Annotated in this window: 108 protein-coding genes, 1 tRNA gene and 4 pseudogenes (2 of these 113 only partly in view); 58 read left to right on the top strand and 55 right to left on the bottom strand. The window is 66.6% G+C overall.

The window, feature by feature from the left end; all coding sequences use genetic code 11:
- The 6 genes from FDZ84_RS23345 to FDZ84_RS23320 form a co-directional block, all read left to right on the top strand.
- A protein-coding gene (locus FDZ84_RS23345) for a hypothetical protein (RefSeq protein ID WP_168587645.1) crosses the window boundary here: on the top strand, positions 1-417 show its 3' portion. 123 nt of this gene lie to the left of the window's left edge; only the last 417 of its 540 coding nucleotides appear in the window; its start codon lies off the left edge, out of view; its stop codon occupies positions 415-417.
- Positions 414-1,076, top strand: coding sequence for a hypothetical protein (locus FDZ84_RS23340; RefSeq protein WP_168587644.1), 663 nt, complete (start codon positions 414-416; stop codon positions 1,074-1,076). The genes FDZ84_RS23345 and FDZ84_RS23340 overlap by 4 nt, the downstream gene beginning before the upstream one ends.
- A 269-nt stretch (positions 1,077-1,345) precedes the next feature.
- Positions 1,346-4,195 carry a hypothetical protein gene (locus FDZ84_RS23335; RefSeq protein WP_168587643.1) on the top strand — a complete coding sequence of 950 codons (2,850 nt, stop codon included), beginning with the start codon at positions 1,346-1,348 and terminating at the stop codon, positions 4,193-4,195.
- Positions 4,192-5,487, top strand: coding sequence for a DUF2399 domain-containing protein (locus FDZ84_RS23330; RefSeq protein WP_168587642.1), 1,296 nt, complete (start codon positions 4,192-4,194; stop codon positions 5,485-5,487). Before FDZ84_RS23335 ends, FDZ84_RS23330 begins: the two co-directional genes overlap by 4 nt.
- Complete coding sequence (locus FDZ84_RS39170) at positions 5,478-6,623, top strand: metallophosphoesterase (protein ID WP_168587641.1); 1,146 nt, start codon at positions 5,478-5,480, stop codon at positions 6,621-6,623. Before FDZ84_RS23330 ends, FDZ84_RS39170 begins: the two co-directional genes overlap by 10 nt.
- A complete protein-coding gene (locus FDZ84_RS23320) occupies positions 6,620-9,541 on the top strand; it encodes an AAA family ATPase (protein WP_168587640.1) in 2,922 nt (973 codons plus the stop codon). Before FDZ84_RS39170 ends, FDZ84_RS23320 begins: the two co-directional genes overlap by 4 nt.
- Positions 9,542-9,798: 257 nt before the next feature.
- Here FDZ84_RS23320 and FDZ84_RS23315 read toward each other — a convergent pair whose 3' ends face one another.
- Positions 9,799-10,287: a GNAT family N-acetyltransferase gene (locus FDZ84_RS23315; RefSeq protein ID WP_168587639.1), complete on the bottom strand. Its 489-nt coding sequence runs from the start codon at positions 10,285-10,287 to the stop codon at positions 9,799-9,801.
- Complete coding sequence (locus FDZ84_RS23310; protein WP_168587638.1) at positions 10,284-13,358, bottom strand: orotidine 5'-phosphate decarboxylase / HUMPS family protein; 3,075 nt, start codon at positions 13,356-13,358, stop codon at positions 10,284-10,286. The genes FDZ84_RS23315 and FDZ84_RS23310 overlap by 4 nt, the downstream gene beginning before the upstream one ends.
- 190 nt (positions 13,359-13,548) lie before the next feature.
- Here FDZ84_RS23310 and FDZ84_RS23305 point away from each other — a divergent pair, with 190 nt between their 5' ends.
- The 12 genes from FDZ84_RS23305 to FDZ84_RS23250 all read left to right on the top strand — a co-directional run bounded on the left by FDZ84_RS23305 (position 13,549) and on the right by FDZ84_RS23250 (position 31,634).
- Entirely contained in the window at positions 13,549-13,926 is a 378-nt protein-coding gene (locus tag FDZ84_RS23305; protein WP_168587637.1) for an NUDIX domain-containing protein, read from the top strand.
- Positions 13,927-14,345: 419 nt separating this feature from the next.
- Entirely contained in the window at positions 14,346-15,803 is a 1,458-nt protein-coding gene (locus FDZ84_RS23300; RefSeq protein ID WP_210435061.1) for a PD-(D/E)XK nuclease family protein, read from the top strand.
- A complete protein-coding gene (locus tag FDZ84_RS23295) occupies positions 15,772-16,938 on the top strand; it encodes a hypothetical protein (RefSeq protein WP_210435060.1) in 1,167 nt (388 codons plus the stop codon). The genes FDZ84_RS23300 and FDZ84_RS23295 overlap by 32 nt, the downstream gene beginning before the upstream one ends.
- Positions 16,931-20,362, top strand: a complete 3,432-nt coding sequence (locus FDZ84_RS23290; protein WP_168587634.1) for a signal recognition particle — start codon at positions 16,931-16,933, stop codon at positions 20,360-20,362. Before FDZ84_RS23295 ends, FDZ84_RS23290 begins: the two co-directional genes overlap by 8 nt.
- Before the next feature lie 28 nt (positions 20,363-20,390).
- Positions 20,391-23,171 carry a pPIWI_RE module domain-containing protein gene (locus FDZ84_RS23285; RefSeq protein ID WP_168587633.1) on the top strand — a complete coding sequence of 927 codons (2,781 nt, stop codon included), beginning with the start codon at positions 20,391-20,393 and terminating at the stop codon, positions 23,169-23,171.
- A 300-nt stretch (positions 23,172-23,471) separates the two neighbouring features.
- Complete coding sequence (locus tag FDZ84_RS39165; RefSeq protein WP_246868360.1) at positions 23,472-23,780, top strand: hypothetical protein; 309 nt, start codon at positions 23,472-23,474, stop codon at positions 23,778-23,780.
- 863 nt (positions 23,781-24,643) lie between these two features.
- Positions 24,644-25,681, top strand: coding sequence for a cytochrome P450 (locus tag FDZ84_RS23275; protein WP_168587632.1), 1,038 nt, complete (start codon positions 24,644-24,646; stop codon positions 25,679-25,681).
- A gap of 63 nt (positions 25,682-25,744) precedes the next feature.
- A complete protein-coding gene (locus tag FDZ84_RS23270) occupies positions 25,745-27,127 on the top strand; it encodes a hypothetical protein (protein ID WP_168587631.1) in 1,383 nt (460 codons plus the stop codon).
- A 53-nt stretch (positions 27,128-27,180) separates the two neighbouring features.
- The gene (locus FDZ84_RS23265; protein ID WP_168587630.1) at positions 27,181-28,167 is read left to right on the top strand and encodes an aspartyl/asparaginyl beta-hydroxylase domain-containing protein; all 987 of its coding nucleotides are present in this window, start codon (positions 27,181-27,183) and stop codon (positions 28,165-28,167) included.
- 50 nt (positions 28,168-28,217) lie between these two features.
- Positions 28,218-29,366, top strand: coding sequence for a glycine amidinotransferase (locus tag FDZ84_RS23260; RefSeq protein ID WP_168587629.1), 1,149 nt, complete (start codon positions 28,218-28,220; stop codon positions 29,364-29,366).
- Positions 29,363-30,637, top strand: coding sequence for an ATP-grasp domain-containing protein (locus tag FDZ84_RS23255; protein ID WP_168587628.1), 1,275 nt, complete (start codon positions 29,363-29,365; stop codon positions 30,635-30,637). The genes FDZ84_RS23260 and FDZ84_RS23255 overlap by 4 nt, the downstream gene beginning before the upstream one ends.
- Before the next feature lie 7 nt (positions 30,638-30,644).
- The gene (locus FDZ84_RS23250; protein WP_168587627.1) at positions 30,645-31,634 is read left to right on the top strand and encodes a hypothetical protein; all 990 of its coding nucleotides are present in this window, start codon (positions 30,645-30,647) and stop codon (positions 31,632-31,634) included.
- A gap of 9 nt (positions 31,635-31,643) precedes the next feature.
- On the opposite strand, the gene FDZ84_RS23245 is transcribed toward FDZ84_RS23250, so the two are convergent.
- The 3 genes from FDZ84_RS23245 to FDZ84_RS23235 are packed head-to-tail and all read right to left on the bottom strand — an operon-like array spanning position 31,644 to position 33,864.
- Positions 31,644-32,636 (bottom strand): phosphotransferase family protein, encoded by a 993-nt coding sequence (locus tag FDZ84_RS23245; RefSeq protein WP_168587626.1) that lies wholly within the window; start codon positions 32,634-32,636, stop codon positions 31,644-31,646.
- A 44-nt stretch (positions 32,637-32,680) separates the two neighbouring features.
- On the bottom strand, positions 32,681-32,899 hold the full coding sequence (locus FDZ84_RS23240; RefSeq protein ID WP_168587625.1) for a DUF397 domain-containing protein: 219 nt from the start codon (positions 32,897-32,899) through the stop codon (positions 32,681-32,683).
- Positions 32,899-33,864 (bottom strand): helix-turn-helix transcriptional regulator, encoded by a 966-nt coding sequence (locus FDZ84_RS23235; protein WP_210435059.1) that lies wholly within the window; start codon positions 33,862-33,864, stop codon positions 32,899-32,901. The genes FDZ84_RS23240 and FDZ84_RS23235 overlap by 1 nt, the downstream gene beginning before the upstream one ends.
- A 233-nt stretch (positions 33,865-34,097) precedes the next feature.
- On the opposite strand from FDZ84_RS23235, the gene FDZ84_RS23230 reads away from it, so the two are divergent.
- From FDZ84_RS23230 to FDZ84_RS23220, 3 genes are all read left to right on the top strand, one after another.
- The gene (locus tag FDZ84_RS23230; protein WP_168587624.1) at positions 34,098-34,535 is read left to right on the top strand and encodes an HAD family hydrolase; all 438 of its coding nucleotides are present in this window, start codon (positions 34,098-34,100) and stop codon (positions 34,533-34,535) included.
- Positions 34,532-35,221, top strand: a complete 690-nt coding sequence (locus FDZ84_RS23225; RefSeq protein WP_210435058.1) for a trans-aconitate 2-methyltransferase — start codon at positions 34,532-34,534, stop codon at positions 35,219-35,221. Before FDZ84_RS23230 ends, FDZ84_RS23225 begins: the two co-directional genes overlap by 4 nt.
- Positions 35,222-35,327: 106 nt before the next feature.
- Positions 35,328-35,567, top strand: coding sequence for a hypothetical protein (locus tag FDZ84_RS23220; protein WP_168584119.1), 240 nt, complete (start codon positions 35,328-35,330; stop codon positions 35,565-35,567).
- Between the two features lie 585 nt (positions 35,568-36,152).
- Here FDZ84_RS23220 and FDZ84_RS23215 read toward each other — a convergent pair.
- The 6 genes from FDZ84_RS23215 to FDZ84_RS23190 all read right to left on the bottom strand — a co-directional run bounded on the left by FDZ84_RS23215 (position 36,153) and on the right by FDZ84_RS23190 (position 40,374).
- On the bottom strand, positions 36,153-36,404 hold the full coding sequence (locus FDZ84_RS23215) for a hypothetical protein (protein WP_168587623.1): 252 nt from the start codon (positions 36,402-36,404) through the stop codon (positions 36,153-36,155).
- Positions 36,401-36,871, bottom strand: coding sequence for a hypothetical protein (locus tag FDZ84_RS23210; RefSeq protein ID WP_168587622.1), 471 nt, complete (start codon positions 36,869-36,871; stop codon positions 36,401-36,403). Before FDZ84_RS23210 ends, FDZ84_RS23215 begins: the two co-directional genes overlap by 4 nt.
- Positions 36,868-37,428 (bottom strand): hypothetical protein, encoded by a 561-nt coding sequence (locus FDZ84_RS23205; RefSeq protein ID WP_168587621.1) that lies wholly within the window; start codon positions 37,426-37,428, stop codon positions 36,868-36,870. The genes FDZ84_RS23210 and FDZ84_RS23205 overlap by 4 nt, the downstream gene beginning before the upstream one ends.
- A complete protein-coding gene (locus FDZ84_RS23200) occupies positions 37,425-38,105 on the bottom strand; it encodes a hypothetical protein (protein WP_168587620.1) in 681 nt (226 codons plus the stop codon). Before FDZ84_RS23200 ends, FDZ84_RS23205 begins: the two co-directional genes overlap by 4 nt.
- 201 nt (positions 38,106-38,306) lie before the next feature.
- Positions 38,307-39,203, bottom strand: coding sequence for an aminoglycoside phosphotransferase family protein (locus FDZ84_RS23195; protein ID WP_168587619.1), 897 nt, complete (start codon positions 39,201-39,203; stop codon positions 38,307-38,309).
- Positions 39,204-39,207: 4 nt separating this feature from the next.
- Complete coding sequence (locus tag FDZ84_RS23190) at positions 39,208-40,374, bottom strand: XRE family transcriptional regulator (protein WP_168587618.1); 1,167 nt, start codon at positions 40,372-40,374, stop codon at positions 39,208-39,210.
- A gap of 400 nt (positions 40,375-40,774) precedes the next feature.
- On the opposite strand from FDZ84_RS23190, the gene FDZ84_RS23185 reads away from it, so the two are divergent.
- From FDZ84_RS23185 to FDZ84_RS23150, 8 genes are all read left to right on the top strand, one after another.
- On the top strand, positions 40,775-41,308 hold the full coding sequence (locus FDZ84_RS23185; protein ID WP_168587617.1) for a bifunctional DNA primase/polymerase: 534 nt from the start codon (positions 40,775-40,777) through the stop codon (positions 41,306-41,308).
- On the top strand, positions 41,305-41,622 hold the full coding sequence (locus FDZ84_RS23180) for a hypothetical protein (protein ID WP_168587616.1): 318 nt from the start codon (positions 41,305-41,307) through the stop codon (positions 41,620-41,622). The genes FDZ84_RS23185 and FDZ84_RS23180 overlap by 4 nt, the downstream gene beginning before the upstream one ends.
- Before the next feature lie 768 nt (positions 41,623-42,390).
- On the top strand, positions 42,391-42,708 hold the full coding sequence (locus FDZ84_RS23175) for a hypothetical protein (protein ID WP_168587615.1): 318 nt from the start codon (positions 42,391-42,393) through the stop codon (positions 42,706-42,708).
- 226 nt (positions 42,709-42,934) lie between these two features.
- Entirely contained in the window at positions 42,935-43,303 is a 369-nt protein-coding gene (locus FDZ84_RS23170) for a helix-turn-helix transcriptional regulator (protein WP_168587614.1), read from the top strand.
- Between the two features lie 163 nt (positions 43,304-43,466).
- Entirely contained in the window at positions 43,467-43,727 is a 261-nt protein-coding gene (locus FDZ84_RS23165) for a hypothetical protein (protein ID WP_168587613.1), read from the top strand.
- 194 nt (positions 43,728-43,921) lie between these two features.
- Positions 43,922-44,506 (top strand): adenylate cyclase, encoded by a 585-nt coding sequence (locus tag FDZ84_RS23160; RefSeq protein WP_168587612.1) that lies wholly within the window; start codon positions 43,922-43,924, stop codon positions 44,504-44,506.
- Between the two features lie 132 nt (positions 44,507-44,638).
- Positions 44,639-44,980, top strand: a complete 342-nt coding sequence (locus FDZ84_RS23155; RefSeq protein ID WP_168587611.1) for a hypothetical protein — start codon at positions 44,639-44,641, stop codon at positions 44,978-44,980.
- A gap of 84 nt (positions 44,981-45,064) precedes the next feature.
- Positions 45,065-46,093, top strand: a complete 1,029-nt coding sequence (locus FDZ84_RS23150) for an NUDIX domain-containing protein (RefSeq protein WP_168587610.1) — start codon at positions 45,065-45,067, stop codon at positions 46,091-46,093.
- Positions 46,094-46,814: 721 nt separating this feature from the next.
- On the opposite strand, the gene FDZ84_RS39160 is transcribed toward FDZ84_RS23150, so the two are convergent.
- A complete protein-coding gene (locus FDZ84_RS39160; RefSeq protein ID WP_246869214.1) occupies positions 46,815-46,988 on the bottom strand; it encodes an Lsr2 family protein in 174 nt (57 codons plus the stop codon).
- A gap of 539 nt (positions 46,989-47,527) precedes the next feature.
- On the opposite strand from FDZ84_RS39160, the gene FDZ84_RS23140 reads away from it, so the two are divergent.
- The 3 genes from FDZ84_RS23140 to FDZ84_RS23130 all read left to right on the top strand — a co-directional run bounded on the left by FDZ84_RS23140 (position 47,528) and on the right by FDZ84_RS23130 (position 49,326).
- Positions 47,528-47,836 carry a hypothetical protein gene (locus tag FDZ84_RS23140; protein ID WP_168587609.1) on the top strand — a complete coding sequence of 103 codons (309 nt, stop codon included), beginning with the start codon at positions 47,528-47,530 and terminating at the stop codon, positions 47,834-47,836.
- Between the two features lie 146 nt (positions 47,837-47,982).
- On the top strand, positions 47,983-48,339 hold the full coding sequence (locus FDZ84_RS23135) for a hypothetical protein (protein WP_168584118.1): 357 nt from the start codon (positions 47,983-47,985) through the stop codon (positions 48,337-48,339).
- Between the two features lie 507 nt (positions 48,340-48,846).
- Positions 48,847-49,326 carry a hypothetical protein gene (locus tag FDZ84_RS23130; RefSeq protein WP_168587608.1) on the top strand — a complete coding sequence of 160 codons (480 nt, stop codon included), beginning with the start codon at positions 48,847-48,849 and terminating at the stop codon, positions 49,324-49,326.
- A 286-nt stretch (positions 49,327-49,612) separates the two neighbouring features.
- On the opposite strand, the gene FDZ84_RS23125 is transcribed toward FDZ84_RS23130, so the two are convergent.
- On the bottom strand, positions 49,613-50,029 hold the full coding sequence (locus FDZ84_RS23125; RefSeq protein WP_168587607.1) for a WhiB family transcriptional regulator: 417 nt from the start codon (positions 50,027-50,029) through the stop codon (positions 49,613-49,615).
- 123 nt (positions 50,030-50,152) lie between these two features.
- Between FDZ84_RS23125 and FDZ84_RS23120 the strand changes: the two genes are divergently transcribed.
- The 5 genes from FDZ84_RS23120 to FDZ84_RS23100 all read left to right on the top strand — a co-directional run bounded on the left by FDZ84_RS23120 (position 50,153) and on the right by FDZ84_RS23100 (position 55,266).
- Complete coding sequence (locus tag FDZ84_RS23120) at positions 50,153-51,193, top strand: IS630 family transposase (protein WP_168585154.1); 1,041 nt, start codon at positions 50,153-50,155, stop codon at positions 51,191-51,193.
- A gap of 351 nt (positions 51,194-51,544) precedes the next feature.
- Entirely contained in the window at positions 51,545-52,093 is a 549-nt protein-coding gene (locus tag FDZ84_RS23115) for a flagellar hook-length control protein FliK (RefSeq protein WP_168587606.1), read from the top strand.
- Positions 52,090-53,073 (top strand): hypothetical protein, encoded by a 984-nt coding sequence (locus tag FDZ84_RS23110; protein WP_168587605.1) that lies wholly within the window; start codon positions 52,090-52,092, stop codon positions 53,071-53,073. Before FDZ84_RS23115 ends, FDZ84_RS23110 begins: the two co-directional genes overlap by 4 nt.
- A complete protein-coding gene (locus tag FDZ84_RS23105) occupies positions 53,070-54,257 on the top strand; it encodes an MAB_1171c family putative transporter (RefSeq protein ID WP_168587604.1) in 1,188 nt (395 codons plus the stop codon). Before FDZ84_RS23110 ends, FDZ84_RS23105 begins: the two co-directional genes overlap by 4 nt.
- Entirely contained in the window at positions 54,238-55,266 is a 1,029-nt protein-coding gene (locus FDZ84_RS23100) for an LLM class flavin-dependent oxidoreductase (RefSeq protein ID WP_210435057.1), read from the top strand. The genes FDZ84_RS23105 and FDZ84_RS23100 overlap by 20 nt, the downstream gene beginning before the upstream one ends.
- On the opposite strand, the gene FDZ84_RS23095 is transcribed toward FDZ84_RS23100, so the two are convergent.
- The 4 genes from FDZ84_RS23095 to FDZ84_RS23080 form a co-directional block, all read right to left on the bottom strand.
- Entirely contained in the window at positions 55,263-55,691 is a 429-nt protein-coding gene (locus tag FDZ84_RS23095) for a hypothetical protein (protein ID WP_168587603.1), read from the bottom strand. The genes FDZ84_RS23100 and FDZ84_RS23095 overlap by 4 nt on opposite strands.
- A gap of 146 nt (positions 55,692-55,837) precedes the next feature.
- A complete protein-coding gene (locus FDZ84_RS23090) occupies positions 55,838-56,080 on the bottom strand; it encodes a hypothetical protein (protein ID WP_168587602.1) in 243 nt (80 codons plus the stop codon).
- Between the two features lie 68 nt (positions 56,081-56,148).
- Positions 56,149-57,156: a ketoacyl-ACP synthase III family protein gene (locus FDZ84_RS23085; protein WP_168587601.1), complete on the bottom strand. Its 1,008-nt coding sequence runs from the start codon at positions 57,154-57,156 to the stop codon at positions 56,149-56,151.
- A 6-nt stretch (positions 57,157-57,162) separates the two neighbouring features.
- Positions 57,163-57,408: a hypothetical protein gene (locus FDZ84_RS23080; RefSeq protein WP_168587600.1), complete on the bottom strand. Its 246-nt coding sequence runs from the start codon at positions 57,406-57,408 to the stop codon at positions 57,163-57,165.
- Positions 57,409-57,972: 564 nt separating this feature from the next.
- Here FDZ84_RS23080 and FDZ84_RS23075 point away from each other — a divergent pair.
- Together FDZ84_RS23075 and FDZ84_RS23070 are read left to right on the top strand one after the other, a co-directional pair.
- Positions 57,973-58,581, top strand: a complete 609-nt coding sequence (locus FDZ84_RS23075) for a hypothetical protein (protein WP_168587599.1) — start codon at positions 57,973-57,975, stop codon at positions 58,579-58,581.
- A gap of 30 nt (positions 58,582-58,611) precedes the next feature.
- Positions 58,612-59,154 carry a hypothetical protein gene (locus tag FDZ84_RS23070; RefSeq protein WP_168587598.1) on the top strand — a complete coding sequence of 181 codons (543 nt, stop codon included), beginning with the start codon at positions 58,612-58,614 and terminating at the stop codon, positions 59,152-59,154.
- Positions 59,155-59,418: 264 nt separating this feature from the next.
- On the opposite strand, the gene FDZ84_RS23065 is transcribed toward FDZ84_RS23070, so the two are convergent.
- The 5 genes from FDZ84_RS23065 to FDZ84_RS23045 all read right to left on the bottom strand — a co-directional run bounded on the left by FDZ84_RS23065 (position 59,419) and on the right by FDZ84_RS23045 (position 68,803).
- Positions 59,419-60,648 (bottom strand): IS256 family transposase, encoded by a 1,230-nt coding sequence (locus FDZ84_RS23065; protein WP_168590287.1) that lies wholly within the window; start codon positions 60,646-60,648, stop codon positions 59,419-59,421.
- 66 nt (positions 60,649-60,714) lie between these two features.
- A complete protein-coding gene (locus tag FDZ84_RS23060; RefSeq protein WP_168587597.1) occupies positions 60,715-61,797 on the bottom strand; it encodes a hypothetical protein in 1,083 nt (360 codons plus the stop codon).
- On the bottom strand, positions 61,794-66,443 hold the full coding sequence (locus tag FDZ84_RS23055; protein WP_168587596.1) for a hypothetical protein: 4,650 nt from the start codon (positions 66,441-66,443) through the stop codon (positions 61,794-61,796). Before FDZ84_RS23055 ends, FDZ84_RS23060 begins: the two co-directional genes overlap by 4 nt.
- On the bottom strand, positions 66,443-67,210 hold the full coding sequence (locus tag FDZ84_RS23050; RefSeq protein ID WP_168587595.1) for a hypothetical protein: 768 nt from the start codon (positions 67,208-67,210) through the stop codon (positions 66,443-66,445). Before FDZ84_RS23050 ends, FDZ84_RS23055 begins: the two co-directional genes overlap by 1 nt.
- A complete protein-coding gene (locus FDZ84_RS23045) occupies positions 67,211-68,803 on the bottom strand; it encodes a hypothetical protein (protein ID WP_168587594.1) in 1,593 nt (530 codons plus the stop codon). It lies immediately after the preceding gene.
- An 802-nt stretch (positions 68,804-69,605) separates the two neighbouring features.
- On the opposite strand from FDZ84_RS23045, the gene FDZ84_RS23040 reads away from it, so the two are divergent.
- Positions 69,606-71,318 carry an IS1182 family transposase gene (locus FDZ84_RS23040; RefSeq protein ID WP_246869213.1) on the top strand — a complete coding sequence of 571 codons (1,713 nt, stop codon included), beginning with the start codon at positions 69,606-69,608 and terminating at the stop codon, positions 71,316-71,318.
- A 378-nt stretch (positions 71,319-71,696) separates the two neighbouring features.
- Here FDZ84_RS23040 and FDZ84_RS23035 read toward each other — a convergent pair.
- The 15 genes and pseudogenes from FDZ84_RS23035 to mftA all read right to left on the bottom strand — a co-directional run bounded on the left by FDZ84_RS23035 (position 71,697) and on the right by mftA (position 85,608).
- Positions 71,697-71,770, bottom strand: a tRNA-Pro gene (locus FDZ84_RS23035).
- Positions 71,771-71,803: 33 nt separating this feature from the next.
- A complete protein-coding gene (gene mftE, locus FDZ84_RS23030) occupies positions 71,804-72,544 on the bottom strand; it encodes a mycofactocin biosynthesis peptidyl-dipeptidase MftE (protein WP_168587593.1) in 741 nt (246 codons plus the stop codon).
- Positions 72,541-73,896, bottom strand: a complete 1,356-nt coding sequence (gene mftF / locus FDZ84_RS23025; RefSeq protein WP_168587592.1) for a mycofactocin biosynthesis glycosyltransferase MftF — start codon at positions 73,894-73,896, stop codon at positions 72,541-72,543. Before mftF ends, mftE begins: the two co-directional genes overlap by 4 nt.
- Positions 73,893-74,675, bottom strand: coding sequence for a mycofactocin-coupled SDR family oxidoreductase (locus tag FDZ84_RS23020; protein ID WP_168587591.1), 783 nt, complete (start codon positions 74,673-74,675; stop codon positions 73,893-73,895). Before FDZ84_RS23020 ends, mftF begins: the two co-directional genes overlap by 4 nt.
- Positions 74,672-75,550 (bottom strand): mycofactocin-associated electron transfer flavoprotein beta subunit, encoded by an 879-nt coding sequence (locus FDZ84_RS23015; protein WP_168587590.1) that lies wholly within the window; start codon positions 75,548-75,550, stop codon positions 74,672-74,674. Before FDZ84_RS23015 ends, FDZ84_RS23020 begins: the two co-directional genes overlap by 4 nt.
- Position 75,551: 1 nt before the next feature.
- Entirely contained in the window at positions 75,552-75,845 is a 294-nt protein-coding gene (locus FDZ84_RS23010) for a ferredoxin family protein (RefSeq protein WP_168587589.1), read from the bottom strand.
- Between the two features lie 366 nt (positions 75,846-76,211).
- On the bottom strand, positions 76,212-77,516 hold the full coding sequence (locus tag FDZ84_RS23005; protein ID WP_168587588.1) for an FAD-dependent oxidoreductase: 1,305 nt from the start codon (positions 77,514-77,516) through the stop codon (positions 76,212-76,214).
- Positions 77,509-78,444 carry a mycofactocin-associated electron transfer flavoprotein alpha subunit gene (locus FDZ84_RS23000; RefSeq protein ID WP_168587587.1) on the bottom strand — a complete coding sequence of 312 codons (936 nt, stop codon included), beginning with the start codon at positions 78,442-78,444 and terminating at the stop codon, positions 77,509-77,511. The genes FDZ84_RS23005 and FDZ84_RS23000 overlap by 8 nt, the downstream gene beginning before the upstream one ends.
- Positions 78,441-80,384: a mycofactocin system FadH/OYE family oxidoreductase 2 gene (locus FDZ84_RS22995; RefSeq protein WP_168587586.1), complete on the bottom strand. Its 1,944-nt coding sequence runs from the start codon at positions 80,382-80,384 to the stop codon at positions 78,441-78,443. The genes FDZ84_RS23000 and FDZ84_RS22995 overlap by 4 nt, the downstream gene beginning before the upstream one ends.
- The gene (locus FDZ84_RS22990; RefSeq protein WP_168587585.1) at positions 80,381-82,315 is read right to left on the bottom strand and encodes a mycofactocin system FadH/OYE family oxidoreductase 1; all 1,935 of its coding nucleotides are present in this window, start codon (positions 82,313-82,315) and stop codon (positions 80,381-80,383) included. The genes FDZ84_RS22995 and FDZ84_RS22990 overlap by 4 nt, the downstream gene beginning before the upstream one ends.
- Positions 82,312-83,001, bottom strand: a pseudogene (gene mftC / locus FDZ84_RS22985) (mycofactocin radical SAM maturase); the annotation flags it as partial. The pseudogene mftC (FDZ84_RS22985) and the gene FDZ84_RS22990, both read right to left, overlap by 4 nt.
- 223 nt (positions 83,002-83,224) lie before the next feature.
- Positions 83,225-84,493 (bottom strand): IS4 family transposase, encoded by a 1,269-nt coding sequence (locus FDZ84_RS22980; protein ID WP_168587112.1) that lies wholly within the window; start codon positions 84,491-84,493, stop codon positions 83,225-83,227.
- A 40-nt stretch (positions 84,494-84,533) separates the two neighbouring features.
- Positions 84,534-85,049: pseudogene (gene mftC / locus FDZ84_RS22975) on the bottom strand (mycofactocin radical SAM maturase); the annotation flags it as partial.
- 197 nt (positions 85,050-85,246) lie between these two features.
- Positions 85,247-85,519 (bottom strand): mycofactocin biosynthesis chaperone MftB, encoded by a 273-nt coding sequence (gene mftB / locus FDZ84_RS22970; RefSeq protein ID WP_168587584.1) that lies wholly within the window; start codon positions 85,517-85,519, stop codon positions 85,247-85,249.
- Between the two features lie 2 nt (positions 85,520-85,521).
- A complete protein-coding gene (gene mftA / locus FDZ84_RS22965) occupies positions 85,522-85,608 on the bottom strand; it encodes a mycofactocin precursor MftA (protein ID WP_246869212.1) in 87 nt (28 codons plus the stop codon).
- A 176-nt stretch (positions 85,609-85,784) separates the two neighbouring features.
- Here mftA and mftR point away from each other — a divergent pair, with 176 nt between their 5' ends.
- On the top strand, positions 85,785-86,351 hold the full coding sequence (mftR, locus tag FDZ84_RS22960; protein ID WP_246868359.1) for a mycofactocin system transcriptional regulator: 567 nt from the start codon (positions 85,785-85,787) through the stop codon (positions 86,349-86,351).
- Between the two features lie 305 nt (positions 86,352-86,656).
- Here mftR and FDZ84_RS22955 read toward each other — a convergent pair whose 3' ends face one another.
- From FDZ84_RS22955 to FDZ84_RS22940, 3 genes are all read right to left on the bottom strand, one after another.
- Entirely contained in the window at positions 86,657-87,523 is an 867-nt protein-coding gene (locus FDZ84_RS22955; protein ID WP_168587581.1) for a universal stress protein, read from the bottom strand.
- Between the two features lie 72 nt (positions 87,524-87,595).
- Complete coding sequence (locus FDZ84_RS22950; protein ID WP_168587580.1) at positions 87,596-87,736, bottom strand: hypothetical protein; 141 nt, start codon at positions 87,734-87,736, stop codon at positions 87,596-87,598.
- 346 nt (positions 87,737-88,082) lie between these two features.
- Complete coding sequence (locus FDZ84_RS22940) at positions 88,083-89,102, bottom strand: DNA polymerase IV (RefSeq protein ID WP_246868358.1); 1,020 nt, start codon at positions 89,100-89,102, stop codon at positions 88,083-88,085.
- A gap of 126 nt (positions 89,103-89,228) precedes the next feature.
- Here FDZ84_RS22940 and FDZ84_RS22935 point away from each other — a divergent pair, with 126 nt between their 5' ends.
- Both FDZ84_RS22935 and FDZ84_RS22930 read left to right on the top strand, forming a co-directional pair.
- Positions 89,229-89,726, top strand: a complete 498-nt coding sequence (locus tag FDZ84_RS22935; protein WP_210435742.1) for an NUDIX domain-containing protein — start codon at positions 89,229-89,231, stop codon at positions 89,724-89,726.
- 429 nt (positions 89,727-90,155) lie between these two features.
- Entirely contained in the window at positions 90,156-92,609 is a 2,454-nt protein-coding gene (locus FDZ84_RS22930; RefSeq protein WP_168587578.1) for a hypothetical protein, read from the top strand.
- Between the two features lie 420 nt (positions 92,610-93,029).
- Here the strand turns inward: FDZ84_RS22930 and FDZ84_RS22925 are convergent, their stop codons facing one another.
- The 3 genes from FDZ84_RS22925 to FDZ84_RS22915 form a co-directional block, all read right to left on the bottom strand.
- Entirely contained in the window at positions 93,030-93,776 is a 747-nt protein-coding gene (locus tag FDZ84_RS22925) for a YhfC family glutamic-type intramembrane protease (RefSeq protein ID WP_168587577.1), read from the bottom strand.
- 1 nt (position 93,777) lies between these two features.
- Positions 93,778-94,530, bottom strand: a complete 753-nt coding sequence (locus tag FDZ84_RS39150) for a transcriptional regulator (protein ID WP_246868357.1) — start codon at positions 94,528-94,530, stop codon at positions 93,778-93,780.
- Between the two features lie 76 nt (positions 94,531-94,606).
- Positions 94,607-95,020: an SRPBCC family protein gene (locus FDZ84_RS22915; protein WP_210435055.1), complete on the bottom strand. Its 414-nt coding sequence runs from the start codon at positions 95,018-95,020 to the stop codon at positions 94,607-94,609.
- Between the two features lie 132 nt (positions 95,021-95,152).
- Here FDZ84_RS22915 and FDZ84_RS22910 point away from each other — a divergent pair, with 132 nt between their 5' ends.
- A complete protein-coding gene (locus tag FDZ84_RS22910; RefSeq protein WP_168587576.1) occupies positions 95,153-95,977 on the top strand; it encodes a hypothetical protein in 825 nt (274 codons plus the stop codon).
- Between the two features lie 178 nt (positions 95,978-96,155).
- Here FDZ84_RS22910 and FDZ84_RS22905 read toward each other — a convergent pair whose 3' ends face one another.
- Both FDZ84_RS22905 and FDZ84_RS22900 read right to left on the bottom strand, forming a co-directional pair.
- Positions 96,156-96,650, bottom strand: a complete 495-nt coding sequence (locus FDZ84_RS22905) for a hypothetical protein (RefSeq protein ID WP_168587575.1) — start codon at positions 96,648-96,650, stop codon at positions 96,156-96,158.
- On the bottom strand, positions 96,647-96,817 hold the full coding sequence (locus FDZ84_RS22900; RefSeq protein ID WP_168587574.1) for a hypothetical protein: 171 nt from the start codon (positions 96,815-96,817) through the stop codon (positions 96,647-96,649). The genes FDZ84_RS22905 and FDZ84_RS22900 overlap by 4 nt, the downstream gene beginning before the upstream one ends.
- 72 nt (positions 96,818-96,889) lie before the next feature.
- Here FDZ84_RS22900 and FDZ84_RS22895 point away from each other — a divergent pair, with 72 nt between their 5' ends.
- A complete protein-coding gene (locus FDZ84_RS22895; RefSeq protein WP_168587573.1) occupies positions 96,890-97,726 on the top strand; it encodes a helix-turn-helix transcriptional regulator in 837 nt (278 codons plus the stop codon).
- A gap of 12 nt (positions 97,727-97,738) precedes the next feature.
- Entirely contained in the window at positions 97,739-98,326 is a 588-nt protein-coding gene (locus tag FDZ84_RS22890; protein ID WP_168587572.1) for a class IV adenylate cyclase, read from the top strand.
- Positions 98,327-98,518: 192 nt separating this feature from the next.
- On the opposite strand, the gene uvrA is transcribed toward FDZ84_RS22890, so the two are convergent.
- Complete coding sequence (gene uvrA, locus FDZ84_RS22885) at positions 98,519-101,380, bottom strand: excinuclease ABC subunit UvrA (RefSeq protein WP_168587571.1); 2,862 nt, start codon at positions 101,378-101,380, stop codon at positions 98,519-98,521.
- A 309-nt stretch (positions 101,381-101,689) separates the two neighbouring features.
- Between uvrA and FDZ84_RS22880 the strand changes: the two genes are divergently transcribed.
- The 5 genes from FDZ84_RS22880 to FDZ84_RS22860 all read left to right on the top strand — a co-directional run bounded on the left by FDZ84_RS22880 (position 101,690) and on the right by FDZ84_RS22860 (position 104,350).
- On the top strand, positions 101,690-102,469 hold the full coding sequence (locus tag FDZ84_RS22880; RefSeq protein WP_168587570.1) for a maleylpyruvate isomerase N-terminal domain-containing protein: 780 nt from the start codon (positions 101,690-101,692) through the stop codon (positions 102,467-102,469).
- A 35-nt stretch (positions 102,470-102,504) separates the two neighbouring features.
- Positions 102,505-102,663, top strand: coding sequence for a hypothetical protein (locus FDZ84_RS22875; RefSeq protein ID WP_168587569.1), 159 nt, complete (start codon positions 102,505-102,507; stop codon positions 102,661-102,663).
- Between the two features lie 82 nt (positions 102,664-102,745).
- Positions 102,746-103,240 carry a hypothetical protein gene (locus tag FDZ84_RS22870; RefSeq protein WP_210435054.1) on the top strand — a complete coding sequence of 165 codons (495 nt, stop codon included), beginning with the start codon at positions 102,746-102,748 and terminating at the stop codon, positions 103,238-103,240.
- 49 nt (positions 103,241-103,289) lie between these two features.
- A complete protein-coding gene (locus tag FDZ84_RS22865; protein ID WP_168587568.1) occupies positions 103,290-103,967 on the top strand; it encodes an MBL fold metallo-hydrolase in 678 nt (225 codons plus the stop codon).
- The gene (locus FDZ84_RS22860; RefSeq protein ID WP_246868356.1) at positions 103,964-104,350 is read left to right on the top strand and encodes a nuclear transport factor 2 family protein; all 387 of its coding nucleotides are present in this window, start codon (positions 103,964-103,966) and stop codon (positions 104,348-104,350) included. The genes FDZ84_RS22865 and FDZ84_RS22860 overlap by 4 nt, the downstream gene beginning before the upstream one ends.
- 37 nt (positions 104,351-104,387) lie before the next feature.
- Here FDZ84_RS22860 and FDZ84_RS22855 read toward each other — a convergent pair whose 3' ends face one another.
- Positions 104,388-105,470, bottom strand: a complete 1,083-nt coding sequence (locus FDZ84_RS22855; RefSeq protein ID WP_168587566.1) for an AI-2E family transporter — start codon at positions 105,468-105,470, stop codon at positions 104,388-104,390.
- Positions 105,471-105,669: 199 nt separating this feature from the next.
- Between FDZ84_RS22855 and FDZ84_RS22850 the strand changes: the two genes are divergently transcribed.
- From FDZ84_RS22850 to FDZ84_RS22830, 6 genes are all read left to right on the top strand, one after another.
- Positions 105,670-105,960, top strand: a complete 291-nt coding sequence (locus tag FDZ84_RS22850; RefSeq protein ID WP_371812656.1) for a LysE family translocator — start codon at positions 105,670-105,672, stop codon at positions 105,958-105,960.
- Between the two features lie 17 nt (positions 105,961-105,977).
- Positions 105,978-106,169: a hypothetical protein gene (locus FDZ84_RS22845; RefSeq protein ID WP_246869287.1), complete on the top strand. Its 192-nt coding sequence runs from the start codon at positions 105,978-105,980 to the stop codon at positions 106,167-106,169.
- 48 nt (positions 106,170-106,217) lie between these two features.
- A complete protein-coding gene (locus FDZ84_RS40840) occupies positions 106,218-106,544 on the top strand; it encodes a helix-turn-helix domain-containing protein (RefSeq protein WP_371812655.1) in 327 nt (108 codons plus the stop codon).
- Positions 106,545-107,227: 683 nt separating this feature from the next.
- A complete protein-coding gene (locus tag FDZ84_RS22840; protein ID WP_168587565.1) occupies positions 107,228-107,407 on the top strand; it encodes a winged helix-turn-helix domain-containing protein in 180 nt (59 codons plus the stop codon).
- 75 nt (positions 107,408-107,482) lie between these two features.
- Positions 107,483-107,689: a hypothetical protein gene (locus tag FDZ84_RS22835; RefSeq protein WP_168587564.1), complete on the top strand. Its 207-nt coding sequence runs from the start codon at positions 107,483-107,485 to the stop codon at positions 107,687-107,689.
- Positions 107,690-107,751: 62 nt separating this feature from the next.
- Positions 107,752-108,453: a PrsW family intramembrane metalloprotease gene (locus tag FDZ84_RS22830; protein ID WP_371812912.1), complete on the top strand. Its 702-nt coding sequence runs from the start codon at positions 107,752-107,754 to the stop codon at positions 108,451-108,453.
- 11 nt (positions 108,454-108,464) lie between these two features.
- Here FDZ84_RS22830 and FDZ84_RS22825 read toward each other — a convergent pair whose 3' ends face one another.
- Positions 108,465-110,255 carry an alkyl/aryl-sulfatase gene (locus FDZ84_RS22825; RefSeq protein ID WP_168587563.1) on the bottom strand — a complete coding sequence of 597 codons (1,791 nt, stop codon included), beginning with the start codon at positions 110,253-110,255 and terminating at the stop codon, positions 108,465-108,467.
- Positions 110,256-110,468: 213 nt separating this feature from the next.
- Between FDZ84_RS22825 and ligD the strand changes: the two genes are divergently transcribed.
- Complete coding sequence (ligD, locus tag FDZ84_RS22820; RefSeq protein WP_168587562.1) at positions 110,469-111,467, top strand: non-homologous end-joining DNA ligase; 999 nt, start codon at positions 110,469-110,471, stop codon at positions 111,465-111,467.
- A 27-nt stretch (positions 111,468-111,494) separates the two neighbouring features.
- On the opposite strand, the pseudogene FDZ84_RS40065 reads toward ligD, so the two are convergent.
- The 7 genes and pseudogenes from FDZ84_RS40065 to dnaK form a co-directional block, all read right to left on the bottom strand.
- Positions 111,495-111,590, bottom strand: a pseudogene (locus FDZ84_RS40065) (LuxR C-terminal-related transcriptional regulator); the annotation flags it as partial.
- 345 nt (positions 111,591-111,935) lie between these two features.
- Positions 111,936-112,376, bottom strand: coding sequence for a DUF2871 domain-containing protein (locus FDZ84_RS22810; RefSeq protein ID WP_168587561.1), 441 nt, complete (start codon positions 112,374-112,376; stop codon positions 111,936-111,938).
- 190 nt (positions 112,377-112,566) lie between these two features.
- Positions 112,567-112,833, bottom strand: a pseudogene (locus tag FDZ84_RS22805) (helix-turn-helix transcriptional regulator); the annotation flags it as partial.
- A gap of 5 nt (positions 112,834-112,838) precedes the next feature.
- Entirely contained in the window at positions 112,839-112,970 is a 132-nt protein-coding gene (locus FDZ84_RS40060) for a hypothetical protein (protein ID WP_256413554.1), read from the bottom strand.
- A 196-nt stretch (positions 112,971-113,166) separates the two neighbouring features.
- Positions 113,167-114,084, bottom strand: coding sequence for a class A beta-lactamase (bla, locus tag FDZ84_RS22800; RefSeq protein ID WP_168590281.1), 918 nt, complete (start codon positions 114,082-114,084; stop codon positions 113,167-113,169).
- Between the two features lie 232 nt (positions 114,085-114,316).
- Positions 114,317-114,793 (bottom strand): hypothetical protein, encoded by a 477-nt coding sequence (locus FDZ84_RS22795; RefSeq protein WP_246868354.1) that lies wholly within the window; start codon positions 114,791-114,793, stop codon positions 114,317-114,319.
- A gap of 26 nt (positions 114,794-114,819) precedes the next feature.
- On the bottom strand, positions 114,820-115,343 hold the 3' end of the coding sequence (gene dnaK, locus FDZ84_RS22790) for a molecular chaperone DnaK (protein ID WP_168587560.1). The gene runs 1,321 nt beyond the window's last position; only the last 524 of its 1,845 coding nucleotides appear in the window; the start codon falls outside the window, past its right edge — the gene reads right to left on this strand; it ends in the stop codon at positions 114,820-114,822.

Raw genomic sequence — 115,343 nt, 5'->3', positions numbered from 1 at the left:
CAGGTGTGGTGGGTTCCGGGCACTCCCGACGATGTGACCCCGGCCGTGCTTCACGAATTGGGGATGAGCCCGCCCACAGTGGAGCGTTCGGCGCTGACCTGCGAGGTGCTCGCTTGCTGCCTTCGGTTGTGCTGGACCGACTTCGCCTCGTCCCCGTGGCCGGGCATCCCCACGTCGGTGGGCGCGGTGACCGACGTACGGACATTGCTTCGGCCCACCCAGACGTGGGGGAAGCTGCGTGACGGGGTCACGGAAGTCGCTCGCCGGCTCTCAGCATCCGGATGGTTGCTCTGGGACGAGGACACCGGCGTCATCCGTCTCGGCGCCCGAGTCGCCACGTGGCCGCAGGCCGACCTTGATCAGTTCGCAGAAATCTGCCGCACCCTGCCAAGGGGGAGGTCGGAGAGCAGCGCATGAGCGATCCGTTCGAGTCCACCCTGAGTTCGTTGAGCGAGTCCAACCGAGCCGACGTCGTGGCTGCATGGGCCGCTGTGGAGACTCAGTCGGAACCCGCGTCCGAGATGTCGTTGCGGGCACTTCGCGACGTGACGCTCCGCGCGAAACTGGATGAGCTGCTGGCGATCTCCGGTCGAACCTTGATCCGAGTTGGTAACGGTCGCTGGACATCAGGATATCGGGACGACATCGCGGCGGAGCTGGTCAGTGAGGGTGGTGACCATCTCACCGACGTCGATCGGGCCGTGCTGGTGGTCGTTCTCATTTATTCGGTGGCGATCCCGCGTTCGCAGGGTGCCCTGGCGCGCGACGAGTGGGTGTCGACGCACCCGACCACGCCGGTTGATCTCAAGGAGCTGAATCAGCTCGGCAAGGGAGCGGTGCAGGAGTCCCTGACCCGCCTGCACGCGGCAGGTCTCCTCCGCCGGGTCACGACTCCCAAGCACCTGGGCGTGTCGGGTGCGTCTTACGTACCTGGCCCTCAGTTCCACCGGTTGACGCCGGCAGCGCGGGCCCGGTTGCAAGACGAACTCATCCTTGCGGCGGGCCCGGAGACCGCACTCGCCGATGCGATTCGGCTGCGACGCAATCATTCTCAGAACTCCGAGGGAGACCGATGACTTTTCCTGAACCGAGCGGTCCGGGCTTCGGCGACGCGGGCGAACGCGACGTCGTGGGCTCCCGGGTTCTTGTCGGCATCCAAATGATCAACATTTCACGGTTGTCGACTGATCCGGTTCCGCTTGTTCCAGGAACGCTGATCACGATTGCTGGCCAGGGGCCGGTGGACTCCAACGGGGCAGGCAAGTCCTCGCTGATCGCAGCGGTGAGTCTGACGCATGCAGATGAGCAGTGGCGGCTGAACAGCGGTGCCGCGACCGCAGCCGGAATGTTGTTCACCGCGCGGGACGCCGGGCAGGGCGAGTGGGGCAACGCTGGTCACGGCTACGTGATCGGCGTGTTCGCCGATCCGGACGTCACCGAGATCGACGACCTGGAATCGACGGCGCTGACGGTGTGGATCCGCATCAACCGAGACAAGCCGCATCTGGCGGTGCGCTGGCAAGAGGGCCTCTGGATACCCCGTGGGAACACCGACGCGGGGCGTGCACAGCGCGCCGATCCTTTGTGGGATCAGATGGTCAAGCGCAACGGCCGCAACGACATCGGCGCTCGGGGCATGGCCGAGGCACTGTTCGGTGACCACGTCCGGTGTGTGTCGTTTCTGTCCACGTCCGTCCGTGCGACGAAGACCCCGAACCTGCTCGCGCAGCCGCTCAACGAGATTGGCCCGGACCGTATCTTCGACGCGATCGCCACCCTCACCGGCCTGGACCGTGAGCTTGACGAAGAACAGAAGCTCCGAGCGACCGAGCATGCGCTGGACATCGACGCGCGAGAGACTCGTAAGGCGATCGAAGTGTGGGAAGCCGACGCCGTGACCACGGAAGCAGCCATCGCTCGCCGCGAACACGCCCGGGAGAAAGCCGACCAGGCCGCCAAGGCATGGCGCAACAGACTGGCACGTCGGGTCGTCACCGCAGTCCAGCGACAACACGACATCAAACACGAGCAAGGACTCATCGCGGCGAAGCTTCAGTCCACGGCGGAGCAGGAAAAGGCGCTCTCTGACCAACTGGGACATCTGACCAACGACGAAGCCTTTGCCGCTCGCTTTCAACAAGCCGCTGCCGACGACGAGCGGCTCACAGGGCAAGACAAGGAGCTGTCGGAACACCGGAAAGTCGCGTCGAGCGACCTCGAACGGTTACGCAGCGACAAGCGGAATGCTGAGGAGCGTGCCCTCGCTGCTGACGGTCGCGACGAGGACACCGCCCGCGAGGAACTCGCCGCCGCCAAAGCCGCACACAGTTCCGCGCTGGAACACCGGGGCGTGGCCGCCAGCGAGCACCGCAAGTCGCAAGAGGCATTGCGAGCGGCGGAAAGCGGCGACGACCTCGCACCCGAGCAAGTCGCCGCCCTCGATCAGGAGGACGTAGACGCGGTCGCGTTACTTGACCTCGTAGTGCTCACCGAAGCTGAGCGGGAGGAGTGGGAACCACGGCTGGCGTCGTATCGCCATGCCGTGGTCACGCGTGCTCCGCTCGATCAGGCCGCGCGCCTACTGGCCCACATCCCGGGGTCCAGGATCATCCGGGCGGATGAACACGCCACCGAATCGCAGGGACTTCCGACGACCGCAGACGGCGCCATGACCGTCAACCGGTTCCTTGCCGCATTGCGCGACCGCCACGAGCACAGCACCGACCCGGCACGCGCGCTGGATACCGGCGCAGGCGTCATCACCCTCGGTGGTTTCAGTGATCCCGTTACCGGGCGCGCCACCCGCATCGCGCAGGCACGGGAAGCAGCCGACACCACAGCAGTCGCGTACCAGCAAGCACGGGAACAAGTCGACGCGGCCGAACGTGCAGTCACGCTCGCCCAAAACCGCCTCCAAGCTGCCCAAGCCGCTACCCAGGCACAACAACTTGCGGCCCAGATCACCGACAAGGCCACCCTCGTCGCAGAACTCTCCAAGCAACGCGAACAGCTACGGCCACAACTGCAGCAGGCTCATGAACACCACGAGGAGATGAAGCGACAGCGGTATCAGCGCGACAGCGAGATCGGCAGAATCACCGGACAAAGGCAGGAACTCCGCGAGACCCGAGGGAGTTTGTCACAGCAGCGGAGCTCGCTGAGCGAGGAAGTCCAAGCCCTTGACGTGGACCGTCGACTGACCCAGTGGCAGGGCACCGAAGCCGACGCACAGAAACACCTCGCGGCCCTACTGGACGAGGACCAGGTCCTCGACGAAACGGATTGGTGGAAGGAAGCCGAGCGCCTACTCAGGGAAGCCGACGAACATTGCTTTCCCCGCGACACCGCGCCCGAAGGTGTCCCTGCTGAAATCAGGACTCTACGAGAAGAGAGCAACGAAGGGCGAGGGAAGAGCCGGGAGGAAAGCGCGCAGGCGGCCTTTCCCAACTATCTCAGGGCGTTGCGGCGCTATCTCGCGGAAATGGCGAAGGTCGACGCCGACAGCCGGTCGCAGATCGAGTCTGAACGCCAGCGGCGCACCAAAGCCCTAGAGGCGTCGACGCAGGCTCTGCAGGAACAGCACCGCACCACCGAGCTTGTGCGCAGCCAGCTGCGCGCCGCGATCAAGAGAGGTCTGGAAACAGTCGCCCACCGTTTCGACGAGCTGGACCGGGCCTACGGCGGTCACGGGGCAGCACTGGAGTTTCCCGACCCCGAACCGCCAGCCGACCCGACACAGATATGGCCCTGGCAGGTCACACCGAAATGGCGGCGATCCGATGATCACGACGGAATGGTCACCTACCAAGCCCGCGCCAACACCGCGCAGCTCGACGACAAGGCAGTCAAGCTGGTCTGCGCCGCCGCGCTCGCCAGCTCCAGTGGCCGCTCCATGGTGCTGATTCTCGATGAGCTCGGCCGCAACCTCGGCGCGCAGCACCGCAAGGACGCCGTCGCCCTGTTCCAGAACATCGGTGCCGACCACGGCATCACGGTCCTCGGAGCCTTGCAGGACGACATGGAGCGCTATGCCATTCACGCCAGCGGTGAATACATCAAACTGCGTCGCAGCTCTGATTCTCGCCCCTACAACGATCCTCCCGTCATAGTCGGTCAGGACAGCAACTCCGCCCGGATCGAGATGCTGCAGGACTGGCTGACCGAGCTCCGTGACGACGCGGAGGGCGCAGCGTGACCCAGGTGTGGGAAGAGTTCCCCATGCGCGGCCTCAGCCCCTACCCTGAGCTCCTCGCGTTCGCTCAACCCGGCCCCGATGGCATCATGCCGACCGATCGCCACGGAGCCCCGAAAGCCCGCCGGGTGCACCTGCGGTCTCCCGACCCTGCCGAGCCGCGCAGGCCCGAGGGGCTCACGGACGCTGAATGGCGCTGGGCGATCAGCACCACACGCCGATGGACAACGGTGTCCAAGAAGTTCGGCAACCGCGCCCTTGCCGTGGCACGAGCCCTGACCGCATCTGGCTGCGTGTCCCTGGAGTGCGGCCTTACCGATGGCCGCATCGTCACCCCGCCACGCCGCTGGCTCCCGCACCCGGCTCTTGCCGACGAAGAAAGCCAACGGCGGGACGGACGTCGGCAAGGCCAACGCGACCTCGCCGAACAGGCGGAGCGACTCCGCACTCGATTGAGCTCGCACTGGCCTGGTGCGGCGCACTCGCTGCACACCGATCAACACGACCCACGGCTGCCGTGGCTGGTCGCCGCGGCCACTGATCTTTGTGACGGCACGACCTACGACAGCCTGCGCGCCTTCGTCCAACACCACGCCGGCCACACCAAGGCCCGCGATGACGTCCACAAGCTGCTCCTCGATTCCGGCTGGGAACCAGACGCGGTCACCGAACTCGGCATCAACCGCAGCCCCTACATCGGACTCGGGGGACCGATCAACGCCGAACACAACGGTCGAACACTGGACTGGTCTGGCTGGCCAGGTCCCCACGACATCCGGCTACCCAGTGACGGCAGCATCGCCGTCCGGACTCACGACAAAGCAACAACGCTCCTGGTCGTCGAAAACCGGCAAGCCGCCGAAACCGCGTGCGACCGATGGCCGCAAACCCCCCTCATCTGGTGTCACGGCCAGCCAGCCGACGCCGCCGTTGACGTCATCAGCCAGGCCGCGAGCACCGTTGACCGAGTCATCATCTGCGCTGACGCCGACCTCGGCGGCGCACGCATCACGGCCCGAGTCCACGACGTCATCCCCTCCGGAACCGAGCGGATCGTGGTCGACGCCGGCACCGTCGCCCACCCCCGAGGCGCAATGTTCGGCGAGCACGCACAAAACGAGCTGACACGGATCGCCGAACGCGACGACGCGGTCGGAGCGTTCGCCGCCAGCTGTCTCCAACGCGGCTACGCGATCGAACAAGAAGCTCCCATCCGCGCCGCCCTGCGCGCTATCTATGAGCCCGACCTGCCCACCAACGACCACAATCACCAGGAAACGAACCGATGGCTCTGAAGTTTGCGCACACCAGCGACTGGCAATGGGGTATGACTCGCCACTTCCTCAAGGGAGAGGCCCAATCGCGATACACCCAGGCGCGTTTCGACGCCGTGCACGAGGCCGGCCGCGTCGCCGCGGCACACGGCTGCGCGTTCATGGTGGCCGCTGGCGACGTGTTCGACGACAACCTACTCGAACCTCAGATCGTCCTGCGGGGACTGGAGTGTCTCTCCGAACTCGACCCACTGCCGATCTACCTCCTGCCCGGTAACCACGACCCCCTCGACGCCACAGCGATCTTCCGCAGCCCGGAGTTCCTCTCCCGCTGCCCGTCCAATGTGCACGTGCTCGGCAGTCCGGAGATCGTGGAGGCGGCCCCGCATGTCGATCTCGTGCCGGCGCCATGGACAGCGAAGAGGCCCTCGACCGACCCGGTCACACCCGTACTCGACGGTCTCGAACACATACCCGGACGCACCCGCATCGTTATCGGCCACGGACAGGTCGACACTTTGAACCCCAACCGGCTCGATCCGACGTTGGTGCGGCTCGACGACCTCGAAGAAGCGATCCACAACGGTCTCGTGCACTATGTCGCACTCGGCGATCGCCACTCGACCACACCGCTGGGAACGACAGGACGGATCTGGTATTCCGGCACGCCGGAAGTCACGTCATACACCGAAAAGGAGCCCGGAAACATCTTGATAGTCGAACTCGACGGCGCCGCAGCCCACGTCGCTCCGTCAAGGGTCGGACAATGGAGCTTCCACGAGTTGCAGTTCGAGGCCACGCGATCCGACGACGTCGAGCGCATCGGTCAGCAGCTCAGCGACATATCCGACAAGACACGGACAGTCGTGAAACTCGCACTCAGCGGGACGCTCGGCATTGCCGACCACGCGCGTTTGCAGACCGTCCTGGGCACCGCAAGCACTCTCTTCGCCGCCGTCGAGCAGTGGGAGCGGCACTCAGATTTCCACGTTCTGCCGGATCTCTCGGACCTCGACCACCTGGGCCTCACTGGGTTCGCCTCCGTAGCCCTCGACGAACTCACCCAACAGGCAACGGCGAACGCGGTGACTGCCAGTCAGGCCCAAGACGCGCTGATGCTGCTGTACCGACTTGCCGGAGGAGGACACGCCCGATGATCCTGCATTCGCTGACGCTGACGAATTTTCGCGGCGTCACCCATCGGACGGTGCAATTCGCAGACACTGGTGTCACGATCGTCGAAGGCCCGAACGAAGTGGGTAAATCGAGTCTCGCCGAAGCGCTCGATCTAGTGCTTGGTGAGCTGGACTCCTCTACCAAACGGGCCTTGCGCGCCGTCAAGCCACACCACCGCGACGTCAGCCCCGAGGTCGAAGCACAGATCACCAGCGGCACCTACCGTTTCACGATCCGTAAGCGCTGGTTCCACGGAGCCAAGACGGAGCTCACCGTCCACACACCACGCGCGGAACAGCTCACTGGCCGGGCCGCACACGACCGCATGACGGAAATCCTTACGGAGACACACGATTGGAACCTGTGGGAAGCGCTCCGGATTAACCAGCGCGCCCCACTTCGGGAAGCCGACTTCACCACCGCACGTGGCCTCGCGCATGCGTTGGACCAAGCTGCCAGCGGATCCTCTGACCACGACAACAGCCAACTGGAGGAGTCGTTGTACGACTCCAGCCGGAAGGAAATGCTGAGGTACTTCACAGAGAAGAAGGCAGTCCCCGCCGGCGACTATAAGCAGGCGGTCGACGTCCTCAAACAAGCGGAGGCCACCGAGCGGCAGGTCGCGGATGTGATCGACGACATCCGCATCGACACCGAGCGCGCGGCGGAAGTGGAATGCCAGTTGCATGACCTTCGCACACAGCAAGCCGAGCGGAACACGCTCGCTCAAGAACTACACACCCAACAAACCAAGGTCGACAGGGCACAGCGCGAGGTCGACGCGCTGGGCATGCACGTCGATACGGCGTCGATCGAAGCACAAGCAACACAAGCGGCATTGGCATCACGTGAGAAGCTGATCAGTGATCTCGATGAACGGGCGCAGCACCTCAGCGAGCTGGCAACCGATCGCGAGGCGCTCGCGGCTCGACACGATACGGCTCTGACGACCGCGACGAATGCCAGGACGGCGAGGGAAGCAGCTGATCGTGCGGTCAATGCTGCAGAAGAACAAGAACGTCGTGCGGCTGCTGCGAAAGACCACGCAGTGGACGTTGACGCACTTGATGGCCTTACCCGACATGCCCAGCAGATCCGGGAAACGCAGGCTATCGCCCAGGAATGCGCTGTCTGGCTCGATGGGTGCCAGTTGACGAAGTCGATGATGTCCAAGCTCCGGAAAGCCCACGACGAACTCACCCAAGCAGCCGCAGCAGCCAACGCCGCCGCTGCCAGGCTGACCTTGACCGCGATCGCAGACACCCAGGTCGACATCGACGATCAACGTCGTGATCTAGGCAGGGGCGAGGAGCACACGCACGTCCTGACCGGGGACACCGACATCACCGTCGCAAACCAGCTCCGACTCCGCTTGACACCAGGGCTTGGTGAACGGGAGGGAGCCGAGATACTTCGCGCCGCGCGAGACAACTGGAACCGACTCCGACGCGAGGCCGGGGTCGAAACGATCGCCGACGCCGAAGACCTCAACGGCCAACGACAAGCCCGGGAAGCCCAAGCCAAGAGCGCGAAGAAGACCCTCAACAGCCTCTACTCGTTCCGCTCCGCCGACGACACCGAGGATGAGATCACTCGTGTGCGGGCGCGGATCAAGCGCTATACCGACACGTCCAACGAGCCTGGTCACCCCTGCGACCTCAACGAGGCTCGGAGGCAGCATGAGCACGTGGTCGCAGCCGTCAAGAACGCGAAACACCGGGCACGGCTGGCCCAGACACGACTCGCGAAATGTGAAAAGGACCTCGCAGCACTACGGGCTGAGCAGACGGCGTTGGACAGTCGGATCACGACCTTCAATGAGGAGATCAACGCCGCGCAAGGACGGCTAGCCCACGACCGCAGTGTCGAAGACGACCACGCTCTACGCAAACGGGCCGATGAAGCCCGCGACAACCTCGCCGACTTCAAACAACAGCACCGGCGTGCCATCGCCGAACTGGATCAACTGGGCGGTCCGCAACTCGCCGCCCGCCTGGACGCCATCAAGTCCGCGATCGAATCACTTGACAAGGAGATCAAGGAACTCGACGCGGAAGGTCACGAAATCCGCGGCCGACTCTCCGACCCGCGAGTACGTGGCCTCGCTGAGCGCCTCGCCGACGCCCAACGCGAACATGCAGAAGCACGAGCCCACCACGACACGCAGCGACGCCGCGCCCACGCCGCCAAACTACTCTTCGACACCCTCCACTCCGCCCGCGAGCGCGCCCACGAGCACTACCGCACTCCGTTCCGCGCACGTATCGAGGACTTGGGCCGCGTGCTCTTCGGCAACGACTTCGCCGTCGATCTCGATACCGACCTGGCGATCACCACGCGCACGCTCAACGGGATCACAGTGCCTTACACGTCGCTGTCAGGGGGCACCCAGGAACAGCTCTGCGTACTCACCCGCCTGGCCTGCGCCACCCTCGTCGACCCGTCAGCCGGCGTACCCGCGCTCTTCGACGACACCCTCGGCCACAGCGACCCCGAACGCCTCGACCTTCTCGCCGCGGTCATGTCTACCGCAGCGGCCAAGTGCCAGGTCATCCTGTTCACATGCATGCCCACGCGCTTCCGGGGCATTCGCGGCGCCCACCGCGTCCGCCTCCAAGCGCCAACTCCGGAGCATCCCGAGACTCCGGAATCGCGTCCTCTTCAAACAATCGACCGCAACCGCCCCCATACCGACGACTCCCCGGAACAGCGGATCATCGAATGCCTCCGGACAGCCGCCGGACCACTCGCACGACAGGACATCCTCGACCACACGGGCCTGACCAGCGCGCAATGGCAAACCGCCATCGCAGTGCTCAAACAAGACGGACGCGTCCTGGTCACTGGCAAGAAGCGTGGAACCCGCTACTCGTTGCCTCCTACCTCCGAAGATGCTTGAACAAGACCACGCACGGCGTTGACAGATATCCGCACACCGACAGAAGTGGGGTTTGCCCCAGGGGCTGTGCAGTGAGCCGTATTGCTCGGAGCCATGCGCAGCGCCTGCCCTGATACGGGCACGACCGTCCACACAGGTCACCCTTGATCACCGAGCGTGTGCACGTGCTTGCTTGGTCAAATTTCTTGTGGTTTGTGAAATTCGGGCGGCGGCACGCCCTTTCACACCTTGTCAGTATCGGTCCCTGCTGGCCGCGGTCAGTCAGTAGTGTCGATTAGCGGCAGTTCGTATACGGCGCGGTGTTTGCCTGGGCCTTTGTAGTCAGAGATGACTTCGACGCCGTTGACGGTGCGGTCGCCGGAGATGTTGGTGAATCCGAGGCGTGTCCAGGTGTTGTGGGCGGCAATGTTGTCTGGTTCCGAGGTCAGGTAGAGCCGGCGGCAGCCGAGTCCGTGTCCGGCGTCGCGAACCGCCGCGAGCAGTGCGGTGGAAATGCCGCGTCGGCGGTGATCGGGATCTGTGATCACGTCCTGGAGGTAGAGATCGTCTGGGTGGTCCTGGCTGCGGAAGGCGATCACAGCGCCGAGGAGCTGGCCGTTGTCCTCGGCGACCGGGCACGTGGTGGAGAAAAGGTTGGCGTAGAGCCAGTAATCCGAAGTGGTGCGGGCCCGCACGTAGGGCGCACCCAGCTCCATCAGGTCCAGGATCGCGGGAATGTCGTCTTGGTGCAGAGGCCGGATATTCACGATTGCCTTTCAGTCTGGTGAACGAGTTCTACGATGCGCGTGGCGGCGCCAGCCGGGTCGACGGCGTCAGCGACGCTGCGCCCGACTATGAGGATGTCCCAGTCGGGGCTGGTGAAGACCGTGGGGTCGGTTGTGCTGAAACCGCCGCTGACAGCGACAGGCAGCTGGGTCCAAGAACGGAGTGTACGGGCGGCGTCGAGGGCCGTGGTGTTGCCGATGCCGAGATCGATGTTGGTGGTGATGGTGAACCCGTCAACTCCGGCGCGTTCCATCTCGGTGACCCATCGCTGACTGGTGGCGATCGGCGTATCCAGCAGGATGGGGACACCAAGGCGCTGCCCGGCCTCGACGGCAGCGCTCACGCTGGCGATGGTGGCCGGGCCGATAAGCAGGACAACATCGGCTCCGGCTTGGGCAGCGAGCACGACTTGATCGCGTCCCCAGTCGGCGGACATCATTTCGGCCACGACGGTGGCTTCGGGCACGGCAGCCTTGATCTGCTCGATACCGGACACGCCGACTTCTTTGATGAGGGGGTCACCGATCTCGATGTAGTCGGCTCCGGCCGCGACAGCGGCCCGGGCAACGGTGATGGCATCGTTGATGTCGCGCATGTCAAGGGCGATCTGCACCGCTCGGTGGTTGCGCGTTCGACGGAACCGTTCCCGGCTGAGGCGAGGATCGTCATCGTTGTCCGAGTGACCGCTACCGGCTGTGATACCTGCGGCTTCGTGCTGCACGAGCCAGTTGCCACTGCGCTGGGCGCGGTCCACGACGGCTTGCCGGATCTGGGGCGGCAGGACCAGATAGCCGGTGCGGGTTTCTCTCAGCACCATCAGGAGCGCGCGGTGATCGTCACCGTCGTGCGCGGTGAATGTGTCGGTGAGGTCAGGCATGTGCAGGATTTCGAGCCGCTGCCAGCTGGGTCGGATGTGGCGGGGGCAGCGGCGCCAGGCGGAATCGGCATTGATGGCCGCGAGTGCCGCGTGCACTAGTTCTTGCCTCGGGTGTCCCGGCCCGAGGGGGTCGAGGCCGTGGAGCGCACATTCACGAACGTGCCAGTTGTCATCGTTCAAGAGCGTGGAGAGGTAGCGTTCGGCAAGTGGTTGGGGTACGCGGGTAACGGCGGGTGCGACGGCGGCACGCACCTTGTAGTCCACGTCGCGGACCAGCTGTTCCATGATGTTCAGTCCGGGAGCACCCGCCGGGGCATGATCGTCGCGGATTCCTTCGGCGAGTGCCGCCCGGACGCGCCAGTTCGGATGGCTCAGGAACGTGTCCAAGGCGTTGCTGGTGGTGTCGGAGAAGAACAGGTAGAAGTGCCGTGCGAAGAAGGTCGCTTCGTCGCTTTCGCTCAGGTCCGCTGCGTCCAGCAAGGCATAGGTGTCGGCGACATCAAAGGTGCGCTCGATGAATCCGGTGATCTCTGGCCAGAGTTCGGTGCCGAACTGACGCAGGAGTGCCAGTAGCCATGTGGCGCGCCCGTGGCCGAGCGCGGGGTGGAGTGCCCGGCTATCGAGCAGGGCGCGGCTTAGGCTGATCGATCTTTCCTGGTTGGCTCGGTTCGCCACGGCGCGTAGGACTTCGGGGGTGGCGAAGCGGGAGCCGTCGGCCATGGCGAGCAGCAGCGGCACTGTCGTGGTCGCGGTGGTCGGAGCGGTGGCGACGTATTCCAGTAGACCGGGCGCACGGTCGTCGAGGCGCTGGACGATCAGTTCGAAGATGCTACGCGCTGCTCCGGAGACGCTGGCCTGGGTCGCGAGTTCATTAAGGAGCGAGACGGCCGCGACCGAACGTCCATGGTCCTGGAGTATGTCAGCGATGTAGGTGCTGAGAAAGAATTCGCTCAGCACATCGTGGGTGAACTCGATGCGTCCGTGGGACAGGGTCCGCACAATGCCGGTCGCCGCACCTGATGGCAGCGGCGGTGGGCTCGTGCGGTGACCGGGCTGCGATATCGAGTTGCACCTGACGTGGAGCTGACTCTGGCTCCAGGCCAGTTCCGTCAGTGCGGCCATGACCGGCTGAGGGTCGGAGGCGCCACTACCGATGATGGCACGCACGCAGCGTTCGAGAAGGGTATAGGCGTTGAGATCGTGCCCGGTGGTCTCCAGCGATGCGGCCAGCGCGAGTCGCATGTAGACCGGGGTTCGCACCAGATGGCGGATTCCAGCAGGAAGACGTTCGAAGGGCGGAACCTCGGTCGAGCGTGCCTGGTCCCAGCGGTTCTGAGCCTCGGCCGACGTCCACGGAGTCAGCTCGGTCCGATGCGTGTCACCTATCTTGCCGGTCGCGGTGAACAGGGTCGCATGCAGCAGCGGGTACGCGGTGGTCTCGGGAACCGGCGGTGTGCGGACGGTGATCAGAAACCGCAGTGACGGCGCGGTGACCTGTCGGAGTATCGCGTCGACCTGACGGCCGATGACAGCGAATTCGTGGTGGCTGGAGATCCCGTCGATGACGACAACACAGGGCCGCGACAGCGATTGACAACTCGTCTCCAAGGTGAGCAGGGCGTCGTGCCCGCGCGGGATCGACGCGTAACGCAAGATCTCGACGGCGACGTCCACACCGGTTAAATCCCAGCTCTCTACCGTCAGCAACTGGAAGTCGGCCTGCTCCGCGAAATGCCGCGTCAGGTAGTGGGTCAGCTGCGACTTGCCAGTTCCGGCAGCGCCCTTGAGCAGCAACACCCGCATGGAGGAGGAGAGGAACGCCCGGACACCGCCGACGGCGTCCGGGGGTGGGCGATACGGCAGTGGTGACGCGGTGTCACCGCTGAGCGAATCCAGCAGCATCGCGGTACGGACCGTCGAACCTGCGCCGAGCTTGCCTGCGGCGTGGCCCAGGCGGCGATCGAAACGATCCCGGACTTCATCGGAAAGGCCGTCGAATTCGCGGTTGAGCACTTCGCGGGTCTCATGATGCAGAGCTTTGCGATGGGGGTTTTCCCAGTTCGCCACCGTGCTGTGAGCGAACCCAAGGTGCCCGGCGAAAGCACGCTGACTGAGATGTTGGGCCTCCCGTAAAGCCTTTACCTCGCGTGGTGTCCATGCGATGTCGTGGGTCACGCAGGCGTCCTCCCAGTAGCCAAGCGAGGCGATCACGGCAGAACTTCAGCGTAGCGGGTTGACTACCAGCCGAGGTCGAGCAGTATCGAGCAGTTCCGGTACACGAGCTTCTTCCTCCCGCCCAGCCCAGCAGGCACGGTAAAAGCGCCGGCTGTCCACCGGCGGTGGTGCTGTAGATCCAGGAGAAACGATGCCCCAGATCGTCGAGCTGCCCGAGCCTGCTCGGGCTCGGTTTCTCCTCGGTGGTCACCGTGAGCCTGGTGAGACGATGGAAGAGGCATTGCTGCGGGAACTTCGCGAGGAGCTCGGCGCAGACGCCGCCATCGGCGCGTTTCGGGGCGTCATCGAGCACGGGTACACCGAAAACGGCGTCACCCATCATGAAATGAACGCCGTCTTCGACGCGACGCTGGCCGTCGAGGAGATCACGAGCCGGGAAGAGCATCTGGAATTCTCCTGGCTGTCCATGGATTCACTGCCCGATATGGACCTGCGTCCCGGACCGCTCAAGCACGCACTCACGTCGGCATCCGCCGCCGACCCGTTCTGGCGTCCCTGGCGACGCTGACCCCAACCGACGCAGCACGCATCCCCGGCCGCCGTTGGGAGGTGGCGGGCTGTTTTCGGTACGACAACCGATTTGTCAGGAGGTTCTTCCGCCTTGCCGACCGTGACCGCTCCACGCCCGTGGGAGCACACGAAGCAGCATTCACGTCGCTGTTCTGGAACGCCGTGGACCGCCGACCGGGCCTCGCGGTCCTGCTACGCCATGCCGGGATCTTCAGAATGAGCGGCGACCGAATGCAGCAGCACAATTCCGCACTGCCCGTTGTTGATCTTGTCCGTATCGGGGCGAGCGCGGGCCGCGCGGTCGATGCGACATGCCCCTCGTCGTTGGCCTGGAAAGCGCGGCCGCGGTCACGGTCGGCGAGACGCTTCCCTGATGAACACTGGGATGGTTTCGTTCTTCGCCCGGTGATGGACGCCGTGGACAGGGTCGAGTTCGACGGGGTCACGGCGGAGCAGGCGATTGCGGAGATCCGGAGCCAAGGCGGGCGAAGGCATCCCGGGGTCACCGGTTATGCCGAGCATGCGGCGCGCATGTATCTGGAGTCGCACCAGCGCGGTGAGGCCGGGATGAGGCCGGTCCGCGAGTTATGGGTGTCTCAGCGGCTTACCCGGTCGGTGGTGTGGGAGCTGTATGCGTGGGGGCGCCGGTATGAATCGGTAGACGGCCGGCTGCGGGAGTTCCGGTTCCTGCGGCAAGGCGATGCGCTCGCTGATGGGCGGGATGAGGCGACCGCGATCGCGATCGCGGCCTACGTCGCCGCGTTCGGTAACCCGGCGGTCTGGCCGAACCCGTGGTCGGAACCGTTTCACCCGAGCGGCCGGACAGGCACCGAACGCGTCCGTGTGGTCAGCGTGGGATTAGCCGACGGCGTCGTGAAGCCGCTTTTCGAGGGCACGGCAGCGGATGTCGAGGACTACTTCGCGGAGCACGGCCGGAGCCAGGTCGGTGAGATCGCAGCAGGCCGCGATGTGGTTCCGGGGTTCGGCTGTGCGGATTGCAAACGAGTTGCGGTGTGCGACGGGCCGGTCCGCACCCCAGGGCTGCTGGGGCTGGATGACTCCCAGGGGCCGTTGCGGACGGTGTCGGTCTCCGGGCTCCGGTATTACCTGCGATGCCCGGCGCAGGCGTATCTGCGTTCTGTTCATTTGCCGCGCGCGTACGAATACAGCGGCGAAGCGGAACTGGGGCAGGCCGTGCACGCCTGGTTGGAAGAGGCTCACGAGGCCGGTCCGGACGGGTGCAGGTCGCGGCCTCTGCCGCCGCTGGGCTCGGGCTGGTCTGCCGGGACATGGCAGGTCACGGGGGATCTGGCCGACGCCGGGGTCCGGATGCTGGCCCAGCACGCCGAGGTGTGCCCCTTTCGTGAGGCACCGGAGATCGAGAATGTCCGGGTCGAGCCGCGGTTGACGGTTTTCGACACCACCGCGCGTGCGATTGTGCTGGCGAAACCGGACCTGGTTTACCAGGAAGCCGGCCAGTGGGTCTGGCGCGAGCTGAAATCGACCCAGAAGGCAACGAGGTTCTTCACCGATCCGTTGCGGCAATTCCCGCAACTGGCACTCGGTGTGGTGATCCTATCCGCTGGAGCGCTCGGTCCCGGTGGAGCGGGCCGCGTCGAGCTGGAGATCTTGCGTCCGACGGGCGCGGAAATCGTGCTGATCGATGCCCGCGACGACGAGCGGGTGGACACGGCCCGCACGGTGCTGCGTGAGCTGGCCGCGCCGTGGCGGGCGGATCGCACGTTCGAAGCGCGACCAAGCAATAACTGTCAGTGGTGCCCGGTATCACGGTGGTGCCCCAGCTATCCCGGCCCACATGTCGAGGGAAAGGATCACGACAGCCGTGCCAAGCCGGCAACAGCATTCGAACAATGAGTCCATTTTCGACGGTGAACCCCTGCTGAAGATGGTGGCCAGCGCGATCGTGCGGCTCTCGCAACAACCGGGCCCGTCCGAAGGCGTCTACGACGCCACCGTGCAGAGCACCTACAACCAGCTGGTGCTGCTGTGTTTGCGGAAACACCGCACCCCGCCGGCCAGCGTGCCGGACATGGTGCGGTGGGCTGCCACGCACCCGATCGGCGATGGCACGTGGCCGTGGACACTGCCGGATGACTTCGACCCGGACGCCACGCTGGTCGACGCCCGGACCCAAACCCCGACGCAACAGTGCTGGGAATGGCGGATCCCTGCACGCGACGTCGCCGCCGAACACATCGAGAACCAGCTGATGCTCGCGGCGATCGCCGAGTGCCGGGCCGCTGGCGCCCCGGAGTCCTACACCGCGTTCCGCCGGCTGCTGATCGAACGGCCGGTGCTCACCGATGCGCAACGCGCCGCGCTCGCCGACGACCTGGATCTGGATCTGCTCCACACCGTGATCACCCGCTGCTACGAGCCGGCGCCCGCTTCCTATCTGCGTGACGGCGCGTATGCGGTGTGCGCGCGGTGCGGGTGCCTGCTGGTGCCGGTCGGCCGGGACCGCTACGTCTGTGAGCTGGACCGGTGCCGGCGCGATCAGCATCCGCGCGTCGGTGCCACGCTGCAGGCCCGCCGGGGTGGTGGCGTGTTCCAGCTCAGCCGACCGATGCGGATGTTCATCACCGGCCCCGGCCTGGCGGAAACCGATCTGGAATCCGCGCTGATCGAGCGCGGACTCCTGCCGCAGATGTGGCCCAATTTCGACGCCTACGACCTGCGTATCACTCTCCCGCGGGGGCGGGTGTGGGCGATCGATGTGAAAGACCGCGCCAACCCCGCACTGCTGGCCCGCGCTGCGGGGCCGTTGCGACCCGATCCGCCCTACGACGAAGGGTTTCTAGTCGTGCCGCAGTACCGATTCGACGAGCGAGAGGACTACGCACGGGTGTTCGCCCACCACCGTCCCGACACGGCCGACCAGATCGGCCTGATCTCCGACACCGAGCTTCTGGCGCGGGTGGACCGGGAATTGCGCCGCACCGGCACCGGCAAGGTCACCGCTGAGGACACGGGGGTGGCGCATGCGTGAACGCAGTCGCTGGCACGCCCGGTTGCTGGGCCAGCTCACCCCGGTCTGGCCGGATACCCTCCCGGATTTCTCGCCAGGGCAGATGCTCGATGTGGAGCTCGGGCTCTACCTGCTGCGCTCGGCGATGCCGGGACACACCGCGCAGGACGCGTGGACGTTGTTCGGCGGCTACCCCTACAGCGAGGTATTCGGGGCCCAGGCCGCCGACACGCCCCTGCGAGTGATGCACGGCCGGCACTACCTGTGGGACATGCGGCGCCGCCGGGCATGGACCCGCGCGGTCGAGGCCTACCTGCAGGTTCCCGAGGAACTGCGCGGCTATCTCCTCGACAGCATCGACAGTGAGCCGACGCCGCGGGAGCCCAGCCGCGCGCCGCACCGCTTCAAGGTGTATGAAGCGCTGCTGACCACGCCACCGGAGTTCGCCCGGCAGCCGCTGCCGGTGGCCGAGCCGGGTGAGTACGAGTTCTATGTGCGCGACCGCCGCTACTCGGTCGATCTCCCTCCGGAACTGCTGGAGGGCATCCCGGCACCGGTCGGGCATGACCTCGGCCGCCTTCCGGCCCACAGCGGAGACCCGGTGGAGGTCACATGGGCCGAGCTGGAACAGGCCGCGGTCACGATGGATGCAATCGAGCAGAACCTGCCCGGCAAACCCAACGAGTGGGCACACCGGCTAGGCCGGGTGCGGCTGTTGCTCCGCGACGACGCCGCCGGTGAATTCACCGAGTCCGGCCTGTTGCGGATCGACCGGTTGATGAACCTGGTCGGCATGGTGGGCGCCGGGAAATCGACGCTGCGCGACATCCTCGCCTTCTGGGCTGCCACCACGTCCGGACGGCGCATCACCATCGTCGTCGGCGACGTCGCCGAAACCCTGGCCATCGTCGACCAGTTCACCCGCCTCGGCATCGACGCCGCCCCGGTGATCGGGCACTCGACACGCGAGCGCAACCTCGAACGGCTACACCGTCGCATGGCCTCGGCAGGAGCCGACACGATGCTCGGCCACGACCACCCCAGCTTCGACTACCTCAGCAGTGCCTGCCCACTGGACGCGCTACGCGGTCTGGAAGCACGCCGGCCCCTGCGCATCAGTGAGGCCCCCTGCACCGCGCTCTACCCGGTGCAACCTCTCCCCTCCGACACCGACGATCTCCTCGGGAAGACCGGCACCGGCACCACCGCCGGTTCGCGTGGGACGGGACGCCGGACACGGCACGGGTGCCCTTTGTGGTCTGTGTGTCCGCGTCATCACGCGGCCCGCCGTCTCGTCGATGCCCAGATCTGGGTCGCGACCCCGGCCAGCCTTGTCCACAGTGGTCTGCCGCTGGTCTTGCAGTCCGAACGTCTCCGGCACCTGGAGGCGGCCTGCCGCCTCAGCGACCTCGTCATCGTCGACGAGGCCGACCGTGTCCAGATGCAGCTGGACCGCGCGTTCGCCCCGGCCACCACACTGGCTGGACAATCACCGAACTCATGGCTGGACGAAGTCGCCGGCCACAAAGTGGCCGAGCTCGCGCGCCGAGGACGGCTGCAGCTCTCGGCCGAGGACGTCGATGACTGGACCGGCGCCGTCGACACCGTGTCCGCGGCCACCGACCGCCTGTACTCCCTGCTCATCGGCACACCGCCGCTGCGCAGCTGGATCACCGTGGACTACTTCAATGCGTGGACGCTGCAGGAGTGGCTGATCTGGTCCTGGTTTCCCGACCTCACCCAACCCGGCGGCCAGGCCACCACAGCAATGTCGGTGCCTGCGGGACGTGCACAGCGGCAGGCCCGGATGGACCACCTTCAGGCTGTGCTCGACCAGTTCCGCGACGATCCGCTGGAGGAGAAAACACCCCGCGATGATGCTGACCGCATCACGCCGGCCGCGAATGCCCTGGTGCATCTGACCTTGCAGCTGCTGCACGCCGACCGCGGTTCGCAGGTCCGCCAGCGACTGCGCACGGTGCTGCGCGACCTCGTCGAGCACGACCCGGACATCGAAAAGGACCTGGAAACCCACGCCTCGCGCTTCGAGCTCACCCTCATCCTGGCCGCACTGCACCACCGGCTGGACCGGATGACGATGCTGTGGCCCCGGGTGGAGGCCGCGCTCAACCTGGAGGCCACGTCCAACGTCCTGTCCCGCCGGCCGCCCAAGGACTACGAGCCGGTCATCCCCGAATCCCCCATGGGCAACGTCCTTGGGTTCCAGTTCCAGCTCGGTGAACGCACCAGCGACGGCGACCAGAGCGGCGAGCTGCGGTTCTTCCGCTGCAGCGGCGTCGGCCGCGAACTGCTGCTGGCCCTGCCCGACTTTCCTGCCGTGGACGGCCGACCCGGACCGAACGTGCTGCTGATGTCGGCGACCAGCTGGGCCGGCACCTCGACCCGTTACCACGTCCATGCCCCCGTGGATGCCGTCCTGCGCCCGCACGACGTCGAGGTCGCCGCGATCCTCGACACCACGATGCGGCCCCAGTTCCTGTACTGGCCAGGCACCACAAGGCCGTTGAAGCTGTCCGGAAGCGGTGTGGAGGATCGCGAGAAGGTCCTCGAGCAGATGCTCAACCAGCTCGCGATCCCCGACCGCAGCCTCGGCGATGCCCCGAGCATGCTCGACGCGGAACTGGCCGACATCGACGATGGTCAGCGGCGCCGGATCCTGCTGCTCGTCGGCAGCTACGCCGAGGCCAAGCACGCCGCACGACACCTCGATGCCATCCCGGAATGGAGCGGCCGGGTCACCCAGCTCGTCTCCGACGACGCCGACCTCGACAACAGCTGGATGGTGCTCCGCCGCGGTGAGCTGACCAAATTCCCCGACACCGGCAGCGAAATTCTCGTCGCTCCGCTGCTGGCGGTCGAACGCGGTCACAACATCGTCCTGCCGGGCGGCAAGGCCGCCATCGGCAGCGTCTTCTTCCTCGCCCGGCCGCACCCTCGACCGGACGACATCGCTCTGGCCATCCACGCGATCAACGACTGGGCGGTCCGGCAGATCCGCGATCCCGCCCGCCGCTTCCACACCTACGCCCGCGCCGCCGGCACCCCCGACCAGGCCGCCCTGGCCTTCCGCAAGCACGCACGACAGGAATGGAACAGGTTCCTCACCCGCCGTATGGCGTGGAGCAGCCTGACCCCGGACGAAAAGATCTCCTTCACCTGGGACCAGCTAGTCGTCATGTGGCAGGTCATCGGCCGCCTGGTCCGTGGCGGAGTCCCGGCGAGGGTGGTGTTCGTCGACGCCGCCTTCGCCCCCCGCCAGGCCGGCTTCCACGCCGTCGACACCCCCGAGACCAGTCTGCTGGCCAGCATGCGCGCCGTCCTCACCCCGTACTTCACCGGCAGCCCCTCCACCACGCCACTGGACCGCTCGCTCGTGAAAGCCCTCTACGAGCCGCTCTACCAGGCGCTCGGCGACCTCGACTGACCAGCGACCACGAAGGACACACATTTCTATGGCGTTCAACGAAATCCAGTCCGCGGCGTTCATTCCCGACCCCGGCAACGGAGAGTTCGAGGTTGATCTGCACACTCTGGCCTTCCCGGCGTCCTGGCGGGAACCGGTCCTGGAGCTGTTCAAACACGGCAAGTCCGAGGCATCGCAGGCCAGGATCAAAGAGGTGCCGATCAGGTCGCTGAATGCGTTGATCCGCACTGTCGCACCGGATCTGGTTACCGTCGACGCCAACGCGTCCTTCGATGCGACCCAGCCGTGGCTCTACAGTCGGACCGACTACCCGCCCCGTCTGCTGTCCCGCCTGGTCTATGCGTGGCTGCGCAGCCTGCAACCCAGCACGGAGGCCTTCCAGCGATTCCGGGACACGGCACGGACGCTCGATGTCGACTCGCTGCGCTGGCGGCCGGAAACGGTGAATCTGCTGGAACACGAGATCTCACCGGGTGGGACCTGCATGCCGGCGTCCCGGCTCTACCGGCTCCTGCCGGAGATCCTCGCCGACCGCATCGCCGCGCAGCCACCCTATGAATTCTGCGGCGAATACGTGCGCTTCCACCGCGTCGCTGTCGATGCCCGCGCCGGTGGCGCCGAACTGATGTCCTGGCCGCCGCTGAAGCACACCACCAGGGTCACGGGCGCCGAGGCCCGCAAACGCTACGGCACGCACCGGGACTGGTACTACTCCGCGGTGATCAAGGTCTCGCTACGCACCGTGCCGTTCTCCCCCCTTCCCCGGATCCACCTGAGCACGCGCATCCGGCGCTGGGTATCGGGTCCGGTGTCGATGTCCGGGACGCAACGCGTGTCCGCCTACCTGCTCACCCGTGAACCGTTCCTCACTGACAGCCCGCAACCCGGCCGGTTCGCCGTGGCCCAGTTCGCCTGGAATTCCCACACCCGCCAGATCGAATGGGCCCAAGGCGGCCCCGAAGGGATGCTCGCCCGTGTCAGCGCCATCGACGAGCTGCCCGCCGCCGACGTCTTCGCGAAAGAACCCGACACCTGGATACCGGGCCGGGACGGAATCCAGGGTGCCGCCAGCCACCACACGATGATGGGCTGGCACGGCATCGGCGCCGGGCTCATGCCCGCCGAACGACGCCGCCTGACCGAATGGGCCGGTGCCGCACTCGCACCCGAACTCATCCCAGCCCCCGTACTGACCCGCAGCACCATCAAGCAGAAACCGACGAAGGTCCTGACCCCCAAGGTTCCCGTCCCGACGAAGAACGGGACTGACGAGGAAATCGACGATGCCCTCGCCACCAACCGGCTCATCGATCTCGACAACGCGGTCCTGCGTCGCGAGTACACGGCACGGGCGCTCGACGGCCGGGATCTGACCGCGGTCCTGCTGTATCAGTCCGGGCACATGCGCGAGCAGCTCATCACCGCCGCCGAAGCCAGCCTGGGCCTGGCCGACTACCGGGAAGAGACCGGTCCGGAGGTGTGGAGCTGGGACACTCCCGATCTGCGCGTGCGCATTCACGCCCGTGAGCTCGGGGCACTGGGGGCTCCGCTGGGCAACGGCGAACACGCGCCGCGCAAAGGCCAAGAGCACTTCGACGCCATTGGCTCCCGCCGGTCGGCGGTCGCCTCTCGCCTGGGTGACCTCGCCACTGAACTCGGAGAAGCGACGATCATCACCTTCGTGGAACTCGACGGGCGGGAGAAGTTCACGCGGCGACGGAGCGACCCCAAATTCGCCATCCGACTCGGCTGCGCCGATACCGGCATGGTCAGCCAGTTCCTCACGCCTGGTGCCCCGAAAGATCCCGAGGATGACTCGGAGTTCCGCGCCGCTGCGGCATGGGCCGATGGACTACGCCAGCTGGGAATGCGGCTCGTCCCCGAGCACACACTGGGCAACGACGCGATCCCCGAGGGGCTCAACCAGCTCGCGTTCTGGCTCGTCAAACGCCAAGCCGCCGGCGAGATGGGCCGGGCACAATTCACCCCGGTCGCGATCCTCATCCGCCCCGGGCACAAGTCCATCCTCGGCCGGACACCGGACACGACCGGGTGGATTCCCTACCCCCAGCTCCTCGTCGCACTCACCGGCCACGTCCGCCCCGAGGACCTCGCCACAGCCGATCAGCAGACCAAAGCCGTCGCCGCCTTCGTCCAGAACACCCTCTACACCCTGCGCGGGACCCCGACACTCGTGGTCACACACGCCCAGAACACCCGAACCCGGTGGCCATGGCTGACCAACAACGGCCTGCTCCCCGACCGCATCCAGCTCGGAAACGGCCCCGCCCAACGCCTCCGGCTCTTCGGCCAGAACCTCCGCATCGCACGGATCGCCACCAACGACCGCGATGAAACCCCCCAATGGTGGGCACCCAAGACCGACCCATCAGGCGGCAAGTCGGGCGGCATCAGCAAAGGCTTGTGGAAACCGGCCGACCACGATGAGAGCAACCGGATCTTCTACAGCACCAGCGACAAACCCGGAACCCACACACTCTCCGTGGAATCAACGAAACTCACCCACCGGATCACCCCGAAAGAAAAGGCGGAGATCCGCCCCGATAAGAACGCCTGGAACCCCGAACTCCTTCAGTTCGCCATGCTCGGCTTCCCTGAAGCCACCGAAGCCGAGCAATGGGCCATGTTCCTTCACCAACAACGATTCGCCGAAGACTACCGCGAGGCCCTTGGGCTACCGCTGATCCAGCATCTCGCCGAACTCACCGACCAGTACGGACTCCCGCACGACGACGAACCCGATGACGGCCCCGCCGGTGACACCGAGCCAGCAACCGGAACCGCCTGAAACCTCCGACGACAGCCATCCTCCGGCAGGAGCCGGTTCGCGCCACACCGCGCGCGGGCCGGTCTCGACAGCAAACCTGTCATTTCGAACGGGGAGGATCAGAACCGCTGATGTCCCAGCAGCAGGCCCAAGCCACAGCCCTGCCAGATTCCTCGGCAACCGATGATCGCGCCATAAGAGGACCGGGAACGCTGATCAGTGTCGATGACCGCGAGCCGCCCCGGTGGGCCTCCGTTGACGAACAGGTCGCCGACGCGAGCCTGTGGCAGACCCTGCGAGAGCTACTCGGCTGCGATCATCGTGCGGTTGTCCTGGGCCACCGCACCGCGTTTGACGCTGCTGGCCGGCATCGTCCAACTGCTGTCCGGATGCGTGACGGCCTTCGGGCTGTTCGCGACCGCCAACGCGCTGACCGGTGTCCGCAACATCGCCGAAGTCACCTCCACCCTGGTGTCCCTGACCGCGGCCGTCGTCACAACGGGCCTGCTCAGCCCCTGGCTGGTTCCGGTCCTGCTACTGGCCACCGCCGCCGACGCGTGGGCGGCCATGACCAGCGCCAAACTCGGCTACCGCTCGTTTCTGAACATGGTGACCCGGCACTGCGGCTGAACGTCGTCGAAAACCTCCTCGTCGCCCGCAAACTGGCCGCCGAGTGGTATCCAAACAGTTCCGACAAAGCCAGGACCTCTCCGGCGGCCAGTGGCAGCGCATCAGCGTCGCTGGTATCTACCGCGACGCCGCGATCCTCAACGCCGACGAACCCACCACCGCACTCGACGCCAAACCCGAAGCCCGCGCCGGCATCCAACACGCCACCACCATTAGCAGCCCGTGCAACGGCGACGGTACGAAGAGGACCACCGTGCTGGTTACCCACAGGCTAGCCAACATCGCCGCTGCGGAACGGATTCTCGTGCTCGACGGGAACCGCCTCAGCGAAACAGGTACGCACACGCCGAGCTCATGGCCCGACACGGGATCTACCACGAGATGTACTCACTGCAAGCACACGCCTATCCGCTGCTCCATCCGGGTAGCAATGTCACCGGAGCTCGGTATTCACTTGCCTCTCTGTCGTGAACGGCGCGAGACTGACGACTGTCGCCAGAACTGCACAGTTCAGTTCGTTAAGCGGCTTCCACTCCATGGGGTCGAAGTGAGCCGACCGTGCACTGACCTCGTTCTGGCTTGCTGCGTGTCCCGCGATGCTCAGTCGCATCCGGATGAGAGGAGGTCACCGATGGTTTACGACCACTAGGAGCGAGCTGTGGGCCGGTCTCGATCATCCCGGGGCCGGCCCGTCTTCCGCTTGGCGAGCTCACGTGCATGCAGTCAGGAAGTTGGAGAATATGCCTCTCGTTGTTCAATACGACCCGCTGGCGCCGGCCACATTGGCTGATCCGTACCCTGTCTATGCAGAGCTGCGGGAGAAAGCGCCAGTCTACTGGCATGGGGGAATGCGGTGCTGGGTCTTGACCCGGTACGAGGATTGCGTCCGAGTTCTCCGTGATCACGAGCGCTTCGCCCGGGACTGGAGGCGGCTGGGGCTGGATATTCCCGAATCGAGCCTGAGCGTGCAGTCCCTCGATCCGCCAGCCCAGGCTCCGTTGCGGAGCCTGTTCATGAACTCCCTACGTGCGCAAGACCTCGACGGCATCGGGTCGCGCACGAGATCCACAGTGGACGAACTTTTTGGACTCCTGTCCGAGCGGTCCGAGTTCGATGTGCTTGTCGATGTTGCTGCACCGCTGTCGCTGTACGTGATTTCGGAGCTGTTGGGAGTTGAGCAGCCGGACTTCAGGGCCTTCGCGGTGGTGTCGGATGCGATCACGCGCAGCATGGATGCCGGGTTAGTCCCTGAAACCATCGAGCCGGGTCGACGTGCCCGACAGGAGTTGAGCGCCATGGTCGAGGCATGGTTTCAAGCCTCGGGGAAACCGGGGTTGCTGGCCGATGTCGTGCGGCACAAGGACCGGGCGGGGGTTCCGGACATTTACGTGCGCAACACAACGCGGGTGATGTTCCAGGGCGGGTACAGCACGGTCGTCGCGGGAATCGGGAATGTGGTGTCAACCCTGCTGCGTCACCCGTGGGTCCTGGATCAGCTGCGGGATGAGAGCCTGCTGCAGACCGGAATCGACGAGCTGATTCGCTTTGATGGCCCGGTTCAGGGCACAAGTCGCATGGCGACCCAGAGCACCACGATCGGCGGCGTACCCATCGAGCGGGGGCAGACTGTGTTGACGTTGTTCGCCGCCGCCAACCACGATCCAGAGCAGTTTCCCTGGCCCAACGAAATAGTGCTTGACCGGGCGCCGAACCAGCACCTGGGTTTCGGATGGGGACCGCACTCCTGTATCGGCACCGTCGTCGCACAGATCACGTTGCGGGAATTGGTCTCTGTCCTGGCTTCCTGGCCGCAGTCGCTGCGCCAGGCTAGGCCAGCGCGACGCAGGACCACGGCGACGATGCGCAGCCTCGAGGAGCTTCCTGTCACGTTCGGCGCCTGACCAACGTTCAGGTCACAACCGAGCCGAATCCTTTGTTGTTTGCGGAGGAAAACGAGATCTGCCATGAGGATTCTTGTCGCTAACCACATTGATGATTCCATCCGTGCCCGAGGCGACATGCGGGCTTGGACACAGCGGATTTTCTGGTTCGCACGCGAGGGTGACCTCGTCGTGGTGCCGGCTCACCCTGACGAGCAGTTCCTGCGCTACGCCACATCGTTAACGGGGGTGGATCCATCGACGCTTCGGATCCATGTTCCACCGCCAGGCCGGTATGAGCGTCGTCTACTGGATCCAGAGAGCCTGACCGACGAGGACTTCCTTCGGAACATCGCCTCCGATCTCGGAGAAGTGTCGGAGATCTTCGCACTGTGGCCGTCGGCTCAGGTGGCGCAGTTCGCCGCCGCATTGGGGCTATCAGAGCGTCTGCCAGGTGCCGATTTCGTCGCTCAGGGTGGCGGCGAGTTGGTGAACAACAAGTCTTACTTCCGGGCACTCGCGGCGGGCTGCGGCGTGCCGATTGCCCCCGGCGCGGTCTGCCGCAGTCCTGCTGAGGGGGTCACCGCGATGACCAGGCTGCTGGCTCGAACGGGGGCGGTGGTGGTCAAACAGGCCCACAACGGTGCAGGTGTGGGAAACCAGATCGTCATCCGCCGCGACGATCTGGAGTCTGGCCACGTCGGCGCTAGGCACATTCACCGACTCGGACAGGAAACTGGGGCGGTAGAGGATTACTGGGATCAGCGCTGGGATTGGGCGTCGGCTGGCGGACGGTTTGCCGTGGTGGTCGAGGAGTTCCGCCCGAATGCGGTGTCTGTCTACTCCGAACACTATGTCGACGACGCAGAGGTACGGCCGACGGAGACCGGCATACTGCTCTACGTCAAGCGGCGACTCAGCCATCAGATCGTGCCGCTGCGCGGCGTTGATCCGGCGATCCACGATCGCATGGTGGTATTGGGGACTCGGTTGGCCGAGGCATATCGGGCCGTGGGCTACCGCGGCTACCTGAGTGCGGATGCGGTCGTGGACGCCGACGGCCATGTGATCTTCACCGAGGTGAACGCCCAGGTGTCGGGCTCTCTGCACATCTACGACGTGATCGCGCACAGGATCATCGATACGTCGGCGCAGCCGGAACGCTCGGTCGTCGAGCACCACGTGCCACCAACCTGGGCGGTGGCCGACTTCGACGACTTCGTGGGCGCCGTGCGGGAACTGGGCTGTGGCTACGACCCTGCCAGCCGGAGCGGCGTGATCGTCTCGATGCCGATCATTCCCTTGCAGGTGAATCGGGCGCAGTTCCTGTTCTGCATTGCCTACGGCACCGAGGAAGAGTGGCAGTCGATTTACCAGCGGCTGGACGAACGATTCGCCTCGATACCCGAATCGGCCTACAGCGAATCCGAGCACGTCGGCGTACCTCAGCAGACGTCGCCGGTGTGACGGGCGCCAAGGACCCCAGCTGGACATACCAACCGTCGTTTATGAGAGTTGACATGGACATTGCCGAATGCGCGGAGCCAGGATCGCTGCCAGAGGCCGTGCGGCTTGTGCCGACCGTGGACGCTGGGCGTTTGCTGACCGAACTCGCGCAGGTCACCGACCGGGTGTGGGACAAGCAGCGCATCTACGACGCCAGCGGAGTCGGCGCCGCAGCCGACATCGACTGGCGAGTGCTGGCACTGCGCAGCCCAGGTGGCGACGTCGACCGGACCGACCCCGGTGGGCCTGGCCCGGTCGACTTCGCCCCCACACCCGCGCTGGAACGGATGCCCTACATGCGAGAGATCCTCGCCGGCATCCCCGCTCCCCTCAACGCCGTACGGCTGATGGCATTGGGTCCTGGTGCAAGCTCAATCGAGCACCGCGACCCCAAGTACAGCCTGCAGCGCGGCCTCGTCCGGTTGCACATCCCGGTGGTGACTAATCCGAACGCCTTGTTGATCCTCGACGGTGTCACTCATCAGTGGCAGCCGGGCGAGTTCTGGTTCGGCGACTTCAGCAGGCCGCACCAGGTGCAAAACCATGGCACCACGACACGCATCCACGCCGTCATCGACGCGCTCGTGACACCAGAGCTGATCGCGCTGTTGCCCCAGCCGTGGCGAGACCAGCTCGTTGCGAGCAACGTCCTGGTGAACCGACAATCGATGCCCGCGATTGCCGACCTAACCCCGTGGTTGCCCTACTCGATCAAGGTGCCGCGAGCTCTTACCGATTTCACCCACGACACGCCTCTGGAGCTCACCGCGGACGTGGCGTGCATGCGGATCGAAACCGCCGCTGGGCTCATCCGACTGATCGATGGCGAAGGGCGCTCGTTCGCGCTTGTTCACCTCGGCGAGAACGAATTCAGGTTCGCCGGATGGAGCGAACAGCGGACGATCCAACTCCGATCCGACTCCGCTGTCCTCCGTGTGCGCCACGGCGGCCGCATGGTCCACGCACAGACCGTTCCCGTCGCCGGCCCGGCAATGGAATAGACCACAGGTACCTGAAGCCATCACCGCAATGGAAGGCAGGATAAAGCAGGATGCGCCTCAACAGCCACGATGAATGGTCACCGTTGAAGGAAATCATCGTCGGGTCGGCCGAGAACTACCTCTCCCATGAACGAGACATCAGTTTTGACCTGTTCCACTTCGACAACCTCAGGTTCCGCTCCGACTGGGCCTACCCGCGTCTGACCCGTGCTCGCGAAGGCACCACCGCAAGCCACAGCTGGGAGATCAAGCGGCGCTACGCCGAGGAATTACACGAGGACGTCGAGGGACTGGCCACAGTCCTCACAGGGCTCGGTGTCACCGTGCACCGCCCGATCCCGCTACCACCTGACGCTGCGCCGATCAGCGGGTTGGGGTGGCAAGCCGCTCCGACACCCGCGTTGAACATCCGAGACAACACGCTGATCATCGGAGACGAGATCATCGAAACCTCCCCAGCAATCCGCTCCCGCTACCTGGAGACCAGGCTCCTCGCGCCGATCTTCACCACGTACTTCAATGACGGTGCGAAGTGGACGACGATGCCGCGCCCGATCCTCACCGATAACTCCTTCGACCTGTCCTACACGCGCGACGCACAGACCACGCTCGGGGGCCCCACCGAGCCGATCGACGAACCGCAACCCTCCCCGTACGACGTCGGTTTCGAGATGATGCTCGACGGGGCGCAATGCCTTCGCCTCGGCCGTGACATCGTGGTCAACATCGCGCACGAGAACCACCGCCTGGCCTGCGATTGGCTGGAGCGGCACCTTGACAATCGCTATCGCATACACCGGGTGTACCGCATGGCCGACAACCACATCGACAGCATGATCCTCGCACTACGGCCAGGAGTCTTTCTCGCCCGCCATGAGGGAATCCGAGACCTACTTCCGGAGCCGCTGCAGACGTGGAAGATGATCGTCCCGCCGACACCCAGCCCGGACAGGTTTCCCTCCTACGACGACGGCGACCTGCTGCTGACCAGCCCCTACATCGACCTCAACGTCCTGTCTGTCGACCCGGACACCGTGCTGGTGAACGAGGACTGCCCGGACCTGATGAGGACACTGGAATCCGAGGGGTTCACGGTCGTCCCGGTCCGCCACCGCCACCGCCGACTGTTCGGCGGAGGTTTCCACTGCTTCACACTCGACACCGTCCGGGACAACCAGCTCGAGGACTACCTGGAGTGACCCGGACACGAATGCTCCTGCTGGAGGCGGCCGGCCCCGAAGCGGGTGCCCTGGTGGCCACCGCCGTCGACGTCGGTATAGAGATCTACGTTGCCACGCACGCCGACATCCACGCCTCCTACGGGGAAGATCTGCGCGCATCCGTTGCAGGATTCCTGTTCACCGACTTCACTCGGGTCGACGCAGCCGTACGGGACATAGTCGAGTTCTCCGCCCGTGTCGGGATCGATGGCATCCTCACCGTCACCGAGTTCCTCACACCCATCGTGACGCTGGCCTGCGCGCAACTGGGACTACCGGGCAACGACCCGCACCTGGCGTTCGCACCGCGGAACAAGCGAGTCATGTCCGAGCAGTTCACCAAGTGCGATGTCGCAGTACCAAAGACGATCGCCGCAGCGTGTGAGCACGACCTAACCAACCTGCTCTGCAGCAGTGAAATCGGCTTTCCCCTCGTGGTCAAACCCGCGGAGAACGCGGGGTCGACAGGTGTGACCATCGCCCGCACCGCCGATGAAGCCACAGCTGCCTACCGACGGGCTCTGCGCCACGACCGCCAAGACAGGTACGGCATGGTGCTGGATTCGACCACCATCATCCAGGAGTACGTCGACGGCATCGAGTACAGCGTCGAATCGGTAACCCAAGACGGGGAAACCACGCATATCTGCATCACCCGCAAGATCGTGACCACCACCGCGTATCGAGCAGAGCTGGGACACGCGGTGCCTGCGGACGTCCCTGCTGATGCGGCGAAGCGCATCCTCGCCGAGGCGGACAAAGCCATCGCAGCGGTCGGTATCCGCAACGGACCCTCACACACCGAGGTGAAACTGGCATCCGATGGGCAGTGCACGGTCATCGAAATCGGCGCCCGACCCGGCGCAGGGCAAATCGGGTTCCTGGTCGAACTGGCCCTGGGCACCCGATTCTGGGCAGCATGTCTCGATGTTGCTCTGGGGAGACCGGTTCGCATTACGCGGCCCCGCAACGACTACGCCACCGTCCGATTCCTCACCATCCCTCGACCCGGCATCCTGACCTCACTGAGCAACCTCCCCCAGCCTGGTCCCCGCGTGCCGATCGTCCGTATGCGCAAGACCGTGGGACAGTTCGTGAACGCAGCCGAGGACAACGGCGGCCGTCTCGGCAGCGTCGTCGTGGTCGGCCCGGACCAGGAATCCGTGGAACTCTATGCAGACGAGCTGCTGGCACAGGTTCGGATCGAGGTCAAACCCATCAAGTCGAGCAGCTCATCGACGAAGCGGTGAGTGCCCAATGACGGAGCCGTCTTGCGCGCCGATCACGGCCGAATGCTTCCCGACGCCAGCCCTGATCCTGCGCACCAACGACCCGACCGCTCAGCGAAGCGTGCGCACGTTCGCCCACGCACAGGCGGAGACCGCACGCTCACTTCATCAGATGCTGACTGAAGGTCTGCGCGACGCACGCCCACGCGATATCGACATGCGGATCGCTGCGCTGACGACGGTGTTTGAAACAGCCGAGGACTGGCGGTATCGAACCGCATCGGCCAACCCTCACTCGAGCGGCCGCTACGGCGCAGACCACGCGGAGCAGTTCAACACACCGATCACCGACGACAACCCGAATCTGTTCCGGATCGGGGAGCATGAACGGCTCCGGGAGGGTGCCGCATGGGACCCGGCCACGCGGACCTACATCGGAGGAGCCGAGACTCCAGCCAGCCGAACCATGCGGTGGATCGGTGCCTTGGCTGCCACGCGGTTCGCCGACTTACCGGGCACGGACGTCCTGAGCAACCGCGTCACCTTGACCGGAAGGCGCGTGGTGGGCGGGATGCGACTGCTGCGCGGCAGCGCCGCCCACCACGCTGCAGCCGAGATCGCTGCCCGGATCGCCTCCAGGGGCGGAGATCCCTCGCACATCGTCACCGATGGGGACCTGATCTACACCGCGAGCGCGCCAGAAGCCGACCGCATGGCGATTTTCCACAATGCCATGATCCTGCTCGCCGAAGACCACGCCACCCCAGCAGCAGCGTTGACCGCCTGGCTGCAGGCGGTGTACCTGCTCTATCAAGCGCCACGCAGGAAACGGGGCAGCGACGCCACGATCCGCACCTTCCTCATCGCCGCTGGCACCTACTTGCTAGCCCACCCGCCCGTGCTGCTGCACGACATCGACCTGCTCGCCTACGTGCGACCGCAAGAACACTTCGTCGCAGAGCTGCGGGCCGCGCAAAGCCGAGTCGGCGCCGACCTGCGTGCCGGCCTCGGCAGCTGAATGCACCACTCACGCACGGAGAAGCTGGTCAAGCACGACACGCATCTGCTCGTAGGACTCCGGCACCGCGTCGGTGTTGCCCAACCGGTGCCGCTCCAGGCGGATAGCACCCGTGTGTTTGGCGCAATAGAACAGCGAACGCACAGCGGCGCCGGGCGTAGCTGGCCGTGCCCCGTAGGTCTCCCAGAACGCGTCGCGTTCCGTGCCGGGCTTCTTGGCCGCCATGTAGATCACCCAGTCAGACTCGGGGTCACCCCACACTGTCCGGTCGTTGTCGAACACACCGCTGATCCTTGGCTCCGCCGTGTCCGGTTCCATCATCACGTTGACCGTCCATAGGTCGCCATGCAACAGCCGTGGCTCGGTGACCTCGTCCAGGACCGCACGGTGCTTCACGGCGGCAGCCGCGACCTCGCGCACGTCTACGGAAGAGAGGCCAGCATCGTCTAGATCGGCCGCGAGGTCGACGAAATACCCGAGCACAGCCTCGCTCCACGTGCCGAACCCAGGACCCGCCACGGGGCCGAAACGTTCACCTCGGACGGCGTGGATACGACTGGCGATCTCGCCCATCTGCCGGAAGAACTCCGTCCACTGATGCCGGGGATAGCGGCCGATGCCGTCCGGGGCCGGAATCCCGTCGAGCATCGTCTGGAACAGGTAGTCCCTGCCGATGATCTCGTGGGTGAAGTCCGCCGCGAGCGTGTGCGGGATCATCGGCGCGATCGGCGCGAGAAACGGCACGCTCGCATGCTCGTTGCGCATCAGTTCGCGCTCGGAGCGCGCCTGGCGACCCGGTTCGGGAGCGATGCGAAGGATCACCGGACGGTCCCCGCCGAGGTCGACGCGGTAGGTGTTGTTGTACATCCCGTTGCCGAGTTCGACGGCCGACGCGACCTCCACGGCCGATCCGAACGCGCGGCGGCACATGGCCTCAATCTGGTCCGGTGTCACCGACTGCTGGAAAGCATCGGCAGCGCGTTCGATGGGACGGAACTCCATGCGACTCCTTGGGCTCGGCCTTGTCCAGGCAGACGTCATCGAATCTATGGCTTCAGGTCGAACTCTCCGTCCTTGGCCCCGGCCAGAAACGCCGTCCACTCGTCGCGGGTATAGACCTGCGGGGGAAGCTCGGGGTGCTTTGAATGGCGCACTGCGACCCGCCCGTCACGAGTGATCCCCACTTCAACACAGTTGTCGCCCCCGTTGGAGTACGAGGACTTCCTAAACGGTACCAACAAGTCCAACTCAGGCTGGGTATCCATCACGCCACTCCTTGCCTGCCGGTCAGCTCGGCGACAACGTTGATCAAGAACTCCACGCTCTCCTGAGGCCCCAACGCGGCGTCACACAATCGCCGATAGAGATTCTCGTAGCGCGTCACTTGGGCCTCCTCGGTCAGCGAAGTCAGCACCACGTCGGTAGTCACCGTGTCGACCGCGACCACCCTTGGGTCCCGAATATCCGGATAGGTGTACAAGGAGAACGCTGAGCGGGGCGTCACGTACCCCTCGATGACCGCATCCACCTGCAGCACACGCACAGTGATCCGCGGCTCGCTCGCGACGGCCACCAACTGCTGCACCTGAGCGGCCGCCACCTCCGGCGGAGCGGAGAGACGGCGAACCGCGACCTCATCCAAAACAACCTCATACAATGGCCCATCAGGGCGCCGCAGCATTCGCTGCCGTGTCTGACGTGCCTCCACCGCACGCTGCGATTGAAAAGTCACCGGCCCGATCTCGGCCTCGGCGACTTGCCGCTGGTAGGCGAACTCCGAAGTCTGCAATAGACCTGGGACAAACGGCTGGAACTCGACGATCTCCGACGCCCCCGCCTCCAGATCGGCGTACAGCGCCTGTCGAGCACCCATCGCCTGCCCCAACGAAGTCCACCAGCCGCGTTCGGTGGCGTCCCGGGCGACCGCCATAATCTCGGTCCACCGGTCCCCCTCAACGCCCAGTTCGTCGATGATCCGCATCACCGCGGCTTGGCCATCACGAATAGCATGTCCATTCTCCAGACGGGTGATCTTCATCCGGGACTGGCCGATCCGTTTCGCCAGTTCCGCGTGCGTCAGCCTGGCCGCTTCTCTCAGCGACCGTAGCTCCACCGCCAAGCGCTGCCTACGTACATAAGGACTGATCATCACATCTCCCTGCACGCAGGGTACAGCTGAACAGTTCAGAACTTCGTACTGCCCAGCACGATGCGCGATGGCCGTGTGCACTGCGGCAATATCGCTGGCTGGGCCATGGCCTCACAGCGCACCAGCAGACGAGGAGTCTTCCGGGTTAGGCACGGGGCTCGAGGACATCGCCGAGTGCCGGAAGAACGTCAAGGTCTTGCCGGGCGTCGTCGGGGTCGCAAGGTCGCCCACACCCTTTGGCATGGACCGGGCAAGAGTGGAGCGCGCCGTCCGGCTCCTGCTGGCGTCGCGCGAGGTAGTCCAATGACCCCGACGTGACGCCGGCCCCATTCCGTCTCTTTCCTGGCACGGCAGCGGCACTGCGCCGCATCAGCGCAGTGGCGACCGTAGCCACGCTGTCGAACGTCACCTGCGTCGACGCCGACACCGAAGGTCTGCGCAGTCAGCTTTCAGCCTGGGTGAGCGACTTCTTCCCCTCCTGCCGCCTTGGCCACTCCAAACCTGACCCGCAGGCCTTCCACGCCGTCGCCCACCACTTCGGCGTGACACCCGAGCGCATGATCCACATTGGCGACGATTGGGCCTGCGACATCGTGGGAGCGGTCGAAGCCGGCGCCACGGCAATATGGATATCCGGAGGCCGCTCCATGCCTCATGGATCCTGGGGCACTGACCACGATGTACTCGTCGCCCATGACCTGGCCGCGGCCGCCATGCACACCCAACACCTCGCAACAGGGAGCGTCGAATGAGCCTGTTCACCGGGACCGCCACCTACTACCGGCAGTTCCGCCCCGGCATTCCAGAGGACGTGGCAGTGGTTCTCGACCAGGCCGCCCCAGTACGCCCCAGCGGCCCCCGTCGGCTCCTGGACGTCGGCACCGGAACGGGGCTCGTGGTCGAGGCGCTGCTGGGCCGCTTCGACGACGTCATCGCGGTCGATAACGAGGCTCACATGCTCGCTGCGGCCGAGTCGTCGCTGCGGCCGAAGTTGGCCGAGAACTCCCGCCTGAGCCTCGTGGAAAGCAGCGCCGAGGACTTCACCCCACCTACCGACTGGCAGGCCGAACTCGTCACCATCTGCCGGGCGTTCCACTGGCTCGACCAAGCCACCATACTGACCCTCCTGGATCGCCAGGTTGCCCCGGACGGCACGGTCGCGATCTTTGCGGACAACAGCTTCTGGGCCGCGGGCAGCTCATGGAAGGAAGCGGTCCGGGATGTCGTCAAAAGCTTCCTCGGGGAGCAGCGACGCGCCGGTACCGGCACCTTCCAGCACCACAACCGCCCCTACAGCGAAATCATGCAGGAATCGCCCTTCAATGAGGTCGAGGAAGTACGGGTCCCCGTCCACCGCACCTGGACCACCGAGAGCATCCTCTCGGCTACCTCTACTCGACGTCCTTCGCCGCTCCCCACCTTTTCGGCGACCAGCTAAAGGAATTCGAGGCCGCGGTGAAGAACCGCCTGGCCGACTTCAACGACAACGACACCTTCCCCGAGGATAACGAGTTCCTCATCCGTCTCGGACGGCGAGGCCGGAGATGACAGCCGCCGGCGAGAGGCAGGCATATGGAAAGCTGACGGCACCGCGCATCGCGGTGAAGCTGAGCGAACGGTCGATCCTCTGCCTCCACCGCCACGGCGGGCGCCGAGCCCGCGTCCGAGGACTGCTGAAAACAGCCGCCGACTTTTCACTACTGGCCGCCGCGGTCAACCTCGCACGCCTCGGCATGCTCGGGATCGCCCGCACGGCAACCGGATGGACCACGACCACCGCCTGACCAGGCCCCGGCGGGCCCGCCAAACACGCACGAGCCCCCGTTGTCAGGGCATACCGGCAACGATCACGCCCGAGTTCCGCCACACCACCAACCTCGATCGATGAAACCCGCGACCACACCGACCCGCTCAACAAACACAGAACAGATCAAGCCCCCACAAACCCCCCGTTCGACACCAGCCACCTAGGCCGGCGTCCCCACTCCACGCGACAATCCGGGTATCTACCACTCATCCAACTCAGTGACGATGCCCGCTATGGCCCTTCCATCAAGGATCTCTGACCCCGTCGGCCCATCGCGTTAGCTGTGAGTACACATCTCTGTACGCACTGCATCTAAGAGTCTCGGCGTTGACGACGTGCTTCATCCGCCGTTTGCATCATCCACCGCACATCTCCGTCGGTTACCAGCCAGGACTGGGTACGACTCTTTGACTTCTTTGCTGCCGGTACCTACCGCCATGCTCGCCCTATTGGCGAAACAGCCGCTGCGGGCACTGCCGGAGCAGCGTCGGCTCAACCACGTTCGCGTGTCGTAGGCCACCCCGGAGAGCAGGCGTGGATGATCAATTGGGGCGGCAAGTCTTCACCAGGTCGATGGCGCGGTGTCGATCACTCGGTCTATCTCGTCAAGGTGCGCACCGAGCGTGTCGATTCCGTCCTGTTTGGCTTGTTCGATCGCGCCGAGCACCGCGCTTTCGTCGGTGCTGGTGCGCAGCGCGGCGGCGACCTGCTGGCCGACCAGCTCGAACCCGTTGCGGTAGGGCTCCCCTGCTTGTCGCGGCAACATGTCTTTGACCATCTGCAACTGCTGGAGCAGGTCAGCGATCCTGGTCACTGCTCGCCGTCCTGCCGGTAGAGGTCGGACTCGCGGGAGACCTCGACCGTGAACCCGAATGGGAGCACGACCTCGCCGAGGTCGACGTGGGGCAGGGCACGGTGCAGCGCGTCGCGGGTGATGGCGATCGCCCCCAGGGGGTCGCTGACCGAGACGACGTTGGCGAACCGGATCTCGCCTTCGTCGAGGCTGCACCAGGTCACCGGCGCGTAGGCCTCGGAGTGGTCGAACCAGGCCGTGCTGATCTGCTCCAGCAGTTTTCGGGTGGCTCCGGCGAACCGCACGGTCAATCGAACGACGATCGCGTCCTCGTGATCACCGCCGGTGACTCCATCCGCACTGGCCTGCTCACCGGTGATGCCGGCCAGAATATGGCGCTGCAAGCGCCGGTTCGGCGGGGTGAGCACGTCGTTGCCGTTGAACATCGTCCAGCTCGACGGCTTCTCCTCGGGGACTTCCTCGGTCATGTCTTCCGCCCTTCCTTGTCGTTCTTGATCCGCCGCATCAGGTTGTTGACCTTGCGTTCGTTGACGCCGCTACCGGGCGTGCTGGAGAACACCTCGCGCTCGCCGCGAGGGCCGTAAAAGACCACGTGACTGTTGGCGTTCTTCTCAACGGCCCAGCCGGAACCGGGTGTTTGGTGGATCGCCGCGTTCACTGCCTTATCGGCGCACTTCGGTAATCGCTGCCCCTGGAGCTGCGCGACCTTTTTGCTGGCATAGGGCTGCGGCGTGGGAGCGCTCTCACCGGCCTCAGATCCCTCCCACCGCGCCAGCTCATCGGCCTTGTCCACAATGGCCCGCTTCGCGACCCCGATCAGTTCATTGAGCCGCTGAACCAGGCTGGTGCGGACCGCGCTCACCTCGCCCACCACCTCGTCGTGACGAATGCTGGAGGTCAAGGTCTCCGACAGCAACGCCACCGCCGCTTCCAACTCGTCATCCACGGACCCGACCACTGCAGTGGGCATAGAGTAGGTGGCCGCCCGCAACTGAGCGGCAACATCTCGCACGCTGGTCATCACCCCTCGATCACCACCGTGGGCCTGCCGATCATGTCGGCCGTCGCCTTCGCACCGCCCACCGCGGCCCTAAAGAGCAGTGTGCTGGTCAGAAGGACACTCGCGGCTTTCCCCCGCCGAATCCTGTCGTAGAGCACCCAGATCCCGTCCGGCCGCTGGACTCGATCTCCTGACAGCCCGTTGGAATCGGATCCGTAGATCCCCGGCATCGGAGGCCGCGGCCGCGTGAACGCAGACACCACCCGCTCTGCCTCATCACTGCGACAGTAGCGTCCAAACGGCGGCGCATGGTAACTGCCCACCCGCATCGTTACGCCGTCCACAACGATGACGGAGGTGACGAGATTGTGCCACATCTCCCCGCGGTAATCGCGTTCGCTCCCCGGCTTGACCTGGATATCCTCTGCCCAGAGAAGCCCGACCCAATAGTAAAGATCCTGCGGCGCGATCTGGTGACCCCGAGCGACGGTCCCCGGGATCATCCCCGTTGCGTCGGTGAGCCTTTTAAGCGCGTCTCCCCCGCCGTCGGCGGGTGCGATGATTTCCTGCACACCAAGGATGTCCGGGCGCACGGTGTCAGTGATCGCCGGGTAGAGACGTTTCTGGCGGATTTCTTCCGCGCGGGATTCGGATCGGTAGAGATCCCACACGTTCCAGGCGGCAAAGCGCCAAAGTGCCATATAGTTGCTCCCTGTACAGATCACTGAGGCGGGCGGGGTACTGGATTCGATACGAAAAGGTGCAGCGCGTCATCGCCGTTGTAGCTGCGTCTGAACAATCAGGCCATTCGCGTCGTTTCTTCCAGGGACGCCCGGCAGAAGCAATCCGGCGGTCAGGATGGATGTGACGGGTTAGGAGGATTTGATGGCGTCTTACAGGGGTTAGGACGCGGTCCAGTTCCAGGGCCGTAGACCGTGGTGTCCACGGAGGCAGTCGATGCGGTGGCGCGTTTCCTGCCGGATGCGTTCACCCTGGTCGGCGCGGTTGGCGAGCCAGCTCGTCATGCGAAGTTCACGGATATCTCTCAGGAGCTCGTAGGATGGGCTGGCAAGGACGTCGAAGCCGTAGGCGTCAGCGAACTGCTGATACTCGGCGGCGCTGACCCAACGGAAGGTGTCGTGTTCGCTCGCCACGAGCGTCAGATCCCATTCCGGTGGGCCGATCGCGACACGTTCGAGGTCAAGTGCCAGGATTCTGCCGTCGTCGGTGACAACGATGTTGTTGTCATGCGGGTCGCCGTGGATCAAGGCCTGCCCAAGTGTGAAAGTGACTTTCTTCCAGCGGCTTTCGAGATCAACGAGGTGATCACGCAAGAACGTCTTGTCGCCTGCCGAGATCGGGGCAGCATCGATTCGTTCGGCAACCCGCACGAAAGGCTTTAGCGGGGAGATCAGGTCCCCCTCGGGCAGGGAGGTGCTGTGTAGCTTATGTAGGAAGTGCCCGATCTCGGCTGGGGTCGCGGGTCTGTGAGTGGGCAGTTCGTGCCAGAACGTCACCACTGTGTCGACGTCATTGAGCTCGACCGGCTCCTCGGCAGGCTCAATGACGGGGATGTTGGCGCTGTGGAGCAGCCAGACTGCCAGAGCGGTTTCTCTCAACGCGGTATCGCGCTGGCTCGCCATCCGGGTGACGCGCGCGACGAGTTGGTGGGGCAACCGGTAGGTTGCGCTGTCGCCCAAACTGAGAAGTTCGACGCCTGCGCTGTCGATTCCCCGTTGGGCGCAGGCTGCTTGCAGGGCGCGGGTTTCGGCTTGGGCGCGGTCGAATGGAATGGTCATGGAGTTAGCCCTGTAGTGTCTTGGCGATCTGGTGACGGAGCTCGGACACGTCGTCGACCCGCACAGAGGGCTTGGTCGCGGCATGCAGGTCCCGGAGATAGCTGCGGACACGCTGGGACCGCAGACCTTCGGCCTGAGTGAGGGCTTCCAGCCCTCGTTGCGCGGCGGGCCCTGGATCATGGTTGATCTGCAAGGTCACGGATTTCAGTAGGGACAGAGTTTTCGACCGAGCGTATGCCGGTGTGTGGTGGTCGACGGCAAAGTCCAGGCGTTCGATGGCGGGGCCCGCGTCGCGGCCGTGGCATACTAGATCGAACAGCGCGTGCCCAGAGTCTCCGTGCATTTCGGCTGCGTCGTAGTACTCCATCCAGGGCGGTGTGTCGGTGGCGCTGTCAGCGAAGTGTTCGTCTGCGCGGTCGATGGCAGCAAGGCAAGCATCGGCCTTGTCTTCGCTGGCCAGAGCGCGAGCACGGACGACGTGAAGCATGGACCGTTCGCGGGCGCTGAGCCGGTCATCTCGGACTTGAGCGAGTTCAGCGAGCTCCAGGGCATTGTCGCGCCGCAAGCTGACGGCTTGGCGCGCCATGTCGGATAGGACCGTCGCGCGCAGGCTCTGATCTTTTGCCCGCTCCGCGCATAACAAGCTGAACCGGAAGTAGCGATCCGCGGAATCGTGGGCTCCCGCATCGTAGGACATCCAGCCGGCGACTTCCGCAAGATTGCCGACGGCCGCGTGGAGCTCCCGGCGCACGTCCTCGCGACGGCAGCGGGCCTCCAGCAGGCCAGCGGCCCAGCGCAACTGCCCGGCTACCGCCTCCCGAGAAAGCCCGCCGCCGAACAGATGCTCCCACTCCGAGAACGTCTTGGCGCTTTGGGACACGTGGGCTACCTCGGTACGGCCGACCCATTGCGGCACGGGGGTGGGGGACTCTGCCCGCGCCAGGAACTCCGCAACCGATCCGCTCAGCAGTACGCCACTGGCGACGCCGGTGCTCAGGCCAAGAAATCCGCGCCGATGCACATCTTCCTCCTCTCCGACCGCCCTGCTGCAGTAGAAGCCCAGCTCAGCATCAGACCCCGCGCCAAGCACAGCCCGGAAGCCAGAGCGATACTCCTCGTTGGGCCATCGGTGGATGCCACGCTCCAGCTTTGACACGTAGTAGGTCGACATCGGCGGGTCCAGTCCCAGGTGTTGCGAGACTAAGGCGGCTACCTGGGCTTGAGTAAGCCTGTGCCGGCGTCGCGCCGACTCCAGCTCAGTGTTGCGTTGTCCGTGTGTACTCATCGCTGACCTTCCACCGAGCACGTCACCACAGTAGGGGCGACATCACCTAATTACCAAGCGCGACACTTTCAACTCTGTCAGCAACTCTGTCAGTTCACCGGTCAGCTAATGGACGTTCCGGAAACTGGGCACAGGCGGGCATGGTGGAAGGGTCCTGCTGGTGCTGTGAAAGCACCCCGACGCGAGACCCAACGAAGGGTGTCAGCGATGCACGCTGCTAGCGCGGTCGATATAGGAAGTTCCTGGCGAACACGCTGGAACCCGAGGTGCCTGGTGGTGGTCTTCGATGTCGCGAGTTGATCACAGATTCCAGGTTATCCGCCCGATGCCGGGAATGCGGCGGACCGATCTTCGCGACGCCGTCACGTTCGCCGGCCAGCAATGGCCGGTAACTCCAGGGACCTTCCAGATCAGGCCCGAGGCTCCGTGGCTGGGAAAGCCCAGCTCGACAGGGATCGCGCCGATCATCGAGCTGAATGCGGCGACCACCGATCCCGCACAGGCGTGGGAATGGTGGACACGTCACCCCTACTCCGTGCTACTCGTCTCCGGAAAGGCAGTCGACGTATTCGAGGTACCCGCCACCCTGGGCCGCAAGGCCGAGACTGTGCTGGCAAAGGCGAAGCTCCGTGGCCCTATTGCTATCCAGAGGCATATGAACTCGGTCCGTGCAGCGTGGAGCTATTTGCTGACGAACGCCCGTTGCTGTTTGTCAACGGCACCACAGAAGCTCTCGCACGCGACGGTGCCCGACGCCTCGGATTCAACGATTCCGAAGGGGTCATCACCCCGATCCATCCAGCAGGGGGCGGCGAAATGAAAGCCGCCAACCCGCCACCGCGCCCCACCCCGCCTGTCTCGGCTAAAAGCTATTGGTGGGCAGCTGTTCCCGACGTAGACCCGGACGAGGTACACCGAAAGGTCCGGTTGCTCAACGGGTTCGAGGCCTGGCCTTCCCCGGAGAAGGACGGAACCCGCTACCAGCTCGCCCACTCCACGCTAGAGATTCGCAGCGACACCACCGGGCAATGGCTGCTGATTGTGGACCGCACCGACTTAGCGGTGCAGTCCACCGCTGTCCGACTTGACCTCACCGACGTCGTGGCCCTATACGAACCGGCACGTGCACGTTGATCCGCCGCTTGCGATCTCCGGTGCAGCGATGGCCTGCGGCCTGGGACATCCGCCGGCACCACCCGCTGATCGATCTCAACGAAAGGCTGACCGATGGGACATCTGCCGTTCATCGGAACGCTGCAGCCGAGCTCAGCTCGGCGGCGGCGGGCAACCAAGTCCGGGCACTGCTGCTCCAGCTGGAAAGCCCAGGGCACTGCAGGGTTGGAGTGCATTCACGGATTTCCACTGCTGCAGCGCGATGTATGCGCCGCTGAGCGGCGAGCCAACGAACCGACCCCGGAGGCCGCCGCGCCGGAACCGGCCGAGTGTGTGTGACGATGAGCCAGCCCTTTCGACCTCCGGTGTCGTCTGAATCTCCTCGCCCCTATTCAGTGCCACCAGTAACCCCGCGCGGCATATGGATCGTGCGGCACGGCGATCACCGAGTGGTCCACGTGCACCTCGTGTGCACCGCGTACCGCACCTCGTCACTCGGTATCCACCGGGCGTTGTGCGATCTGCGGCTCGGCGACGATTGGGTTCGCCTCCGCCGTTCGGTTCCACTGCCGAGCTGGTTGTCGGTGTGCCCGCTGTGCTTGGCCAGTCCCAGGATTTCGCTAGACCTGGCCTTGCGCATCGAACGGCATCTCCTCAGCCGCGAACCGCTGACCGCCGCACGGCTGATGGATCGCCAAGACGCCACCGGATTGCTTCCCCGAGTTCCGTTCACCGACAGTCTGTTATTCGAGGTCGATCGACATGCTCGTGATGGAGCCCCCGTCATCCGTGCTTGAACAAGCGCGAGGGCAGCAGCACCACCGTACGCTGCTGCCTCCGGTGTACCTCGGCGACTTCCGCACGGCGCTATACAGAGCGATGCCGAATGTTCGGTACCACAGTTGTTCCGACGACGGCGGGATCGCGCACATATTCATCACCCACTCCGGAACTGCCGACTCATGGGTGGTCTGGTGGCAGCGCGAAGACGGCTCCCACACCATTGCGGAAGCCGGCCCGTACGCGCTCCGCGACCGCATCAACCAGATCGCTGGCGACTGGTTGATGCACATCGCCACCGCCATGGAGATCGCGCACCTCGCGTGATCCAGGGGCCACCAGGCATTCGGTCTCCTGTAACCGGGCACTGATCTCGGCCCGTTCTGTGTCTCCGCGCCACCAGGACGGGTCGCGGCCGGCTGCTGCCCCAACGAAGTGGCAGCAGCCGGCCACACCATCAACTACGACCACAAGCCCAAAGGCTGGAACCGTGACTGCACGCCAGCGCAGACACGGTCTCCTGCCTCCCCGAACCGCTGGACGGACTCACCCCATGCGCATCGCGAAAGGTAAAACCAGTGAAGCACTCCTCCCGGGCGAACAGGTGATCAATGCGGCACGCGATTCAAGATGCCGCTTTCGGCCATGGCACCTCAGCCGCATTTCCCCAACGGAAGAATTGATCATTTTCGCCGTTATCGGCGGAATGAACAATGAGGAAATCGCAAAGATCCTCTACGTATCTACGGATACGATTAAAACACAACTTGCCAAGCTTTTCCGAAAGTTCGGCCTCCGCTATAGAGCGGAGCTCGTCGTTCTCGCCTACGAAACCGGAATTGTCGGGCCAGGATGGGTGAGTCGCCAGATCGATATGCGCCAGATGGAGATAGGGAGAGATCATTTCCCGTTTCAAAAATAGCAGGCTGCGGCTGATGCCCTTATTCCTCGCCAGTAGCCTTCTGCGACTTCCAGAAGCAATGCACTCAAGGATATGAAAAGTGAAGGGCTGCTTTTCGAGTTCTGCACGGATCCTCGGAATCAAGCATATATCGGGCAACAGCTCCTCGGATACAGGAGGAAAGATGGCGGGCATTGACGAAGTTCGCGCGGGCATTGACTTGGCACACCAGAAGATGCAGGAGGGCATCGCCGTCTTCCAGCAGGGCAACCTCGTACTGGAAGAGGCGCAAGCCGCACTGGTGACCGCGACCCAGGGCAGCACCCAGGAGGAGATGCAGCACGCGCACGGCATGCTCGCCGAGGTGACGCAGACGATCAACGGCGTGCAGGGCACGCTCAGCGCTGCGATCAACTCCACCCAGGGTTACGCGGGCCGCCTGTAAGCTTTCGGGCGTCCTCGGTCTGTCGTCGTCCGAGATGGATGGTCCACAACGTTTCTCGTTCGGATGCTGTGAACGACTTTCTGAATCCTCTACGCCAGCCGGCGAACCCGTCTCTCCAAGGCCGCAGCAGGCCGCTGGGCCCGATCGGCCCCCCGCGGCCTGCTGCACTCCCTGTGACCGCAAGGGCGACATCCATGTTCCATCGCGAGCGCACGCACGAACTGACCTGCGGTGATGGCAATGCCTTCACCCAACGGTTAACCGAACTCCACTTTCACCGCCTGTATCGCGCCTTCGAGGTCGACACCTACTACAGCGACGGCACCCGAGTTCGCCAGCGCAACGGCTACGCCGAGATCACGCGCACCAGGGCAACCGCGGAACACGACCACATCACTGGGGTCACGCACCTGACGGCCAGCGTCGTGCTGCTCTCCGGAGACCAGGCTGTGGCTGCCAACGAGCTGCTGTCCGCACTCGGCCTTCACCGCCTGGTCCGGGTCCAGAAAGTCCGAACCTTGTTCCAGCACGTGCGAGAGACCATCACCGTCACCGTCGACGAACTCACCGACCTCCACAGCTGCTTCGCCGAGACCAAGGTCACCGCCTCCACCGTGACGAACGCGCAACAGCGGCTGGCCGCCACCGAGCACTCGCTCGGCCTGTCCGACTGCCGGATCGAACCCCGGCCGTACCCGCAGCTCGTACTGGAACATCTCACCGCCTACGAACGCGAACCAGCAGAGACAGGAGTGCTTCCTTGGACGGCAGTTCATTGATCATCCCGTTGATCATCGATGACGGCGGTCAACAAGCCGGCTGTCGTGGATGTGCGATCGGCTGCGGAGTGGCATTGCTGGTGAACGCGATCGCACGGGTCGCTGTCTCCCTGACCACGAGGTGATGCGGCGATGCCACGCCCTCCCATCCCCGCCGGGGAACGCGCCAGGATCGAGCAGTTACTGCTTGACGGCGTCCGGCCTTACCACATCGTCAAACAGGTCGGCCGGTCCGAATGGGCCGTCTGGCGAATCCGCGAGATGTTGTGCGACCAGGTCCACGCCGACGACATCGACACGTGGCGAATGCGAGGCACTGGGTGGCTCGGCAACAATCTCGGGCACCGGCTCGCCGAACCCCGATTTCCCCACGTCACCGAAGCCGTCCACGGCTGGCTCTCCGACCGCGTGCAACTCCACCAAGTGATCAACGCGATCGAGAAGGCTGCCCTGATGCGGAAAAAGCGATCCTGACGACTCCCACGCCGGATCTTCCTGCAATGGCCGGCTGATCAGCAGACTCACCAGCTCACCCACCCACGAGAGAAGGAACCACTGATGTCGAAGCGGCTTCTGTCCATTGACGTCGGCGACACTCTCGCCACCGGCCCGAGCCTCACCGCCGCCCTCCGCGACGCAGCCGATCTGCCCGGGGACATCGTGGCGAAAACCGTCCGGACTCGCCTGTACTGCGCCCCCGAGATCACCGACCAGGTGATCGGCAAGGTGGCATCTGACCTCGAACTCGACACCAGCACCGTCCGCGACATCGTCGACAACCAAGGCGATCTGCGTGTGAATCCGAGCGCCCAGTTCGCACTAATGGCAATCCGCGATGCGTTCCCCGACATCCGGATTGTCCTGAACTCCAACGCCACCGCAGCCGCCACACACCAGACGATGACCGTCAAGCGCGCGTTCGCCGGGATCATCGACGACTACTACATCTCCTGCGAGACCGGCTTCGCCAAGGGAGTCCACTACCAGGCCTTCACTCAAATCGCCGACGATCACCAAGTGTACCTCGACGAGATCATCCACATTGGAGACCAGCTCGAAGACGACGTCGAAGCCGCGTTGAAACAAGGGTGCGCGGCGATGCTGGTCCACCCCGATCACGCCGACCTAGTCGAGTACGCCCCCGCAGGACCCGACCGCTACCGCGCCGCTGCGACCATCATCGACGCCGCCCAGACCCTGCGGACCTGGATCACCGAGGACCACGACACCAACCCCAGGCTCACCGTACGAGGGGCGATGCTCATCCGAGACCTCGACGACCGCATTCTGATTGCCAGCGGCCCCAGCGATCACGGCAAGTACTACCTACCCGGCGGACGTTGCCACCCCTTCTTCCCGCAAGATCCCGCTGCCACCGCCGTCCGCGAAATCCAGGAAAAGATCGGCATCACTCTAAATCTCAGCAAACACGACCTGGTCAACACCGCCTGGTCACACAAAGAGACCCGACGCGACGGCAGCAACAAGATCATTTTTACGTTCGATGCCGGGCACATCGACCTCGAGGAACTCACCATCAACCCCGATCGCACCGAGATCGCCGACTACAAGTGGGTAAACGCCTGAAGAAGCCGCGGACGTGCTCGACCCCAGAGAACTCGAACGACTCAACGACATCGAGCAGGGCGAACACATCACCTTCCAACACGGCATTGGAGTGACCCGTTGATCATCAAGGTGGTTTCCGCACGTGGGTCACCAATCCCGCGCCGGCAAAGGTTATCGTGCGCTGATACGGCATTCCTGCGCAGGCGATGCTGGCGGGGCGGAGCCGTGTCGGTGACCAAGTCAGGACATGGATCAAGGTGGCCGCTACCACCAAGTCCCAGTGCCGCTGTATCGCACCGGCGATCTCGACGCGCTGCGCGAGCTACCCGGCCTGGACAGGGAACCACTGCGCGTCTGCCACAACGGTACCCGCGCCGCTGCGGGACTTGGCGACCAAGCGGCCACCGGACCGAGCCCCGATGCTCCGTCGGTTCGCCGAGCGCGGCGACCGCCACGGCATCGCGGTTTGGACGATCTACAACGGCACCCCAACTCCACGCCACGACGAGCAGCCACGTGACCGTTGACGAAGATCGCGACGCGCATTGTCGCCGAAAGGCCAGCCGCGTCAGACATCCTCGATGCCCCTCAGAGAACGGAATTCGGTGATTCCTCTCCTATGGTTAGCTCAGCGAGCATCGCGCACCAGGCCCCCACCGTCGCGCGAGACTTAGTGCTGGTTTTCGTAGGATTCGACAACCTCGACCGGAATGCGGGCTCGAGCTGAAACCCGCATCCCCTATTTCCGGGCCCGATCCCGAATGGCCTGGCTACGTTCCCGGCCGGCCGTAGTCGCCGCCGCTGCGGACGTGCCGGTCTTGGCGACGGCGCGCTTGCGGCCATCGGTCTTCCGCGCATTGACCAGGAAAGACGCCAGCGAGTCGCGGAGTTTGACAGCATTCTCAGAGGACAGGCCAATCGCAGAGTTCGCACCATCTGAACTGAACTCGACAATACTCTCAAGCCGGTGTGCCGCCGATGTCGCCGAAGGAGATGAATGGCGACTTGCCGAGCCAAGACGGTCTCCCTTATTTCACCGTGCACAACACGACGTGAACGCTCTAAGAGTTCAATGTGGAGCCCCACGGAAACAAGTTAACCCAATTAGGTCCTAGCCAACATGAATCCTTGAGATTTATGGTTTCATTGCGAATGCATCAAACATAGACGGAGGCCGACTCCCCGTTTAAACGATCCGATGTCCACAAAGGAGTTCAAGATGGATGCGAAAACATGCAAGAAAGTCCGATGCACGGACGCAATGGGCCGTAGCCAGGGTTTGCGAATCTCGCCACTCGCTCATGGCCGTGTGGCTGTGCAACCGCCGCCCGGTGAGTGGTTCGAGGTGAACGCCGAGGAGCTTCGTGACTTGCTCGCTGCGGCCCGGGAGGCGATCTGGGAGTCACACGTGAACTGCGACCCCACTCCTCGAACGACCGTGGTGGGTGGCACGTGTTTCTGAGGGAACTCTACGAATCGGTGCGGCAGCGTCTGGACGCCGTGGCGCGGGTCGTGAGCGATGGTGATGACCGGGCGGTGACCGCGGTTGCCCGTTCCGAGGTACCGCACCTCATCGACGCAGTGCGGACCCTGATGGCCGAACACGAGCCGAACGAGATCGGTGAGTGCCCGGCGTGCTCTCGAACCTTGTGGCAGTGGCAGAAACCGTGGCGGCGACCGACATCGCCGTGCAAACCCTACCTCGCGGCACGGCGGGCCCTGTTCAACGAGACCGACGAGCCTCGTCACGCCTTGCGCTGACCCCCATGATCTGGCTCGGCTCCCAGCACTCCCCCGGCCCGGGAGCCGAGCTACCGGCTGGCGACACGTCGCCGGGCTGTACCCCCGAACAGCCCTGACTTCGACGACGTGTCGCCGGCCGGGCCCCTTTCCGCAAGGAGCACGCATTGATTTCCGTTCAGCTCTCACAGGAGTGCCTGCAACGGCTGGTCGAGGACGTGCTGTTCGACTGGTGGCCGGACATCACCGCAACCACAGTCCACATCCCCAGCATCGACGACGGGTATGCGCGGGTGATCGAGGTGCAGCCCGGCGAGTGGAAGCCCGTTGCGTGCTGCCAGGTCTGGATCCAGCCACCCTGTGCGATGAAGCCGCCCAGCAGCCCACTACCCCGGTGCAAGCAGTGCGTCGGCTACCTCGCGATCGCTGGCCTCCCGGATCCCGCCGAGCTCGCCTTGCGCACCAACCTGCGGCTCCCGCCGGACGGTACGCGTCCTGTGTTGTCGCGTGCCCCCAGCCACTGATGACGGAGTCGTGTCAAAGCTTCCGACGGACCACGGTGACCCCAACACCTGCGGTCCGCCAAGTTTCCAGCAGAGGAGTGAGGCCGATGAGACGCCGAAACCAACGGCTTTCAGTACTGGCAGTCCTCTCCCGCCTCGGGCGTCCACCCGACCGCTACACGTGGACGATCCCCTGCCGCGACGCACGGGGAAGACGGGCTCGGCTGCGCGTGGGACTGGCCCCGGGCGGGGTGACGCTAACGGTCACCCGGCATGGGCCGATCACGTTGGCGCCGCTGGAAGCCGGCCGGCTGCGGGCCGCCGTACGCGAAGCCCTCTCTACGCACGCTCCGCTGGCAGCACAGGGAGCCCGAACTCGGCATCGCCGCACCGGACCACCGCTTTTCGGGGCGTTCTTTGACTTCGGCACGGACTACCAGGCCGCACCCGCGAAGGCCGCAGCCCGGCCATCGTCAACCGAGGAACAGGAAGACAGTCATGCCACCCCAACACGGAAGGATTCTGGGTATGCCGCCGCAGGAAGCCGCCGATGCCCGGCAGCATGATCTGGCCGGCGCCGCGGACTGGTACCGGCTGAAGTTGGGCTGGCCGGTGACCTTCGATGCAGTCCATCGCCGCTTGATCCTGCGCACCGGCGAGGCGCTCGATGCCGTCGTCCTGCCGGACTGGCTGGCCGACACGGTCGTCCAACACCTCGAACAGAACCTGCAAGCAGGGCCGGTGTGCATCGACACCACCACAACCTGGTGGACCATCCTCACCGAACCCTGCCCACGAGCACACGCCGACATCGCCCCGAAGTTGCGCAGCCGCCGGGTCTACGCCATCCCACGCGGCGGGCAGGTCATCGTTGCCCACCCACTGGACGCGCCCCACTGGCGTCGTGCACCGGAACCCGGCAGCCGACTCCCACCGTGGACAACCGTGATCACCGCAACCAACCGCGCCGTTGATCGTCCCTGCTCAGGCCCGCGATCACATCGCTGAACGTCGAGCGTGCGCGCGTCATTTCCCCGCAGCGCACGCTCCGCGAGGGTCGAGCCGCCCCAACGCGCCCCTCCACTGGGGCGGCTCCCCACCTCGCCCCCACGAACCTCGATACTGTCCAACTCGATCACGGTCAAGGCATCTGCCGAAGTGGAACCCGCCGGGCGCTTGGTCCATCACATCCCGGGTTGGCGGAGGAGAAACCAGTCGCCGGACATCTGCACCTAACCCGGGGGATCGTCCACAACGTCAGCGCGATGAACGTGACCATCGCGACCGCATAGATTCAAGCGATACACCCATTCGAGTGGACCTCGCGGCGAAGTGACCATATACCGAGTTCGGTCAGGGGATCGAGCTCGGTGCACGGGCCGTGGGACAGCGCCGCCAGAAGCCGATGTGCCAGATAGGTGGCGTCCGGCCTGCAGTGGGGTCGCTGTGTTGCGCCGTGGATGGCTTGGCGGCGGTCGCGGGCGCATACGCCGCCCCAAATTCCCCAGCTTGCGCCTTCATCGATCTCGTATTCGAGAGCGACTGTCAGGCAGCCGGTCCTAACTGGACACCCAGCGCACGCGTTGGCAGCCTGACGGCGTTGATACTCCAAGGATTCGGCGCCGCGGGCAGGTGCGGGAAACCATGCGTTTTGGTTAGGCGAGGAGACGCATTGCCCCTGCTGGCGCACTTTTCTTTCCAAATGTTCCATTTCTAAGCAGGTTGCCAGAAGTTGTGTCTGTTACTGATGTGAGACCCCTTGTGAACGTGAAGAACCTCGTCGGGTTGGATCTGGTCACCACAACTGGATCGACCCGACGAGGCCACAACAAGTATGCGCCCGGCACACATCTACGCCGACCTGACCCCCGCACAGCACCGCGATCTGATCACCGCCCTGCACCGGCAGTGGCGTGTCGCCGCCCGCATCGTCATGATCCTGCTGTCCGCAGCCGGGATGAGTGCCCCCGAAATCGCCGAACTACTGCACTACGACCCAGTCACCGTGCGGCGATGGATCAGCCGTCACACCCGCGACGGCATCGACGGGCTGCCCGACCGGCCGCGCAGTGGACGGCCCCGCCTGGGCAGCCCACGGCTCGGGCAACGCATCCGAAACCTGTTACAGACCCCGAAAGCCTGGACCACCAACCGTGTCTGGCGTGCGGCCGGGCGACCACAGATGAGCCTGCGCACCTTCTACCGGCGGCTGCGCGAACAAGCCACTTGGTGCCGCCCCCGCCTGATCGCCAAAGGAGACCCCGACCACGACACCATCTGCGCCGACATTCAGACCCGCATCGCTGCTCTCCCCGCCGGATCGGTCGTACTGGCCGAAGACGAAACCCACCTCGACCTACTGGCCCGAGTCCGGGCCTGCTGGATGCCCGCCGGCCTGCGACACAGGATTCTCACTCCCGGCAGCAACGTTCGCCGCACCGTGCACGGCGCCGTCAACCTCGCTACCGGGGCCTGGCACCACCACATTTCGGTGAAGAACGTCTCCGTGGTGTTCTGCTACTTCCTCCAACTCCTGCTCGACGCCTACCCCAACGCGCCGGTCGTGGCCGTTGTCTGCGACAACGGATCCACCCACCACAGCGGGATCACCAAGCGGTGGCTGGCCGAACACCCGCGCCTCATGCTGATCGAGGGCGCGAAGTACAGCCCGCAGGACAATCCGGTCGAGCGAGTCTGGGCCGGGCTCAAACAGTGGATCGCCAACACCGCACCCGCCACCATGGCCGACCGTGTCCGGCAAACCCACGCCTACTTCCGCGGTCGCACCCCCGAACAAACACTCGCCACTGCAGCCCCCTGGACCACGCCCTGGCTACCCGAAGGTTTCGGACAAGACTTTTGGCCAGGTGCTTAGATCGCGAAACATGACAACCCCCTGCGGTGCTGAATGAAGCCCAGCCGGGTTCGCCTGTCCGTGATCGGGTCAGTCAGCGATCAATGGGCGGCGGCTGAGCGCTCACTTCCTTGTCCTGCCTGGGCGAGGACGCATGGGCGGTCTCCGAGCCCGACACCTCCTTCGTTTCGGTGCGATTCGCGTGTGGCGGCTGGCATGAAGAACGAACGGCCAGCGAAGTATGATCTTGAGCTCTTCCGTGATTACTACGCTACTACGTATCAGCGGCGCTGCAACCTCCAGTTTTGTGCCGCTGGCGCGCTGGGCGCGTTGGTGGCATGCTTGCGGGTAACGCTGAAGTGGAGAGATGTCATGACGAGCCGCTCCGAGCGAACGTCTCCGGCTGCGTCTCAGCCGACCTTGAGCGGGCAGCTGAATCGCCTGTTCGAGGTGCAACGCCCACCGCAGGCCCCGGAGCGAACGTTCACCAACCGGGAAGTCATCGCTGCCTGCAAGGCGTCCGGCCGAGAGCTGTCCGAATCGCATCTTTCCGAGTTGCGCCGGGGTGTGAAGACCAACCCCACTGTGCGCACCCTCGAAGCCATCGCCTGGTTCTTCGAGATTCGCATTGGCTACTTCACCGATCCCGATGTGGCTGCGGAGGTCGAGGCCGAGTTGGCCGTGCGGGAGAAGAGACTGCGTGCCAAGATCGCGGCTGATCGTCGGGCCCGAGAGGAGTTGCGGGCAGCGACCGAGGAGTTGCAGCAGGCGATGCGGGAGTCCGGCGTCACCAAGGTCGGCCACCGCGGTACGAGCAACATCACGGCCGCGCGCGAGCAGGCGGCGATGATGCGCGCTCTCGCTCGTGCCCTTCGCGACGACGAGGATGACGAGGAGGCTGGGGGGAGGGCACGTGCATGACCGATGCCGAGGACGACGCCGGCTCTGTAGCGGGGCGGCTGAATTGGCTGTTCAACGTGGCGGAGGTGATGGACCCGGATCCTGTTGTCGGCTGGCGGCCGTACACCAACGCTGAGGTCGGTCAGGCTGTGGGGGCGAGCGGCGATGCTGTCGGCCGTTTGCGTGCTAGCGAGGACACAAACCCGGGGCTGCTCGATGTTATCGCCAACTTCTTCGGAGTCGATCCTGCCTTCTTCGGGAACGATCCCGCCGAGGTTGCTCGCGCGCACGAGGACGTTCTCAGGCGTGCGCTGCGCGACTGCGGCCTCAGCGGTTTCCGGATCTGCCGGGGATTCGCGCCGTCGGCCGTCTCTCGCTGGGGCGAGTTCGGCCGGGGTCTGGGACTTCGTACGCCGTCAGGTGTCGGGGCTGAAGCTCATGCGTCGCGTGATGGTGTTGATAGCGGCCGCATCTGGAGCTCGGCGCGGACCGGGTCGGTGAACGTGACGCAGATGCAGGCGTTGTGCCAGGATCTGATTGCCTCGCTCGGGATGCGACCGCCACTGGACCCTGTCGAGCTGTGCCATCGACTCGGGCGGCATCGTGGTCGGCGTATCAAGGTCCGGGGAGTCGATCTCGGTGCTACCACCTCGGTTGGCCACGTCGCACAACAGCGGCGGGTGGACTCGATCCTGTACGAGCGGGCGGCCCCGACACCGCAACGCGACCTGGTGATTTTTCACGAAGTGATCCACCTCGTCCGCGAGCACCTGAATGTCGGCGAGTCTCTGACGTGCGGGATCGCAGCCTCACGAGCAACGAATGCCCAGGGCTCCTACGCCGACTGGCGCGAGTGGGAGGCCGAGGTCGGAGCCCGCCTGCTGGTGACGATGTCGCGGCAACGACCACGGCCGAACGATCTTCCCACGGGCGTGGGCGTGGCGGAGCGCAGTATCGCTGCCGCGTTCGGCTTCGTCGACCGGGATCAGGGTCGAAGATGAGTTTCGAGCTGGCGCTGCGGTGGTTCAAGGCTGCCGTGATCGTGGCCATCGCGGCTTGGGAACTCCTCCAGCTGACGCGACGGCGGCACGATCTCGCACTGCGGGTCCTGGTGCCCGGCCTGGTGTGCTTGGCCTTCGCGGCGACCGTCGGCATCCGCACACCCATGTTGGCTCCGGTCAAAGACCTTTTCGGCAGCGCGTGGACGCCGCTGATCAACGGGTGCTGGATGGCGATGGCCTACGCATGGGCCGCGTACTTCCTGCTGGCGGACACCCGCAAGCCCGCGTCTGCGCGGGTTCGTGCCGCGTGGATCGAACTCGGCGTGCTAGCCGTCGCGGTGACCACGATGGTGGTCGTGCGGGAGGTGTGGCCGGTCGAAGCCGGGCGTGGCCAGTACCAAACATGGCAGCGTGCGGTGTTCTACCTTGCCGTTGACGGGTACTCGTTGGGCGCCTGGTTTCTCGGGATCCGCCGAGCCAGCCGATACCTCACACGGTTGGAACATCCCTGGGCACGAGCCGCTTTCTGGGTCGTCATCGTGGGCAGCGCCGCAATGGCGCTAGGAGTCAACGCGGTTCCGCTGATTCGGCAGGCTATTCGGGCGATCGCGCCCCTTGCCAAGCTGGAGATCCTGAGCACGCTGTACTCCACGGGCCAGCTCGGTGGGCAACTGTTGCTGGCGCTGGGGCTGGCGCTGGCACCATTGGCTACCGCTGTTGTCACGGTCAGGACGCGTTACGAGCAAGCCCTCCGAACTCGCTACACCAACGAGATGCGTCCGCTGTGGCAAGCACTCACCACGGAATTCCCACACACCGCCTTGGACACCCTTCACAACAGCGACAGACGCAGCACCGATGACGACTTCGAACGCATCAGCGCCGAGATCACCGATGGCTTGGCCGAGCTTGCCCGAGACTGCCCGGAACCCGACGGTGATCCCCGCGACCCAGTCGTCGCGGCAAACACAGTGGAGGCCGCGCTGCGACGGCGTGCGCAGGCTCGTGACGCACGGTGGGCCGGCGACGAGCCCGAGCCCATCCAGCCGCCCTACCCGCGTCTGGAGCCCGACTTCCACGGCAATTGGCGCCGCCGGGCACAGTGGATGATCCGACTCTGCGAGGAGCTGGCAAAGCGCGGCACGATCCGAAAGGAGCTGGAGCATGGCACAGTCGGAGACTGACGTGCGTCTGTCCGTCCTGGACACCTCGCCGATCGTGCAGGGCTCCACAGCTCGGCAAGCGCTCCACAACACGCTCGATCTGGCCCGTTTCGCCGACGAACTGGGCTATTACCGGTACTGGGTGCCCGAGCACCACAGCATGCGCGGGGTCGCGAGCTCTGCACCCGCAGTGCTGGTGGGCCAGATCGCCGACGCTTCTGCCCGCATGCGCGTGGGATCCGGCGGAGTTCTGTTGCCCCATCACGCGCCGCTGGTGGTCGCTGAGCAGTTCGGGACGCTGGAGGCACTACATTCCGGCCGGATTGATCTCGGACTCGGCCGCGCTCCCGGCGGTCCGCCACACGCCGCCGCCGCAATCCGCGGTACACGCACGCTCAACGACATGTCATTTGGCGAGCGGCTGCACGAGCTGCTCAGCTACTTCGATCCTCCGGAGGAGCAGACCGTTACGGCAGTGCCCGCCGTCGGAAACCGGCCACAGGTGTGGATTCTCGGCTCAAGCACTGCCGGCGCCGAGCTCGCGGGCTCGGTCGGCTTGCCCTACGCGTTCGCCCACCACCTCAACCCCGAGGGCCTGGAGGCTGTCCAGGTGTATAGGGACTCGTTCCAGCCTTCCTCGATGTCACAAGTCCCGCAGATCATCGTTAGCGTGTCGGTCATCGCCGCGGACACCGATGAGCGCGCCGAATGGCTCGCAGGATCAACTCGGCTCAAGGTACTCAGCCGCGTGCGGGGCAAGCGGATCCTGCTGCCCAGCCCAGAAGACGCAGCCGCCTACCCCTACACCTCCGCAGACCGCGAGGAGATCGCCGCACGATCCCACAGCGTAGTGGCGGGCTCGCCCACCACCGTACGAAACAAGCTGGAAGCCTTGCTCGACGAGACGGGAGCGGACGAGATCATGGTCACCACCCCGGTCTACAACCATTCTGACCGTCGCCGATCCTACGAACTCCTCAGCTCGCTCACGTTCAGTTCCGCCACCAGAGCACTCGGCGTCCGCATCTAATGTGGACATGCATCGAAAGCGTGCAGGAGCGGGACGAGCCTCGGCTTGGCAGCTGGGGCTCGTCCCGCGTGTGTTCGTTGTCGGTTCCACTCTTGAGGTCGCGTGAGCCCGAGGCAGGCAGCCATACTGCCGTGGACCCAGCCGGTAACACCGGTGTTGTCGTCGGTCATGTTGACCCAGTCAGGCAACCCCGGGGTGGCGCCGACGAATTGGTGCACGCGAAACGCGTGTTCGGTGTAGTAGATGCCATCGACGGGCGAGTTCAGGTCGGGCGCCCTGTGGATACGGGCGCCATCTCCGATGGACATCGCGTACCCCGGCGGGCAGGCGCCCTCGGCTTGAGCCACGCCTGCCTCCCCCAGCATCAGAACGCCAACAACGGACAACACTCCCAGCATTGCACCACATTTTTCCTTGTTCAACATTTTCTCTCCGTTCCAGGAAGTAAATTCGACCTCGCGGCGAAAGAAGGATTTTCCAGCCAAGACAGCAGCAGATTGCCGGCACCAAAGTAGACGCCGAGAATGTTTGGCGAATTACAGTTCTATGGGCGGGCACCGGGAGTAGGCTTTTAATCTCCCAAACACGCCAGTTCACAACAGCCGGCGATGCAGCCGTCGTCCGGAACGGCGTCGCTAGCGATGGCCATGGTTTGGTAGCCGATGCTGGGTGCTGCCGTGGCGGTGGCGCCGGTGAGCGCGGCGAGCAGTCCCGTCATCGTGAGCAGTGTTGCCACGAGCGCGGAGCGGTACCGGATGGCGGAGGCTGGGACGTTCGTCGTTGTCGCCTTCGAGGAATTGTTTTTGTCTCTCATTTCGTTTCCTTTCTCTTTTGGGCGCGCTTCGCCCTGGGCGGAAATACGTGCGGGATCGACTTCACGCCCTATGCGATGCGCAGGAGGGCTGCGGTCCAGGTCATTCCGACGCCGATGCCCAGCAGGATGACGTGGTCGCCAGTGGTGACCTGGTGTCGTGTGAGGAGGTAGTGGAGGTCGACGATGTGGTCTGCGGCGCCCATGTGGCCGTACCGGCGGGCGAGGAAGGTGCTGCTGCGCTGTTCGGGGATCCCGAGTGGTGCCAGGCAGTGCCGGTGGGCCAGTGGGGCTCCGTAGTGGGGGCAGAGCACCCAGCGGACGTCATCGAGTTCGAGCTCGGCGTCGTAGATGACCCGTTTGACGACGGCGGTGGTGGCGGCTGCGTTGAGGGCCTCGATGCTGCCGGGTCCGTCGTGGGTTTCGAGCCAATGGGCTTTTCGGAGGCGCAGCTGGATCGGGGGTCGGTAGGTGTTTCCGCTGTACCACAGGGCGTTTCCGCGGTGCAGGCCTTCCAGGCACGGCTGTGCGTGGGAGGCGGTGGCGATCAGTTCGGCCACGGCGTCATTGGGTGAGTCGCGGTGGAGGAGGACTGCGGCGCCGGCGTCGCCGTAGGTGATGCCGGGATCGGTTTGCCAGCGGTCGAACAGCGGGGCATGGAAGGTGTCGCCTGCGGTGAGGAGCGCGGCGTGGCCGTGTTGGCCGGCGAGGACGGTGGCAGCCAGCTCCAGGCCTGCGACCATGCTGTTGGACATGCCGTTGAGCGCAAGCGTCATGGTGGTGTCGAGCCCGAGTTGGTCGGCGACATAGGAGTTGTGCGACCAGAAATCGAGGCCGGGGTCGTGGATCGTGGCGTGCAGATGCAGGTCCAGGCGGCCGGAGAAGCCGCGGAGGGCTTGGTGGCCTGCGTGCGCCGCCAGTTCAGGGCCGGTGTGGCCTGGTGCGACAGCGACGGATTCCTGCTGGTTCCGGCGGGCCTGCTCGGGGCTGTAGCGGCCGGCGTTGATGGCATCGGCGACGGGTACGAGGTCTCCGGTGACCGCTCCGATGCCGTTGATCGTGATCCGGTGATGCTTCATCGCCGATCACCTCGGGGCATGCGTTGCGTGGGAGAAGCAGCCGGTGAACCAGACTTCGCGGAATCCGTCGGCGCCGATCGAGCAGTCACTGCTCAGGGCATGAAAGGCGGGGTGCATGGCGCGGTTGACGAAGCCGAGGAAGACCGGCTTGGCCGCGTGGGTGACCATGGACAGGTGGCCCCAGTCCTCTCCGTCTTGCCACCGCAGGATGAACAACGTTCGGGGTCTGTTGGTTTCGGAGACGGTTCGCATAATGCACTCCATTCCCCACGATGAGCGCGGGAAGAAGAAAGAAATGCGGGGAGTCCACCCACTCAGGAAACCGCGGTGTGACCGGGATAGGTGTTTCCGCGTCGAGGGTTTCGCTACGGTGACACGGCCGCAGGAGCCGCGTCAGATTTTGGCCTCCCCCAAGGCCCAGATACACCCAACCGGGTGAGCCGCGATGCCTGATGTCACGAGCCCGGCCACGGCTGAGAGGCGTTGGGGCGGGCGGTAAATCTGGTGGCGGCTGCTGCTTTCTTGATCACCATGCGCTTCGCGGAGTCTGCGGAGCAGGGGGCGGCTGGTCTTCACAGGCTCTCGCTCGATCGGGTGTATGCGACCGTTGACCGGGGTCAAAATCTGACACGAGGCATCCGTGAATGTCAGGCTCGGTCCTCCTTGATTTCGCGACGATAAATCAGCCCCCTCTGTTTCGTCGCGGTTCATTCCGGCCTGGGAGGTGAGATGCAGTGCTGGATTCGTCATCTCGTCCTTGCGCCTGTGGGTGGCGCGATACGTTTCCCGGCGATGCTGTGCTCATCGATGGGTGCGGTGTTTCTCTCTGCCGGCATGGGAATCGCGGCAGGCTCGTTGCTGGCGTGGATGGTGCGGTCGTGGGTCGTGTGGTCGACGCGGCGTTGGCCGATGGTCGGGTTCAGTGCTGTCGGTGGCGTGGTCTCCCTTGGCGTGGGCTGCCGGTTCGCGACCGATCCCGCGCTGCCGGCATGGTGGTGGCTTGGCATCACCGGCACGGCGCTGTCCGTGATCGACGTGTCCTGCCGCCGGCTTCCCCGGGCGTGGGTAGTGACGACGGCGGCGGGCGGGTTCGCGGTGTTCGCGGTGCTCACCGTCACCGACCCGGCGAATGGTGTGGCTCTGGTGCGCTCCCTGCTGGCTGCCGTCGTGGTGTTCGCCGTGGGTGTCCTGGCCTACCTGGTGATTCCGTATTGGATGGGGTTCGGCGACGTCACTCTCTACGGTGCGCTGGCGCTGTACTGGGGCTGGATCGGTTGGCACGCCGTCTTTCGTGGCATCACGGCTTCCCTCCTCCTACTCGGTATCACCGCAGCACTGGCATGGATCCGCCACCGCGACAGCAAAGCCCGGATCGCCGCGGGCCCCAGTCTGATCCTCGGAGGCTGGATCGGTGTCCTGCCGTAAACCAATCCTGATGCAGAAAGGACAAATCGAATGGGCATGACCACCACGATGGCGCTCACCCGGACATCCGGTCTGGTGCTGTGGACCGTGGGTGTCCTGACGGCAGGGTGTGCGAGCACGCCCGATCCGGGACCTGAACCCTCCGAACCGAGCATCGCTCCACCTCCCGGTCGCTACACCGGCGAACGGGCGGCCGTCGAAGGCGTGTACCGGGAGTTCTGGCGCATCTCATGGGTGTCGCACGACGAGCCAGACGCTCAATGGGAAAACGAATTGCGGCGGGTCACCTCCGGCAATCTCGCGAATCACATTTCCTCCACGGCTCGGCAGCAACGTGCCGACGGGACCGGGCTGTACGGCGAGATCACGCCCCGCGTGACCGACGTGCACATCGAAGGCGATCAGGCCACGATCACCGACTGCCAGGACACGAGCCGAGCGGGGCAGTCCGACCTTGCTACCGGCACACCCAAGACGGTGGGAATCGAACGCAACTCCGCCCGAGTCACCTTGATCCGCGAATCCGGTGCTTGGCGCGTGTCTCAATTGGACTTTCCAGGAGGGCCCTGCTGATGTACTCCAACCTCGGTCTCCTCGCCCTTGCCGCAGCGGTGGGCTTGGCCGCTGCGCCAGTGGCTCAAGCGCAAGACAATGTGGTCGTGCGCCCCGGATCCCCCGGTGGCAACTTGTACGCGCCACCGGTGGTCGATCTCGACGCAACAAATCCAGGCCTCCCCGGAAAGCCCTCGTCATCCAAGCCCAGCAGCCATGCGAGCACGCGCCCCACCGCGGGTGCTGGGGGCTGTCAAGTTTTCGGTGTAACTGTTGTTTTCGGTTTTATCGGCGTCCGGCGGACAGGCGTCCGTCGAAGGTGATCTCGAAGGCGTTGAGGGCCTTCTTCCAGCGGTTGGACCAGCGCTTGCGGCCCGTCCCGGTGGGATCAAGACTCATGATTGCGAGATAGACGCACTTCAAGGCAGCCTGCTCGCTGGGGAAGTGGCCGCGAGCGTTCACCGCGCGGCGGATGCGCGCGTTGATGCTCTCGATGGCGTTGGTCGTGCAGATGATCGTGCGGATCTCGGTGTCGAACTGCAAAAACGGCACGAACTCCGCCCACGCGTTGGTCCACAGCCGCACGATCGCCGGGTACCGGGACTCCCACTTCTCGCTGAACTCGGCGAACCGGTCCAGCGCCGCCTGCTCGCTGGGTGCGGTGTAGACCGGCTTGAGGTCCTTGGCGATCGCGCTCCAGTCCTTACGGGAGGCATAACGGAAACTGTTGCGCAGCAAGTGAACGATGCACGTCTGCACGATCGTCTGCGGCCACACCTGCGCGATGGCCTCAGGCAGGCCCTTCAGCCCGTCGCAGACCACGATGCAGCAGTCGGCGGTACCCCTGTTCTTGATCTCGGATAACACCCGCAGCCAGTACTTGGCGCCCTCCCCGTCGCCGTGCTCGCCGGCCCACAGCCCAAGGACGTCGCGGGTGCCGTCCACGGTCACCGCGAGCGCGACGTAGATCGGCCGGTTGGCCACGTTACCCTCGCGGATCTTGACGTGAATGCAGTCGATGAAGATCACCGGATAGACCGGGTCCAACGGCCGGTTCTGCCACTCGGCCATCCCGTCCATCACCCGGTCGGTGATCGTGGAGATCGTCTGCTTGGACACCTCGGCCCCGTAGATCTCGGCCAGGTGAGCCGAGATCTCGCCGTGTGTCAACCCCTTGGCGGACAACGAGATCACCAAATCGTCCACCCCGGACAGGCGGCGCTGCCGCTTCTTCACGATCGCCGGCTCGAAACTCCCGTCACGATCCCGCGGCACGCTGATTCCCACCGGACCGGCCTCGGTCAGCACCGTCTTGGCCCGTGTGCCGTTACGCGAGTTGCCGCCGTCGCGGCCAACCGGGTCGTGCTTGCCGTAGCCGAGATGATCATCCATCTCGCCGGCTAGCGCGGCCTCGGTGACCAGCTTGGTCAGCCGGCCCAGCAGCCCACCCTCACCAGTCAGCCGCAGCCCTTCGGCACGGGCCCGATCGGCCAGCTGCTGGATCTGCTCATCCATCACCGCCAGGTCTGCCGCGGCGGCCTCGCTGGCCTGCTCGGTCTTCACCTCAGTCACTGGTGCCTCCTACATCTCAGGAGTTACACCGTTAAAATTACAGTCCCTCTGCCGCATCATGGGAAGAGAGAGCGATTCCTGCCGGATGCATTTGCCGTCCGCAAGAAGTTGCGCCGCAGCTTGGGCAAGCCTGGGTGGGAGCCACCTGGCGACGGCGTGCGCGAGCGATTCCTCAACGGCATGGCCCTCGCGGGTAGGGCGTTGGAGAAGCGCCGTGTAGAGCCCTGCGGCAGGAATGAGTGGGGGGAGCCCGGCCGCGACCGCCCGCCCTGATGCTCGTTCGGCGGTTTCGAGTCCGAGGAAGTCGAGGTCTCCGTAATAGATCAGTGATTGTGGCGATGGTTGGATTACATGCTGGGGATCTGCGAGAGAGGCCACGGATCGTGTGAACTGCTTACCGGCACCGTAACCGAGCCATCCGACTGTGCTTGCAGCCCGAGTCGACTTCTGGTGCAACAATATGCGCAGGCTGTTGAAGGTCGTGCTGTTCTCGATGATCAGTGCCCAGTGTGCTGACCCGACTTGCTGAAGGTACAGAGGCGGTGATGTCGGGAAGGCCCGAAGGTGTTGTTCGACTGAGAGCAGACCAAGCTCGACCAGTCGTGACTCGTGGATGTGGTCGAGCCGCTTGTCGTCGTTGAACAGTCCTGCGGAGCGTTCACGCAGTGGAACGGGTTCGGCGGTAGTACCTCCGTCACGGAGAAAGTTGTTGACTGTGCTGAGGATGTCCCATTCGGGACGGCTCAGGGGTGGCGAGAGATCGATCGTGGCGATCGATGCCAGCTCGGGGACCCAGCCGCGGACGGGTGGCGGTGTAGGGCGGGGTTTGGCCGGACGAATCTGCTTCACCCAGTACGGAAGGGGCGGGTGACCGTTGCAGTCCCAGCATCGGGCATTTGACCTGCTGGGCAGCGTCAGTACCTCGCGGTCGACGAGCTCACGGAGAACGTCAGCGATAGTTTCGCGGCGCTGCGGCTCGGTGAGCAGGGCACGGTCATAGTCGAAGGCCGCAGTGGTTAGCACCTCGATGGGGACTTTGACGTAGCGGTAGCTGCGCACCACGGTAGCCAGGCGGTCAGCAAGTGCGCTCATGACTCATCCGGTCCTGTATGGCCGGTTTCGGTCGCGGGTGCCCTCTTTTCTCGCGACGAGGCTGTGGGCTCGGCTGATGCTGCGGTCGGGCGCAGGACCGGTGGGGGATCACGGTGCAGTCCAGCCGCGATGACGGCGTGGGTGTCGGTGTGTGTGAGGGCGCGAGGAACGGCCGTGCCGATGCGCTCCGCAAGCTGAACGTATTGGCGTCGGGTGCGTTCCTCAGTGCCGTTGCGCAGTCGGAGAATGAGCGGGAATTGGCCGACTGCGGTCAGGTCCTTCACACCGGTTGCATAGATCAATTGCACGCCATGGGCGGTGGCGAACTGGCGTTGCATTCGCAGGAATGGGACGTAGGAGGACTTGCCGATCGGGTTGTCCAGCAGAAGTGTCCCCACCCCTCCTGGTAGGCGTCGGCTGCGGTTGGCAGCTCGCATCCTGGCGAGGATGCAGTAGAGCATGACCGAAACGGTCATTTTCTCGGCGCCCGAGAACGACTGGATCTGAGTGACGGAGACCTTGTCGATGGCGAAGCTGGGTTTGGGTTTCAGAACCTTGGCCACGACGTGTCCGTGCCCGCCGAGTGCCGCGCGCACGAACTGTTTGGTCATCTCCAGAGGGTCAGGCAGTGCGGTGGCTTTGAGCGCTTTGTCAGGCGCCACTTTCGCGACCATCCTGTCCACCGCGCTGGACAGGCGGGAGGCCAAGTCCTCGTTGTCCCGCCATCGGTCCAGGGTGAGCGCGAGGAACGGATGCCCAGACCAGTTGCCGAGGCTGCTCGGCAACTGCGAGTGTCGTGCGACTTGATCGAGGTCATCGATGACGGTCTTGACCAGGGTCGCGCATGCCTGGACCAGGATGAGCTGGTCTTGGTGAAGGGCCTCTAGCTTGTCGGCGACGGTCTTTTCGCGGAGGGTGACCTGGTCGATGAGGTGGTCGACGGTGCGTTGGAGGATGTCAGGGTCGTCAAGGATGCGAGCAATCATCCGTTGGTCAACGGCTTTGGCGTCGTGGGAACTGTGAGCGTGGTTGCGGAGCTTGCGGGCCGCCGCGGCCAGTTCCCCTCGCCCCGACGTGTATTCGTCGTAACGCTCGGTGAGAGTTTGTTGCAGCGCTGTCGTAAGGCGGACACCGTCGGCCGCGGTCAACCTCTGCAGCGCCTCGGCAGTCAGGCCATAGACCGTTCGGAGGGTGTAATCGGGATCTTCAGGTAGCTCAGTTGGCTCGGCTGGTGAAGGAAGTGTGGCGGTCACTGTGTCGAGCAATCTGATGGACGCACGGAGCTCGTTTGTCTCATTCCGTGCATCCTTAGCTTTCAGCTGGAGACGGGCTCGATTGCGTTCGTGGCCGCGGGCAGCACTGCGTGCCGAGTTGAAGTCGGCACGAGCATCCTGGAGTGCCGCTTTGGCACTGGCGGCATCGGCGTAGTTCAGCGGGCCGAGTTCGACGTCGACGCCGTCAAGGGACTCCTCACTGTCGTCATCAAGTTCGGGTGGCGTGTCGTGATCGTTGCGCGCTTCTTCCGCGAGGGCTTCCGCTTTGGCGGCTTCAGCCTCGGCTGTCTCTCTGCGTTGCCGCGCCGCCGCTGCTGCGGCTCGTCTCCTGCTCGGCTCCACGGCATCTGGCGCGCCACACAGGGTGCGCGCATGCGTGAGCTCGTACTCTGAATATCGTTCGGAGATCTGCGAAGCTATCGCATTGAGCCGACCGTTAACGGTCTTTTGTCTGGTCTGCAGGGCGGAATCACCTGTGGCTCGGTACCAGTCCTCGTCCGCTTGGCGATACCGGGTCTGGAGCACGTCCAGCGGTGTCCGGGCCAGGACGGCAGGGAGAATCTCGTGCGGAGCGTCGTCGGACACGTCGATGGTGTGCCGCACCTGGGTGTAGTGGGCAATGTCGGCTTGCCGTGCGGTTGCCACGCGGCTGTGCTCGACATGCTCGTCGTGTGCGTGCCGGAGTCGGGCCTCGGTGTCCCTGGCGATGTCGTGGTTTCGCTGCTGCTCGACGGCTGCTTCGTGGGCGTCGCGGCGCAACTTCGGTAGGTTTGCTGCCCGGTCGGCGAGCTCATGTAGCCGGGGCACCAGGCTGGCCAGCTCCTCGAGTCGGAGAGTTGTGCGTTCGATGATCTCGACCTGAGACTGGTGCTCTTGCCGAAGAGCTTCAAGCTGGTGGGCGAGGCGCTCCTCGTGCTGGCGGATGCTGTCGAGTTTGGTGGCCATCTGGTCCTCACGCGCACGGAGTTCGGCGCGTCGGAGCGGGTCGAAATGCTGCAGATGGTGTTGCAGCGTGTTGGCCAGTTCCCGGTCGTTCTCTCGTTGCTGGATGATCTCGGAGCGCCGGACCTCCAGCCCGGCAAGGCGGTCTGCGATCGCCTCGCCGGCCGCAGCGGCAGCATCCTGGTCGAGGAGTCCGCGGCGTAGCGGCAGGACTGCACGTTCGCGGGGCGAGCTCGCACCACGTGTGGGGATCTGCCGGATGTGACCATCAGTGGCAACATGGATCACAGCCGTCGTCGTCACGTTGGTTCGGGCCGCCAGCACCGAGAGATCGTCATCGGGGACTTCCCCCATCACCACGACACCGCCCACGATCTCGGGGTACGCGCTGATGTACTCGGCATGCTTGTCTTTGCTCACGGTGTCCCGCAGGAACTGCACACCGCTGATCGCCGAAGCTCCCGTGGCACGAAGGGCGGCGATGACATGCTCGACTTCCGGCGGGACAGGAAGGAAGTGAGTGCGTTCAATCGCGTTCGAGGCGTGTCGGTCCTCGGCGGCGATGATCTGTTCGTCGACTAGGCGGGCTTCGGCTGCCTCGATGTGCTGGTGCAGCAGTTGCACGAGGTGATCTCCTGCGACGTCGAGATTAACTCCCTCGTCGGTACCGGCCGCGGCCAACTCAATCAAGCGGGCATCGCGGCGGAGCGTGTGGTGCTGTTGCTGGAGCCGCGCAAGGAGATCCCACACTTCGTCATGGGATTCTTGGATCTGCTGTCGCTGTCGCGCGGCCTCAGCCTGCTCGGAATGTGCCTGGTCCAGTTCGTCGGCCACGGTGGCCAGGCGGTTGTGCGCGGCGTGCCGTCGTGCTCGCGCCGCGTCCTGCTCAAAGATCAGACGGGTCACCGCACCGCGGATGTCCTCATCGTCGCGTACAACTCCAGCGGCGGTGGCCTGACGCAGCGCCATCGCGATATCGCGGATGGCGGCTGTGAGCTGTTCGCACTGCGACTGTGCTGCGGTCGCCGCACGGATGGCGGCGGTGTGCTCGCGTTCGGCTTCGGCAGCGTCCTCGGCTACACGCCGCGCAGCCACCTGGGCGGCCTCCTGCTCGTCTCGGACAGAAGCGATCAGACCGTCAAACCGGTCGCGCAAGGCAGCCGCCGCCTGATCTCGGACGATCCGCAAGGGCGCGGCCCGATCCTCTGCGACAGCGATGAGCCGGGCGAGGTCCTGCTGCTGGCATTGCAGGTTCTGCTGTTCGACGAAGAGCTCGACGGCTTCCCATGCGTGCTCGACCAGCTTGGTCTCGGCCAGTGCGCGGCGCGTCCGTTCAAGGTGCTCGGTGGCTTCGGCGAGGGTCAACTGCTTGACCAAGGGGACCAGCGCTTCGCACTGCTTGCGGGCGATGCCGCAGCGGCGATGCTCCTGACGGGCACGCTGCTGCGCGTCCTCGGCATCGCTCTCCAACTCCCGTGCGCGGGCCTCCCAGCTGGCCGCGCTGGCCTCCAAGTACGTCCGGGCCCGAATAACAACCCGCAGCACGTGATCCAGCGCCTGTGTCCGGTCGGACAACCCGATCGCAGCCAGTCGGACGGCGTGCAGGAGCACCACTGCAGCGGAGAGAAACCGGTGCTCGGCTTCGTGCGCGGGACGCCCAGCGATGGCCTTGGCCTGCAGCTGCAGGTTCTCCCGAACCTTGGCTGGAAGCACTGGGTCCACGACAAGGCCGACGAGGAAGTCCACAAATGCCTCTGGCGTCGGGAATCGGAAGAGCTCGGTGATTCCACCCTCGACTCTGTTCATGTCGCGCTGGATTCTGAAGATGTTCGGATCCAAACCGGCGCTGGTCAGCATGTTTCGCCACCGGTCGTGTTCCTTGGCAATGGTCAGGTCCAGCCCGTGGTCGCGTTCCATTGCCTCTCGCAGGGCGATGAGGTAGCGGTCCAGCGTCAACCGGCCGCCGTCGTTCGCAACAGGCAGTGATTCCAGTTCCAGCACATCTGGCTGCGGGCGAAGCAGGTAGTAGCGGCGTGTGAGCCGGTCCCAGTGGATATCCGGGTCGAGAGGCCGGTGGGTGTCTTGCCACTGGTAGACGGCGCCGGTGATCAGCCGGGCACGCCCTTGCGGATCATTGCTGTCCTGCCACTCTGCAATCACGTGGGCCGGAGCTCCGCTGAGGACATAGTCGGACAGCGTGCGGTTGTCCTTGCGACCCAAGAAGTCGACCTTGTCTGGCAAGAGCACGCTAAGCAGCAAGGACTGGATACTCGTCTTGCCAGCCGCATTGCGTGCCCACACGATCGTGTGCGCCGGGCTGGCAGCGCCGTTGTTCTGATGGTCAGTGCCGGCGAAGTCCAAGGGACACGAGTAGAACCGCGCATCGGGGTGCCCCACGTTCTCCAGCCGAAGTCGGCGAAGTTGATACATCACTCGTTCACCCCTGAAGGAAGGCATGGGGGGTCGTCTGCCACCTGGCGTCGGCGGATGTCGGCGATCTTGTCGAACACTGCGGGCCCCGCGACCTCGGCGACCTGAAGCCGAAATCGATGCAGGAGCCGGTAGTGTCCGGCACCGAACTCCGGTGCTCGCTGGGCCATGCCTTGGCCGACGAGCCAGTCCAGCACGTGTGTAATCCAGTAGTAGGTGCACGACATGGCCCAGCCATTACCGCGGCGGGATGGCTTGACGCTGACCATCCTGTCGTAGGCGTGCCAGGCGCGGTCGAATTCGGCGTTCGTGGCGATCAGTCCGTCGCTGTCCTCCGCCTCCCGCTTGAGCTCGCCGATCAAATGACGAAGAAATCCGTCCACATCAGACACAGATACGCGTTTGATGCTCTCTTCTTCCAGATCGGCAGGAGTGGGATAAGCACGGGCGGCGATCGCGATGTGGATCAGACCCATCATCATGCGTTGTTCTGGCCTGAGCTTGTGGTAGTCGGCGAGTCGGAACGAGAACATCCCACCAGGTAGGGGATGGACGATCAGGCCCTCCTGTGGGTGGGCGGCGATCACGTCCAAACCGAGGCCGTCGGCGACGTTATCTGTCAGGTCGCGAAACTCGGTGGAGCTCCGGTAGCGCTCCAGCAGGTCGTCGTAGGTCTTGTCGGCCAGCGGGCGCATCCGGGGTTGGCACGCGAAGGCGACAAGCCGTGCTGCATCGTGGATGTCATCGAGCAAAGGTACGTTCATCATTCACGCTCCCGAAGGCTCAGCACCCGCTGCGGGCACCGGGACGATGAGCAGGTCGTCGCCCGTGTACGCCTCGAACTGCAATGGGGTCTGGTCGGACAGCACCACGAGCTGATCGCTGAACAGATCCTCGAACTCGGCAGGAATCTCGTCCTCGGTGTCATCGTCATCGTCCTCGGGCGCGAAGGCCCACAAGACCGTCAGCGCGACCAGATCGACCGCGACCGGCCCATGAGGCCGTGCCTCCGCGAGGAGCTGAGACAACCGGCACGGCCGAGCCAACGCCAAGGACAACACCGCACGCGCCGCTTCGCACTCGGCCTCGGTAAATGGCTGCAGACCATCCCCATCGACATCGGCGAGTTCCGGTTGACCGTCGTCAGGAACAACACCGCCGGGCTCCCGTACCGGCGCCAGCAACAACCGGTACAACTCCGGCAACAGGGGCAGCCGCGTGACCACCGGCCCCGCCACGGCATCGGCAAACAGCGCCGCAATCTCAGCGGCATCCGCCGTGCCCATGCGCGCAACCGGCCCGAGCACTTCCTCGGCCATCGCCACCGACCGCAACTGGACCAATGGCCGAAACCGTTGCGCGGCCTGCGCCGACAAAAACGTGTCGCGGGCACGCAAGATCTGGGTGTGCAGCTCCCGATGCCGGTTATAGCAGCGCATCAGCAAAGCTAAGATGCGAACACACGTGGCACGAATTTCCTCATCGCTGGCGTCGTTACGTGCCCCGCGCATCCACGTCATGAGCAGATCCTCGGCGCGTTGCCGCTCTTCAAGATGGCGCTGCGCACGCTCCAACAGGCTCGGTATGCGTTCGGCCCAATCCACCGAGCCGACGTCCCGCTCTGTCTCAGCGAGAAGACCGCGGACTTTCTCCGCCATCGCCACCGAAAGCAACAGACTCCTTGTCGCACTCTCCTCGGCACGCCCCCACTCGCCGCGAGTGACCTGGTGCCGTAGCATGGCGTCCATCGCGACCTGAAAATCCTCAACCTCGAAATCCAAGCCGCAAATCAGAGTAGTGATTGCGGGGACGCTGGCGCGAAGAACAACCTGCCCATGTCTGCTCACACCCTCTTCAAAAATATGAAACTGAAGAGGAACTCGGCGATGAGCATCACGATAATCGCTGTAATGAACAACGAATGCAGCTCCGCCTTCGCGGTCGTTCAGCAACTCTTGCAGGACAAAACGCGCGACTGCCAAGTGATCGGCCGCAGGCAGGTCACCGGCTGCCCGTTGCGCAAGCCGGCGGAGCAAGTCGAGCACGTCCTCGCTGGTTGCCTCCTCATCAAGTCCTTGGCGAACCACCACAGCGTCCAAGGCCGCGAGAGCCAAGCTGCGCAGGTCATATCGATCGGCTGCGAACTGCTGCCGACTCTCCCTACCCTCCATGTCATGCAACGGAGCCGATCGCGCCAGCACGGTCACCCGACGGACGAACGCGGCATCCGCCACGAGACGCAGCGCGTCAATAGCCTCCGACCGGCCATTGCTCGAAGCGACGAGATCTCTCTCATCCGCTTCAAGCGAGGCGAGAAGATCAGGTGTCAGATCAAGCTCTTCAGCTGGGATTCCGGCCATGGCAGGGCTCCCGAGGTTGATGTCGACACACAGTGCACCACAAAACGCCGACGAATCAGCTGTGACTCCTCCCTCCTGCGCTAAAGGCAAACAGAACAACGGCCACAATTAGTCACATGCGTCCCGCTCCGTAACAGGTGATCGGGCTCCCACCGAGACACGCATCCGCCGATAGCCCTGCTGGGACAATCGATCCGCATCCAAACCACCCGTTCGGGTGGTATCGGGTTGGTCGTTGCGTTGCTTGGCCACCGCCCGATGACGTGCATCCGCTTAGCACCTTCAGGTAAAGCGGCAGCCGGCCAATCCAACAGCGGCGGCCGACCAGGTGTGGATCGACTTTTGCCTCCTCTGTTGCCTACGGCCTTTGTATGTGTCTACCGATCCGCGATAACAGAGGCACGTGCGCCTGGCGCGTGCTATCAACGATGAACAGCAACAACGACAACACCAAGCGTCACATGGATCCAACTTGTACCAGTTTCGGTCAAACTGCCCACCGCCAGATCCGCCCGGTTGATCCGACGAACCAAATGGTCGCAGTGATGCGCCGAGCCTGAGCAGGGCCGGAACCCGTGTGCATCCTGTACAAGCCAGCCCAGAGACACGAACGCACCCGACACTGTCCGGAAATCAGCGAAACGGGCGGGACGGTCAGATCGTTTTCCCTTTGACTTGGACCCTGCTGGCTAATTCGGCGAGGGGTTGGGTTTGGTGTCGCCGTGATCTGTTGATCTGGTGCATGATCTTTCTGCGGTCGACTTACCCGCTTCCTGGCCGCAGGATGGAGTGTGTGGTGTCTATGCAGCCCCGGCCGTGGCCGCGGATTCCGGAGGCGACCGTGCGTGCCGCGCGGGCGGCGGCGGGCACGAGCGAGTACCCGTTGGCGATGCGGGTCCGTGACGAGCTGGGTGAGCTGTTCAGCGATGCGGAGTTCATCGAGGCGTTCGGGGTGCGGGGGAAGCCTGGGTGGTCGCCGGGACGGTTGGCGCTGGTCACGGTGTTACAGATGGCGGAGAATCTGACCGATCGGGGTGCGGCCCACCGGGTCCGGTTCGGCATGGACTGGAAGTACGCGCTCGGGATGGAGCTGGACGATCCAGGGTTTGATGCGTCGGTCTTGTCGGAGTTCCGCACCCGGCTGGTCGCCCACGGGTTGGAGGAACGGGCGCTGGATCTGCTGCTGAAAGCGTTGCAGGACAAGGGATTGGTGGCCGCTGGCGGGAAGCAGCGCACCGATTCCACGCACGTGGTGGCGGCGGTGCGGGATCTCAACCGGCTGGAGCTGGCGGGTGAGTCGGTGCGGGCCGCGCTGGAGGCTCTCGCGGCCGCGGTGCCGCAGTGGCTGGCCGGGGCGATCGATGTGCCGGCGTGGGGACAGCGGTATGCCGCGCGGGTGGATTCCTGGCGGCTGCCCACCTCGGAGGCCAAACGCCGGGATCTGGCGGTGACTTACGGTACCGACGGGTATGCGCTGCTGCGGGCGGTGTATTCCCCGAACGCTCCTGGCTGGTTGCGTGAGTTGCCTGCCGTGGAGGTGCTGCGGGTGGTGCTGCTGCAGAACTACACCCGCACGATCACCGGCAACGGACGGGAGGTGATCACACGGCGGGAGGCGGACACGGACGGTCTCCCGCCAGGGAGATGGCGCCTGACCTCGCCGTATGACACCGATGCCCGCTGGGGCGGCAAACGCGACACCTTCTGGAACGGCTACAAGGTGCACTTCAGCGAGACCTGCCGGCGCCCCGGCACCCAGCCGGAGCCGGCCGATGCCACCGTGCCACGACCCAACCTGATCACGAACGTGGCGACCACGGACGCGAGTGTCCCGGACGTGGCCATGACCGAACCGATCCACCAGGCACTGGATCGTCGTGGCCTGCTGCCCGGCGAGCACTACCTGGACTCCGGCTACCCCTCGGCCGAGCTGATCGTCAGTTCCGCGACCGATTTCGGTGTCACGTTGATCACCCCGCTGCTGGCCGACCACTCACCGCAGGCCCGGGCCGGCGCCGGGTTCGACCGCACCCGCTTCACCATCGATTTCGACCGCGAGCAGGCCACCTGCCCGCAAGGCCAGACCAGCTCCACCTGGAACCCGGCCACCCAGCGCGGCACCGACACGATCGTGATCACCTTCGCGACCGCCACCTGCGGGCCCTGTCCGGTCCGCGAGCAGTGCACCACCTCCCGGACCCGGCGCCGGCAAATCACCGTGCACCCGCGGGCCGTCCACGAGGCTCAACGCGCCGCCCGCGCCGACCAGGAAACCACCGACTGGCAAGCCAAATACGCGCTGCGGGCCGGGGTCGAGGGCACCATCCGCCAAGGCATCGCGGTCACCGACCTGCGCCACGCCCGTTACCGCGGACTGGCCAAAACCCACCTGCAACACGTGTTCTCCGCGGTCGCACTCAACCTGATCCGCCTCGATGCCTGGTGGAACGGCCACCCCCTCGACCGAACCCGCACCAGCCATCTCACCCGCCTCGAACACGCCCTCGCAGCATGATCAGGAATTAACCAGCAGGGTCGACTTGGTCTGCCTTTCGCAGCGCTGCGCCGAACGGTCTGCGGCGCCAACGAACAGACGCTAGCCGAACAGAACGTCTCCCAAGCACCCTCATCAAGCTACCAACTGACACATGACCGCCGACGCCTCTTCAACTCAGTTCAGGTCCGTTATCGAACCTTGACCAACCGCTACACTGCGTCACCACTGAATCCGACCCCATTTGCGCGTTCCGTCAAAAACCTGACGCCCACGCTCCTGATTCGCTCCTGGATCGCCGATTCGATCTTGCTTCTGCGATCCCACCAAGATCCACAACACACAACAAAAAACCCGCTGACCTGCACTTACGTGCCGGTCAGCGGGCTTCCGCCAACGTCGGGCTGACAGGATTTGAACCTGCGACCCCTTGACCCCCAGTCAAGTGCGCTACCAAGCTGCGCTACAGCCCGTTGTTCGATTTTCACCCTTCTCGGGGTGTGCGGTTAGCTTACCCCACCTCCGGATGGACGATCACCGGGGCCCTCCGCTTGGTGTTCTTCCTGGTCAGGCGGGGTCCAGGCGTCCACGGTTGCCGTGAGGGACTTCGTCCAGGCCGTCAGGATCCGGGTGCCCTCCTCCGGCGTCGCGCCGGTCGGGTCGCCCAGGACTCCGTTGGCCGTTGCCGCTCGCACGCCGTTGGCTCTGAGGGTGTCGATCAGGTTCGGCAGTGGCGTGGTGTTGCCTCTCTCCGCTCGCTCGAGGCGCACTGCGCGCGGGCGGATCGCCAGCATCGCCGCAGTCTCGGTGCGGCCCGCGTGGGTGTCGTCCGGGCGGCCCGTCGGTGCCCAGGCGAGCACCCGGCGGTCTTCCGCTCGCAGGGTTTCGATGGTGCGGCGGACCGGTTCGGCGTTGCCTCCGTGGGCCGACACCAGCACCACTCCCGCGAAGGCGTCCGCCGAGCGGACGAGTTCCACGAGCAGGTGCTCGACCGCTTCTTGGCCGATCGACAGCGTGCCCGGGAAGCCTGCGTGCTCTCCGCTGGAGCCGTAGGTCACCGGCGGTGCCACCAGGACGGGCCGCTCCTGGGCCAGCCGGTCGCAGAGTTCCGCCGCGATATCGGTGTCGACCGTGAAGGGCAGGTGCGGGCCGTGTTGTTCGGTCGCGCCCACCGGGACCGCGAGGAGGCTTCGTGGCGCGAGTTCTGCGACCTCTGGCCAGGTCAGATCCGCCAGGCGGGCAGTCATCGCGACACCTGGACGCTGCTGCGCCCACCTTTGTCGGTCAGGAAGGGCAGCAGTGGGGCGAGGCTTCTGGATTTGAGGGCGCCGCGTGCGACTCCGCAGCCGTAGGCCAGGTCGTCGGCCATGCGCGCCAGGCACCAGCGGGCTCGGCCCACTGGCGGTCGTTCGCGGGTCCAGTCCAGCAGGTGCCTGAGCGCCACCAGTCCGAGCACCGCCCGGCCGCGGCGGCTGAGGAGCAGCAGCGGGACGGCCACCGGCGCCCAGGCCCTTCCGATGGCGTCGGCGAAGTAGCGTCCGGCACCGAGATTTCCTTGCAGCGCCAAGCGGATCGCCTCGTGGGCGGGGATTCCGGTCTTGCCGAGCTTGCGGGTCAGCAGGGCCGCTGTTGCGCCGACCACGGCCAGTCCGGCACCCGTTCTGCCCGTGAGGATCAGGGCCCAGGCCACCGCGCTCCAAAGCGATGCCCGCACCGGCGCGACGGCGTCGCCGTGGCGCGTCGCCAGCGGTCCTGCCGAAGTGCCGTAGTCGAATCGTTGGCGCAGCAGGGCGGTCCAGCTCTTTCGCGGCGCGTGTTCGACGACTGACTCCGGCTCGTAGCGGACCAGCTGTCCTCGGGAGATCAACCGCCAGATCAGATCGACGTCTTCACCGAAGCGCAGTTCCTCGTCGAAGCCGTCCAGCTCGCGCAGCGCCGAGGCGCGGATCACCAGCGCCGCCGTCGGGACGTAGCTGATCCTGCTGCCGGGTTGTACCAGGCCCGGCTCGCCGCCCAGGTCGAGCGGGGAGCGGGTGCTCTCGTAGCGGGCGAGGATCGTGTTCCCCGGTGTGCTGCGGACCCTCGGTGCCACGGCTGCCACGGCTGGGTCTTCGAAGTGGCGGAGCACGGGTTCGAGCCAGCCATGGGTCGGGACCGTGTCGGCGTCCAGGAACGCCACGAGCGGTGTTCGGGCCAGCCGCCACCCAGCATTGCGGGCCGCCGCCGGGCCTCTGGCGGTCTCGTGGCGCACTGACGCTGCCGGAACCGGCTGCCGGGAGCCGTCGTCCACGACGATGGCGGGCGTGTCGAGCGCCGCGAGCAGGCTGGTCAGGTCGCCGTCCCGCACCGGAATCACCGCGGTCACGTCGCTGGGCCCGTGGTGGGTCTCGTCGTAGCGCGGGTGCATCATTCCGGCCCGGACGAGCCGTTGCGCCAGGCCGGCGGCGCTGTCGGTCACCGGCTCGCCCTCGATCCAGGCGTCGACGATGTCCGCTCCTCTGGCGTTGAGCCGCAGCACGCGGAACGGCGATCCGCCCGCCAGCGTTCGCCCGTCGTCCCAGCGGTGCAGGCTGGGGTCCGGCACCAGGCGGAGGGTCATGCCGTGAACCCCCCGTCGGCGTGCACCACGGTTCCCGTGATGGCCGAGGCCTGTTCGCTGCACAGCCAGCACACCGCGGCCGCCACTTCGTCGGGTTCCAGCAGGCGCTCGACCAGTTGGTGCCGGCTGAACTCCTCGACGTCCGGCAGGTCGTAGTAGGCGGCGGTGGCGGTGAGCATGTCCGTCCGCGTCGAGCCGGGCGATACCGCGGTGGCCGTGATGCCGGTGCCGCGGAGATCGGCGGCGAGGCCGCGGATCAGGCCGACCACGGCGTGCTTGGCCGCGTTGTACCCGGCGAGGTGGTAGAGGCCGCGGTGGGCCGCCGACGAGGCCAGGGCGACGAACCGGCCGGTGCGGGGTTGCGGTCGTTGCAGCAGCAGCGGGACAGCGGCGCGGGCCAGGTTCGCCACTCCCCTGACACCGACATCGAACAGGGCGTCCCACTCGTCGTTCGACGTTTCCCACAGCGGCTGCCCGCCTGCCATGACCGCAGCGGAGGCGACCGCCGCGTCGAGGCCACCGAACTCGGTCTCCGCCACCGCGACTGCCTGCCTGATCGCGGCTTCGTCGCGGACGTCGGCGACGACGTCGCGGACCGACTCCGGCCATTTCTCCGCCAATGCCGCCAGCTGGTCCCTGGTGCCCAGCGGATAGGTAGCGCCCGGGATGTCCGCGCAGATGTCGACTGCGACCACGCGCCAGCTGTCCGCTGCGAGGCGCTCCACAACCGCCGCGCCGATTCCGCGCGCCGCACCCGTCACGATCGCGACCCTGCTCACTTGGCCGCCTCCTCTTCTGCAGCGCAGCTCGAACCGGTGGGGTAGCCGTAGCGTCGCAGGTAGGCCAAGAGTTCGTCGGCCGCTTCGGCAGCCGGCAGCGGTCCGATGACGGTCGGTGCTGTGCGGTCCTGCAGCGCTCCGGTCAGTTCAAGCATACGATCATGCGCCGTCGTTCCGGCCGGGGCGGGGAACTCCCGCGGGCGTGGACGGAACGCATGGGCAGCGACCACTTGGGGTGGCCGCTTGGGCTCGCCGGGGATCGTTTCGATAGCCGCCTTCTGCGCCGAAAGCACCGCCGGCAGGCTCGCGCGGCGCAGGCGCACACCGGCGGCTTCGACCGACACGACCGCGGGCTTGGGCAGCCGCAGCACCTCCCGGCTGCCGCCGTCGAGCCTGCGGTGCGCGAGCAGCGACCCGTCGTCGCATTCGAGCCGCACGACGCCGAGCGCCTGTGCTGCGCCGAGCCGGGCCGCGAGAAATGCGGGCGTCGCTCCGGTCCCGCCGTCGGCCGATCTGTCCCCGCACAGCACGAGATCCGGTTCGCGGAGCGCGGATGCGATCGCCTTGGCCGTGTCGGCACCGTTGCGCACCAGCGCGCCGGGTTCCAGCTGGTCGTCCCGCTCGACGCGGATCGCCTCGTGTGCGCCGGCCGCCAGCGCGGTGCGCAGGATCTCCTCGGCCGCCACCGGTCCGACGGTCACCGCCGTCACCCGGCCGTCGAGTTCCTCGGCGAGCCGGAGGCCGTGTTCCAGCGCTGCCAGTTCGGCGGCGTTGCCGCCCCGGTCCCGGTCCTCGGCGTCGAGGGCACCGGTGAGCGGGTCCACCCGGACCCGCAGCCAGGACCAGCTCAGCGCCACGACGATCTGCGGTCCCATGTCAGCCCCTCCGGAACACGACGCCGTGCCCGCCATCCGGGTAGGTCCAGGTGATGGCGCCGGCCTTGTTGCAGATCTGGTAGCAGGTGCCGCATTCGAAGCACTGCTCGTAGTTGAACAGGATGCCGCCGTCACCGGTGGGCACGAACAGCTTCGCCGGGCAGGCGTGGACGCATTCCTTCGTGGTGCACGACCGGCAGATCTCGGCGTCCACGGTGATGTGCGGGCGGCCGCCGACCTGGAAGTCGACGGTACCCATCCGGTCCTCGAACGACACTTCGGGATACTGGTGCATTTGCACTGCTTCCTACTTATTGATCAGAGTTGATCGTCAGTTGGATCGCTCTCCGCTCGCAGGCTGGAGTCCTGGATCGGCAGTCTGATCCGGTCGGCGATCGGCCCGTTCCCGCACGATGGTTTTCACGGTTGCTACCGTTTCGTCGAAACCCGGCTGCAGACCCTTCCGCACATCGGCATCGGTGAAGTACCAACGTCCGGCAGGGCCAGACCAAACGGTGGCGCATCCTTTTCGCTCCGGCCGGCGCGCAGTGCCAGCCGAGCGACCTGCCGTCCGCGCGAATTCGCCAGTGGGATACGTCCCGACCAACATTGCCGACGATGGTCAACAGCGAACGAGAAACACACACCAGGTCGCCTCTCCTCAGCCGAAGACCCGGAAGCCGGCCCAGGCATCGGCGGCGAGTTGTCGCAGCCGGACGCCGTGCCGGGCGGCGGTTCGGCGGAACAGCTTGCCGAGCCCGGATTTTGGTTCCGGGTTGCGGACCGTGAAGACCTCCTGGGCGAAGTCGCACAGCAGCCGCGGGTACTGCCGCTGGACCCGGTCGGAGAGGACCAGGTGCGGGGCGCCCTGCAGGTTCTTGTGGTCGGTCAGCACGAAGTTGTCCTCCAGCCGCTTGCGGTAGCCGGCCAGCCGGGTGGGGTCGCCCGCGGCGATGGCTTCGGCGGCGGTCCTGCCCGCGGCCAGACCGGAGCCGATGGCGAAGTTGACGCCCTCCAGCCAGATTCCCGCCGCCAGGCACATCGCGGCCGCGTCCCCGGCGACCAGCAGGCCGTCCGCGGTGAGCGGCGGCATGCTGCGGTAGCCGCCCTCCGGGATCAGGTGTGCGGAGTACTCCTTCAGCTCCGCGCCGCGCAGGTAGGGCGCAATCGCCGGGTGAGCCTTGAGGTCCGCGAGGACTTCTTCGGGGCGTCGGCCGGACTTGGCCAGGCCGGTGAGCGACAGCACCACGCCGACGCTGATGGTGTCGCGGTTGGTGTAGAGGAAGCCGCCGCCGGGGATTTCTCCGGTGCAGCCGACGATTTCGAAGTCTGCGCCCTCGTCTACGTTTAGCCCGAAGCGCTCTTCGATCGTTCTCCTCGGCAGCGAAAGGGTTTCCTTCACGCCGAGAGTTTGGTGTTCGGGGTCCGTTCGCGGGAGCAGCCCGGCTTGCTTCGCCAGGAACGAGTTGACTCCGTCGCAGGCGACGACGAGTTGCGCCCGGATGTCGCCGTCGGGGCGGTCGGTGCGGACGCCGACCACGCGGCCGGAGGCGTCGCGCAGCAGCTCGGTGGCGACGGTGGAGCTCACCAGTTGCGCACCGGCGTCCACCGCTTTGCCCGCCAGCCATGCGTCGAAGTCCGCGCGGTAGGTCGTCATGCCGTTGTACGGCGCGCTTCCCCAGTCCTGCGTGCGGAAGTCGACGGTGAGGGCTTGGGTGGGGGTCATCATCATGGTGCTGCGGCGGGTGACCCACCGCTGGACAGGCACGTCTTCCCACCAGCGGGGCAGGACCTCGTCGAGCACCCGGCCGTAGACAACACCGCCGTAGACGTTCTTCGCGCCGGGGAACGGGCCGCGTTCCAGGAGGATCACGCTGCGCCCCGCCCGGGCCAGCTCCAACGCCGCGGCCGAACCGGCCGGGCCCGCCCCGGCCACCACGGCGTCCACACTGGACTGTTCAGCCATCGGCGGCCCCGTTCAGTCGGCGCGCCAGTTCGCGCAGGACTTCGGGCGCGTCGGCGACGATGCCCAGGTCGGCCATCGCGGTCATCGGGCACGACGGGTCGGTGTTCACGCTGACCACGTGCGCCGGTCGGCCCAGGCCGCCGACGTGCTGCGTCGCTCCGGAGACGCCGAAGGCGACGTAGAGGTCGGGGTCGACGACGACGCCAGTGGTGCCGATCTGGCGATCGTGCCCGGCCCAGCCCGCGTCGGTGATCACCCGGGTCGCGCCGGCGGAGGCTCCGAGCGCGGCGGCCACCTCGGTCAGGGTGCGCATCACCGCCGCGCCGTCCTCGCCCGGTCGCACCAGCCCGGCTCCGCCGCCGAGGACCCGCTTGGCCTCGGCCAGTTCGACGGTTTCGGGATCCGGTTCGAGGATCTCGACGACCTCGGCGTCGAGCACGTCCGGCAGGGTGATGGTCAGCTCGACCGGCTCCGGGGCCGCCACCGGCCGCGGCGTGCCGCGCACGCCCGGGATGAGGGTGACCACGGCCGGTTCGTCGAGGGCGACCGGGACTTCCAGCGAATCGTCCAGCCTGGACAGATCGACGTGCTTCGGGGTGCACCGGGTCGCGCCGGCGAACAGCGGTCGTTCGCTCTGGAAGGCAAGGCGGGCGGCGATGTCGCGGCCGTCCGGCGAGGCCGGTAGCACCACGACGTCGACCGCTTCGAGCAGCGGCGCCAGCGCTGCGGCCAGCGCTCCGGGCGCGATTCTCGGAGCCTCGGCCGTCCAAATGCGCTGCGCCGCCGTGAAAGCGCTAGCCGCCTCCGGTGTGCCGGTGCCGGCCACGAGGACCGCGCCGCCGCATTCGGCCGCCACTTCGTCGGCGCCGCCGGGCAGCGTCCCGTCGCGGACGATCACGACCGCGAGCATCTCCGGCAGTACATTCACAGGCCCACCGCCACTCGATGTCCTTCGACGACCGCGGCGTGCGCGCGACGCGGCGTGATGCAGTCGCCGACCCGGTGCACCGGGAACGGGGCTTTCTTCAGCTCGTGCCACAGGGCGTCGTCCGGGGCCTGGTGCGCCGCGCACACTACCCAGTCGAAGCGGGCCTCGGTCATCTCCCCGGTGGTGTGCTTGAGGATTTGCAGCGCGACGCCGTCCGACTCGGCCGATGCCGACATTACGACCTCGTCGGTGCGCTGCCCGATGCCTTTCGCATGTGCACGGACGTTGAAGGTCTCCAGGTCCAGGGTCACGCCGAGGTCCTGGCAGACCACCATGCCCGGCGTGGAGATCTGGATCCGGCAGCCGCGGTCGGCCAGCAGCTCGGCGACCGAGGCCGCCTGGTGGAACCCCAGGTCGTCGACGACCAGCACGTCGCCCGCCGGGGCCGCACGGCCTTCCAGGACATCGCGGACGTCGACGATCCGGTCGAGGCCGCCGGCCCAGTGCACCGGCTGCGGCCGGGCCCCGGTCGCGAGCACGACCACGTCCGGATGCTCGTCGCGAAGCATCTCCGCGGTCGCCGCGACACCGGTCTTGACGTCCACGCCGTATCGCTCGCATTCCGCGCGCAGGTTCCGGACCACGTCGAGGAATTCGGCGCGGCTGGGCACCGTCGCGGCGACGGCGACCTGCCCGCCGGTAGCCTGTTCCCGCTCGAACAGCGTCACGTGGTGGCCCCGCTCGGCCGCGGTCGACGCGGCTTGCAGGCCCGCCGGTCCGCCCCCGACGACGAGCACCCGCTTGCGCGCCCGGGGCATCGGCAGCGCCACGGATTCCTTGCCGGTCCGCGGGTTCTCGATGCAGCCGAGCCAGCGGTTCAGCCCCATCCGCCCGACGCATTCCTGGTTGCAGGACAAGCAGGTCCGGATGTCGCTCGCGTGCCCGGAGCGGGCCTTGGCCGCGAAGTCCGGGTCCGCGATCTGGCCGCGCACGACGCCGATCAGGTCGCAGTGGCCCTCTTCGAGCGCGCGCTCGGCCTGCAGCGGGTCCTTGATCCGCCCCACGCCCACCACGGGCAGCCGCACGGCGCGGCGGATGGCGTTGGAGATGAACAGCGCGTAGCCCGGCGGGATCGCCATCGACGCCTCGATCATGTAGAGCGTCGAGGTGGCCACGCCGATGGAGGTGTTGATGTAGTCGACCTTGCCGGTGGCCTCCACCATGCGAGCGACCTCGACCGCCTCGTCGATGGTGGTGCCGCCCTCGATCAGCTCGTCGCCGCACAACCGAACGCCCAGCGCCCGGTCAGGACCGAGCGCCTCGCGCACCGCGTCGATGATCTCCAGCAGAATTCGTGCGCGGTTGACCAGCGTTCCGCCGTAGGCGTCGGTGCGCTTGTTCGTCGCCGGGGAGAGGAAGCCGCGCACGATCGACGAGTGCGAGCACTGCAGCTCGACGCCGTCGAATCCGCCCTCCGCGCAGTGCCTGGCGACGGTGCCGTACCCGGCCACGACCTCGGCGATCTCGCGGCTGTCGATCGCCTTGGGCACCTCGCGGAACATTGGGTCCGGCACGGCGGAGGGGGCCCACACCGGCAGCCTGGAGTACATCGAGGACGCCTGGCCGCCGTTGTGGTTGAGCTGGGCAAAGATCGGAACACCGTGGGCGTGGACCGCTTCGGTGATCCGGCGGTAGCCGGGCACGACCGACCGGTGGAAGCCGTGGATCAGCTTCTCGTACGGCCAGTCCGTCGGGTGCGTCGAATGTTCCTCGGTGATCACCAGGCCGGCGCCACCGGCGGCGCGCGCCGCGTAGTAGGCGGCGTGCTGCTCGCTGGGCAGGCCGTCTTCGGCGTAGTTCGTCAGGTGCGCCGAGAACACGATGCGGTTGCGCACGGTCACCGGGCCGATCCGCAGCGGCGAGAACAGGTAGCGGCTCATCTCACCCCTCCTCCGACCAGCGCGGCGATGTCGCGCGCCGCACGGCGTCCTTCCAGGATCGCCTCGTGGATGGTCCTGGGCGCCACGCAGTCGCCGGCCCGCGGCCACGCGGCCAGCTGCGGGTTCGGCAGCCTATGTCCACAGTGGATCAGTGTCGCGCACGGCAGGGTTCGGCGCTGGGCGGTGAAGGTGTCTTCCAGGACCACGTGATCGGGATGGACCTCGCGCAGCAGCGAGCGCTTCTCCAGCCGGACCCCGGCGCGTTGCAACCGCCCGTTGGCGTCGGCCAGGTCGCCGGTCAGGGCCAGTTGCGTGCCCACTACCTGGTCTTGCGTGACGATCGCCGTCTCCCGCCCCTGCCCGGCCAGCAGCTCGGCGACTCCGACCCCGACCGCGTCCCCGACCGGGTCGAACACCACCACCGGCCCAGCCGCCGGGGAGCGTCCGCCGAGCAGGTCCACGACGTCGACGACCGCGCCGCTGAGGACCTCGTACGCGCGGGGTCCGGGGACCGATCCGGTGGCGACCAGCACTTCCCGGTCGGTGTCCAGGTCGGCTTCGGTGATCTCGGTGCCGAGCATGACGCGCACGCCGAGCCGGCGCACCTCCGCCTCCAGCCAGTCCACGAGCCCGCGCAGCCGACCGCGCCCGCCGACCTCCGCCGCCAGCGACGCCGTGCCGCCGAGCCGATCGGAGCGCTCGACGATCTCGACGGCATGCCCGCCCTCGGCCAGCACCCTCGCTGCTTCCAACCCGGCAGGCCCGCCGCCGACGACCAGCACGTTACGCGGCGGACCGGCCACGCTGCCGCGTTCGCCCTCGTGCCCGCTGAAGGGCTCGCCGATGCACGAGACGACGGGGTTGCGGTTGTCCCGGACGCGGCACTTCTGGTTGCACAGCACGCAGGGCCGGACCCGGTCCGCGTGCCCGGCGCGGACCAGCTCGACCAGCCGTGGCTCGGCGATCTGCGCCCGGGTCATCTCGACCAGATCCGCGACACCGCCGTCCAGCGCCTGCTGCGCCTGCTGATGCTCGACGACGCTGCCCTGCAGCACCACCAACGCTCGTGAGTGTTCGTTCCGGTTCTTAACGGATTTTTCACTCACGACCGACCGGATCTGGCGGCACAGGTCGATGTTGAAGCCCGGCTCGGTGTGCAGGTCGGGCCGCGTCGCCGAGGTCCCCATCGCGGATCCGCGCACCACCACGAGGTAGTCGATCCGGTCCAGCACGGCCTCGACGATCCCGGCGGCCTGCTCCGGGGTGATTCCCGCCCAGGGCGCGAGTTCGTCGCAGGACAGCCTCAGCCCCACAACGCGGTCACCGACCGTGCGGCGAACGGCAGCCAGAACATCGCTCAACAGCCGTGTTTTGTCCTCGCCGTAGGCGTCGTCGCGCCGGTTGGTCAGTCCGGACAGGAACTGGCGGAGCAGCGAGTACTGGCCCGCCTCGATCTCGACGCCGTCCAACCCGGCCCGCACGGCCGATTCCGCCGCGGCGGCGAAACCCGCGACGAGCTCGTCGATCTCGCCTTGCTCCATCTCCATCGGCATCTCGCGACTGGCCACGTCCGGCACCCGCGACGGCGCCCACAGCGCGCTCTGCGAGAACGCCGAAGCTCCCTGCGAGCCGGAGTGCCCAAGACCGGCGAGCACCACCGCGCCGTGCGGCCGGCAGGCCTCGGCGACAGCCGCCCACCCCTGGCCGCACTCCGCGGCGAGGGGTGCGCGCTCGTAGGGCCAGTCGGAGGCGTGCACGCTGGCGGTCTCTGTGACGATCACGCCTGCACCGCCGGCCGCCCGCGCCGCGTAGTACGCCACATGCCGGTCGGAAATGCCGCGGCCACGGCCCAGATTCGTCTCGTGCGGCCCGAACAGCACCCGCGACGGGGCCGGCACCGCGCCCAGCCGGACGCCGTCGGTCAGTCTCACGACTGGCTCGCCAGCGGGCTGGAGTCGCACGGCTTGGCCGGCACCGATGGCATGCCCAGCCCGACCCGCCGCCGCGACGACCGGGAATGGTCCCGCGACGCCTTCGGCAATCCCGAACGGTCCACAACGGACAGTGCGGTCTGCCCGTGCCCCTTCACGCACTCCGGGTCGGGGCCGTCCAACGGCAGGCCGGTGAAGAACTTGGCCGCCATGCAGCCGCCCTGACACGCGTCGAACTCCGAGCACGACTGACACGCACCGCCGGACTGCGGCTGCCGCAGCTCGGTGAACAGCTCAGATTCCCGCCACACCCGGGCGAATCCGCCGACATCGCGCACGTTTCCGGCCTTGAACTCGTCGTGGATCGCGAACGGGCACGCGTACACATCACCCACCGGGTCGATCAGGCACACCACCCGACCGGCGCCGCACAGGTTCAGACCCGGCAGCGGCGTCGACCCAAGGGCGTTCAAGTGGAAGAACGAGTCCCCGGTGAGCACCTGCTCGCCGTGTTCGACCAGCCACGAGTAGATCTCGCGCTGCTGCGCGTCCGTCGGATGCAGCTCGTCCCACACGTCCGCACCGCGCCCCGACGGGCGCAGCCGGGTGATCCGCAGCTGCGCACCGAACCGGTCGGCGATGGCCTTGAAATCGTCCAGTTGCGACACGTTCTGCCGGGTCATGACCCAATGCCGCTTAGCCTATTTTGATCATGCTGCTGTGTGGGTGAGTTGGATGCTGGGCGGGCTGTCGTGGCGGGTTCCGGTGTCGGTGGGTTTTTTGACTCGGTAGGCGTTGTGGCGGCCGCGTTTGATCACGCGGGGGTAGCTGCGGTGGCGGCGGCGGGGATTGAGGTTGCGGGCGGCGGTGATGTCGGAGGTGATAGCGGCCAGAGATCGTTTCTGGTGTTCAGGGGGAAAAAGCCGCCGGATCGGCGATCCGGCGGCGGACGATGCGGACGGTGCGGGTGAATTTGACCCGGTCGGGGTCGATGTCGGCTTCGGTGGCCGCCCGGCAGATCAGCGCGCTGATCGCGTAGTGGGTGAGCAGGTAGCCGTAGAGCTCCTGGCGGACCATGTCGGGGCTTTTCGACCGCAGCACTCTTCCCGGTCCGCGCAGGACGGTTTTGATCTGTCCGTTGGCGGTTTCGTGTTCCCAGCGGTGGTGGTAGCTCTCGGCCAACGCCGCCGCCGGCGCTGCGGTGGGGTCGGTGATAGTGGTGATCAGCCGGATCAGTTCGCCCTTGCCGTTGCCGTCGCGGTCGGGCACCGTGTATTCCACGACCCGCACAATCCTGGCCTGATCAGGAGGGAGATCCTCGCCGCGGGCGGCGGCGTCGATGAGCGCTTGCCGTGCCCTGCCCCGGATTTTCGCCTCGATCAGCACCGAGCGGTAGGAGCCGTCATACAGCGATCCCAGCACCGGCAGCCTCGTGTTGGACTTGACGCGCCACAATAGCTCCGCACCCGTGTCAGCCGCGGTGCACCAGTCCTGCCAGGTGTAGAAGTTGCGGTCGGCGATCAGCAACCAGCCAGGCTGCAGGCGCCCGTACAATCGCCTCGCCAGGGTCTGTTCCCCGCTGCCCTTGCCGGTGACCCCACCGATTTCAGCGTCCACCATCGCATGCGAGCCGCACTCGCTGACCGACACCACACGGACCTTCGGAAACGCCGACCGGCTCTCCCCCGAGCCGCCGTATCCGAACTCCGCGCCGTTGGCCTTGGTGTCCGGTGCATCCCACTCGAACCCGTCGATGGCCATCAACCGCCACGGCCCGAGAAACGCACCCCGGGTCAGCTCCCCGGCCACCGGGACCGCGACCCGGGCGAACAACTCCGCAAGCGGCTCGGCCCCCAACCGCTGACGAGCCTGGGTGATCCCACCCGAAGTAGGCAGACTCCACTGCTGATCCCAGCAGCCCCACGCCGCCAGCGTATCGGTCAGCCGGGCCGCGACTTCCTCATAATCCTCCGTGGCGAACAACGCCATCGCCATCACGAAATACACCATGACGTGCGGCGGAAGCTTCCCATCCGAGCGCTTGGCCTGCCGCCCCGCCGCGACGATCACTTCATCGACCACATCCCGAGGAACCGACGAGGCCAGCACCCCCAGCGAAACCAGATCCGTCAACCGGGCCCCAGCCACCACGCCATCATCCACCACACCCGAGATCATCCCCGCCACCAACAACAAGATCAACTCAAGCTAAGCGGCATTGGGTCATGACCACCGAGATCTTGAAGTCCCGCATGCCCGCCGCCGACAGGTTCTCCAGCGCGCGCATCGCCATGCCGAACGACCCGGGACCGCGCACGGCGTCGTTCACCTCGCGCGTCGCGCCGTCCAGGGAGATCTGCACGTCCACGTAGTCGGTGGCCGCGAGCTGCCGGGCGCGCTCGGCGTCGATGCGCAGCCCGTTGGTGGAGAACTTCACACCTACCTGGTGCTCGATGGCGTAGTCCAGCAGTTCCCAGAAGTCCGGGCGCACCGTCGGCTCGCCGCCGCCGACGTTGACGTAGAAGACCTGCATCCGCTGCATCTCGTCGATCACGGCCTTCATCTCGGCCGTGCTCAGCTCGCGCGGATCCCGCCGCCCGGACGACGAAAGGCAGTGCTCACAAGCCAGGTTGCAGGCATAGGTCCACTCCCAGGTCAAGCAGATCGGGGCGGCCAGCCCACCCTTGAACTGCTCCACCAGCGACGGCACGGGCGCCGGTTGCACAGCAGTCATCTTCGACTCCACGGGTTCGACGGACTCGGGACAGGTACGGACTCCGGTCAGGTACGGACTCGGGTCGGGTAGGGACTCGGGTCGGGTAGGGACTCGGGTCGGGTACGGACTCGGGTCGGGTAGGGACTCACGATTTCGCGCGAAATCGACGCTTCCCGTGCAGGGGAGGCGGCGATTTCGCGCGAAATCGCCACCGATCATCGGGGCCGGATCATGTCCGTGGCCGCCAGCGAGGACAGCGCCCTCCGGAACTGCGCCCGGCGCTCCGCCGGGACGTCCAGCAGGGCGTCCTCGACGCTGGCGTGCTCGGCGAGCCCGCGCACCAGGTCCACCAGCTCGGGAACCTTCAGGAACGACAGCCTGCGGTTGCCGAAGTGGTACGCGAGCGCCCCGAACGGCTCGGGGCGCAACGCGACCTGCGGGTTCAGCCGGTAACCGCGACTCGGATCGAATTCCGCTGCACCGGCCACCGCTAGTAGACCCCGCACATCCCGTCGATCGAGACCTCTTCGACCAGCAGGTCCTCTTCGACCGCCGGGTCCGCGGCGGCAGTGCCCATCTCGTGCTGTTCGTCAGCCATGCGATGCTCCTCGTCGATGAGGGCCGAACCGAGTCGGCCGCCCTGACCACTTCGGCTACCATATTTGCACCGAGTGCATTTTGAAAGACCTGGAGATGCATCCTTTGGGGCACAACACCATTGGCGCAGCCGACCGCCTCGGTGGTCGACGGAAGGTGACCACCGCCGCCGAGCTGGAGCAGGTCGCGTTCGAACTCTTCGACGAACACGGCTTCGAGCACACCACCGTCGCCGACATCGCCCGCGCGGCGGGCATCGCTCGGCGGACGTTCTTCCACTACTTCCCGTCGAAGAACGACGTCCCGTGGGGCGACTTCGACGGTGAACTGGACCGGATGCGCGCGGACTTCCACGCCGCGCCGCCGGAAACCCCACTGATGGACGCGATCCGCCACTGCCTGGTCGAGTTCAACCGGGTCGCTCCGGAGCAGGTTCCGGCGCACCGCCGCCGGATGCAGCTCATCCTCGGGGTGCCCGCCTTGCAGGCCCACTCGACGCTGCGGTTCCAGGCCTGGCGTCAGGTCATCGCCGAATTCGTCGGCGAACGCCTCGGCCAGCCCGAGGACGCCCTCACGCCGCAGGCCATCGCCCACGCCACGCTCGGCGTCGCCATCGCCGCCTACGAACAGTGGCTCGGCAAAACGGATTCCGAGCTCACCGAACTGCTCGACACCGCGATGCGCGAACTTGCCGCAGCATTCGGGCGGCCGGACGCCGAGTGACATCCCGCCCCGCATCGGCCCGGATCAGTAGTCGCTGCCTTCTCCCGCTTGAACGCGACCGGGTCGACCGCGACCACATAGCGCGCGCCGCCGCCGCGGCACCCTGCGCGGCGTTGATGCCGACGCCGCCGATGCCCGTGGTCGCCCTCCTTGAAACCGGAGACGTCGGGGTCATATCCCACTCATCGTCGAATGGCCTTGAAGGTCACGTATGGCTTCCCGAGCATGGAAATACCGGGGGACGCAGTCAAGGGGCGATCCCCGGAGCCTGCCGGACCTCGAACTCGTTGCGACGAAAGGGATTTTTAGCGCGCGATGTTGCGGACGACCAGGACCGGGCAGGGCGAGTGGTGGATCAGCTTGTGGCTGGTCGAGCCCAGGTGGGCGCCGGCGACGCCGCCGCGGCCGCGCGCGCCCACCACCACGAGCTGCGCAGCCGCCGCGCGGGCGAGCAGCTCCGCGGTCGGTGATCCGCGGCCGACGAACCGCAGCACCTCGACGTCGGGGAACCGCTCCTCCCAGCCCGCCAGGACCTCGGCGACGTACCGCTCCTCGTTCTCGCTGACCTCCTGCTCGGGCAGCCGGGTGCGCAGCCACTTGAGATCGACCCCGACCACTTCCCAGGTGTGCACGACGTGCAGCGGCACAGCCCGGGAGGCGGCCACCGCGAAGGCGTGCTCCAGCACGGGCTCTGCCGACGCGGCGTCGTCCACCCCGGCCACGACCGGTCCGGTCACCGGGAAGCGCAGCGGCTCACCGACATCCGGCACGACCGCCACCGTGCAGTGCGCGTGCGCGGCCACCTTCACCGCGACGGCACCGGCGAGCAGGCCGGTGAAGCCGCCGAAACCGCGATCACCCACCACCAGGAGCCCGGTGCGCTCGGACTCCGCGATCAGCACCTTCTCCGCCGTGCCCGGCACGGACGCGGCTGCGACGGACACCTCCGGCGCCTGCTCGCGCGCGCTCTCGACGGCGGCGTCCAGCCAGTGCGCGACCTCGCCGCGGACGGGCGCCGGCTCAGCTTCGCCCAGCACGGGTTGGGCGGTCGCGTCCGCATAGACGATTCGGAGATCGACCCCACGCCGCGCCGCCTCCCACGCCGCCCAGCGGGCCGCGTTCCGCGCGACCGCCGAACCGTCGACGCCCACGATCACTGGACTGCCGCTCATGCCCGCCTCCCCGGTGCTGTCCGCATCACGGCACCAGGGTGGTCCAGCCCGCCCGGACTCGCTCGCCGGAACTCAGCGGGTCGGCATGCGCCCGGCGACGAGCAGCTCGGTGTTGCGGTCGGCGAGCTCGCCGAGCTGCGCGAGGTCGGTGTGCGGGTCGTTGAAGGACAGCTCGCGGTACATGGCCGTTCGGCCGTTTCGTCGAAAACGCAACAGCCTCATAGGACGGCACGAACGGTCCATTCGCCTCAATCAACACATTCCGGAACACGCTCTGCAGCGGCCAAGAGCACGATCGGTATCTGACTGGCGGAAACCGGGATCAGGCGTGGTCGGTGATGTTGAGCGCGGTGGGGTCACCCAGCACATGCCCGGCGAGCTCGCCGAGTCGATGCGCTGGCGATGCGCTGGCGATGCGCTGGCGATGCGCTGGCGATGCGCAGCCGCGTCGACTACCACCTGGCCCAGCTGCTGAACAAGGCCCTCACAGAACGCGCACCAGAGGTCTGAAACGGACGGACAGTTCGCGCCACCTAGCGAGACGGGCGGTCCGTTCGCCTCAGCTTGCCGTGCGGGCGATCTCGGCGCGGACGCCGAGCAGGCGGACCGGGCGGTCCAGCGGGAACCGGCCGAGTGCGGTCTGGGCGGCGCGCTCGATGGCGTCGGCTTCGCGAGTGGGAGCCGGCAGCGACACTCCGTGGGTGTGGGTGGCGAAGCGGGAATCGCGCACCTTCACCACGACCCGGCGGGCCAGGGCGTCCTCGACGGCCAGGTCATCGGCGACGACGCGCGACAGGCGGGTGATCTCCGAGCGCATCTCGGCTTCGTCGCGGAGGTCCTTCTGGAAGGTGACCTCACGGCCGTGCGAGCGCGCCTGGTAGGGCTCGTCGGTGACCGGCGTCGAGTCGTAGCCGTGCGCGAGCGCGACGAGCCAGGGCCCGATGTTGGGGCCGAATTCGCCCACGAGGTCGGCCATCGCGGTCCGCGCCAGGTCGCCGACGGTGGCGATGCCACGCGCCGCGAGCTTCTTCGCCGTCTTCGCCCCGACGCCCCACAACGCGTCCGTCGGACGCGACGCCATCACCTCGACCCAGTTGGACACGTCCAGCCGGAACACCCCGGCGGGTTTGGCCAACCCGGAGGCCAGTTTCGCGCGGAGCTTGTTGTCGCCGATGCCCACCGAGCACGCCAGGGCGGTGCGTTCCCGCACGTGCCGCTGCACCGATCGCGCGGTGAACTCGGCGCCCTCGGTGTCGACCAGCATGAACGCCTCGTCCCACCCCGCAACCTCCAGGATGCCGCCGACCTCCCGCAGCGCCGCCATCACGTCGGCGGACGCGACGAGGTAGGTCTCGCGGTCGGCGGGCAGGAACACCGCCCCCGGGCAACGGGCTGCCGCAGTGCGCAGCGGTGTCCCGGAGCGGACCCCGAACTCCCGCGCCTCGTAGGACGCCCCGGCCACCACGCCGCGCTCCTTCGGGTCGCCGGACCCGCCGACGAGCACCGGCCGTCCCCGCAGCTCGGGATGTCGCAGCAGCTCGACCGCCACGATGAACTGATCGAGATCCACGTGCAGCACGACCCGTTCCACGCTGCCAGCATCGACGGATTTCACGAATTCCGCCAGATCGGCTCGCCGACGGACCCGAACCACCTGTCCAGCGCGACCATCCGCTTCGGACACCGTGCTTCGCTACCGGCCAGGGTGCGTGACACTGGTGGGGTGAGCAAACGAAGCGCCGGCATCCTGCTGTTCAAGATCGAGGACGGATCACCGCAGGTCCTCGTCGTGCACCCGGGCGGTCCGTTCTGGAAGAAGAAGGACGCCGGGGCATGGTCCATCCCCAAGGGCGAGCACGAGCCGGACGAGGACGCGCTTGCCGCGGCCACCCGCGAGTTCGCCGAGGAGACCGGCATGCCGTTGACCGATCGCGAGCTCTCGCCGCTCGGCGAGGTGAAGCAGCGCAACGGCAAACTTGTGACGGCTTGGGCCATCGAGGGCGATTTCGATGCGAACGCCCTGCGCAGCAACGAGTTCGAGATGGAGTGGCCGCCGAAGTCGGGCCGCTGCCAGAGCTTCCCGGAGGTCGACCGCGCCCTGTGGTGCGACCCGGGAACCGCCCGCGAGAAGCTCAACCCTGCCCAAGCCGAGTTCGTCGACCGACTGCTCGACCTGCTGCGCGCCGCCGGCCGCCTGCCGTGAGAACTGCGTAGGCGCAGGTCTGGACCGAGTACCTGAACACTCCGCGCCGCGTGGACTACGCCGCCTCCCCCGGCCGACCGCGTTCGCCGAGGTCGCCTGAAGCGGCCCCGACCGCGACTTCGCGGACTTCCGGCGGCGCCTGGTCGACCACCACTCGCCCCCGCCTGGATGCCTTCGGCGGCGAGTACGGCCGCTCGGCGGCCCGCACCCGTGGTAAACCCGCCCCGGCGTACCCGGCCGACCGGGGTAGCCGGGGCTGCGGGGAAAACCCTTGAAACAGGTGTGAATCCGCCATCCCGCCCGGTAACGTCGCATTGAATGATCGATCAATCACCGGGGGTGGGGATGACGGAAGCATCGGTGAGCCTGGGAGTTCCGGTCTCCCAGCTTCCATCGCGCCTCGACCGGCGGTGGATCAGGCGACGTCGCATGGAGAAGATCCCGGACCAGCCGATCGTCCACCTGCTGCGCGACAACGACTCCGGCGCCCTCATCGATCAGCTCTCCGGCCACCTCGGAACCGTCGTGCCGCACGTGAGGCTGGACGTCGGCGGGACGCCCGCCGAAACCCCGCGGCAGAAGTCGGTGCAGATCCGGAAGCTGCTGGACAAAGGGGCCCAAGGGCTGCGCGACGCCGACTCGTGGCCGCGGATCGGCCGGCTGCGCTTCCGCCGCTACGCGCTGCTGAGCTGGCTGCTGAAGAAGAACTTGCCACCGACGAACCTGGCCCAGGCCCCGCATTCGCACACCCGGCAGCTGCTGCGCGAATACCTCCGAAGCCGCCGACCCCGTCGGGACAGGCAGCAGCCCCAGCAGGAAGCCGCACTCTGGGAGTCGGCCGCCCAGAGCCTGCCCTGGTACCTCTTCGCGCTTTCGCTGACGTTCTTCCCGCTCTACTACGCGTGGTGGGTGCGCCGGGGCCGCGTCGCCCGCTGGTTCATGCGGCAGCGCTACCTGTCCCCGCGCGAATCGGCGGACTTCCCCAGCTTCGCCCAGCGCCTGATCACCACGCCATCGCGCTGGGAAAACGCCGAGCAGGTGCGGAAACTCCTGGTGCACGCGTTCCTGACCGACCTGGCCGAGTCGTACACCAGGAGGCTGTGGCGGTGGCAGTGGGTGCCCAAGGACTGCTACCCGGTGCTGCTGCTGCGCAACCTCGGGGATGAGACCGCAGGCAAGATCCTGGTGCGGCTCATCAACGACGTCCGCAACGAGACCGGCGTCCCCGACCCGCTGCTGGTGATCGGCAGCGGCGCGCAGCCGCTGCAGGACAGCGAGACGCCCAGCGCACCGGTCACCCTCGAAAGCTGGCCCGAGACCCTGCAGGAAGCGCGGCGCAAGCGCTCGAACACCGCCTGGTACGTGACGCTGCGGGTGGCCGGCGAGCCGCATTCGGCGGACGACGAACCCGGTGTTTTGCTGGGCCAGACGAGCCTGCCGCTGAAGCGCTCGAAGCTGCTGCGGCGCATCCCGATCCTGCTGGTGGTCCTGCTGGTCCTCGGCGGCGGCGCCGCCTACCTCCAGCAGTACCAGCAGCACTGCGGCCGGAGTTGGTGGCCGTGGACCAACACCGATCTGTGGTCGGCTGGCGACGAATGCGTCGGTATCGCCGACCCCGGTTACCACTTCTCCAGCGACATCAAGGATGAGAACCTGCGCAATCGGCTCATCGACGCGCAGCAGGCGATCGAGGGCGAAAACGACCTGTCTGAGGGCAAGAACCGGGTGGACCAGGATCAGCCGCTGCCCTACGTCTCGGTCGTCTACTTCAGCACCCTCACCGGCAAGGACCCCGATTCGTCGACTCTGGACGGAGTCGCCGCCGAGTTGGAGGGCTTGGCGAAGGCACAGGAGAAGGCGCGGCTGGACGGCGGCGTGGCCATCCGGGTCGTGCTCGCCAACGGCGGCGCCTCGATGAGCCACGCTCCCGACGTCGCCGAGCGCATCGTCGAATACGCCAGGGGCACGTCGCCGGGCGAACCGCCCGTGGTGGCGGTCGTCGGGCTGGGCGGCAGCTGGGACGGGACCGCGAAGGCGATCAGCACGCTGGGACGCAGCGGGCTGACCATGGTCGGCACGGTGACCTCGGCCGACGACTTCCCCAAGCTGAGCAGGCTTTACCACCAGGTGGGGCCGACCAATCTCTGGGAGTCCCAGGTCGTCGCGCAACACGTGCGCAACATTGGCGTCCACGACGTCGCCGTGTACTACGAGGAAGGCGACCTCTACAGCAAGAACCTGGCCGAGGACATCGGGGCGCAGCTGGAGGATTCGGCGCGATTGGTGGACCCGCAGCGCTCCAACCCCTCCGACGCCGTGCGGTGCAGTCCCGATTCGCTGGTCTTCTTCTCCGGAAGGGCGGACCAGTTCGGGAAGTACCTGAACACGGTGCAGGACAAGTGCGTCGACCCAAAGATGCGGCCACGTCTGATGGCCGGGGACGACACGACGAAGTTCCTGCTCGACCGCCAGCTGCCGCCCGGCGTCGAGCTGGATTACATCGACTTCACCGGCCTGCGCGTGCAAGAAGGCACCGACGGCCTGGTGGGGCGGGGACTGCTCGCGTTCGACGCGGTCGACCTCGTCCGGCAGGCGGTGCGGAAGGTGACCGACGAGCAGGTGGAGGTCGACACGACGCCGCTGAACGGCCAAGCCGTCTGGTACGGGATCGCCCGGCTCGGCGAGAACCCGGGCGGTATCCGCGCGAACAGCGGCGCCATCGACTTCGGCGCCCCGGCCGGACAGGTCCCGGTCCGCAAGGCGATCTCGGTGATGCGAGTCGTGGAGGCGGGCCCGGACAGCGCTCAGCCCAACGAACGCAAACCCGTACTCGTGATGCACTGCGGGAACACCCCACACCAAACCGGCCAATGCCCCCCGTGATCGCCCAGAAGCGGTGAAGGGCACCTTCGAGCAACGAGGTTGCTTCGAGGTTGCTCCAAGGTGCCCTTCAGGCCGCAGTCCTATGGGGCGAGGCAGCCGGTCAAGTCAGCCGGGGAGACCGCTGTCACGGACTCCGAAGCACATGCGACGAGGGCCAGGGGGTCTACCACCGCACTTGCAGGTGCTGCCGCAGCAGCCATCACCAGGCCACTCATCAGGAACGCGGCCGCAGCACGAAACAACATGAAGCCTCCCGAGGGAAAGAACTCGAATTCCGGTCGATCCGAATAAGCCAGGGAATCCGGGACACTCGCCGCACGAATAACCGGAATGAGCGTCACCCACCACCACGACATCTGAGCGGGCGACCAACCGACCGAAGGCTGCGCACGGGACCCGAGTCGGCGTCGCAGCAGGCGTTCAGCGGACGGGCTGCGGCGTCTCGGGTGCCTCGACGCGCGGGCAGCTGCGGCGCGCCCAGCGGAACACGAACACCGCGGCGATCGCGAACGCCAAGAAGAGCAGGTCGTGCCAGAAGCCGCCGGCGACGCCCTGCAAGCCGAATGTGGCGAAGTCGACCACGAAGTGGGCGGCCACCGCGACCGGCAGGAGCAGCGCGGACCTGCGGTAGGCGAGCACGATGAGCGCGGCGAAGCCGACGTGGCAGGCGATGGCGATGGGCCGCTCGACCCCGGTGAGCAGGAACGTCGACCACGGACTGCCCGACAGCCGCTCGGCCGCCCCGGACGGCAACGCCTGCGGCAGCAGCCACACGACCGCCATCCCCAAGGCGTATTGCAGTCCGAACAGGACGGACTCCGCGCCGCCGTGCCCGACCCCGGCGGCGAGCGCGCCGCCTGCCGTCCTGTTGGCCCGCATGCTCCGGCCGGCGCAAAAGCTCAGGTACCGCGCGATCTCCTCGCAGACCGCGTAGGTCATCGCGGTCGCCGCGAGCAGCGCCCAGCTGCCGGCACCGAACAGCGACGGCCACAGCAGCGTCACGAGCGGCACGCTGACGACGAGATTGACGAGGAAGAGGCCCGCGGCGATCCAGAAAACGCGGCCCGGCACGGCGAACCGCCAGCGGATCCAGATGGCCGCGGCGACCGGGCCGCAGATCATGATGACGAGTTCCGCCGCGATCGCGGCGATGCTCACGGCACCCACGTCAGCTCCGCTCCCCGATCGGCTCCGCGACCGGCTGCGTGGTGATCGCCTTCAGCGCCGCCAGGTGCGCCTCGTACGCGCGGCGGCCCTTCGCCGTGAGGCTGAGCCAGGTGCGGGGGCGCTTGCCGACGTACCCCTTCTTCACCTTGACGTAGCCCGCATCCTCCAGCGTCAACACCTGCTTGGAGAGCACCGAGTCGCTGACCTCGATGATGTCGCGCACGTACCTGAACTCGGCCTGGTCCACCGCCGTGAGCGTCGCGGCGATGGAGAACCGCACCGGCGAGTGGATGAGCTCGTCCAGTTGGTGCCGGGGATGCGCTCCGCCGCTCATCCCCGGCTCCGGCTGTGCGCGACACCGGCGCCGACGAACGCGATCGCCGCCATCACGACCCCTCCGCCGAGCCACCACTGCCACACCTGGGACATCCAATTGCCGCCGACGACGACCGTTGCGATCCAAGCCGAGGTCCACGCCGACATGACCATGCCGTGGAGCGCCCCGAAGCCGCGCAGCCCCCCTGCGGGTTGCCGCCCACACGGAGATGCCGACGACGAACACGATCCACAGCGGCGTACCCACGACGACCGCGGTCGAGTTGTCCACGAACGCGAAAACCGCGGCCAGGACGAAGGAAGCGACCCCGAACACCAGCAAGTACCGCACGTACCAGTGCCCGCCGCGACGGGCCTCGGCCCCCAACCGATCCGCGCGCGCCAGCTGCGCGGCGGCCTCAACCTGCACCTCGTTCATGCAGCCAGGTCCGCGACTACTTTCCAAGCTGTCAAGTAGATGACGTACGGGCACCTACTTTCCACAGATGGGAAGGTCAGCCCTGCTCGCCCTCCATGTACGCCTTGAGGCGCTGCAGGGTGGCGTCGATCGACCGCTGGTTCTGCTTGGGCAAGCCGGTGCGGGCCACCAGCTTCGGCATCATCGCGGTGTAGTCGTAGGTCTCGGTGACCCTGGTCGCCGAGTCGCCCTCCGGCGCCAGCTCGTACCGCCACCGGCCGGGCAGCATGTGCCGCCACGCGATCAGCCGGTTCTCCTCGTACTCCACCACGGTGTTGGTGATCCGGTAGCCGACGCCCCTGCGCATCCGCATCCCGAACTTGGAGCCGAGCACCAGCCGCTGCGGGCCGCTCATCTCCCCCTGCACCGTGCCGGAACCGTCGATGACCGAATGCTTGCGCGGATCCGCCAGCACCGCGAACACCGCCTCCGGCAGAGCCTGCACGATCACGCGCGTGGCTGGGGGCGGCGATTTCGCGCGAAATCGCCACCTTGCAGGCGTGGCGAGCGGCGATTTCGCGCGAAATCGCCACCACTGCCGTAGGGCCGCCGTCTGCCCGAAACCGAGAACTCGTTGTGCACCATGCCGCCGAACGTAATCGCCCCGGGTAACGAACCCGAAACGGCAAACCGACCGACCCCGGCCAGTGCGGCGAACCGGCCTTATCACTCGTCCCCGTCGACGCCGTCCTGCCACGTCCGGACGAAGCGCGAAGGGCACTTTAGCGGGCAGACCAAGATCACTCCAAAGTGGTGGGGAGCCGACGAACGCACCCGCCAATGCGCCGACGTCACCAGCCGCCTGCACGTCGCCGGGCAACTGACTCCGGCCAGCGACGCCGTACGCGGCTGGCGACCGATCAGGAAGGGATACCTGCGCGATGACCCCGTGCTCGGCGAAGCCATCGTCGGATCAGTGCCCCGGGGCAGCGTCGCCGACTTCAGCGCAGCACTGCCCGGCCAACCGACGAGCCGACCCAAGCGCGGTCCGAAGACGATCAAGCAGTGGGCGACGTTGACCCGTGAGCACGACGTGACCGCGCCGGAGCTCCCGGAACGGCATATCCCGTGGGATGCGCGCACGGTGCAGTCCCGGCAGGACCTGTGGGCGTCTCCAATGGCCACGCAGTACGACTACACCGATCGCCACAGGCTATTCATGCTCGCGGACCTGGTCGACTCGTATTGGCGGGTCGACGGGGTGCGGGACAAGATCGCTCTTGCCGCAGGGATCCGCATTCAGGGACAACGCTTCGGACTGTCCGCATTGGACCGACAGCGGTTGCGATGGGAGTTAGAGCTAGAGCACTCGGCAAGCAATGGCCGTAGCCGCACCGGCTTCTACAGTCGTTGCAGTCCAGCGAGCACGTCGGCGAGTAGCTTCCGCGTGATCTGGGGACGGCCGTAGGCGACGTGTCTCGCGGCAGCACGTTCAGCTACGAGCGCCTTCTCGTCGACGTGTACCAGGGCAGAGGCGGACGATTCCGGCCGCGTCGGCGTGGGGAGCTCGTCGGCAAGGTCGCCGGACCATGTCACGCTGTACCCGGCCGCGATGATACCGCCGCGATGTTGTGTCGGTCGCACGGCTACGCGACCACTCCCGCCGCTTCGCAGCATTCCGGGCAGATCGGCCAGTGTTCCGGTGCGGACTCCAGCGGTCCCCGCCCGAGATGACCGCACGCCGTGTGCACCACGTCGCGCCCATCCAACGTGGACCGGATCGCGTTGTCGGCGACGAGGTGCCTCATATGATCGCCCCGGAGTCCGACGGCGTAGCGGCGGGAGTCGGCGATGTCGCCGACCGGACGCTCCGGTTCGGTGGCGAGTGCGGGACGCTCGTCTGCCGCGTCATTGCCCAGCGTGTACAGCATGCACGGCACACATGGGACGCCGACGAACACGGCGACCTGTTCGCCCTTGCCCGGTTCGAGCACGTGGCCACACGGCGCGGTCAACACGACCGGCTCGCCGAGCTTTTCGGCGGGGACCAGGTAGGCATGCACCTCCGGCGGGCCGCCCGGCGAGGCGTACTCCAACCGCAAGCGCGCCAGGACCACCAGCCCGGAACGCTGCCCGATCACGCGGTACGCCCCGGAGCGCGACGGCGAAGCCGTTCCTCCCGACGCCGGGCCGCTGCCTTGAGTGCTTGCTTCTCGCGATGTCCTGGCAGCCACCACACGATGAACAGCGGAACGAAGATCACCGACCAGGCCAGCAACCCAAGCAATATCCCCAGCGCTTCATGCATGTCTTGAACATCGCCAGTTTCGCCCGGTTAGCCCATATCACGCCGGGTATCTCACCGTGAGATAGTTACCTGATGGCCAACTGGGAGACCCTGATCATTCCCCCGTCCGTGTGGAACGCGGACCACATGCGGGAGGCGTGCCAAAAACGCGACGTCGCCGGAATCCTCCGGGCAGTCCAGCGCGGCACCGGAGCGAGCCAGACGCAGTTGGCAATGGCAACCGGCATCCTGCAAGGCCGCATCTCCGAGATCCTGCGGGGAACCCGCACGGTGACCGCGTTCGAGGTGTTCGAACGCATCGCTGACGGGCTCGCCATGCCCGACGAGACTCGCGTACTGCTCGGCCTCGCCCCGGTGCATCCGTCCGGGCTCGACCATCTCGGACCGATCGGACGTGCCGAGATGCTGGCCGCCTACCGTTCGCAGGCCGACGCGACACCCGACATCCGGCAAGCTGCCTCGACAGCCCAGAGAATCGACATCCTCGCCGTGCGCGGGCTCGGCATCATCGGCATGAACGACTCGCTTCTCCGCGCCACCGTCGCCCAGAACCGCCCCGCGTTCCGGGCCTTGCTGCTGGACCCGGACAGCGCCGCCGCCCAGCGTCGCGCCGCTGAGGTCGGCGAATCTCACGAGTCGTTCGCCTCCGGTGTCAGCTTGTGTGTCGCTCGGCTGCGGGAACTGCGGGAGCAAACCGGCGCTCAGGTCGAGGTGTACTTCTACGACATGTTGCCGACTTGGCGGGTGCTGGCACTCGACGATGTGCAGTTCGTCTCCGCATTCGGCGGAGAACACGAGGGGCACACCTCGCCCATGTACAAGATCGCAGCGTCGGCGCATGGCGCGCTGCATCGTGGGTTCCGTAGGTTCACCGACGAACTACGGGCGCAGGCCCGTCAGGTGATCTAGGGAGGTTCCACGGTGGCGGTCGAGGCAGAACTCAAGGCTCGTGTCAGCGACCCCGAAACGGTCCGGGAGCGGCTCCGCCAGCGAGCCGAAGAGCAGGTGCAGACCTACCGCGACCGGTATTTCGACTGGCCGTCCGGCAGCCTCGACGGCCAGGGCTACGAAGTCCGTCTGCGCGTAGCGGAAACGGCCACGACGAGCACCACCCTGCTCACGTTCAAAGAACCCCCGGTGCACTACAGCGGGTCGAAACCGGAGAACGAGACCACACTCGCCGACGCCGAACCGGTTGCCGCCCTGCTAGCAACGCTCGGCCTGGTCGAGTACATCGCGTTCGAGAAGCACTGCCGGAACTTCCGGTTCACCGAACGCGGCCGCGACGTGCTCGCGACCCTGGTACACGTGCCAGAGCTGGACGGCACCTTCATCGAGGTCGAGACAATCGTCCCGGACGAGACCGACATCACCGCCGGTCTCGACGCAGTGCGGGCCGTGCTCGACTCGCTCGGCATCACCAACGACGACGTCACGACGGAGAAGTACACCGACGCCGTCGCCGCACGACGTCGTGGAGCCACCTTCCGCTCGTGGGGCAAACCGTGATCAACAGCGTGGGGCAAACGTGGGTCCCAAATCCGTCACACAACGCACTCGCTACAGGTCAGCTGCGTATGACCAAAACGCCGGTCACACCACCCGTGACCAGCGTTTTTTCCCGGCCAGCGCCAAGCCACGTAGAAGAGGGCGCCTCTTGCCGAGCCACGTCGGCAAGAGGCGCCCTCCACCTCGACGGGGTCAGTCCCCGGACAGCACCGGGGCGAGGAAGCGGCCCGTGTGGCTCTCGTCGACCTCGGCGAGCTCCTCCGGGGTGCCCTCGGCGACCAGGGTGCCGCCGCCCGAGCCGCCCTCCGGACCCATGTCCAGCACCCAGTCCGACGTCTTGATGACGTCCAGGTTGTGCTCGATCACGATCACCGTGTTGCCCTTGTCCACCAGGCCGTTGATCACGCCGAGCAGCTTGCGGATGTCCTCGAAGTGCAACCCGGTGGTCGGCTCGTCGAGGATGTAGACCGTCTTGCCGGTGGACCGCTTCTGCAGCTCGCTCGCCAGCTTCACGCGCTGCGCCTCACCACCGGAGAGCGTCGGCGCGGGCTGCCCGAGCCGCACATAACCCAAGCCGACGTCCACCAGCGTCTTCAGGTGCCGGTGGATCGCGTTGATCGGCTCGAAGAAGTGCGCGGCCTCCTCGATCGGCATGTCGAGGACCTCGGCGATCGTCTTGCCTTTGTAGTGCACCTCAAGGGTCTCCCGGTTGTACCGGGCGCCCTTGCACACCTCGCAGGGCACGTACACGTCCGGCAGGAAGTTCATCTCGATCTTCAGCGTGCCGTCGCCCGCGCACGACTCGCAACGGCCGCCCTTGACGTTGAACGAGAACCGGCCCGGCTGGTAGCCGCGCACCTTCGCCTCGGTGGTCGCCGCGAACAGCTTGCGGATGTGGTCGAACACGCCGGTGTAGGTGGCCGGGTTCGACCGCGGGGTGCGGCCGATCGGCGACTGGTCGACCTGCACCAGCTTGTCGACGTGCTCCAGGCCCCTGATCCGGGTGTGCCGGCCGGGCACCTGCCGGGCGCCGTTGAGCTTGTTCGCCAGCACCGACGCGAGGATGTCGTTGACCAGCGTCGACTTGCCCGATCCGGACACGCCGGTGACCGCCACCAGGCAGCCCAGCGGGAACGACGCGTCGATCTTGCGGAGGTTGTGCTCGCGCGCCCCGACCACCGTCAGCTGCCGCTTGCGGTCGCGCGGGCGCCGCACCGCGGGCAGCGGGATCTGCTTGCGCCCGGCCAGGTAGTCACCGGTCAGCGACTTCTTGTTTTCCAGCAACGCCTTGTAGGGTCCGCTGTGGACGACCTGGCCGCCGTGCTCGCCCGCGCCGGGGCCGATGTCGACCACCCAGTCCGCACTGCGCACGGTGTCCTCGTCGTGCTCGACGACGATCAGCGTGTTGCCCAGGTCCCGCAGCCGGCTGAGCGTCTCCAGCAGCCGGTGGTTGTCCCGCTGGTGCAACCCGATCGACGGCTCGTCCAGCACATACAGCACGCCGACCAGGCCCGAACCGATCTGGGTGGCCAGCCGGATGCGCTGCGCCTCGCCGCCGGAGAGCGTCCCGGCCGTGCGGTCCAGCGATAGGTAGTCCAGGCCGACGTCGAGCAGGAAGCCCAGCCGCGCCTGAACTTCCTTGAGGACCCGCCCGGCGATCATCTGCTCGCGCGGCCCGAGCACAAGCCCGTTGAGGAACGCGGCGCACGCGCTCACGCTCAGCGCGCTGACCTCGGCGATGGACAGCTCGCCGAACTCGTCGTTCGTCATCGTCACGGCCAGGATCTCCGGCTTGAGCCGGGTGCCGTCGCACGCGGGGCACGGCACGTCCCGCATGTAGCCCTCGTACTTCTCGCGGGCATAGTCGGACTCGGTCTGCTCCAGCCGCCGCTCCAGGAACGGGATGACGCCCTCGTAGTTGGCGTAGTAGGAGCGGGTCCGCCCGTAGCGGTTCTTGTACCGGACATGCACCTGGTCGTTGGTGCCGTGCAGCACCGCCTTCTTGACCTTGGTGGACAGCTGCCGCCACGGCGCGTCCATCCGGAAGCCGATGGCCTCCGACAGCGAGGTCAGCAGGCGGGTGAAGTACTCCGCGGTGTGCCCGCCCGCCCACGGCGCGATCGCGCCGTCGGCCAGCGACAGGTCCTCGTCCGGCACGACCAGCTCGGGGTCGACCTCCTTGCGGATGCCCAGCCCCGCGCACTCCGGGCAGGCGCCGTAGGGCGAGTTGAACGAGAACGACCGCGGTTCCAGCTCGTCCACGCCCAGCGGGTGGCTGTTGGGGCAGGCCAGGTTCTCGGAGAACTTCCGCTCCCGGTTCGGGTCGTCCTCGTCGAGGTCGATGAACTCGATCAGCACCAGGCCATCTGCCAGCCGCAGCGCGGTCTCCACCGAGTCGGTCAGCCGCTGCTTCCCGCTGGCCTTCACGGTGAGGCGGTCGATGACCACCGCGATGTCGTGCTTCTCCTGCTTCTTCAGCTTCGGCGGCGCGTCCAGCGAGTGCACCACGCCGTCGATGCGGGCACGGGCGTAGCCCTGCGACTGCAGCTGCTCGAACAGGTCGGCGTACTCGCCCTTGCGCCCACGCACGACCGGGGCCAGCACCTGGAACTTGGCCCGGTCGGGCATCTCCAGCACCTGGTCGACGATCTGCTGCGGGGTCTGCTTGCTGATCGGTTCGCCGCAGGTCGGGCAGTGCGCCTTGCCCGCCCGCGCGTACAGCAGTCGCAGGTAGTCGTACACCTCGGTGATGGTGCCCACCGTCGACCGCGGGTTGCGGTTGGTGGACTTCTGGTCGATCGACACCGCCGGGGACAGGCCGTCGATGAAGTCCACATCGGGCTTGTCCATCTGACCGAGAAACTGCCGGGCGTAGGCGGACAGCGACTCGACGTAGCGGCGCTGCCCCTCCGCGAAGATGGTGTCGAAGGCCAGGCTCGACTTCCCGGAGCCCGACAGCCCGGTGAACACGATCAGGCTGTCACGGGGCAGGTCGAGGTCGATCCCGCGCAGGTTGTGCTCACGGGCGCCGCGAACGACAAGGCGGTCAGCCACTGTGATCCCTTCGAAAAGTTCTGGTGTTGACGTGGACGCGCGCCGGCTGCAAGCAGTGCATCGGCAGGTACGCGACGTCGCCCGCCCATGCTATTCGGGGCACCTGACAGACCCGGAGCGCGTGCGGCGCGCAGTCCGCGCAACAACCGCCCACCCACTCGGACGAGTGATATACGGGCAGGTCGGCCGCGGCTCCTCCGACGATACGCAAATTCCCCCGGAATGGGCACTGTCGCCGCTGTGGCCTGCGCAATTAAGCTCGACTCTTCACCGGTCGCGAAAACACCCCCTGCATGCAGAGGTTCACTCATGGCTGACATCGTCCTCGGGACCGGTGGCCGCAGCAGTGCCCAACCGGCGGCCGCCGCGCACCTCGCCCACCAGATCACCGCACAGCTGAACGCCGTAGAGCGAGCGAGCAGTCGGCTGCTGGACACCGTCGCCGAGCTGGACGAGCTGGCCGTGCGCCAGCCCAGTCTGCTGCCCGGCTGGAGCAGGGCGCACGTCATCACGCACCTGGCGCGCAACGCCGACGGCTTCCACAACCTGCTGATCTGGGCGCGGACCGGGGTCGAGCACGCGATGTACGCCAGCGGCGACGACCGGGACGAGGCCATCGCCGAAGGAGCGGTGCGCGGCAACCGGCTGCTGCTGGAGGACCTGGCGGCGTCCTGCGAGCGCTTCGCCCACGCCGCCCACGCGCTGCCAGCCGCAGCGTGGACGGCGGAGATCGCCGACGCGGTCGGCGACCCGATGCCCGCGTACCACATGCTGCGCCTGCGCCTGCTGGAGGTCTGGACGCATCTGGTCGACCTCGATCACGACGTGGACTTCGCCGACATCCCGCAGCCGGACGCCGAGCAGCTGCTGGAGGACGTGGTGCAGCAGTTCGGCGGTCGGCCGGACGTGCCGGCGCTGTCGGTGGAGGTCGACTTCGGCGACCACCGGCGGAGCTGGGACCTGCGCGGGACCACCTCGCCGCCGAGCCGGGTGCGCGGTGAACCGGGCCCGATGCTCGGCTGGCTGCTGGGCCGCACCGGCCCGGACCGGCTGGACGGCGACTTCCCGAACCTCCCGCACTGGCTCTGAGGACGGCCGTTACCGCGAGCGCTCTTGAGTGCACGATGACGGCACCTGACCAGGCAAAACGTCGACCCGCGGCCGCGCTGGCCAACGTCCGGGAAAGGGGCGTGGTCACGCGGAGCAGAGGCGCACGCCGCGACCTGCCGCTGCGTCCACGGTGGACGCTCGCGCTGCTCGGTTCCGCGGCGCTGCCGATCTGAGCACCCGGTCGAGCTGCACGAATGCCCCGAAAGCGCGACTCTGGCGGTGGACACGTCATAGAGCAACGTGAGGGGGCGCACGATGTCCAGTCCGCAGACCGGGCCCGAATCCCACGCGAAGGCCGAGGGGACGACAACGCCCGAACAGACGACAGCACCTGAGCAGCAGAAGCAGTGGGCGATGGCGCCTGCACAGCCGGCTACCTCGATGTCCGGGTGGATGGCGTTCGCCGGCTCGCTGATCGCGATGGTCGGCGTCTTCAACATCATCGGCGGGATCACCGCGCTGTTCCGACCCACCTACTACCTCGTCGGAACAGCTCAGCTGCTGGTCTTCGACTTCAACGCGTGGGGCTGGTTCTGGCTGGCGCTGGGCGTCGTGCAGGTCGTGGCCGGCGTCGGCTGCCTGTACGGGCAGATGTGGGCGCGGATGACCGGCATCGGTCTGGCCGCGCTGAGCGCGATCGCGCACCTGGCGTTCCTCGCCGCGTTCCCGCTCTGGTCGCTGCTGGTGATCGCGCTGTCCGTGCTGGTGATCTACGGCCTGATGGTGCCTCCCAGGGGGGCGACCGCCTGACCGGCGATCATCCGCCGAGGCCGAGAGCGCGGGGCGCTAGGCTCGGCCCGTGGAGCCTCAAGGACAGTACACCGGACACGTCGAACCGGGCGGCGCCCCGGCGCGGCGCGAGCTCGACGCGCTGACCATCACCAAGATCTCGGTCGGCCCGATGGACAACAACGCGTACCTGCTGGTGTGCCGCCGCACCGGTGACGCGCTGCTGATCGACGCCGCCAACGACTCGGAGCGGCTGGCCGACCTGCTCGGCCACGACGCGCAGCGCCCGCGCCTGCGCACCATCGTGACCACCCACCAGCACGCCGACCACTGGCAGGCCCTCGGCGCGGTCGCCGGGCAGACGGGGTGCTTCACGCTGGCGCACCCGGCCGACGCCGAGGCGCTGCCGGTGCCGCCGGACCGCCTGATCGAGCACGGCGACACCATCGACGTCGGCGAATCCCAGCTGTCGGTGATCCACCTGCGCGGCCACACGCCGGGTTCGATCGCCCTGCTGTACCGCGACCCGAACGGGCACCCGCACCTGTTCACCGGCGACTCCCTGTTCCCAGGCGGCGTGGGCAAGACGAGCTCCCCGGAGAACTTCCGGTCGCTGATCGACGACGTGGAGAACCGGATCTTCGCCGAGCTGCCGGACGACACCTGGTTCTATCCCGGACACGGCGACGACTCGACGCTGGGCGCGGAGCGCCCCAAGCTCGCCGAGTGGCGAGAGCGCGGCTGGTGACAACTGACGTCACGGCCGAAGTCGAGCGGGTGCACCGGCTGCTCGCGAAATGGCTGGGGTCGGACGGCGAACCTGCGGTGCTCGAAGCGCTGCGGGCCGCGCACGCCGACGACTTCACCATGATCACCACCGACGGTCAGCAGCTGACCGTCGACGATCTCTTCGGTGCTCTCTCCGGCGCGCGGAACGCGGCACCGGGCCTGGGCATCGAGGTCGACGAGGTCACCGTAGCCGCGGACGCGGCGGATCTCGTCGTGGTGCACTTCCGCGAAATCCACCAGCACGAGGGCAGGACCACCCGGCGCCGGACCACGGCCGTCCTGCGCCGCACATCGCAGGGCATCCGCTGGCGCCACCTCCACGAGACGGCGGTAGCGGGCTGAAGCCGCTCCCGTGAGCCTTTCGGGCAGCCCGGAAGGCTCACGGTGACCCTGCCGGGTGTTCGGCCCGGTACTGGCGGATCAGGACCTTCAGGGCAGCCGCGATGGGCAGCGCCGTCAGCGCGCCGAGGACCCCGGCCAGCGCGGCGCCGAGCAGGATCGCGAGGAATGCGCCGAGAGGACTCAGCTCCACCGTCTTGGCGAAGATACGCGGCGCGATCAGGTAGTTCTCCACCATCTGGTACAGGCAGAAGAAGATCAGCGTCGCCACCGCCAGCCAGAGGCTTTGGCTCAGGGCGACGAAAATCCCCACCAACGACGCCAGCGTGGCTCCGACTTGCGGTATCGCGTCGAGCACCGCGACGACCAGCGCCAGCAGCACCGGGTAGGGCACGCCGGCGATTAGGAAGAACAGGTACGAGGCGATCCCGGCGCACAGGCAAACCCCGGCTTGCCCGGTGACGTAGCCGCCGACGCGGCCCATCGCGGCGTGCAGCGCCTCGGCCCGGCCCGGGTGGCCGACCGCGCCGCGCTGCACGGCGGCGGCGATCCGGGGCATCGAGAGCGAGAAGTAGACCATCAGCGCCCCCGCGGTGCAGGCTGCGAAGATGCCGCCCAGGAAGGCTCCGATCGCGGCGAATCCTGCCGCCAGGGCGCTCGTCACCGCGTTCGAGATGGCGCTGACGGTGTTCTTCAACTGCTCCTGAACGCTCGGGTCGTCGAGGTTCTTTCGCAGCTCGGTGCCGCCGCCGAACTTCGTGCCGATGCTGGAGAGGTATTCCGGGATGTGCGCGGCGAGCTGCCCGATCTGGCCCACGGCGGGCACCACCGCGAGCAGCACCAGTGCGCCGACCACCAGCACGAGCCCCACGACCAGCACCAGTAGCGCCAACCCGCGCCGCCAACCGTGCCGGTGCAACCACGCGACGACCGGTTCCACACCGAGCGCCAGGAAGAAACCCAGGAAGATCAGGACCAGCATCTCGCGGACGTTGAAGGCCAGCACCGCGAAGACCCCGACCAGCAGGTACACGCAGGCGATCTTCGCGTGGTCGAGGAGCGTGAGCCCCGGTCGATCGCTCGCGGCGCTCGCCGGGACCTCGCCGTCGTCGGCACCGCTCATGCCAGCCACCTCCCCGGCCGAGGCCCGGCGGACGCGTGGAACGCCTTTCGCAGTACAGCCGCTGCCCGGCCGTACCGCACGGCGCGGAAACACTAACGAGTGAAAGCTCATCGCGGGCAAGAGCGTCGTGCCGGGGCGGCAACTGCGTCGGCTCCCGCGACGGCCTGCTGGTAACGCTCGCGTGAGCGTTGAATTCCTGTTGACTTCATTGGTAATCGTCGCGACACCGGGTACCGGCATGCTCTACACGTTGGCCGCCGGGCTTTCCCGCGGCACCCGGGCCCGCGTCATCGCCGCCGTGGGATGCACACTCGGGATCATCCCCCACGTGGTCGCCGCCATCACCGGGCTCGCCGCACTGCTGCACACCAGCGCCATGGCGTTCCAGGTCATCAAGTACCTCGGCGTGGCCTACCTGCTCTACCTGGCTGGCGTGGAGCACGCTGCGCGACAAGGGCGGCAGCCCGGAAGGCCCACGACCCTTCCGTGACCTCCGGGGGTTCTGGAATGACCGGCCAGCACGTCCGCTCCAAGCACCGAAGCCGCCCGTGGTTGCACATTTTCGGCATCGGGTTGCTGCTGTGGGTGCCGACCGTCGTCGTGACCGGCCTGACCGGGAACACGAACCTGGTGCCGACCGTCGTGCTCCTGGGCAGCTTCCTGGTGCCCGTAACCTTCGTCGTCTGGCTAACATATTGATAGGGAACTCAAGGGTGTGATCTTCGTTGGTCTGGCGGGATCGCTGGTGTGCGGGATGCGCGGAGGTTATCGCCTGAGGTGCAGGAGGATCTGCGGCGCAGGGTGGTCGCGGCGGTGCACGGTGGGATGAGGCAGGTCGAGGCGGCGCGGGTGTTCGCGGTAGCGCCGCAGTCGGTGTCCGGATGGGCGCAGGTGTGGCGGAAACAGGGTTCGAAGGGTCAAGCACGACCAGCTCGCCATTGCGGTGCCGGTTCGCCCGGCAGCCGACCTGATCGACCTACTCGCTTCGTGCGGCGTGAGTTGTCTCTACGAGGCGAAGCCAGGGCATTCCGCTCGCGTCCGGGCGGCCTGAAGGTGTCATGTCGTTCTTCCTGAAGCGCAGGGCGGTCGGTGACCGGGCGCGCGGGGCATTCGCGCCCGGTCACCGGGGAAGGGCTGGTGCGGCGGAGGCCGGGGAGGCGCCGCACCGGCCCGGCTTGGGAAGGTCAGGCCTCGTGAGTGATCCTTCCGGTAAGAACCGGAAGGATCACTCACGAGCGTTCAGACACACAGGTAGCGCCACCCGGTGGGCTCCTCCCGGGGCGCCGAGCTCGCCTCGGTCGGCTGGGGAGATCCCGGTGGTCTGGGGAGGTGTTCTTGTTCCGCCCGGTGTCTTCGGTGCGGGTTTCGGCTTCGATGCCGGCTATGAGGTGCCAGACCGTGTAGGCGGCTTCGCCGCCGCCTCCGGCGTGCTGGCCGGATCGAGAACGCGAGGCCTCTTGCGGGTAGCTGGGTGGAGAATATGGCGAAGATCAGCAGGCTGAACAGGACGAACGTGCTGAGCTGGATTCAGAACATCGGTGGTTCTCCTTCGGTGGGGCGAAGGGTGGTGCCAATTTCGCGAGAAATTGACGTTCACCCGGGTGACGGTCAATTTCTCGCGAAATTGCGCCCTCCTCGGGTGACCACAGGCGGGTGGTGAGGGTGCGTCGGCAGCGCATGCAGGTGCGGATCCAGTCCCATTTCGGGCCGGTCGTGCTCCGCCGCGTTCGGCTGGGGTGGTGTGAACCCGCAAGGCGGTGGCCGAGTTGATCCGGGTGCGCCACGGCGTCGTGTTGAGTTTGCGCACCGTCGGCGACTACCTGCGCTGTTGGGGTGTGTCGCCGCAGAGACCGATCCGCAGGGCCTACGAGCGGGACCCCGAGGCCGTGTGCTGGTGGCTGGAGGAGGACTATCCGGCCACCGTACGGTCCAGGTGATCGCCGACGGTCATCCTGTCCACCGCCGCAAGACCGTCCGCAAGTGGCTGGACCGATCACGCTGCGGCGATCGAGATGCACTTCCTGCCCGGATACAACCCCGAGCTCAACCCGGACGAGATCCGGGGTGCCGACCTCAAGCGGACCATGTCCACCGGCACAGCCCAGAAAACCCGCGACGAGTCGAAACAAGCAGTCCGCTCCTTCCTCCACCGGCTCCACAAGCCGCCTGGCCGAGTTCGCTCCTACCTCGGCAAACCCGAAGTCCGCTACGCCGCCTGACATCACACAATTGCCCTACGAATCAATAACGCCCGTCGCCCGACTTCTCCGCGGGCCGCGTCATCGAGGCTTTCATCGTCGGCGGCGTGCTCGGCGTGCTGGCCGCGTCGCTGCTGGAGACCTACCTGCTGTCGCCGTCGGTGTGGATGTACCTCGGCGTCGGGCTCATCGAGGAACTCGTCAAGGCACTGGCGCTGATGTACATCGCGCGCGGCATGGCCCGGCGGACCCTCCGGGACGGGCTGGTGCTCGGCGCCACCGTCGGATTCGGCTTCGCCGCTTTCGAAAGCGCCGGTTACGCCTTCAACGCGCTGATCACCATCCACGGTCTTTCCTTGTGGCAGGTGGTGGAGACCGAGATCCTGCGGGGCGTTCTCGCCCCGGTCGGGCACGGGCTCTGGACGGCCATCCTCGGCGGGGCCCTGTTCGCGGCCACCCGCAACGGCCGAGGGTGCATCACCGGCGGCGTGGTGCTGGCCTACTTCGGTGTCGTCGTCCTGCACTCGCTTTGGGATTCCATGCACGGCATCGCCCTGCTGCTCGTGATGGCGCTGACCGAAACGCCCGGCCAGCACCTGCTGTTCCAGCTCGGCTACGTGCCCGAGCCGACCGTTCTGCAGACCCACCTCTTCACCCTTATCAACTGGGTCGGGCTGATCGTCGTGTCCGCGCTCGGGCTGGCTTGGCTGGGCTCACTGCGCCGCCGGGCCCAGGGCGTTGCGCCGTACCCGCCCGCTGCGGCCCAGCCCGATCCGGGGCAGTAGTCCTCGACCGGTCAGGGCGTCACGATCGGGAAGTTCGGGTCGGGCTCGTCCACGAGGCCGACCAGGCGGCCGAGGGTGGCGCGGTCGCCCCGGTAGTCGATGCCTTCCGGCTGCTGACCGGCGATCAGCCCGAGCAGCTGGGCCTTCGTCAGGGTGAGGGCGAGGTCGGCCGGTCCGTCGTCCCGGACCGGCTCCTGGCTCAGCGCGCCGTTGGACAGCGTGGTGCGCACGTGCTCATCGACGTCCGTGACGTGCCAGTCGATGACCAGCCTCGTGTCCGCGGCGCGCGGCCCGTCGACGCGGATCGCGACCGAGTCCAGGATCTGCTCGACCGTCAAGGCCGCGGCCATCCCGCCGGAGATGCTGACCTGCGTCGGAACGATTCCGCTCCGGAGCTCGTGCGCTCCGGTGAGGTAATAGTTGCGCCACGTCGCGTTCTCCGAACCGAACCCGAGCCGCTGGTAGGTGTCCGCGAGCAGCTCCTTGGCGGCGGCGTGGTCCGGCTCGGCGAACACGGCGTGCTTGAGAAGCTGCGCGGCGAACCGCAGATCCCCAGCCGACGCGTACTCCCGGGCCTTCTTCACGACGCGGTCCACGCCGCCTATGCACTCGACGTAGCGCTTCGCCGACTCCGTCGGCGGGTGCTCCCAGAGCGACGCCGGATTGCCGTCGAACCAGCCCATGTAGCGCTGGTACACCGCCTTGACGTTGTGGCTGACCGAGCCGTAGTAGCCGCGCGCGTGCCAGGCGTTGTCCAACGCCGGGGGGAGTACGATCCGCTCGGCGATCTCCAGGCCCGTGTAGCCCAGGTTGGTCAGGCGCAGCGTCTGGTCGTGCAGGTAGGCGTAGAGGTCGCGCTGCTCGGTCAGGAACTTCCGGACCCGTTCTCCGCCCCAGGTGGGCCAGTGGTGGGAGGCGAACGCCACGTCGGTGTGCTCGCCGTACCGCGCGATGGTCTCCGTGAGGTAGCGCGACCACATCCGGGCGTCGCGGACTTCGGCGCCGCGCAAGGTTAGGACGTTGTGCATGTTGTGGGTCGCGTTCTCCGCCAGGCACAGCGCGCGGTGCTCCGGGAAGTAGACGTTCATCTCCGCCGGCGCCTCGGTGCCCGGCGTGAGCTGGAACTGGATGCGCACCCCGTCAAGCGTCTCCTCCTGCCCGGTGCGGGTGATGTCCACTGTGGGCGGGATCAGCGAGACCCGGCCAGTCGACACGTTCTGCCCCAGCCCGGTGCCGACCTGCCCGTCCGGCCCCTTCGGCAGCAACATCCCGTACTGATAGGTGCCTCGTCGGGCCATCGCGATGCCGGCGTAGACGTTCTCCGACACGGCGTGCGCCATGAATCCCGCCGGGGCCAGGACCGGCACCTCGCCGGACACCACGCCTTCGACACCGCCGAAGTGGTCGACGTGGGAGTGCGTGTAGATCACCGCGGTGACCGGGCGCTCGCCGCGGTGCTGCCGGTACAGGGCCAGCGCCGCCGCGGCCGTCTCGACCGACACCAGCGGGTCGATCACGATCATCCCGCGCTCGCCCTCGACCAGGGTCATGTTCGACAGGTCGAGCCCGCGGACCTGGTAGATCCCCGGAACGACCTCGTAGAGCCCCTGCTTGGCGCACAGCCGGGACTGCCGCCACAGGCTGGGATCGACCGTCGCCGGGCAGTCGTCGGCCAGGAAGTCGTACGCGTCGTTGTTCCACACGACGCGCCCACGGTCGTGCACCACGCCGGGTTTCAGCGCGGCGATGAAACCGCGGTCGGCGTCCTCGAAATCGGCATCGGAGAAGGGCGGCTCACTCACGGGACACTCCTGGATCACCTCGCGCGGGTCCCGAGTGCCTTCGCCGTACTCGCGCCCCGGACCATCGGGTTTCAAGTACAACCGCTGGGCGGTATGACCGCATCGCGAACAGCGCGAGCAGCCGTGGGCCGGGGAAGAGCGTCCGAACATGCCTGCGACGGGGTCATCGGCGACCTACGCTTGCTGCGTGACCGAACGGGTGGAGGGTCGGCGATGAGCGAAGGCGTCAAGTTGGACGTCGGGGGCACCGAGGTTTCGGTGTCGCACCCCGACAAGGTCTTCTTCAGCCAGCGCGGCGAGACGAAGCTCGACCTGGTCCGCTACTACCAGGCCGTCGCCGGTCCGCTGCTGGGCACCTTGCAGGGGCGGCCGCTGCTGCTGGAGCGGTATCCGGACGGTGCCGGCGGCAAGTCGTTCTTCCAGAAGCGGGTGCCGAAGTCCGCCCCGCCATGGTTGCAGACCACCGTCGTCGCCACCCCGAACGGCACCACCAGCGACGCGCTCGTCGCCGCCGACCTGGCGCACATCATCTGGGCCGTGAACCTCGGGTGCCTGGGGTTCCACGTCTGGCCGTATCACGCCGACACCCCGGAGATCACCGACGAGCTGCGCATCGACCTCGACCCCTCCCCCGGCGTCCGGTACCCGCAGGTGTTGGAGGCCGCCGCGGCCACCCGGGAACTGCTCGCCGAGCAGGGCATCGAGGCGCACGTGAAGACGTCCGGATCCCGGGGCCTGCACATCTACGTTTCGCTGCAACCGCGTTGGAACAGCTACGAGGTGCGGGCCGCGGCAGTGGCGCTGGCCCGCGAGCTGGAGCGCCGCCACCCCGACCTCATCACCGCGCAGTGGTGGAAGGAGGAGCGGGGCTCCCGGGTGTTCGTCGACTTCAACCAGAACGCCCCGCACAAGACGGTTTTCGGTGCGTGGTGCGTCCGGCCCCGGTTGGGGGCGCAGGTCTCAACCCCGATCGGCTGGGACGAACTCGCCTCGACCGAGCCCAACGAGCTCACCATCGCGACGGTGCCGGGCAGGGTCGCGGAGCGCGGCGACCCGTGGGCCGACCGGCAGCCGGAGTCGATCGAGCCGCTGCTGGAGCAGTCGCAGCGGGACATGGCCAGCGGACTGCAGGACGCGCCGTGGCCGCCGGTGTACCCGAAGCAGCCCAACGAGCCGCCCCGCGTCGCCCCGAGCCGCGCCAAGAAGTCCTGACCGGCTTAACCGCACCAGCTTCGCGAGTTCGACCCGGGAGCGGACGGCCGGCTTGGTGAAGACGTTGCGCAGGTGGTATTCGATCGTGCGGTGGCCGATGTAGAGCTGTTCGGCGATCTCCCGGTTCGTCGCCCCTCCGCGGCCAGCCTGAAGCGCTCGAAATAGGCAGCGGACCCGATCGGCCGGTCGGCCAGCGGACCTCGCCTACACCCTCAAGGCTTCGACCAGACCCAGCAACAGGAAAGCGTCGTTGATCAGCATCGTGTCGCGGATGGCGTCGCTGAATCTTCGGGACAGCGCCGGAACCACCGTGGGGGCTGCGGTGCGGGGTTCGCGCCGATGATGACCGGGAGAGCCACGCCGACGATGGTGCCGTCGACGACGATCATCGACAGACCGGTGGCGAGCACCGCCAGCGCCAGCCACTTACGCGGCGGCCCGACCGCCCACTCCCCTGCTCGGTGCTGGTCACCGGAGCGCTTCGGTTCGCTGCTCGGACTCCTCCTTCGCGTCTGGAAGGCTCTTGCGCAGCAACAGGAACAGGTGGATCAGGCCGAGCGTGATCAGGATGTGGCCGAGGCCGGCGATCCCGGAGATCGCGGCGGAACTCTCCTCGCCCAGCACCGTCAATGTGCCGTGCACCAGCATCATCGCGGTGGTGAGGGCCAGGCCGGAGTTGTAGAACCAGAAGAACAGCGTGAACAACTTGTTCCCGGACAGCGCGAACGCCTTGTCCAGCGCCAGCACCACCAGGAAGAACAGCATGCCCAGCGCGAGCAGGTGGGTGTGCAGCACCGACAGCTCGGTGTCGCCGGTGAAGTCCAGGGCCTTGGTGAACTCGCGGTAGTACAGGCCCGCGGCCAGCCCGAGGATCATGTAGATCAGTGCCGACCAGTACAGCTTCTTCATAGCCGTCGCGCTTCCTTCCAGAACGGGGGATTCCGCCGACACCGACTTTGGCCGCAGCCGCCGCGCGGCACATCGCACCGCGGGTTGGCCCTCCGGAATCGAACGGTGCACCGGAAATCAACCGTTCGAACGATGCGCGGAGCCGACAGGTGGGCTCACTCGACGACGGGGGGAGCTGGCGGCGGCGGTAGTGGCCCGGGGCCGTGCCGTGGGTCCGCTTGAAGGCCTTAGCAAAGGCGTATTCCGAGGCGTAGCCGACCTCTTTGGCGATCGCCGACAGCGCCGCATCGGTTTCGCGCAGCCGGCGGGCCGCGGTGATCATCCGCCACCGGGTCAGGTAGGTCAGCTGCGGCTCGCCGACCAGTGCCGTGAAGCGGCGGGAGAAGGTCGCCCGCGAAATCCCGATCCTCGCGCCAAGCTCCTCGACCGTCCACTGGTGGGCCGGTTCCTCGTGCATCGCGGTCAGCGCGGCGGTGATCGCCCGGTCCTGGCGAATTCGTAGACGCCGCAGAGCAAGGTGGAACGCGCGCCCGGACCGTCGAGCACACGCGGCTCGCCCGGACCGGTGATCTCGTTGTTCGTCGGTCTCGTCATCGCCTTCTTCACCCTGACAGGATCACTGGTCGCACCGCGATCCGGACGCGATCCCGCCGCAGCGCCACGCCGCCGTGCGGAGTTCTGCCGCCGGTAGCAGCCCGAGCGACAGCCCGGCCAGCGTGCAACGCTTCCCGCCGCCTGAGACCGGAAGCATCCACAATGGCCGGAGCCGGGCGGCGGCGATGCTTCGCGGTCAGCCCAGCGCTTCGGCGACGACGCGCGCGGTGTCGACGTGCAGACCGTTGTTCACCTCGTCGCCCTTCCTCGGGCGGCTGGTCAGGACCGCGATGACGATCGGGTGGCCCTTGTCCGTCCAGGTCACCGCCACGTCGTTGCCCGAGGCGTAGTCGCCGGTGCCGGTCTTGTCGCCGGTGCGCCAGGTCGGCGGCAGGCCCGCGCGGATCCGCTTGCCGCCGGTGGTGTTGGCGAACAGCCACCCGGTCAGCCGGTCGTGCTCGGGCCCGCGGAGGGCGTCGCCCACCACCAGCGCCCGGTAGCCCGCGGCGATTCCGGCCGGGGTGGTGGTGTCGCGCTCATCGCCGGGGATCGCCATGTTGAGGTCTGGTTCCCAGCGGTCCAGGCGGGTGCTGCCGTCGCCGATCGAGCGCGCGAACGGGGCGATCGTCGCCGGGCCGCCGAGCTCCGCGAGCAGCAGGTTGGCCGCCGTGTTGTCGCTGCGGGTGATCGCCGCAGCGCACAGCTCGTGAACCATCATGCCGGTGCCCGCATTGGGCTTGGTAATCGGCGAGCCGTCCACCAGGTCGGCCTCGGTGTAGTGGATCATCTTGTCGAAGTAGCCGCTGTCCAGCCCGTGCTCGCGCAGCAGGGCGGCGGCCGCGTAGGTCTTGAACGTCGAGCACATCGCGAACCGCTCGCCCGCGCGGTGCCCCAGGAACTGTCCGGTGTGGACGTTGACCGCGAACAGCCCCAGCCGGGCGTCGTAGCGGCGCTCCAGGTCGGCGAACGCCGGGGCGTACTTGCCGTTCAGGGCGGGTCCGGCGCCGCTGGGTGCTGCCGCCACGCCGCTCGCACCGCACGCGGCCGCCACCGGGGCGGCCAGGAACGCTCCCAGGATCGATCGACGACCGACGCGGGTTTCGTTGTGCTGCAAGGAAGTCTTCCTTTCGGGTTGGCCTGCCGGACGAGCCGGCCTGCCGCCCAATGAAGCAGCCCCCGGGCGATAGCGCCAATCCGCGCCGGCCTCTCGAGCGATAGCGGATCGATTATCCAGCTGCCGAGCGCCGCGCCGCCGCGGCGAACCCGCGAAAAACTCGATCACAACCGGCCGGAACGCAGTGAGCGCGAAGGCGCGCCCGGCGGCCACGGCAGTCAACGCGTCGCGGTCACCCGCTGCGGGCAGGAACTCCGGGTCGAGCCCCTTGCTGCGCAGCGTGTCCACGAGCAGGTCGAACGCCGCCGTCCCGTGGCTGCGTGGCGCGGTCGCGCAGGCCAGGCCGGCCAGCGCGCGCAGCGACTGCTGCGCCGCGCCGCCGGGTGATCGGCGGGCACAGCAGCGAACGCGGGATCTTCCGGATCGGCCCGGACTGGAGGGCGCCGATCAGCGCCGGGGGGTGCACCACAGCACAGTCGAGGAGACCTGCGGTGACGGCATCGACAAGGTCGACCGTGGCAGCCGTGGTGGTGATCACGGTGCGCGCCGCCGGATCGGGCGTGACGGCCCGCACCGCGGCCGTCAGTGCCGCGACCTGCCGATCGCTCAACGCCGCGACGCCCCCGATGCGCACCGCGCCGCGAAGCGGCAGGAGACACCGCGCCGAATTAACAAGCAGGGTCCCGCCGTGTACGGCACCCGAACTCATCGTCCCCGTGATCCACTGTAGAAAGGTCAGTCCTTCTTCTTCTCGTCCTCGTCGATGATCTCGGCGTCGACCACGTCGTCGTCCGCCTGCTTCGCCTGGCCGTCGCCGCTGGTGTCGGCCGCGGCCTGCTGCTGGTGGCCGTAGATGGCCTGGCCGATGGCCTGCGAGCTCGCGGCGAGGTGGTCGACGGCCGAGCGGATCTTGTCGACGTCGTCGCCCTTGAGTGCCTCGTTGACATCCTTGATCGCGTCCTGCACCTGCGTCCGGGTGTCGGCCGGGATCTTGTCGGCGTTGTCGGTGAGCACCTTCTCCGTCTGGTAGACCAAGGTCTCGGCCTGGTTGCGGGTCTCGGCCTCCTCGCGACGCTTGCGGTCCTCGTCGGCGTGCGCCTCGGCGTCCTTGACCATCCGGTCGATGTCGTCCTTCGGCAGCGCCGAACCGCCGCTGATCTTGATGGACTGCTGCCGGCCAGTGCCGAGGTCCTTGGCGTTGACGTGCACGATGCCGTTGGCGTCGATGTCGAAGGTGACCTCGATCTGCGGCAAACCAC

This window comes from Saccharopolyspora sp. ASAGF58 (assembly GCF_012277335.1).
GTDB lineage: Bacteria > Actinomycetota > Actinomycetes > Mycobacteriales > Pseudonocardiaceae > Saccharopolyspora > Saccharopolyspora hattusasensis.
This window is presented reverse-complemented; position numbering and strand designations above follow the sequence as displayed.

Bases quoted from the DNA above. Each gene is read 5' to 3' on its own strand.
- FDZ84_RS23340 (WP_168587644.1), top strand. From the start codon at position 414: ATGAGCGATCCGTTCGAGTCCACCCTGAGTTCGTTGAGCGAGTCCAAC.
- FDZ84_RS23335 (WP_168587643.1), top strand. From the start codon at position 1,346: ATGTTGTTCACCGCGCGGGACGCCGGGCAGGGCGAGTGGGGCAACGCT.
- FDZ84_RS39170 (WP_168587641.1), top strand. From the start codon at position 5,478: ATGGCTCTGAAGTTTGCGCACACCAGCGACTGGCAATGGGGTATGACT.
- FDZ84_RS23320 (WP_168587640.1), top strand. From the start codon at position 6,620: ATGATCCTGCATTCGCTGACGCTGACGAATTTTCGCGGCGTCACCCAT.
- FDZ84_RS23305 (WP_168587637.1), top strand. From the start codon at position 13,549: ATGCCCCAGATCGTCGAGCTGCCCGAGCCTGCTCGGGCTCGGTTTCTC.
- FDZ84_RS23290 (WP_168587634.1), top strand. From the start codon at position 16,931: ATGCGTGAACGCAGTCGCTGGCACGCCCGGTTGCTGGGCCAGCTCACC.
- FDZ84_RS23285 (WP_168587633.1), top strand. From the start codon at position 20,391: ATGGCGTTCAACGAAATCCAGTCCGCGGCGTTCATTCCCGACCCCGGC.
- FDZ84_RS23270 (WP_168587631.1), top strand. From the start codon at position 25,745: ATGAGGATTCTTGTCGCTAACCACATTGATGATTCCATCCGTGCCCGA.
- FDZ84_RS23265 (WP_168587630.1), top strand. From the start codon at position 27,181: ATGGACATTGCCGAATGCGCGGAGCCAGGATCGCTGCCAGAGGCCGTG.
- FDZ84_RS23260 (WP_168587629.1), top strand. From the start codon at position 28,218: ATGCGCCTCAACAGCCACGATGAATGGTCACCGTTGAAGGAAATCATC.
- FDZ84_RS23250 (WP_168587627.1), top strand. From the start codon at position 30,645: ATGACGGAGCCGTCTTGCGCGCCGATCACGGCCGAATGCTTCCCGACG.
- FDZ84_RS23245 (WP_168587626.1), bottom strand. From the start codon at position 32,636: ATGGAGTTCCGTCCCATCGAACGCGCTGCCGATGCTTTCCAGCAGTCG.
- FDZ84_RS23240 (WP_168587625.1), bottom strand. From the start codon at position 32,899: ATGGATACCCAGCCTGAGTTGGACTTGTTGGTACCGTTTAGGAAGTCC.
- FDZ84_RS23225 (WP_210435058.1), top strand. From the start codon at position 34,532: ATGAGCCTGTTCACCGGGACCGCCACCTACTACCGGCAGTTCCGCCCC.
- FDZ84_RS23220 (WP_168584119.1), top strand. From the start codon at position 35,328: ATGACAGCCGCCGGCGAGAGGCAGGCATATGGAAAGCTGACGGCACCG.
- FDZ84_RS23210 (WP_168587622.1), bottom strand. From the start codon at position 36,871: ATGACCGAGGAAGTCCCCGAGGAGAAGCCGTCGAGCTGGACGATGTTC.
- FDZ84_RS23200 (WP_168587620.1), bottom strand. From the start codon at position 38,105: ATGGCACTTTGGCGCTTTGCCGCCTGGAACGTGTGGGATCTCTACCGA.
- FDZ84_RS23195 (WP_168587619.1), bottom strand. From the start codon at position 39,203: ATGACCATTCCATTCGACCGCGCCCAAGCCGAAACCCGCGCCCTGCAA.
- FDZ84_RS23190 (WP_168587618.1), bottom strand. From the start codon at position 40,374: ATGTCGACCTACTACGTGTCAAAGCTGGAGCGTGGCATCCACCGATGG.
- FDZ84_RS23185 (WP_168587617.1), top strand. From the start codon at position 40,775: ATGTCGCGAGTTGATCACAGATTCCAGGTTATCCGCCCGATGCCGGGA.
- FDZ84_RS23180 (WP_168587616.1), top strand. From the start codon at position 41,305: ATGAAAGCCGCCAACCCGCCACCGCGCCCCACCCCGCCTGTCTCGGCT.
- FDZ84_RS23170 (WP_168587614.1), top strand. From the start codon at position 42,935: ATGCGCATCGCGAAAGGTAAAACCAGTGAAGCACTCCTCCCGGGCGAA.
- FDZ84_RS23165 (WP_168587613.1), top strand. From the start codon at position 43,467: ATGGCGGGCATTGACGAAGTTCGCGCGGGCATTGACTTGGCACACCAG.
- FDZ84_RS23160 (WP_168587612.1), top strand. From the start codon at position 43,922: ATGTTCCATCGCGAGCGCACGCACGAACTGACCTGCGGTGATGGCAAT.
- FDZ84_RS23155 (WP_168587611.1), top strand. From the start codon at position 44,639: ATGCCACGCCCTCCCATCCCCGCCGGGGAACGCGCCAGGATCGAGCAG.
- FDZ84_RS23150 (WP_168587610.1), top strand. From the start codon at position 45,065: ATGTCGAAGCGGCTTCTGTCCATTGACGTCGGCGACACTCTCGCCACC.
- FDZ84_RS23130 (WP_168587608.1), top strand. From the start codon at position 48,847: ATGCCGCCGCAGGAAGCCGCCGATGCCCGGCAGCATGATCTGGCCGGC.
- FDZ84_RS23125 (WP_168587607.1), bottom strand. From the start codon at position 50,029: ATGGAACATTTGGAAAGAAAAGTGCGCCAGCAGGGGCAATGCGTCTCC.
- FDZ84_RS23120 (WP_168585154.1), top strand. From the start codon at position 50,153: ATGCGCCCGGCACACATCTACGCCGACCTGACCCCCGCACAGCACCGC.
- FDZ84_RS23115 (WP_168587606.1), top strand. From the start codon at position 51,545: ATGACGAGCCGCTCCGAGCGAACGTCTCCGGCTGCGTCTCAGCCGACC.
- FDZ84_RS23110 (WP_168587605.1), top strand. From the start codon at position 52,090: ATGACCGATGCCGAGGACGACGCCGGCTCTGTAGCGGGGCGGCTGAAT.
- FDZ84_RS23105 (WP_168587604.1), top strand. From the start codon at position 53,070: ATGAGTTTCGAGCTGGCGCTGCGGTGGTTCAAGGCTGCCGTGATCGTG.
- FDZ84_RS23100 (WP_210435057.1), top strand. From the start codon at position 54,238: ATGGCACAGTCGGAGACTGACGTGCGTCTGTCCGTCCTGGACACCTCG.
- FDZ84_RS23095 (WP_168587603.1), bottom strand. From the start codon at position 55,691: ATGTTGAACAAGGAAAAATGTGGTGCAATGCTGGGAGTGTTGTCCGTT.
- FDZ84_RS23090 (WP_168587602.1), bottom strand. From the start codon at position 56,080: ATGAGAGACAAAAACAATTCCTCGAAGGCGACAACGACGAACGTCCCA.
- FDZ84_RS23085 (WP_168587601.1), bottom strand. From the start codon at position 57,156: ATGAAGCATCACCGGATCACGATCAACGGCATCGGAGCGGTCACCGGA.
- FDZ84_RS23080 (WP_168587600.1), bottom strand. From the start codon at position 57,408: ATGCGAACCGTCTCCGAAACCAACAGACCCCGAACGTTGTTCATCCTG.
- FDZ84_RS23070 (WP_168587598.1), top strand. From the start codon at position 58,612: ATGGGCATGACCACCACGATGGCGCTCACCCGGACATCCGGTCTGGTG.
- FDZ84_RS23065 (WP_168590287.1), bottom strand. From the start codon at position 60,648: ATGGATGAGCAGATCCAGCAGCTGGCCGATCGGGCCCGTGCCGAAGGG.
- FDZ84_RS23060 (WP_168587597.1), bottom strand. From the start codon at position 61,797: ATGAGCGCACTTGCTGACCGCCTGGCTACCGTGGTGCGCAGCTACCGC.
- FDZ84_RS23055 (WP_168587596.1), bottom strand. From the start codon at position 66,443: ATGTATCAACTTCGCCGACTTCGGCTGGAGAACGTGGGGCACCCCGAT.
- FDZ84_RS23050 (WP_168587595.1), bottom strand. From the start codon at position 67,210: ATGATGAACGTACCTTTGCTCGATGACATCCACGATGCAGCACGGCTT.
- FDZ84_RS23045 (WP_168587594.1), bottom strand. From the start codon at position 68,803: ATGGCCGGAATCCCAGCTGAAGAGCTTGATCTGACACCTGATCTTCTC.
- FDZ84_RS23040 (WP_246869213.1), top strand. From the start codon at position 69,606: ATGCAGCCCCGGCCGTGGCCGCGGATTCCGGAGGCGACCGTGCGTGCC.
- mftE (WP_168587593.1), bottom strand. From the start codon at position 72,544: ATGACTGCCCGCCTGGCGGATCTGACCTGGCCAGAGGTCGCAGAACTC.
- mftF (WP_168587592.1), bottom strand. From the start codon at position 73,896: ATGACCCTCCGCCTGGTGCCGGACCCCAGCCTGCACCGCTGGGACGAC.
- FDZ84_RS23015 (WP_168587590.1), bottom strand. From the start codon at position 75,550: ATGGGACCGCAGATCGTCGTGGCGCTGAGCTGGTCCTGGCTGCGGGTC.
- FDZ84_RS23010 (WP_168587589.1), bottom strand. From the start codon at position 75,845: ATGCACCAGTATCCCGAAGTGTCGTTCGAGGACCGGATGGGTACCGTC.
- FDZ84_RS23005 (WP_168587588.1), bottom strand. From the start codon at position 77,516: ATGGCTGAACAGTCCAGTGTGGACGCCGTGGTGGCCGGGGCGGGCCCG.
- FDZ84_RS22995 (WP_168587586.1), bottom strand. From the start codon at position 80,384: ATGAGCCGCTACCTGTTCTCGCCGCTGCGGATCGGCCCGGTGACCGTG.
- FDZ84_RS22980 (WP_168587112.1), bottom strand. From the start codon at position 84,493: ATGATCTCGGGTGTGGTGGATGATGGCGTGGTGGCTGGGGCCCGGTTG.
- mftA (WP_246869212.1), bottom strand. From the start codon at position 85,608: ATGGGCACTGCCGCCGCGGACCCGGCGGTCGAAGAGGACCTGCTGGTC.
- FDZ84_RS22955 (WP_168587581.1), bottom strand. From the start codon at position 87,523: ATGAGCGGCAGTCCAGTGATCGTGGGCGTCGACGGTTCGGCGGTCGCG.
- FDZ84_RS22930 (WP_168587578.1), top strand. From the start codon at position 90,156: ATGGAGAAGATCCCGGACCAGCCGATCGTCCACCTGCTGCGCGACAAC.
- FDZ84_RS39150 (WP_246868357.1), bottom strand. From the start codon at position 94,530: ATGAACGAGGTGCAGGTTGAGGCCGCCGCGCAGCTGGCGCGCGCGGAT.
- FDZ84_RS22910 (WP_168587576.1), top strand. From the start codon at position 95,153: ATGCCGCCGAACGTAATCGCCCCGGGTAACGAACCCGAAACGGCAAAC.
- FDZ84_RS22900 (WP_168587574.1), bottom strand. From the start codon at position 96,817: ATGCATGAAGCGCTGGGGATATTGCTTGGGTTGCTGGCCTGGTCGGTG.
- FDZ84_RS22895 (WP_168587573.1), top strand. From the start codon at position 96,890: ATGGCCAACTGGGAGACCCTGATCATTCCCCCGTCCGTGTGGAACGCG.
- FDZ84_RS22880 (WP_168587570.1), top strand. From the start codon at position 101,690: ATGGCTGACATCGTCCTCGGGACCGGTGGCCGCAGCAGTGCCCAACCG.
- FDZ84_RS22875 (WP_168587569.1), top strand. From the start codon at position 102,505: ATGACGGCACCTGACCAGGCAAAACGTCGACCCGCGGCCGCGCTGGCC.
- FDZ84_RS22870 (WP_210435054.1), top strand. From the start codon at position 102,746: ATGTCCAGTCCGCAGACCGGGCCCGAATCCCACGCGAAGGCCGAGGGG.
- FDZ84_RS22855 (WP_168587566.1), bottom strand. From the start codon at position 105,470: ATGAGCGGTGCCGACGACGGCGAGGTCCCGGCGAGCGCCGCGAGCGAT.
- FDZ84_RS22845 (WP_246869287.1), top strand. From the start codon at position 105,978: ATGACCGGCCAGCACGTCCGCTCCAAGCACCGAAGCCGCCCGTGGTTG.
- FDZ84_RS22835 (WP_168587564.1), top strand. From the start codon at position 107,483: ATGCACTTCCTGCCCGGATACAACCCCGAGCTCAACCCGGACGAGATC.
- ligD (WP_168587562.1), top strand. From the start codon at position 110,469: ATGAGCGAAGGCGTCAAGTTGGACGTCGGGGGCACCGAGGTTTCGGTG.
- FDZ84_RS22810 (WP_168587561.1), bottom strand. From the start codon at position 112,376: ATGAAGAAGCTGTACTGGTCGGCACTGATCTACATGATCCTCGGGCTG.
- FDZ84_RS40060 (WP_256413554.1), bottom strand. From the start codon at position 112,970: ATGACGAGACCGACGAACAACGAGATCACCGGTCCGGGCGAGCCGCGT.
- FDZ84_RS22795 (WP_246868354.1), bottom strand. From the start codon at position 114,793: ATGAGTTCGGGTGCCGTACACGGCGGGACCCTGCTTGTTAATTCGGCG.